Source organism: Streptomyces sp. CRCS-T-1, from assembly GCF_024442335.1.
GTDB classification, from domain to species: Bacteria; Actinomycetota; Actinomycetes; order Streptomycetales; family Streptomycetaceae; genus Streptomyces; species Streptomyces koelreuteriae.
In genome coordinates this window covers 8,233,264-8,344,432 of the sequence record NZ_CP101651.1, presented here as the reverse complement: position 1 = coordinate 8,344,432, position 111,169 = coordinate 8,233,264, and the positions used below count along the sequence as shown (strand labels likewise).

The following is a 111,169-nucleotide window of genomic DNA, read 5'->3' as shown; positions in this document are numbered from 1 at the left end:
CAGGCGCCGGTCGCCCCGGCGAGCGGCAGCACGGCGCGTACCCGCTTGCCCACCGGCACCCGCTCCACGCTGACCTGCTCCGCGAGCGCGTGGACGATCTCCAGGCCGTGCCGGCCGACGCGCTCCGGGTTGCGTGGGAAGATGCGGGGCAGGGCTGAGCTGCTGTCGTAGACCGACACGGTCACGGCGGTGTCCGTGCCCACGAGCTCAAGGATGTACGGCCCGTTGCTGTGCCGGTCGGCGTTGGTGACCAGCTCGCTGACCACGAGCTGCACCGCGCCGTCGGCCCGGTCGTCGATGCTCGCGCACCACTCGGTCCTGAGCTGATCCAGGAAGAGCGCGGCGAAGGACCGCGCCTCGGCGATGCATCCCTGCTCGCCTGTGTAGTGTGCCGCCCGCCTCAGCGGTTCCACGGGCACGTCGAAACCAGTCGGTATCACTGCCCCGTCCAGGTGGTCGATCATTTGTTTCTTTCTGGGAAGAAGCCGGACTGGCCGGACGCTCTGCACCAGTGCTCGTACCCCGAGCCGGGCTTCGCAGTCCTGACACGTTTTTCGTCCGTCTCACACCCGGGGCATTCTCCCCCGAGCGCGGGGCACTCGGGAATCAGGACCGGCCGAGGGCGGCCGGGCCGATCGCCGGAGGTGTGCGGTGGCCTGGTGGATATGGGTGGTCGTGGTGCTCGCGGTGCTCGTCGGCGTCGTCGCGATGACGCTCGCCGTGCAGGCCGGCCGGCGGTCCGGAAGGGTCATCGCGGTCCGGCGCCGGCCCGGCGGGAAGGGCCTCCGATGAACCAGCTGATGGCGGCGCGGAGCCTGACGACCCTGCCGGTGGTCACCCTGGGCGGCGACGCCGTCGCCCAGATCAAGGACACCGTCTTCGACGCCGCGGCCGGACGGATCACCGGGTTCACGCTCAGCGGCCGGGGTCTGCTCTCGGGCCCGCTGAAGCAGAGCCTGCCCTGGCCGGCGGTGCACGCGCTGGGCCCCCACGCGGTCATGATCGTCGACGCCGGCGCCCTGGCGGACACGCCCGTCGTGGTGGCACGCCGCGAGGCCCAGCAGGGCCGGGTCCTGCACGCCAAGGTGCTGACCGACGAGGGCGCCGAGGTCGGCACGGTGCTGGACGTCGTCGTCGAGGGCGGCACCAGCGGCCGGGTCGTGGGATTCCGGATCGCCGCGGCCAAGGCGCTGGTGAAGGGCACCCGGCGGCGCCGGCACCGGGTGTACGTGCCGCGCGGGGAGACGCTGGCGGTCTCCGGCCGCGCCCTGGTCATCCCGGCGGACGCCACCCGCTACGTCGCCGACGACCTGCCGGCCTTCGTCGCCCGGGTGGGTGCCTTCCGGCAGGGGCACGAGGGGACGCCGTCATGATGCTGTTCTCGCAGGCGCGGGGCCTGCCGGTGCTGACCCTGGCCGAGGCGGAAGAACTCGGCGTCGTGAATTCGCTGACGGTCGACGCGGCGGCCGGGGTGGTCACGCATGTCCGGGTGCGGGGCAGGCGCTCCCGCAAGGAGACCGTGCTGGCCTGGGGTGCTCTGCACGCCCTCGGCCCGGACGCCGTGCTCGTGCGCTCCGCCGCCGCCCCGGCCGAGGTCCCGCGGCACCACGAGCTGCCGGGCCTGAGGATCCTCACCGAGACGGGCGACTGGCTCGGCACGGTCCAGGACGTCGCGTTCGAACCGGACACCGGCCGCGTCGAGGCGGTCGTCACCGCCCAGGGCGATGTGCCGGCCGGTCGGCTGCTCGGGCTCGGGGACTACGCCCTGGTGGTCCGCGCCGGGTGACTCAGGAGGCCGGGGCCTGGTCCGTCGTGTCACCCACGGTGCCGCCTCCGGTGTCCTCGCCCGTGCCGTCCCCGGGCGGGGGCGGCGAGTCGTCCGCGGGCGGCGATTGGTCCGTCGGCGATTCAGAGGTCGTCTCCGTCGTCGGCGGTTCGCTCGTGGTCGGCTGCGACGAGGTCGCGTCGGTCGGTGTGGAGACGTCGGCCGACGGGGTGGGCTTGCTCGGCGGGGAGGTCTTGCGGTCGTTCTCGCCCGTGTCGCCCTTGTCGCGCTTGAACCACTCGCCGTCGGGTTCGCACATGACGAAGACGTCGACCGGCTCCTCGGCGGGCCTGACCTCGACGACGTCAGACGCCTTGTACCCGGGCCACTTCTCTCCGGTCGTCTTCTTCTGCTGGGGGGCCGGCGGGCTCAGCGGGTTGCCGCAGGCACAGCGCACCCGGGGCACACCGCGGTCGTCGACGAGGACGGCCGTGCCCGCCTGGAGGACGGCCTGGTACTGCGTGGGGCGGCCGCTGCGGTAGCCGTGGTTGGTGACCCAGGTGTCCATCCGCAGCTGCACGGGGGTGAGCGAGCGCAGGTAGGCGGGGACCTCGGACGGGTCGATGCCCTGGACCGACGCGAACGCGCGCTGCTTGTCCGGAGCCCCCTTGAGGTACGTGATCTGCTTCTCCACGTCGCAACTGGCGACGTTGCGGGTGCCGCCGTACAGGCCGGGCGTTCCGCCCCGTACGGCCCGGACGGTGTTCGGCGAAGCCGTTCCGGCGGGCGTCGGCGTGACCGACGGGGCGGAACTCTCCTTGGCCGTCGAGTCGGTGAACGGGTCCGGGCCGGTGTCGGCCGCGGGCTGCAGCAGCACGTCGCCGTCGGAGGTGCCGGTCCCTCCGTCGGACGCGCCGGTGCCGCCGTCGGGGCGGGTGAACACCACGGCCAGGACCACGGCGGCCACCACCGCGCCGGCGATCAGCGCGACCCGGGGCACGGAGCCCCACCACGGGCGGCGGGGCTCCGGCGGCTCACCACCCCCGCTCGGGGGTTCGGAGGGCGGGCCGCCGCCTCCCGAGGGCGGCTGGGAGGGGCCCGACAGCGGGCCCGAGGGAGGTCCTGTGGGGCGACCGGACGACGGCGGTTCGACGCTCACGAGCTCTTCTCCCGACGTGGGTTCTGTACGGCCTGCGCACACCCGAGGCGATCAGTCCTGGATCAGTCCTGGTATATACCGCTTCTTCCGTTACGAGTTCATTGTGTGCCCCGGTCCCGTACGGCCCGCAAGCCGACGCGGACGGACCTCCCGACGGGCGCCCGGCGCGGGCGCTGCTTAGCGTGGCAGCGTGAGTTCGCGCACCTCCTCCGGCCAGGCACGTACCTCCGGCGCGCGGGCCGTCGCCCGGCACGGCTGGGTGCACGCCCTCGTCACGGTGCTCGGCGGGCTGCTCGCCATGATGGTGGTGGCCACGCTCGGCCTGTGGGCCGCAGGGGCGGCGGACCTGCCGGACGGCGCGTTCGCCCCGGTCGTCATGGCGACCGTGGTCACCGCCGTCGGGGGCACGGTGAAGCTCTCCGGAAGCGCCGGCGACTTCGCCGACACGCAGGCGGGACTGACCGTGATCCCGCTGTCCGTCACGCTGACCGGGGCGCTGGTGATCGCCTGGGGATTCCTGCGGCCGCTGCGCCATCGCGCGGTCGCCGAAGCCAGGGAGCTGGCCGGCTGGGCCGCCAGGATCGCGGCCCTGTGGCTGCTCGCCCTGATCGGTCTGACGCTCGCCGCCCGCCACACGTTCGAGATCTCCCTCGGCGACCAGGAGCTGGGCGAACTCGGCGACCTGTTCGGTGCCTCGCCGAAGATCGGTTTCACCACCGACGTTCCGCTGTCCGTGTTCGTCGGCCTGGTGTGGCTGGCCGGTGTGCTGGTGCTGGCCCTGCTGGTGTCGCGCGGCGCCCCGTTGCCGGCCGGACTGCTGCGCTTCCAGGCGTCGGTGCGGCCGGCCGCGTACGCGATGGTCGCCCTGCTGCTGGCGTATGTCGTCATCGGCGTGGTCATCGCACTGGTCGTCGCGGCGACGCGGGGCCATGCGGCGGAGACGTTCGCCGTGATTCTGCTCGGCATGCCCAATCTGGTGTGGATGGCGCTGACGATCGGGCTCGGCGCGACCTGGACCGGCCGGGTGGAGGGGCCGTTCGGGCTGCCCATGCCGCAGGTGCTCGACGAGGTGCTGCGTACCCCCGACATCTCGGAGCTGAATCTGCGGACGCTGTCCGAGCACGACGGCCGGGTGTGGTGGCTGCTGGTCATCGACGTGGTGCTGCTGCTGGCCGCCGCGTTCGTGATGGCGGCCCGCTCACCGGCCCGGGTGCGGGCGTGGCAGCACGCCGTGCACATGGCGGTCGCCCTCATGCTCACGGTGTTCATGATCTGCCTCGTCGGACGCATCTCCGCGCACTACGGCCTGTCCGTGCTCGGCATCGGCGACCTGGGCGGGGGACTCGGGGGCGAGCTCTTCCTCAGACCCCGGCTGTGGGGAGCCGTCGGCCTGGCCGTCCCCTGGGGTCTGGTGACCGGATTCGCCGGAGCGCTGCTGGCGCGGCACGTACGGCGCCGGGGTGAGGTCCGCTCGGACAGCGAGAGCTGACGCCGGGGCGCTGCGTCTCGCGCTACATCCGCTGCCGGAAGACCGGTTCGGCCCAGCGCGGCGGCGGCTTCGGCCCCTCCTCCCCCGGCCCCCGGCCCGCCCGGGTGGGGGTGTGTCCGGCGGCGGGCGCGCCGCCGGTCGTCGCGGCGCGCAGGGCGGCGACGAAGGCGAGGCAGGACGGGTACCGGTCGTCGGGGCTCTTGGCGAGGGCCTTGGCGAGGACGGGGTCGGCCTGCGCGGCGAGGTCCGGCCGGGCCTCGGTCAGCGGCGGGGCCTCGTCGTACTGGTGCGCCCACAGCAGGGCCATGTCGTCGTCCCGGCGGAAGGGCGGATGGCCGGCCAGGATCTCGTAGACGACACAGCCGAAGCCGTACACGTCGCAGCGGGCGTCGACCGGGCGGCCCGAGATCTGCTCGGGGGCGACGTAGTCGAGCGTGCCGACGAACTGGCCGACGGTGGTGAAGCCGGTCAGCGACAGCGACTTCTTCGTCAGTCCGAAGTCGGTGAGGTAGGCGTGTTCGGGGTGGTCGCTGTCGGTGCCGCGGGCCACCAGGATGTTGCCGGGCTTCACGTCCCGGTGCACCAGGCCGTGGTCGTGGGCGGCGTCGAGCGCGGAGGCGACCTGGGCGGCGATCCGCAGGGTGGTGGCGGGTGACAGCGGGCCCTCCCGGTCGAGGAGATGACGCAGGTCGCTGCCGACGACGTATCGCATGGCGATGTACAGCACGCCGTCCGTCTCACCGGCCTCGAAGACCGGCACGATGTGCGGGTGGTCGATCGCGGCGGCGGCCCGGGACTCGTGGGTGAAGCGGCGCCGGAAGGTGTCGTTGCGGGCGAGTTCGGGGGCGAGCAGCTTCAGGGCGACGGTGCGTTCCAGACGCAGGTCGCGGGCCCGGTAGACCACGGCCATGCCGCCGCGGCCGATCTCCTTCTCGATCCGGTACCCGGCGATCTGCTGCCCGAGCAGCTCGGAGGGCCGCCCCGAGAACAGGCTCGTCTCGCGGGTCAACGGGTGTCACCCTCAGGCGAAACGACCCGGGTGGGCTCGGACCCCACGACGCGCGTGGGCGGCGCCTCGGCGGGGCTGTCGGGTCCCTCTTGCTCTTCCTCCGCCTCGTCGGGAGCCACCACACGGGTGGGCGGGGCGGCCGCGGGACGGGCGCCTCCCTCGGCTTCCTCGGGTGCCACGAGCCGGGTGGCCTCGGGGACATCGGCGGACACGACGCGGGTCGGCTCAGGAGCCTCGGGAGCCACCACGCGGGTCGGCTCAGGAGCCTCGGGCTGCGCCGCACGCTCCGGTTCAGGGCCCTCGGGCGACACGACCCGCGTCGGCTCAGGCGCCGAAGGCGGCCCGGCACGCGCTGATTCAGGTCCCTCGGGCGACACCACCCGCGTCGGGTCGGGCGGAACGACCGGCGTGGCACGCGCCGGTTCCGGCGCCTCGGAAGCCACCACCCGCGTCGGCTCGGGCGCCTCAGGCTGCGCGGCACGCGCCGGTTCAGACGCCTCCGGCGACACCACACGCGTCGGCTCAGGCGCCTCAGGCGGCCAGGCACGCGCCGGCTCAGGTCCCTCGGGCGACACCACCCGCGTCGGCTCAGGAGGAACGACCGGCGTGGGCGGTTCCTCGGCCCGGAACGGCTCCTCGACACGGGACGGTTCGTCGGCCCGGGGCGGCCCCTCTGCCCGAGGCGGCTCCTCTGCCGCGTCCGCGGGCACCACCCGCGTCGGGGTGGGTGTCGGGGCCGGGGGCTCGGACGGTCGGGGCTCCGGGCGGGAGCTCGGGGTCTCGTCCGCCGCGTACGGGGTCGCCCGGGTGCCCTCCGCGTACACCCAGTGCCCGTGCGCGGCGTCGTAGAGCCACACCGACTCGCCGTCGACGACGACGCCGATCCGCAGCCCGTGGGTGCGGGCGTGGAAGGACTCCCGGTCGAGGCCGCCCGCGAGGTCCTCCACCGCGGACCGGTAGCGCGCCAGGGCCTCCTGCGCACGGGTCAGCAGCGGACGCGAGTCGGCGGTCCGGGTGAGCGGCCCGTCCGCGGCGGGCGGATCCTGCGGTACGGCGACCAGCCGGCGGCCGTCGACCCAGGCCGACCAGCCGTTGAAGCACAGCACATGCCCCCAGTCGCCCTGCCGCTCGACGAGCTGCACCGGCAGCAGGGGATCGAGGTCGACGGTGGGCCGGGCCGGGTCGGGTGCCTCCCAGGCGGGCATCCCGTGCTGCGGGACGACGTGCGTGGGCCGGAAACCGGGAGTCGTCACAGTCGCTCCCTACTTCCGCATCACGGCCGGTTCGTGCCGGCGCAGCAGCCGGGAGACGAGGAAGCCGAAGAGCACCGACAGCACGACGAGCATCCCGACGTCGAGCAGCCACATGCCCGCCGAGTGCTCGAAGAGCGGATCCTTGGTCAGCTCGTCGGGCACGATCCGGGCCAGCCCGACGGTCCCGGCCATCGCGGCCAGCGCCCAGCGCGCCGGCACCAGCCAGCCGAGCTGCTCCAGTCCGGGAACGCCGTCCAGTTTCAGCAGGGCACCGCAGAAGACGACCTGGACGATGGCGACGAGCACCAGCAGCGGCATCGTCACCTCTTCCTTGCGCACCAGCGCCGAGATGAGCAGCCCCAGCATCATCGCGGTGAACGCCAACAGGGCGACGGCGACCGCGATTTCGACCAGGGGCGGCATCAGCACGCCTTCGCCGCCGGGCGCGCCGAGGTCCACGCCGAGCAGGGCGACCAGGGTGAGCACCACCGCCTGGAGCACGGTGATGACGCCGAGGACGACGACCTTCGACATCAGGTACGCCGATCTGGACAGGCCCACCGTGCGTTCCCGCTGGTAGATGACGCGTTCCTTGACGAGTTCGCGCACGGCGTTGGCGGCGCCGGTGAGGACCGCGCCGACGCACAGGATGAGCAGCGTGTTCATCGCCGTGTCGAAGGTCAGCTTGCCGCCCGACAGGGCCCGCGCCATCACGCCCATCACGAACGGCAGGGCGATCATGATGATCAGGAAGGTGCGGTCGGCGCTGAGCGCGGAGGCGTACCGGCGCACGAGGGTGCCGAGCTGGGCGGACCGGCTGCGCGGCCGGGGCGGCGCGGTGATGACGACGGGCCCGGACCGGGGCTGCCGGGGCTGGGCGGTGGCCTCGGCGACGTAGTGGTCCCGGAACGGCGAGGTGCGGTAGTCCCCCGCCCAGTCCCGGTCCTTGTCCCGCTCGAAGGCCTCGAAGGCCTCGGGCCACTGCTCGAAGCCGAAGTAGGCCAGGGCGTCCTCGGGCGGTCCGTAGTAGGCGATCTTCCCGCCGGGCGCGAGCACCAGGAGCCGGTCGCACACGTCCAGGCTGAGGACGCTGTGGGTGACGACGATGACGGTCCTGCCGTCGTCGGCGAGGCCGCGCAGCATGTGCATCACCGAGCGGTCCATGCCGGGGTCGAGGCCGGAGGTCGGCTCGTCGAGGAAGAGCAACGACGGCTTGGTCAGCAGTTCCAGGGCCACGCTGACGCGCTTGCGCTGGCCGCCCGAGAGGCTGTGCACGGGCTGGTCGACGCGTTCCTCCAGGCCCAGTTCGCGGATCACCTCGTCGACCCGGGCACGCCGTTCGGCCTTGGCGGTGTCCTGCGGGAAGCGCAGCTCGGCGGCGTAGGAGAGGGCTTTGCGGACGGTCAGCTGGGCGTGCAGGATGTCGTCCTGCGGGACGAGGCCGATGCGCTGGCGCAGCTCTGCGTAGTCGCGGTAGAGGTCGCGGCCGTCGTAGAGGACGGTGCCGTGGTCGGCGGGCCGCTGGCCGGTGAGGGCGTTGAGGAGCGTGGACTTTCCGGCGCCGCTCGGGCCGACGACGGCGAGCAGGCACTTCTCCCCCACCGGGAACGACACATGGTCCAGCAGTGTCTTGCGGCCCCGGTCGACGGTGACCGCGAGGTCCTGGACGTCGAGGGAGATCTCGCCGGTGTCGACGTACTCCTGGAGTTCGTCGCCGACGAGGCAGAACACCGAGTGACCGATGCCGACGATGTCGCCCTGGCCGACGGGGGCGCTGGTGACGGCGCTGCCGTTGAGGTAGGTGCCGTTGTGGCTGCCCAGGTCGGTGATCTGGTAGGTGCCGTCGGGCAGGGCGCGCAGCTCGGCGTGCCGGCGGGAGACCACCAGGTCGTCGATGACCAGGTCGTTGTCGGTGGCGCGCCCGATGCGGACGGTGCGGGCGGGCAGCGGCCGTACGGTGGTGGGCTGCTTGTAGGTGCCGGTGGCCGCGGGCATGGAGACGGCGGAGGGGCGTTCCGGGGCCGGTGCGGGGCGGCCCAGCAGGACCACGCGCGGTCCGTCGGCCGGGTTGCCGAAGCGGATGACCGTGCCGGGGCCGACGTCCCACTCGTGGACGCGGCGGCCCTCGGCGTAGGTGCCGTTGGTGCTGTTCTCGTCCTCGAGGGTCCAGTGGCCGTCGGTGGGCCGCAGCACGGCGTGGTGCCAGGAGACCCGGTCGTCGTCGATGACGACATCGCTCAACGGGTCGCGTCCGACGTGGTAGTCGTGACCCGGAATCATCACGGTGGAGCCCGTCTCGGTCTCCAGGACGAGTTCTGGTGCTACCGACGACTGCGCCATGACCAAGATTCTACCGATTTGCCTGGTGTGTGCCTCTGCGAGCGGGTCAGGCCACGGGGATGCCCAGGCCGGAGGCCGTCCGCTGCATCCGCAGGGCGTCCACGGACTCGGCGAGCAGTTCGTACTCGGTGGTGTCGTCGCTGGTGGCGATGCGCACCAGCCGTCCGGCCGCCAACTCCTCGGCGACCCGCTCCTGGTGGCCGGGGTCCGCGCACCAGGCGCGCAGTTGTGTGGGCACGTCGGGCACGGTGGCGGCGACCGGCACGAGCGCGCCCGGCGGTAAGTGCTCGGCGTCGGGCTGGGGGTCGAGACGCTGGGCGATCCAGGAGGCACGGTCGCGCAGCCACCACAGGGCGAGGGCGAGGGTGGGCGCCCGGTAGGTTCCCAGGGGGACTCCGATGCGGCGGCCGTCGCAGACCCCGTACGCAGTGACGTGACACAGGAACTCGTCGTGCACGTGACCTCCCCCGTTGCCCTGCCCGCCTGCCGGACTCACTCCACCGCGGCTCGCGTGCTGTGCGTGAGGACACCGTCGCTGGATGTGAAAGCGCTCTCGCTGGTCAGTATGTTCACTGCTGAATCACTGTCACCACGACTTTCCGGCCACTCTCCTGGCATATTCACAGCCCGAGTTGGCCGAAACCCGGCAGGGTGGGTCGTGCCGGGTTCGCCACGTGCGGTGATCCGGGCCCTGACCAGCGGGCACGGCCCACCGGGCGCCGACTGGGACGTGCGGGGCGATGAGTTCTCCGGTGTCCGGCGGTCTGATGGAGGAGAGGCCGCCGAGCACCGGAGGACGCCATGGCCACGACCACAGATCTGGACGCGGAGTTCACCGCGGTCCTGCGCAGGAGCCCCGCCGAGGGCGGCTGGACCTATCTGGTCTGGCCCCGGTCCGTCGAGTTCTTCGGCACCCGCGGCCTGGTCAAGGTCCGCGGGACGATCGACGGGCATCCGTTCCGCAGCTCGTTCATGGCGCTGGGCGACGGCACGCACAAGCTGCCCGTGAAGGCCGACATCCGCAAGGCCATCGGCAAGGAGGAGGGCGACACGGTGACCGTGCGCCTGGAGGAGCGGATCAGCTCCTAGACGGTTCCTGGACGGCCCGGCCGGGGGCGGGGACCGCCCCCGGCCGGGGAGACCGCTACTGCTTGACGATCGCGTCGATCCGGGCCAGCTCGTCCGCGTCGAAGTCCAGGTTGCGGATGGCGCCGACGCTGTCCTCGATCTGCTGCGCGCTGCTCGCGCCGACCAGCGCGGAGGTGACCCGGCCGCCGCGCAGCACCCAGGCCAGCGCCATCTGGGCCAGGGTCTGGCCGCGCGACTTGGCGATGTCGTTCAGGTCGCGCAGCCGTCCCACCAGGTCCTCGGTGAGCGCGTCGGAGTTCAGGAACGGGCTGTCGCTCGCGGCCCGGGAACCCTCCGGGATGCCGTCGAGGTAGCGGGCGGAGAGCAGGCCCTGCTCCAGCGGGGAGAAGACGATGGAGCCGACCTGGAGCTCGTCGAGGGCGTCCAGCACGCCCTGGTCCTCGGGGCGGCGGTCCAGCATCGAGTAGCGCGGCTGGTGGATGAGGAGCGGGGTGCCCAGCTCGCCCAGGATGCGGGCGGCCTCGCGGGTCTGCTCGGCGGAGTAGTTCGAGACACCGACGTACAGCGCCTTGCCCTGCTGCACCGCCGTGTGCAGGGCGCCCATCGTCTCCTCCAGCGGAGTGTCCGGGTCGGGGCGGTGCGAGTAGAAGATGTCGACGTAGTCGAGGCCCATCCGCTCAAGGCTCTGGTCCAGCGAGGACAGCACGTACTTGCGCGAGCCCCACTCGCCGTACGGGCCGGGCCACATCAGGTAGCCGGCCTTGGTGGAGATGACCAGCTCGTCGCGGTACGCCGCGAAGTCCGACTTCAGGAACCCGCCCAGCGCGGACTCGGCGGAGCCGGGCGGCGGTCCGTAGTTGTTGGCGAGGTCGAAGTGGGTGACGCCGAGGTCGAAGGCGCGGCGCAGGATGGCGCGCTGGGTCTCGACGGATCGGTCCGGGCCGAAGTTGTGCCACAGACCGAGTGAGAGCGCGGGGAGCTTCAGGCCGCTGCGTCCGGTGCGCCGGTAGGGCATGTCCGCGTAGCGGTCGGGGTGTGCGGTGTACAACGCGACTCCAGAGGGGTTGGCCGGGACGGTCGGATGAAACCGGTGTCCACTCTGGCGTGACCTGCTCCCATGCGTCCAACAGAAGAATCCGATGGAATTCAGCGGTTACGCTTCTCAGTCATGGAACTGCGCCACTTGCAGCACTTCGTCGCGGTCGCCGAGGACCAGCACTTCACCCGGGCGGCGGAACGCCTCCTGGTCTCCCAGTCGGGCCTGTCGGCCTCGATCAGGGCACTGGAGCGGGAGCTGCAGACGCCCCTGTTCGTGCGGACGACCCGCCGGGTGACGCTGACCCCGGCCGGGCGGGCGCTGCTCGGTGAGGCGGAGCGGATCCTGGCGCAGGTGCGGACGGCCCACGAGGCGGTGGCTGCGGTGCAGGGCGTGCTGCGCGGCATGCTGGCGCTCGGCAGCGAGCAGTGCATCGCCGGGGTGCATGTGGCGGGGCTGCTGGCCGCGTTCCGGCACCGTCATCCGGATGTGGAGATCTGTCTGCGGCAGGCCGGGTCGGGGGCCCTCGCCGAGGACGTCGCGGCGGGCCGGCTCGACCTGGCCTTCGCCGTGCGCACGCAGGAGGACAGCGACCAGCTCCGGTCGGTGTCGCTGACCAGCGAGCCGATGACGCTGCTGTGCCACTCCAGTCACCGGCTGGCCGCCGCCGGGGCGGCCGTCACGCCGGAGGAGCTGGGGAAGGAGGTGTTCGTGGACTTCCACCCGGACTGGGGGCCGCGCCGCAGCACCGACACGGTGTTCGCCGCAGCGGGCGTACGGCGGACCGTGGCCCTGGAGGTGAACGACGTGCACACCCTGCTCGACCTGGTCGACGAGAACCTCGGCGTCGCCGTGGTGCCGCGGCACTTCGCGCACAAGCGCGCCTCCCTGACCGCGCTGCCCGTCAAGGGCACCGGCGAGGCGGTGTACGAGACGGTGGCCCTGCTGCCACCTCCGCAGGCCACCAGTCCGGCGGCCCGGGCGCTGATGGGGCTGCTGGAGACCAGCGGAGCCTGAGCGGGGGCGCACGCCGAGCGGCGATGCGCCATGGTGGAGCCATGCATGCGAAGGACATCCTCATCGACGGCTACGACCGGATCCGGGAAGAAGTCCACGCCACCGTCGAGGGTCTCGGGCCCGACGAACTGGCCGCCCGCCCCTCCCCCGACGCCAACTCCGTCGCCTGGCTGGTCTGGCACCTCACCCGCGTCCAGGACGACCACCTCGCCGATGCCTTCGGCCTCGATCAGGTGTGGCTCTCCCAGGAGTGGGACAAGCGCTTCGGGCTGGGCCTGCCCCGCCACGACACGGGCTACGGCCACAGCCCCGCCAAGGTCGCCAAGGTCCGCGTCGACTCGGGCGAACTGCTGACCGGCTACTACGACGCCGTGCACGACCAGAGCCTCACCGCCCTGCGCGGCCTGGCCGCCAAGGATCTGGAGCGCGTCGTCGACGAGCGCTGGGACCCGCCGGTCACCCTGGGGGTCCGGCTGGTCAGCGTCCTGTCCGACGACCTCCAGCACATCGGACAGGCCGCCTACCTGCGGGGACTCCTTCAGAGCGCGGCTGCGTAGCCGGGCAGCACGACGTCCCGGATGAGGGCGTTGCGCTCGTCGAAGGGGAGGAACGCGCTCTTCACGGCGTTCACCGTGACCGTGCGCAGGTCCTCGACGCTCCAGCCCGCCTGCTCCACCAGCAGGGACATCTCGCGGGTCATCGTCGTGCCCGACACCAGCCGGTTGTCGGTGTTGAGGGTGACGCGGAAGCCGAGGTTCTTCAGCGGGGTGATCGGGTGCTCGGCGATGGAGGTCGCGGCGCCGGTCTGGAGGTTGGAGGTCGGGCACATCTCCAGGGCGATGCGCCGGTCGCGCACCCAGCCGGCGAGACGGCCGAGCTTGCCCGCCGCGAGGTCGGGGATGTCGTCGGTGATGCGCACGCCGTGCCCGATGCGCTGGGCGCCGCACACCTGGAGGGCCTGGTGGATGCTGGGCAGGCCGTGGGCCTCCCCGGCGTGGATGGTGAACGGCACGTTCTCGCGGCGCAGGTGCTCGAAGGCAGCGAGGTGGTCGGCGGGCGGGAAGCCGTCCTCGGCGCCGGCGATGTCGAAGCCGACGACACCGGCGTCCCGGAAGGCCACGGCCAGGTCGGCGGCCTCGCGCACCCGGTCGAACATCCGCATGCCGCACAGCAGGGTGCCGACGCGGACCGGGGTGCCCGCGGCCGCGGCCTTCGCCATACCGGCCGCGAGGCCCTCCTGCACCGTCTCGACAACCTCGGCGAGGGTCAGCCCGCCGTTGGTGTTCAGCTCGGGGGCGTAGCGCACCTCGCCGTAGACGACGCCGTCGGCGGCGAGGTCCAGGACGTACTCCTCGGCGGTGCGCAGCAGGCCCTCGCGGGTCTGCATGACGGCGAGGGTGTGCTCGAAGGTGGCGATGTAGCGCACCAGGTCACCGGAGTTGGCGGCCTCGTAGTACCAGGCGGCGAGCTCGTCGGGGTCGGTGGTGGGCAGGGTGTGACCGACCGCGTCCGCGAGCTCCACGACGGTGGCGGGGCGCAGGCCGCCGTCGAGGTGGTCGTGCAGCACGGCCTTCGGAAGCCGGCGGATCAGTGCGTCGTCTACGCGCGTAGCAGTCATGGCGGGTCTTTCCTTGAGCGGGCGGTTCGAAGCGGAGCGAGAGGGGTCAGCCGACGGGCTGGAGGAGATCCCAGCGGTTGCCGTACAGGTCCTGGAAGACGACGACGGTGCCGTACGGCTCGTGCCGCGGCTCCTCCAGGAAGGTGACGCCCGCGGCGGTCATCCGGGCGTGGTCGCGGGCGAAGTCGTCGGTGTGCAGGAAGAACCCGACCCGCCCTCCGGTCTGGTCCCCGACCCGGGCGGCCTGCGCCTCCCCCTTGGCGCGGGCGAGCAGCAGACCGCCACCGGCTCCCGGGGCACCGGGTTCGACGACGACCCAGCGGGATCCGTCGGGCCGGGGCGCGTCCTCGACGAGCCGGAATCCGAGGGCCTCGGTGTAGAAGCGGATCGCCTCGTCGTAGTCGTCGACGACGAGGGTGACCAGGGCGATACGACTCATCGGGACCTCTCGGAGCGTGCGGTTGACGGGAGAGGTTATACGTAAAACTCTCCGGACGCCAGTCACATCCCGCACTACTGTAACTACTAGTATGTACACTCCTGGTCCAGCACCATCCCGGAGGCCCCATGCCCTTGGTCCGCATCGACACGCTCCGCGCCGGTCCCGAGCGCCTCGCCGCGATCGGCCGTGCCGTCCACGACGCCCTGCGGGAGACGATCGGCATTCCGCCCGACGACCGGTTCCAGATCCTTCGGGACCACGACGGCATGAGCGGCACGCTGCGGTACGACGACTACCTCGGCGTGTCCCGCGACGAGGGCATCGTCTACGTCGCGATCACCCTCCGCTCCGGCCGCTCGCCCGAGCGGAAGCAGGCGCTGTACCGGAGAATCGCCGAGCTCGCCCAGGCGTACGCGGGCACCGAGCCGAGGAACGTCTTCGTGGCCCTGACGGAGAACGAGTCGGCCGACTGGTCGCTGGGCGAGGGGCTGGCCCAGTACCTCGATGTCCCGGCAGACACGGCCTAGGCCCTCGGCCTACGACCGCAGCCCGAGGCGGCACCCACGGTCCGGCCGCTAGCGTCCCACCCATGAAGATCACCGAGCCACCTCGTACCCCCGCGCGGCGCAAGGCGGACCTGCTGGTCCGGCTGGAGCGGGAAATCGACATCTGGGTCGCCACGGCCGACACCGATGGGCTGCCGTGTCTGGTCCCGCTGTGGTTCGTGTGGCACGACGAGGCCGTGTGGCTGTGCACCCGGCTGACCAATCCGACCGGCCGCAATCTGCGGGACGGCCGGAGCACGCGGCTGGCCCTCGGGGACACCCGGGATGTCGTGCTGGTCGACGGCGACGTGGAGACCTTCCCGTCCGCCGAGGTGCCGCCCGCCGCGGCCGAGGCCTTCCGTGCGAAGACCGGCTGGGATCCGCGCGAGGACCACGCGTCGTACGCGTTCTTCCGGGTACGGCCGCGTGCGGTGCAGGCGTGGTGCGAGCAGCACGAGTTGCCCCGCAGGCATCTCATGCGGGACGGGGTCTGGGCGGTCTAGCCGGTCACCCCGGCCCTTTGCCGGGGTGCGCTCAGCCGGTCCAGTTCCTCGGCGGTGAGGCGGATCGCACCCGCCGCCACGTTCTCCGCGAGGTGGTCGGGGTTGCCGGTGCCGGGGATGGCGAGGACGTGCGGACCCTGGTGCAGCGTCCAGGCGAGGCGGATCTGCGCGGGGCTCGCACCGTGGGCGCGGGCCACGGCTCGCACTGCCTCGTCGTGCGCGATGGTGGCTCCGTGCTCCCCGCTCTCGCCGGCGACGGCGTAGAACGGCACGAAGGCGATGCCCTGTTCGCCGCAGATCCGCAGCAGTTCGTCGGCCGCCGGGTCGGGACGGTCGAGGGCGTACCGGTTCTGCACGCAGACCACGGGCGCGATGGCCCGCGCCTCGGCGAGGTGGCGGGGCTCGATGTTGGAGACCCCCAGGTGCCGGATCAGGCCCGCGTCCTGGAGTTCCGCGAGGGCCCCGAAGTGCTCGGCGATCGAGTCGCACTTCGGCATCCGGCGCAGGTTGACGACGTCCAGATGGTCGCGGCCGAGCTGGCGCAGATTCTCCTCGACGTGGCCGCGCAGCTCCTCGGGGCGTGCCGAGGTGCCCCACTGCCCGTCGTAGGTCCGGTGCGGTCCCACCTTGGTGACGATGACCAGGTCGTCGGGGTACGGCGCCAGCGCGCTGTTGATGATCTCGTTGGCGGAGCGCAATGACGAGAAGTAGAAGGCGGCCGTGTCGATGTGGTTCACACCGAGGTCGACCGCCTTGCGCAGGACGGCGATCGACCGGTCGCGGTCGCTCGGTGTGCCGTGGTGGAAGGCGGCGCTGCCCGTCAGCCGCATCGCGCCGAAGCCGAGGCGGTGGACGGGCAGGTCGCCGAGTTTCCAGGTGCCGGCGGCGTCCGCGGTGATCGTCTGTGAGTTCATCGGCGGAGTCTCACACACGCGGCGCGGACCGGTGCGGGGGTATTACGGATACGTGTACGAATTGAGGGTGGCGACGGCGGAGGCCGGGTTGCCGAGGTCGTAGTGGTCCACGGCGAGGAAGTTGGGCTTCTTGCGGGCCGCCGGCCGGCAGAACCGCTGTGCTCGGTCGGCGAGTTTGGTGTTGTCCGTCGTGGCGGTGGAGGTGATCCCGGCGTCACGGAAGTGGTTCATGACGAACAGCGGCCGGAAACCGGGTTCGGTGCGGGTCAGCGGGATGTTGGTGCCGGCGTCGTACCAGCGGCTGTAGCAGGACCAGTCGGAGGTCCCGAGGCCCGAGCCCATGGACCAGTAGTTCTCGACGGTCCATTCGCGCTGGTACATGACGCCAAAGCTGTCCCGGGTCAGGCCGGCCGCCTGGTCGGCGGAGCGGCTGTGGTCGGTGAAGATCAGCAGCCGGTCGCCGGCGGCGGCCAGGTCCGCCATCGTCGGCCAGCCGTTCTGCCGTACGCCGGTGCGGTCGGGCCGGTACAGCACGTCCGACAGGCCGTTGACCCGGGCGAGTTCCGCGCGCAGGACGCCCGGGTCGACGTAGTCCTCCAGGAAGACGGTGACGAACTGGTCCGGGTGGGCCTTGAGGAAGTCCACCATGCGCTGGAGGTCGACCCAGAGGGCGACCGGCCTGCTGACCAGGGTGCAGCTGTTGTGGCAGAGGATCGCGCCGTCCGGGGTCTGATGGATGTCCAGCATGAATCCGCGGACTCCGTCGGCGAGTTGCCGCTCGATGCCGCGTCTCTGGTTGGGCACGAGATTGATGAAGGGCGGGGCGAAGCCGCCGTCGACGCCGTTGGCGTAGGCGTTGTGCGCGGTGAGGAACGTGACCTGGTCCAGGGTGCGCTGGTCCTGTGGCGGCATGGGGTTGGTGGCGGGGTCGACGGGGGTGAGGTACCAGGCGGCGAGGTCGCCCGCCCCGCCGACGGCGAGCCGGGCGGGGTAGGTGGCGTCGGACGGCTTGGGGGCCACCGTGAGATGGCGTGCGGTGCCCGGGGCCTTGAGGGTGTAGCGGTCGGTGCCGGCCGGGGCGATCTCCCAGGCGGCGTCGGCGCTCGTACAGGCGACGGTCGCGGCCTGGTCGCCGTTGCGGCCGAGGCAGGTGCCCGGTGTGTCGGTGTTCTCGAGGAGGGAGGAGGACCCGTTCGCCTTCAGCCGCCACTGCTGGCGGTCCTCGTTGCCGCGGGGTCTGTGCTGCTCGACCGCTCCGCCGCTGTCGGCCGCGTTGAGCCCGGTCGTGGCGCTCTGGACGTAGTACGCGCCCGGGGCCGGAACAGCGGCGGCGGTGGCGGGCGGTGGGGCCACGACCGCGGCGGCCAGCGCGGCGGTCGTGGCGAGCAGGGCGTGGGGGGTGCGCAGACGCATGAGGGATGCCCTTCATCGGACTGATCAGGACCGATCGAGACTGACCAGCTGAAGACTGATCAGGTGCATGACATCCCGTATGACACCACGCCCCGGGGTCCGGCGTCAGCAGTAGAGGTTGCCGCCGGGTGATGTCCCGAGGATCTGTGTAAACCGCTGGTAGTTGTTGACGCGGCTCTGCACCTGCGCCGGGTTCTTGCCGTCGCACTCCAGGGAGCCGTTGATGCTGCGGATGGTCTGGCCGAAGCCGGCGCCGTTCACCATGGCGTTGTGCGGGGTCATGCTGCCGGGGCCGGTCTGGGTGTTCCAGTACCACAGGGCCGTCTTCCAGGCGACGGCCGAGTCGTTCTGCACCAGCCAGGGGTTGCCCAGCAGGTCGATGCCGAGCGCGTCGCCCGCGGCCTTGTAGTTGAAGTTCCAGCTCAACTGGATCGGACCGCGGCCGTAGTAGGCGGCCTGTCCGGCCGGACAGCCGTAGGGGCGGCTCCAGTCGCAGTAGTGGGGGTAGTTGGCCTGGTTCTGCTCCACCACGTGCACCAAGCCGCCGGTCTCATGGCTGACGTTGGCGAGGAAGGCGGCGGCCTCCTGCTTCTTCACCGTGTCGCTGCCGGTGTTGGCGAAGCCGGGGTAGGCGCTCAGAGCCGCGGTGAGCCCGCTGTACGTGTAGAAGGAATTCCGGTTCGGGAACATCTGGTTGAACTGCGCCTCGGTGACGACGAAGCGCGCGTTGGGCGTGCCCGGCCCGCTGTCGCAGGCGTACGGCTCCCAGTACCAGGTGCTGATGACCGGGTCGTAGCCCGGGTTGGCGTGCTCGGCGATGTACGCCTTGCCGTCGGTGTAACGGACGATGTCGCCGGCCGCGTACGACTTGCCCGCCACCCAGCTCGGATAGCTGGAGCAGGCGGCGGCGGAGGCGTGGGAGGCGGGAAGCAGCACCGGGGCGGTGCCCGCGAGGGCGAGGGTGACCAGGACTGCGGACAGACGGCGTCTCGACACGGGATCGACTCCTTTGCGGAGCACGGCCGCACCCGGCAAGGCAGGGCGGAGCAGGGCCTTGGCGCACGCGCCGGCCGGGCCGGTCACGGCGTGGGGGCGGCCGTGGTGGGGGGTGTGGAGGCACACTCAACCGCGTTGGTCTGTACCAGTCAAGGGTGTAGACCAGTCAACGATGTCAAAGGTGTCAGGGGTGTCGGAGGTGCCGGGGGCTCACACGTGGGCCGACTCGCCCAGCGTCGCCGTGAGTCGGTCCAGCAGGGACCGCAGCAGTTCGTCGTCACCGTCGCCGAGCGTGGGCCGGCCGGCGCGGACCGCCTCGTCGACGCGCTGCCAGTACTCTCGGCCGCGCGGAGTGAGATGGGCGAGGACGCGGCGGCGGTCGAACGGGTCGACCCGGCGGTGCACCAGGTTCTGGTCGACGAGCTGGTCGACGAGCTTGGTCAGCGTCGGGGGCGGCAGGAAGGCGGCCTCCGCGATCGCCGTCATGTGGTGCCCCTCGCCGTCGGACAGCAGGGCCAGCACCCGCCACGCGTCGAGCGAGCAGCCCTCCTCCTCCAGAACGGCCTGCAACCGCCGCGCCGCGAGCCGCTCGGCCCGCGTCAGCGACTGCACGAGGTCGTCGGACCGACGCGGGGGTGGGGTGGGCATGCCGCTCCTAGCTAGAGGTGCGTCCATGGTAAGAGACGCACTGGAGTTCGTACGGTGGAGCCGGAATCATGACGCCATGTTCCGGCACGACCTCCCCGCGCCCGAGTGGTTCACGGCCGACGACTCCGTGCTCGGCGTGGCCCTCGTGTTCCCCCTGCGGGGGCCGGCCGGGATCTTCGGGCCGACGTGCGAGCTGTGCGCGCGGCTGGCGGCCGAGGAGGTCAACCGGGACGGCGGCGTCCTCGGCAGGGAGCTGCGCCTGGTGCCCGTCGACGGCTCGGGCCCGCCGCACGAGGTCGCCGGGCAGGTGGAGGCCCTGGTGGACCTGGGCGTCGTGCAGGGCGTCACGGGCTGGCACATCTCCTCGGTGCGCCGGGCGCTGGCGCCGAGGATCGCGCACCGCGTCCCGTACGTGTACACGGCGCTGTACGAGGGCGGGGAGGACACGGCGGGCGTGTTCCTGACGAGCGAGACCCCGCGCGATCAACTGCGGCCCGCGATGGACCTGCTGGCGCGCGAGCGCGGGGTGCGGCGGTGGTTCGTCGTCGGGAACGACTATGTGTGGCCGCGGCGCACGGCGCGTGCGGCCCGGGGGTACGCCCGCGCGTCCGGCGGGTGTGTCGCCGGTGAGGCCTATCTCCCGCTCGGCACCGACGACTTCGTGCCGGTGCTGCGCCGCGTCGAGCAAGCGGACGCCGACGGGGTGCTGATGCTGCTCGTCGGCAGCGACGCGGTGCGCTTCAACCGGGCGTTCGCGGCGCACGGCCTGCACGCGCGCTGTCTGCGGCTGAGCACGCTGATGGACGAGAACATGCTGATGGCGAGCGGCCCGGCGGCCACCGAGGACCTCTACAGCACGGCCGGCTTCTTCGCCTCCCTGGCCAACGGGGACACCCTCGACTTCCACGGGCGGTACGCCACCCGCTACGGCGTCGAGGCACCCGCCCTCGGCAGCCTCGGCGAGTCCTGCTACGAGGGCGTGCTGCTGCTGGCCGCGCTGCTGCGGCGGGCCGGGACGCTGGACGTCTCCGCGATCGGCGCGGCGGCGGGCGCGGTGTCGTACGAGGGCCCGCGCGGGCTGCTGCGTCTGCGGGACAGTCATGTGCGCCAGCGCATCTATCTGGCCCGTGCCGAAGGCCTCGACTTCGATGTGCTCACCGAGCTCGACGTACGTCTTTGAAACGACACACCCCCGCATCGGCACCCCACGCCGTGCGACCGGGAGAATTTCTCCCATGACCACCACACCTCACCCCCTTGTCTCCCGCGCGCGGCGGCTGGCGCACGATCTCCTCGTCCCGGACGCCGAGCGCGTCGACCAGGAGGGTGTGCCGGCGAGTCACATCGAGGCGGTGAAGCGGTCGGGGCTGCTCGGGGTGGGCGCGCCGAAGGAGTACGGCGGGGCGGGCGCGTCCGTCGGCGTGGCGCGGGAGACCGCGGAGATCCTGGCCGGGGCGTGCTGCTCCACATGGTTCGTGCAGACACAGCACCACACTCCGGTGAAGCTGCTCGCCACCTATGACTCGCCCGTCCGTGAGAAGCTTCTGCGTCCGCTGGCGACCGGCGAGCTGATGGCCGGTATCGCGTTCGCCCATGTCCGTGCCTTTCCCCGGGTCCCCGTGCGGGCGGTGCCGGAGCGGGGCGGCTGGCGCTTCGGGGGAACGGTGCCCTGGTTCACCGGCTGGGGCCTGAACGACGTGATGCTGCTGGCCGGTGTGACGGAGACGGCCGAGGTGGTGTTCGTCCTCGCCGAGGCCCGTGAGCAGCCGGGGCTGTCCCCGTCGGCGCCGATGCGGCTCGCGGCGCTGACCGCCGCCCGTACGGTCTCCCTGGAACTGGACGGCCTGTGGGTGCCGGACGACGCGGTCGTGCTGCGTGTGCCGCAGAAGGAGTTCGCCCTGGTCGACCTGCCGAGGGCCGCCAACGCCAGTCCGGCCGTCTTCGGGGTGGCGGACGCGGCGCTGGACCTGGTGGCGGACACCCCGGACGGCCAGGACCCGGCCCGCTCGCTGCGGGCCCGGCTCGACGACGTCCGGCGGGAGGCCTACGCGCTGGCCGATCACCCGGTCCCCCACGAGTGCGTCCCGGAACGCCTGGCCGTGAAGACACGCGCCTACGACCTCATGCGCGCGGCCACGACCGCGGCGGTCGTGACCGGCGGCGGCCGGTCCATGGCCCTGGACAGCCGGGCGCAGCGGCTGGCCCGCGAGGGGATGTTCCTGCTGGTCCAGGGCCAGACGGCCGAGGCACGCCGCACGCACCTCGGCGCGCTGGCCTCCGGCTAGCCGAGCGGCGTCAGGGACGGTTCGGCGTCCCGGGACGGGACCTTGCCGCAGAACTCCGCTTCGATCACGCCGACGTAGAGCGACGGGTCCGGCAGCCAGTCGCCGTTGATGTTGAACGTCAGCTGGTGCTCACCGTCCTGGGTGCCCACCATCGCGGACAGGGAGCCGTTCGTACGGCCGGTCTTGCCCACCACCTTCACGCCGCAGGACAGTTCCGCGAACTCGACGCCGAGCCCGAACCCGAGCCCCTGACCCGACGGGACCTCGTCGAGCATCTCCTTCAGCTGGGCCGGTGGCAGCACCTTGCCCTTGATCAGGGCCCGTTGGAATCGGTTGAGGTCGCCGCTGGTGGAGATGACGTCGCCGGCCGCGCCCAGCCAGGTCATGTTCTGTTCGGTGGCGTCATGGATCGCGGCGTCCGGGGCCTCCTCGTGGAGCCGGGAGTAGGCGACGGGGTGCGGTTTCGGCATCTTCGGCGAGGCTCCGGGGAAGGACGTCCCGCGCAGCTTCAGCGGCCGGATGACGCGGCGGGTGATCTCCTTCGCGTACGAGCGGCCCGTCGCCTTCTCGATGACCATCCCGGCGATGACGAAGTTGGTGTTGGAGTACACCGGCGCCTTCTCCGGCTTTGGCAGGGGCGGGTACTTCAGCGCGATCGCCACGAGTTCTTCGGGCGTGTGGGTGTCGTAGCGGTGCTCCGGGAAGCCGGGGCCGGCGGCGCCGTGGAGGAACGCGGGGTCGTCGGTGTAGTTGGCGATGCCGCTGGTGTGGTTGAGGAGCCGGCGCAACGTGATCTGGTTTCCGTCGTAGCCGTTGCCCCGCACCAGGCCGGGCAGCCAGGACTCGACGGTGTCGTCCAGGCTGAGTCTGCCTTCGGCCTCCAGTTGGAGCAGGACGGTCGCCACGAACGTCTTGGTGATGCTGGCGCCGCGGAAGTGGTCGGAGGGCGAACGCTTGCGGCCGGTGCCGGTGTCCGCGTGGCCGTACGCGGCCGACCAACTCTCCTCGCCGTCACGGACCTTGGCCGCCACGCCGGGGAGTCCGCCCTTCTCGACGAGATCCCGCAGGGCTGTTCGGGTCGCCTCGTGGCTGTGCCCGGACTGTGCCGCGTGTGCGGACGGGGCGAGTGCCGCCGTGCCGGTGGACAACGCCACGGCCAGGGCTAATGAGACGGTGCGTGCGGTCCGCTGCTTCATGCGTGTGTGCCTCCTGGTCACCGAGGGGCAGGGCCTGCCCCTCGGTGCGGAGGACGCCGAAGTCGGCCTCCAGGGTTGATCTTTGGAAGGCCGGAGGGGTCAGCCCGCCACGGCCAGCAGCGGGGTGCGGCCGAGCGCCGCGGAGAACTGGTCCACCACCTGGGCCAGTGCCTCGGCGGCGGCCGGCGCGACGGTCAGGGAGCCGTCGTCCCGCACGGTGAGGTCCTTGTCGAGGGTGAACCAGCCCTGCACGGTGTGGGCCGCCCCCATGGAGGTGAGCACCGGGCGCAGGGCGTAGTCGATGGCCAGGACATGGGCGATGCTGCCACCGGTGGCGAGCGGCAGCACGGTCTTGCCGGTGAGGGCGTACTGCGGGAGCAGGTCCAGCAGGGCCTTGAGGACACCGGAGTAGGAGGCCTTGTAGACGGGGGTGCCGATGACGACGCCGTCGGCACGCGCGAACAGTTCGGTGGCCTCGACGATGGCGGGGTGGCGGAAGTCCGCGCCGAGCAGGGCCTCGGCCGGGATGGTGCGGACGTCGAGCGGGATGACGTCATGGCCCTGCGCGGCCAGCCGCTCGTCCAGTTGGCGCAGCAGTCGGCTGGTGCGGGAGGAGGCGGAGGGGCTGCCGGAGACGGACAGGACGGTGGCCATGGGTTCTCTTTCCGGGAGAAGGCGCGACTGCGCGCGGCAGAGCCGCATTCGGGGACGCCGTATTCAGCCGCGATCTGCCGGGTGTGCCTCGTTCAACGGGCGTGACAGAGCGACGAATTCAGGCGTACGGGAAAGCTGCGAGCGGGAACGCTCAGGCTGCTGCGCGACAGGAGGCGCTGGAGACGCGTGCCAGGTCGACGTGGCGTCGCCGCGTGAGGTCCAGTCGCATGGTCATGCCATGGATCGTCGCAAGGGGGGACGAGGACCGTCAAGGAACGCGCGGCTCGTCTCGTATCCCGGACCCCGGATTCCGGATTCCGGCCGGATTCAGTCCTCGTCGTCCGACGGAACCACCACGAGGAAGGCGTCCGCCTCCAGGTCCATCACGACGGTGGCGGGCTCGCCCTCGGCGCGGCGGCGTGCCGCGTACTCCTCCGCCGGCCACGATCCGCGCGGGGCTCCCGCCGGGAACCGCTCCAACACCTTCGCGCTGATCGCCGTAGACATGTCCACTGCCCTCCGCTGTCCCGCGCCGCCCGCCGGGCGGCCTCGATCGGTCACTGCCGTATCCCTCCTGTTGCCCGCGATCCGCCCGGACATGTACCGCCCGGTAGGAGTCCGCATCCCTGCACAACCCCTACACATAAAGGAAAAATAAGAGCAGACTGTGCTTACGCGGCGCTTACCGCATACCCCACCAGACGCGGTCGCCCTGTAAGACGAAGGAGACGAGTCATGGCCAACGTCTCGCCCACCAGAGGTGACATCACCAGCCACCCTGATGCCTCCGAGATGCGGGATCGGTACGCCCGCATGCTCGGTGGTCGCGATGTGGCGCTCGTGGACGGACCGGTGTTCCTGCTGGGTCTGTACTGCGCGGCCTCCCCGTGGATAGTCCACTACACGACCAGCCAGCCGTCGCTCGTGACGCACAACCTGATCATGGGTATCGCGATCGGCATGCTGGCACTCGGGTTCACTCGTGCTCCGGAGCGTATGTACGGGCTGAGCTGGGCCATGTGCGCCCTCGGGGTGTGGATGATCGTCTCGCCGTGGATCGTCGGCGAGAGTCCGGACGCCGGGGTCGTGTGGAACAACATCATCATCGGTGCACTGGCCGTGCTGCTGGGTCTGGTGTGCGCCGGCACGGCGGCGAAGGCCTCCCCGAAGCCGTAGCCCCCGCCGGAAGCGAAACGAAGGCCGGTCCGCGCTCCCGGACCGGCCCTTCCGTGTCCGCGTCCGCGCGGTGCGCGGCCCCGGGGCCCGGCACCCGGAGTGTCCCGGCCGCCAGGGGGCACAAGCACTGCAGCGGGGATCCCAAGGAGAAGGGGCGGAGATGGAAGTCGACGGCATCATCAGTGCCATCGTGATCGGCATCGTCATCGGCGTCCTGGGCCGGCTCGTGGTCCCGGGCCGCCAGCGCATCGGAATCCTGTGGACGATCGTCGTCGGCATCATCGCCGCGCTGATCGGCTCCGCACTCGCCGGCGCGTTCGGCGTGGCCGACACCAAGGGTGTCGACTGGGTCGAATGGCTCATCCAGATCGGTCTCGCCGCGCTCGGCGTCGCCGCGCTGGACCGCTCGAAGGCAGGCCGCTGACGGCGTAGTGAGCGACGACGGCGTATCGACAGCACGTGCGCGACATCAGGAAGCATCTGGCACCCGGTGTGCCGGCCCGACGGCCCGGCACACCGGGTGCGCCTGTGGGTGCCCCCGGCATCAGCGGCCTGACCGCCGCATCGCGGCGAGTCCCTCGCCGCTGGAGGGGTGGCGCGGAGTCCAGCCCAGTTCGCGTTCCGCCTTGGCGCAGGACACCCGCAGCCGCGACGCCATCACGGTGTGCGCGTACGACATGGGTCTCATCAGCCACAGCGGCACGGTCATCGGCTTCGGCAGCCCGAACGTCCCGGCCACGTCCTCGATGTGGGCGCGGAAGCCGAGCGGGGTCAGGTCGGCGATGTTGTACGCCTGTCCCGGCCTGCCGCGTTCCACGGCGGCGGCCACCGCGCGGGCCGCGTCGGTGAGTTCCACCCACGGCAGCACCCGGTCGCGGTCGCGGGGCAGGGGCAACTGCCGCCTGCGCAGCAGCGGCAGCAGGGCGTCGGTGCCGCCGGGGCCGTAGAACAGGCCGAAGCGGAGCGCGATGCCCTCCAGCGCCTCCGACTCGAAGGTGAGCCGCTCCTTGGTCCGCATGCCGGCGATGTGCCGCTCCAGCGGCGGTGTCCTGCCGAGCGGGCCGAAGGGGTCGTCCTCGGTGAGGGGGCGGTCGCCGTGATACCCGTAGCCGTAGCCGAAGACCATGGACTCCGCGACGAAGCGGCGGGCCCCGGTGGCGTGGGCGGCCTCGACGAGGTGGGCCGTGCCCCGGTTGCGCAGCGCGTCGGTGGCGTCCATGTCGCGGTCGCGCATCGGGGGTTTGCGCAGGGCGGTCGCGGCGTGGATCACGGTGTCGAAGTGGTGTCCGTCGACGGCGCGCAGCAGCGCCTCGCGGTCCATGAGGTCGGCGCGGATGCCGTTGTCCCGGCTCCGGCCGAGTCCGGTGACCTTGTGGCCCGCCTCGGTGAGCGCGTGGGCGATGTGCCGGCCGAGGACACCGCTCGCGCCGGCGAGGAGGATGCTCTGGTTCTTCCGGTTCGTCGTCATGTCCGTGCGACGGATCGGAGGGGCGTGGATGTGACATCCGCCGGGATATCCGGGGCGGCCGGCGTCGATGCCGCCGTACAGTCCTGTTGATCACTTCGTCTCGAGGAAGGGCCCGGCACCATGGTCGTGAAGGACTCGGAACTGCCTCACCTGCGCCGCTGCGTGGAGCTCGCGGCCGAGGCGCTGGACGCCGGGGACGAACCGTTCGGTTCGGTTCTGGTCGGGAAGGACGGCACGGTCCTCGCCGAGGACCACAACCGCGTGGCCTCGGGCGACCGCACCCGGCACCCCGAGTTCGAACTGGCGCGCTGGTCGGCGGCTCACCTCACGCCCGAGGAGCGGGCGGCGGCCACGGTCTACACCTCCGGCGAGCACTGCCCGATGTGCGCGGCCGCGCACGCCTGGGTCGGCTTGGGACGCATCGCCTACGTCGCCTCGTCCGAGCAACTCGTATCCTGGCTGGGCGAGTTGGGCGTCCCCGCGCCGCCGGTGCGGACACTCCCCGTCCACGAGGTCGCCCCCGATGTGATCGTGGACGGTCCGGTGCCGGAACTGACGGATCGGATCCGGGAGCTGCACATGCGGTTCCATCGCGGGCGCGGCTGAACCGCCCCGGGATTCCCCGGCCCCCCTTGCAAGGGCGCGGCCCGCCCGAGATGCAGGGCCGGATGGGCGAATCTACGATCGAATTCAACTGGACCAGGCGTCACGCCACGGTCTCCCCAACGGGGGGAGGCGCATGTCTACGCTGCCTGCACGGCCCTTGACGACCGCCTACATCGCCCTCGTCGCGGTGGCCACCCTCGTCTACCTGACCGTCCCGGCGGCGCGTCCCGCCCTGTGGGCCGCCATCGGGCTCGCGGGCGTAACCGCCGTCCTGACCGGCACACGCCTGCACCGCCCCGCCCATCGGTGGCCCTGGTGGGCCCTGGCCGGCGGGCTGCTCACCTTCATCGCGGGCGACACCTACTACAACGTGATGGAGGAGTACTTCGACGCCTCCAACCCCTTCCCGTCCCCCGCCGACGCCTGCTACCTCGCCACCTATCCGCTCTTCGCGATCGGGCTGTCGGGCCTGGTGCGCCACCGGTGGGCCGACCGCGACCTGCCCAGCCTGCTCGACGCCCTGATCATCACCGCGGGCCTCGCCCTCCCCGTGTGGGTGTACCTGGTGCAGCCGCTGACGGTGGTGGAGGGTCTGACATGGCAGCAGCGCGCCATCAGCATCGCCTATCCCCTGGGTGACGTCCTCGTGCTGGCCCTCCTCGCCCGGCTGCTGACCCCGAGTCGGGTCACCGGTCCCCACCGTGCCGTGACGCTGCTGGTCGCCGGCACCGTGACGCTGCTCGGCTTCGACATCGCGTACGGGATCCTGCAACTCAACGACCTGTGGCGGACGGGCACCCTGCTGGACACCGGCTGGATCGTCTTCTACACCGCGTGGGGCCTCGCCGCGCTGCACCCGTCCATGGTCGAGCTGACCGCCGCCGTACCGCAGCGGGAGTCCCTGCTGCCGCCGCCGCGTCGGCTGGTCGTCCTCACCGTGGCCACGCTGATCGCACCGGGGATCCTCCTGTACGAGGGGCTGCGCAACGAGACGCGGGACGCCGCCGTGATCGCGGTCTTCTCGGGAGTGTTGTTCCTGCTGGTCATCCTGCGGCTGACGGGGATGGTCGTGGCGCATCGCCGTGCGGTGACACGAGAGCTCGCGCTCCGCGGGGCCGCCGCCTCGCTGGTCTCGGCCTTCCGGCAGGAGGAGGTCGACCGGTCCTGCCGTACGGCGGTCGACCGGCTGCTGGGCCCGGACGTACCGCACCGGACCGTGCTGCTGCCGGCGGAGGGCGACCCGGACCTCGGGGCGCACGGCACCCGACTGGTGACCACGGCCGCCCTCGAACCCGGCATCGCCGCCGGGCTGGACGGCCTGCCCTCGGTCCTGGTGTGCCCCATGACCCAGCCGGACCGGCCGGCCGGAGCGGTCCCGGGCGTCCTGCTCGTCGCCGCACCGGAGCGGCAGCTCACCGAGACCTCGGGCTCCCTGGAGATCCTGGCGTCCCACGCGGGCCTGGCCATGGAGCGGGTCTCACTGCGCCAGGAGGTCGTGGCGCGGGAGAACGAGGCATACTTCCGCACCCTCGTGCGCAACACCTCCGACGTCATCCTCATCCTCGAGGCCGACGACACGATCCGGTACGCCAGCCCGTCCGCGCTGTCCGTGCTCGGCACCGGCGACCTCGTCGGCGTACCGCTGCCGGAGCTGGTGGCCCCCGTGGACCGGAAGCGGGCCGCGCGGGAGCTGGCCGCCGTACGGGAGAGCGGGCCGCGGGCGGGACACGGCCACTGGTGGGTCGGGCGCCGGGACGGGCGCGTCGAGGTGGAGGTGCGCTGCAGCGACTTCCGGCACGAGCGGACCGTGTCCGGGCTGGTGGTGACCCTGCGGGACGTGACCGAGCAGCGGCGACTGGAGAAGGAACTGACGCGGCGCGCCTTCCACGACGCGCTGACCGGTCTGCCCAACCGGACGCTGCTGCTGGAGCGGACCGAACGCGCCCTGCTGCGGGGTCGCCGCGAGTCGTCGCTGACGTGTCTGCTCTTCATCGACCTCGACGACTTCAAGCAGGTCAACGACACGAAGGGGCACCGGGCGGGCGACCTCCTGCTGGTCGCCGTCGGCAACCGGCTGTCCGGGACGCTGCGGCGCACCGACACCGCGGCCCGGCTCGGCGGTGACGAGTTCGCCGTCCTGATGGAGGACGCCAGACGGCCGATCGACGCCGAGCTGCTGGCGGCCCAGGTGATCCGGACGCTCGGCCGGCCGTTCGACCTGGCGGGCACGTCGGTGACGGTGTCCGCGAGTGTGGGGGTGGCCACCGCGCGCGACAGCACGGACGCGGAGGAACTGCTGGGCCACGCCGATCTCGCGCTGTACGCGGCGAAGGCGGCGGGCAAACGGCAGTGGCGCCGCTTCCGCCCACTGCTTCCCCGCCGCACGGCCGGGCGGAACGGCGCCCTGTCCCGGCCGGACCGGGCGCTCGCCGACCCGGCGCGCGCGCTGCGCTACCAGCCCGTCGTGGACATCACGGCCGGTGAGGTCGTCGGGTTCGAGGCCCTGGTCCGGCACACCGCCCCATCCGGCTCCTGGGTGCTGCAGAACGCGGTCAGCGACATCGCCGGGCTGCAACGCCTGCCGGGCCCCGGCCGCCCGCCGTACGTCAGCGTGAACGTCTCCGCACGGCAGTTCCGCGACGCCGGGTTCGTCGAGCAGGTCGGCCGGGTGCTGCGCACGCCCGGGCTGGAGCCCGGGTCACTCCAGCTGGAGCTGACGCAGACGGCGCTGCTCCACCATGACGACCGTCTCCGCCCGGTTCTGCACACGCTCAAGGACCTCGGGGTGCGCATCGCGGTCGACGACTTCGGCCCCGGCTTCTCCTCGCTGCCCCGCCTCCGGGACCTCCCCGTCGACGTGCTGAAGATCGACAAGTCGGTCATCGACGGCATCGCCCGCGACAGCCGGCAGGTCGCCCTGGTCGAGGGCATCGTGCGGACCGCCGACACCCTGGGCCTGCGGGTCGTCGCGGACGGCATCGAGAACGCCGCGCAGCGGGATCTGCTGGCCGGGATGGGGTGCCGCTTCGGGCAGGGTCGGCTGTTCGCCCGGCCCTTGACGGTGGAGCAGAGCGCGCGTGTGCTGCGGCGGCCGGGCGGCGGCATGCCCTTCGCGCCGCCCCGGACACACCGGCCTCGGACGGACTCCGCCCGGGGCCGCCGGGAGGCACGCCGGGCGGACCTGGAGCGGCTGCGGCGCACCAGCCCCATGAGCGACGCGGTGCTCGACGAGGTGCGCGGCCGGCACATCCGCAGCGGCGACCACTGGCTGATCGACTTCGCCTCGTGCAACTACCTCGGCTTCGACCGGGATCCGGACGTCCTGGACGCCGTCGACCCCGCGGTACGGGCCTGGGGCACGCACCCCGGCTGGTCACGGCTGCTGGGCAGCCCGCGGCTGTACCCCGACATCGAGGAGCGGCTCGCCGCGCTGCTGGGCGCCCCGGACGCGCTGCTGCTGCCGACGCTGACGCTCATCCACTCCTCGGTGATCCCGGCGCTGGCGGAGGACGGGCACGTCTTCGTCGAGGCCACCGCCCACCGCACGATCCACGACGGCGCTGTGGTGGCCCGCGCCCAGGGAGCCACCCTGCACCGCTTCCACGCCGGGCGGCTCGACGACCTGCGCGCTCTGCTCGCCGGGGTGCCGCCGGGGACGCCCCGGCTGGTGTGCCTGGACGGCGTCGACAGCATGAGCGGCAACATCCCCGACCTGCCCGGCCTCGCGGCGCTGTGCCGCGCCGAGGGAGCAACGCTGTACGTCGACGACGCGCACGGCTTCGGGGTGATCGGAGAGCGCGGGCCGGGCGAGTCGTGCCCGTACGGCATGCGCGGCAACTGCGTGGTCCGGCACACCGGGGAGTCCTACGACGGGATCGTGCTGGCCGGCGGCTTCTCCAAGGCGTACTCGTCCCTGCTCGCGTTCCTCGCGCTGCCCTCGGAGCTGAAGAACCGGCTGAAGACCACGGCGGCTCCCTATCTGTACTCGGGTCCGTCGCCGACGGCGTCCCTGGCCACCGCGCTGGCCGGGCTGGACGTCAACGAGCGCCGGGGCGACGTCATCCGTGCCGAGCTGTACCGCAAGACGGGCCGGGTGCTCGATCACCTGGACGCCCTGGGCGTGCGCACCCTGAACCGGGACCGGCTGCCCATCGTGGAGGTGCCCCTGGCAAACCCCGCGGACCTGGACGCGGTGGCGGCGTTCCTCTGGCAGGAGGGCGTCTACGTGACGCTCGCCGCCCACCCCCTCGTCCCCCGTGACCGGGTGGGCTTCCGCGTCCAGCTCACCGCGCTGAACTCCGACGCCGACATCGATCACCTCAACGGGACCCTGACCCGGCTGTCCGAGCGATTCCCGCTGCGGCTGAAGGGCTGAACGGCCATGACGACGCACAACGACGACGTGGACTGGGACCGCTGGCCGGTCGCGGACTACCTCGCGGAGAACTACCGCGAGGTGCATCCCTCGGACGCGGCGATCATCGCGCACCACAGCGCCTTCTACCGGCGCTTTCCGCCCGGCGGCATCACCCGCTCGGTGGAGTTCGGGGCGGGCCCCAACCTCTATCCCCTGATCCTGGCGTCCGCCGCGTGCCGCAGGATCGACGCCGTGGAGGCGGGGGCGAGCAGTGTCGCCTATCTCCAGGAGCAGATCTGTCACCGCCTCGACGCGAGCTGGATTCCCTTCCACGCGCTGTGCCGGGAGCTCAACCCCGAGGTGCCGGCGACCCTGGCCGGGGCGCTGGCGCCGGTGAACGTCGTCCACGCCGACGTCCGGTCCCTGCCGCCCGGCTTCTACGAACTCGCCTCCATGCACTTCGTCGCCGAGGGCGCCACGGAGGACTTCGCCGAGTTCGCCGACTTCTGCCGCACCTTCGTCCGCACGGTCACACCGGGCGGCCACCTGGTCGCCGCCTTCATGGAGAACCTGCCGACCTACCGCATCGGCCCGGCGTCCCACTGGCCGGGCTGTCCGGTGAACCCGACGACGGTCACCGAGGTCTTCACGCCCCTGACCCGCGACCTGGACGTCACCCACATCGACCCCGACCACACCCTGCCGAACTACGGCGACTCGGGGATGGTGCTGCTCACGGGGGTGGCGGAGCCGGTCTGACGACCAGCGGTCGCCGAGGGCGCTCCTACGACGCTGCCGCGGCCGGGGCCACCCGCCGGTCCGCGGCCCCGGCAGGTCCGGCGGGCTCAGGGCAGCGCCCTACCAGGCCCGGGAGCACGGTGGGCGCGGCGCTGCCGCTGCGGAGACACAGCGCGCCACAGCTTCCGGGCCCGGGAGCAGTGTCGCGTGCCGTCACCCACGCGGCGCGGCTCCGAAGCCCTCGGGCCCCGGAGCCGCGTCGCATGCCGCCGTCCGCGGAAGCGCGAGGGCCGGCGGCTTCCCGCCCGGGAGCCCTCGCGTCGGCCACCACCCGGCAGTGCCGCCCGGGTGCCCGGCTCCCGGGCCTGAGGGGTTCGGTGTCGCCTGCCACCGACCGGCGGGGCCGCGAGGGTCGGCGGCTTCCCGCCCGGGAGCCCTCGCGTCGGCCACCACCCGGCAGTGCCGCCCGGGTGCCCGGCTCCCGGGCCTGAGGGGTTCGGTGTCGCCTGCCACCGACCGGCTGGGGCCGCGAGGGCGCCGCCGTCACCGGGCCCGGGAGGGGTATCGCGTGCGGGCTACGCCGGCCTCAGCGCCGCTGCGAAGCCTCCGCCGCCGGGCGGAACCTCCGGCGCAGCACCACTCCCCCGAGCACCAGCGCCGCGCTCGCCGCGACGGCCGGCAGGGTGTGGTCCGAGCCCGTGTGGGCGAGGGCGCCCGTGGCCCGCGGCGCGGAGTCCGGAGCGGGGGCGGGGTCGGGGGCCGGGTGGGCCCGGGGCGGGACGGACGGCTTCGGGGCCGTCGGCTTCGGCGGCTGGTGGGGGCGGACCGGCCGGTCGCCGGGGGTGTTCGAGGACTCGTTGCCGGCCGCCGCGTTGCCGATGCCGACCACGTTCACGCTGTTGCCGGTCACATTGACCGGGACATCGACCGGGAGCTGTACGCCGTTGCCGGAGACCACACCCGGTGAATCCTTTCCGCTGCCCTCGGCGACCGCACCGCCGGGCTTGCCCGGCCGGCCCGCCCGCCCGTCGCCCTTGTTCGCGCAACTGTTGCCCGCGGCGGGGTTCAGGAGCCCCACCACGTTCACCGTGTTCCCGCACACGTTCACCGGGACATGCACCGGTAGCTGAACGGTGTTGCCGGAGACCACCCCTGGCGAACCTGCCGCCGATCCGTCCGCCGCGGAATCCGCGTACGCGGGGACGGCCAGGGCCATCGCGCCCGAGGCGGCGGCGACGGCGATCACACCGTTTCGGGTAACCCTTCTCATAGGTTCCCTGCCTTCCAGACATCGTCGCGGGCACTCACCCGCACGGGATAGAACGCGGGGCGCACGATCCGAGTTATGGCTTATCGGCCTTTCACTCCATCGAGCGGCCCGGTTGTCGAACTAGCGGTAAAGCCCTTCGTATGTGCCACGCGGCAGCGCGCCCCGAGCCGCTTCGAGCGGGCCCCACCTGCCCGGAGGCGCCGCTTCCGGGGCCCGCTTATGGTGGGCGAGGGCGCCGTCCCGGTCCGCTGTGGGGCGCCCCTGGAGGCATCGATGCTGGCCAAGCTGTCCACGCACCTCTCGATCCGGCGCTGCGCCGTCACCGGCGTGGCCGGGCTGGCCCTGCTGGGCGCGGGCCTGCCGGCCGCGGCCGACGACGCCCCTCCCGGGCTGGCGCGCTTCTACGACCAGAAGGTCACGTGGTCGGCCTGCGAGGGCATGGACATGCCCAAGGACCTGCAGTGCGGCAAGGTCACCGTCCCCCTCGACTACGCCAAGCCCGACAAGGGGACTCTCGACCTCGCCCTGGCCCGCTACCGGGCCACCGGCAAGTCCCGGGGCTCGGTGCTGCTGAACTTCGGCGGCCCGGGCGTCCCGGGCGTGACCCAACTCGCCCTCGGCGGGAAACACTTCATGGGCCTGACGAACGGCCACGACGTCGTCGGCTTCGACCCTCGCGGCGTCGGCCGCTCGGCACCGGTGAGCTGCGGAAACGCCACCACCGACGCGCTGGAGGCGACCGACGGCAACGCCGAGGTCGCCGATCCGCGGGCCGTGCTCGAGAAGCTGCGCGCCGCGGCGGCCGAGTGCGCCGAGCACTCGGGCCCCGTCCTGCGCCACATGGGCACGGTGAACGCCGCCCGCGACATGGACGTCATGCGCGACGCGCTCGGCGACGACAAGCTCAACTACCTGGGTTTCTCCTACGGAAGCCGGCTCGGGGCGGTGTACGCGGCCCGGTTCCCCGAGAAGGTCGGCAGGGTGGCGCTGGACGGTGTGGACACGCTGACCGAGCCGCTGTCCGAGCAGGGTGTGGTGATCGCCCGGGGCCAGCAGACCGCGCTGGAGAACTTCCTGACCTGGTGCACGGAGGACATCGCCTGCCCGTTCGGGCAGGATCCGCGCACGGCCAGGGAGAACGTGGTGAAGGTGGTCGAGTCGCTGGACGAGGACCCGGTGCCGACGGACTTCGGCGAGGCGTTCTCCGGCCAGGACTTCGCGGGCGCGCTCGGGCAGGGCCTCTACAGCAGAGAGCTGTGGCCCTCGCTGCAGCGGGCGGTCGCCCAGCTGCTCGAAGAGGGCGACACGCGCGGCCTGGAGGCCTTCGCGTCCGGAGGTGTCACGCTCCCGCCGCTGCGGGGCGAGCACCGCGGACTCGTCGACCCGGAGGACGTGCCCCTGGACAACCTGCCGGCGGCGCTGATGGCGGTCAATTGCGCGGACGATCCCGACCGCCCCGCCGCCGCGCAGGTCACCGAGGACCTCGGCCGGCTGCGCGCCCGGTACGAGCAGGCGTCACCGGTCTTCGGCCGCTACCGGCTCACCCAGGTGCTGCTGTGCTACGGCCGCCCCAAGGGCACCGATTTCATCCGCGACGAGGTCAAGGACGTCGACTCGGCACGGATGCTGCTCATCGGCACCCGGGGCGACCCGGCCACGCCGTACCGCTGGACGGTGGAGACGGCCGAGCGGCTCGGCTCCTCGGCCGTGGTGCTCGACAACCGGGGCGAGGGCCACACCGGCTACGGCTCCTCCAAGTGCGTGCACGGCAAGGTCGACGCCTTCCTGCTGTACGGCACCCTCCCGCCGGACGGCAGCTCCTGCGGCTCCGACCACGACACGGAGTGAGCCGCCGCTCCCTCACTCGAACCGGTGAACCGATTGCCCCAAATGCCCCCATCGCGAATCGGCTCTATCGTTCTGTCATGGAGCACGTTCTGAGTCCCGCGACCCTTGCCGAGCTGCGGCGCCCGCGCCCCTACCCCGCGGTCTCCGTGCTGACGCCGACACATCGGCGCGAACCCCACAACGCCCAGGACCAGGTCCGACTGCGCAATGTCGTGGCCGAGGCCAAGAGGCAACTGGAGGTCGATCCCGCCGTCACCCGGGAACGCCGGGCGGAGGTCGCCCGGCACCTCGACCGGGCCCTGTCCGAGGTCGACCTCGCGCACGCCGAGGACGGCCTGGTGATCTTCGCGGCCCCCGGTGAGCACCAGGTGTGGTCGCTGGCCCGGTCGGTGCCCGAACGCGTGGTGCTCTCGGACACCTTCCTGACCCGGAACCTGGTCTCCGCCCAGACGGCCGGGCGGCCGTTCTGGGTGCTGTCGCTCGCCGCGGACCGCGCCACGCTGTGGAAGGGCGGCGCCGACCGGGTCGTCGAGGCGCGCGTCGGCGGTTTCCCGCTGACCAGGCGCGTGGAGAACTTCGACCCGGAGCGGCTGCAGCGGATCGGCGACACACCGAGCGCCTTCCGGGAGGAACGCACCCGCCAGTTCCTGCGCGAGGCCGACATCGCGATGACGGCCGTCCTGCGCGACCATCCGCGACGGCTGTATGTCACCGGCGAGCCGGCCGCCCTCTCGCTGATCGACGAGGCCGGCACCACCGCCAGGGGCGCGGTGCACGTCCCGCACGGCGGCCTCGCCCATGGGACCCCCGACGCGGTGTGGCAGGCCATGCGGCCGGTCTTCGAGGCGGAGGCCCGCAGCAGCACGGACGCCGTGAGCCGCGCCCTGGAAACGGCCCGCGGGCGGCGGGAGTTCGCCGCCGGCGTCGACGAGCTGTGGCAGAGCGCCCGGGACGGCCGCGTCCGGCTGCTGGCCGTCGAGGAGAACTACCGCGTGACCGTTCGGGACGCCGGGGACCATCTGATCCTCACCGAGAGCGGCGACCTCGACTCCCGCGAGGACATCGTGGACGAGATCGTCGAGCAGTGTCTGGAGACGGGCGCCGACGTCCGCTTCGTGCCGGACGGCGCGCTCGGTGAGGCGGACGGCATCGCGGGGGTGCTGCGGTACTGAAGGCCTCGAACGCGGGGCCGTCGAACACGCATGGGAACGGGGTGGGGCGCTACTCACGGGTCGTCAAGTACCCTGTTCAGCCTGCGACTTGGGTATCCGGGCGACACGACTCGCGCCTACCTCGGAGTAACTCCGTGAGACTGTGGCATATGCCAGAAGCACCACCGTATCGTGTGTTGCCAAACCCCTTACAGGGCGTCGCGGGCTGTGCGACAGTCGTAACGGTCCCTCCGTCCGCCTTGGTCGTACCGTCCCCCGCATCGGAGTGCGTCATGCCGTCCCACCTCTCCGCGGACCGCCCAGCCGCCCAGCCGCCCGGACGCGGCTCGGTCGAGGCGCTCATATCGCAGACGCGGCGGCTCAAGGGCGACATGGACGCGGTGCGGCGCGACGCCGAGGGGGACGACGGACCGGACCACCCCCGCGGTCGGTGGCAGCGCGCCCTGTGCGACCTGGCCCTGCACCAGCTCAACGACCTCGACGAGCACCTGGCCCAGCTCCGGGACGGCCCGCCGCCCGCGGCGGCCCCCCTGGAACCCGCCGCGTCCCCGCGGGGCTCACTGCTCAGCCGGGTCGGCAGCGCCGAGTGGAACCTGCTGACGGACGAGGCCAGTTGGTCCGGGGAGCTCTACCAGATCCTGGGCCGCGACCCCGAGGCCCCGCCGCTCACCCTCGACGAGATGCCGTCCCTGGTCCTCGACGAGGACCGGCCGAAGCTGACGGCGATGGTCACGAACTGCCTCGTCGACGCCCGGCCCATCGACGGCGAGTTCCGCATCGCGCGCCGGGACGGCGACGTCCGGACCGTGCACATGATGGGCGAACCGGTGCTCGACACTGACGGCAGCACCGCCTCGATGTGGGCCGTGCTGCGGGACGTCAGCGAACTGCGCCGCAGCCAGCGGGTGGTCAGCGAGACCCGTGACTCGCTCCACCACCAAGGGCCTGCCGCGCGGAGCGAACACCGGCTCGCGGTCGAGCTGCAGGAGGCCATGCTCCCGCCGTGGCGCGGCTCCCTGCGGCTCCCGCACCGGGTCCCCGGGGCCCTCGACCTCGCGGCCCACCACCTTCCGGCGTCCACGAACACGCCGATCGGCGGCGACTGGTACGACGCGCTCGAACTGACCGACGGCGAAACCCTCCTCAGCGTCGGCGACCTCACCGGACACGGAGTCGGTGTCACCTCGAACATGACCATGCTGCTCGGCGCCGTACGCGGCATGGCGATGGCCGGCGCCCCACCGGGACAGCTCATGGCCTGGCTGAACCAGTTACTCGACGCCACCGTGCAACCCGCCCTCGGCAGCGCCGTCTGCTGCCGCTACCGGCCCGGGACCCGCACCCTGGTGTGGGCGCAGGCCGGACACCCCGCCCCGCTGCTGTTCCGCGACGGGACGGGGCGCGTGCTGGACACACCGGACGGCGTCCTGCTCGGCGCCACCTCGGGCGCCGTCTACGGACAGGCCGAAGAGACCCTCGAGGTGGGCGACCTGCTGCTCCTGCACACCGACGGACTGGTCCCCGGGCACACCGGAGCGGCGGCGGTGAACCTCCTCCTCGACCTGGCCCCGCGCATGGCGGGGAACCGCACCGCGGAGGACTGCATACGGACGGTCCTCCAGGAGTTCGGCGAGAGCGCACGCGAGGACAACGCCTGTGTGCTCGTCGCCAAGGTCACGTCATAGGACTCAGGCCCGCGCGCTGTTGCCGCCCCCGCCCTTCGTCTTCGGCAGGGCGAGCTTGATCTCCTCCCGCAGCTCCTGGATCCTCGGGTAGCCGGAGTACTCGGCGGTGAGCCGGTACATCTCACGCAGCCGGTCCCAGGTGCGATGGGAGGAGTTGGATCCCATCGACACCAGGGCCAACCGCGCGTACCGGTCCGCCTGTTCGGGGTCGTCCGCGATGAAGCAGGCCGACGCCATCGACAGATAGTCGAAGATCTTCGAGCGCTGCCGGCCGTCGACCCGCAGGGCCAGTGCCTTCTCCGCGTAGTGCTGGGCATGCGCGGACGCACCCGGCTCGAACTCGGCGAGCGTGCGGTAGGCCAGGGCCTGCATGCCGTAGAGGTCCTCCTCCTTGAACGTCTGCATCCAGTCCGGCGGCGGCACATCGGCCTTGTCGGAGACGAACAGGTCCTCCGCCTGCCCGAGCGTGCGGCGCATCGCCTGGCCCTTGCCCATGGCGGCCTGCGCCCAGGCCTCGATGGTGCAGAGCATCGCCCGGGTGCGGGGCAGCACGTCGTCGCCCGAGCCGGACGTGGCGAGTCTCATCAGGTCCAGGGCCTCGTCCGGCTTGCCCAGATGGACCATCTGGCGGGCCGCACGGGAGAGCGCCTCGCCCGCGCGGGGCCGGTCCCCGCCCTCCCGGGCCGCGTGCGCGGCGATGACGAAGTACTTCTGGGCCGTGGGCTCCAGACCGACGTCGTGCGACATCCAGCCCGCGAGGACGGCCAGGTTGGCGGCGACGCCCCACAGGCGCCGCTGGAGATGGGGTGGGTGACGGTAGGCGAGCATGCCGCCCACCTCGTTGAGCTGGCCCACCACCGCTTTGCGCTGGAGCCCGCCGCCGCGGGCGGCGTCCCAGGCGCGGAACACCTCGACCGAGCGCTCCAGTTCCTCGATCTCCTGCGACCCGATGGGGGCGGCCTCGTAACGGTCGAACCCGGCGGGGTCGGCGTGCAGGGGACGGTCGAGGTCGGGAGCGTCGACAGCCAGGGCAGGGTCGGTGTGCAGCCAGTCGTACATGGCGCTGCTGAGTGCGGATCCCGCGGCGAGCGCGGCGCCCGCGCCCACCAAGCCGCGTCGGTTGAGCATGAGGTCCATTCCCGTGAATTCGGTGAGGACCGCGGCTGTCCGCTCGGGCGCCCACGGCACACCGTCGGGAGGCTCCGCGCTCCCGCCGCCCTGCCGTTTCCCCGCACGCCCGTGCCGGACCAGACCGAGGTCCTCGATGGTCACGACACGGCCGAGACGCTCGGTGAACAGAACCGCCAGCACCCTCGGCACCGGATCGCGCGGGATCTCTCCCGTGTCGATCCAACGCCGCACCCGGGAGGTGTCGGTCGAGAGCTGGGGGTGGCCCATGGCCGCCGCCTGCCGGTTGACCAGCCTCGCGAGTTCGCCCTTCGACCAGCCGGCCAGGCCGAACAGGTCCGAGAGACGGGTGTTGGGTTGTCCGCTCACATCAAGCCCCCAGGTACTCGGCTGAGTTGACAGTAGCCCGGGGAGACTTGCCGGGCGACTATTCGCCAGGGTTCGCCAGGGTTCGCCAGATGGTGTGCCACCGGGCATCCGGTGTCAGGTAGGAACGCGTCACCCCGACCCGGTCGCCGCAGGGACATTCCCCAGGATGCTCCCGGGGGTCCGGGCCGGGTGGGGCGCAGTCGTCGCAGGCACACGAAGGGATCTGTCTCGCCCATGTACGCAGCATCGTCCTCCGTGTCCGCACCGCCCCGGTCGCTGCACCCACGTCCCACGGACAGCGGCCCCTACCTCGCCCCCGCGCGGCCGGCGGCCCCCGTGCTCGGTGCGGGCAGGGCGCGGCGCGGCGCGGTCCTCGGAGCCCAACCGCTCAGCGGAAGACTCGACTTGTCCGGCCCCCAAGGCGCGCAGCTGCGCACCGCCATCGCCTCGGTGCACCGCATCTGCCCGGAGTTCGCCCCGGTGCAGGTGCTGCGCCGCAACGGCCGGTCCGTGCTCCTGGTCGGTACGACCGGTCGGAACACGGCCGTCGCCAAGTGTTTACTGGACCACTCCCCGGCCTGGTCCGAGCGGATCCACCACGAGATAGCGGCGTACCGCTCGTTCGTCCGGCATCGCCCTCCCGTGCGGGTGCCGAGACTGATCGCGGCGGATCCGGACAACTGCACACTGGTCATCGAGCGGATGCCCGGGCGGGTGGCGGCGCTCCAGCGGCACCCGGCCGAGGCGCCGCCGCGGGCGGACATCAGAGCCGCGCTGGGCGCGATCTGCCGGCTGAACGCCTGGCGTCCGCCGGCGGGGACGTTCGACGCCCCGCTCGACTACGCGGCAAGGATCTCGAGGTACCACGAGCTGGGCCTGCTCACCGACCGGGACCTGGGTGATCTGCAGAAGCTGCTGCACGGCATCGCGCAGGCGGCCGGGCGGCAGGGAATGGGCCAGTTCTGCCACGGCGACGCACTGCTGTCGAACATCCTCCTGTCACCAGCCGGTCCAGTGCTGGTGGACTGGGAGCACGCGGGCTGGTACCTGCCGGGCTACGACCTGGCGACGCTGTGGTCGGTACTCGGGGACGCACCGGTGGCCCGTCGCCAGATCAGCCAGATCGCCCAGTCGGCGGGCCCGGCGTCCAGGGACGCCTTCCTGGTGAACCTGATGCTGGTGCTGACCCGTGAGATTCGTACGTACGAGACGGCCGTGCAGCGTTCGATGCACGACGCGGCCCCGGCGGCACCGGGCTCGGCCCATCCTGGTGCTGCGCCGTCCGGCGAGGAGCAGAGGCTGCTGCTGCGGCGGCTGCACGACGACTGCCAGCTGGCCCGGCGGGCCGTGCGCGCGGCGGTCGGCACTCGCTGACGGGGACGAAGCGGCCGCTGTGCGCCTGGTCAGGCGTACAGCGGCCCTTTCGTGTGTGTGGCGTACCGCCGGGCGGTCAGCCCTGCTGGAACAGCTCCGCGGGCAGGGGTTTGAGGAGGGCGTACAGGTCGTCCGTGATGGGGCGGTCCCAGGCGGCGATGGTCACCAGGACGTTGTCGCTGCGGTCGAACTGGACGCAGGAGATCCGGCCCTCGGAGAGCTTGACACGGCGCACGATCAGAAGGTTGTCGCCCTGCATCACCGGCACGTCCTCGGTGCTGACGACGGTGACCTCCTCGTCGTTCTCCAGCGCCAGAAGCAGCTGGGCCACCTCGAAGGGGACCTCCCCCTCGGGGACCTCGCGCGCCGGGGAGCCCTCGGGCAGATTGCCGATGATCATCGCGGGGCCGCGGCCGCCGAACAGGTCGTAGCGCAGGAAGACGCCCTGGCAGGTGCCGTCGGGCGCGGGAAGCAGTCCCGCACCGAGGTTGCCGGGCCAGTCGCCCGGGTCCATGGCCAGTACGTCGAAGTCAGGCCCGGCGGGAGTGGCGCTGCGGCGGCGGAGGAACGACATGTCGCCAATGGTACGTGTCCCGGCCTGCGAAGTGTGGGGCGGGCGGCGGCCCGGTCGGCCCGCGACAGGCCTCAAGTCGTCGCCCGGTGCCGTTGGTGGTGGCGGGCGACCCGGGCGCGGTTGCCGCAGGACGGTTTGCACCACTCCTGGCGTGGGTGCTCCTTGAGGAAGTACCGCACACAGCGCGGTGCGTGGCAGGCTCGCAGCCGGTCGCGGTCGGGGCTCGCGAGGAACGCGATCACGGCGTGCGCGAGGGTCGCCGTCAGATCGCCGGCGCCGTGCACGGGCCGCCTGCGGACGACGGGGGCGGCCGACTGGGGCCAGTGCAGGACCGGCACGGTGGGGGTGCGGGCGGCCGCCTCGTTGAGGCGCCGTACGGCCTCGCCCTCGGGCAGGAGGCGGGTCGCGTCCGCGGGGCTGGGCTCGCCGGGGCGCACGGCGCGTGCGAAGAGCGCGCGGGCGGCGGCGCGCAGCTCTCGGACCTCGGTGAGCCGCGCGGCGTCGGCGGTGAACCCCTCGGTGTCCGGCAGGACCTCGGCGTGTGCCCGGACCCAGGCGGTGAGGCCCGCCGGGTCGGTCAGATCGTCGGCCACGCCGCCCTCGCCGTCGTGCCGGACGGTGAGGGCCAGGTCCAGGGCGAGCCGGGCGTCCCTGCTGATCGGTTCCCGCATGGGGCTAATGATAGGCCCGCCGGTATCCATTACAACGAGGTCAGTCCTGGTGCGGCGTCGGCGGGACCACCGCGACGGGGCTCACGGCGTGCAGCAGGACGGCGTGGGTGACCGAGCCCATCATGCGAGCCGGCGCCAGCAGGTGCCGCCGGTGCCGGCCCACGACGACGAGGTCGGCGTCCTGGGAGGCCGTCACGAGGTGTCCGGCCGCGTCGCCCGCCGCGGCGAGCGGCTCGGCCCGGACGTCGGGGTGCCGTTCGCGGTAGGGGGCGAGGAAGCCCTCGGCGAGGACCCGGGCCTCGTCCTCGATGACGTCCTGGTCGACGACCGGCGGGGGCATCTCGCCGGGCATCATCCAGGGCTGCGCGGGCCACGGGTAGGCGGCGACCGCCTGGAGCCGTGCCCCGCGCCGGGCGGCCTCGGCGAAGGCGAACTCGAGTGTGGCCTCGTCGGGGCCGTCCACCTTGAGGCCGACCACGACCCGCCGGACGGGGCCGTCGTCCCGGACATCGCCTCCGGTCCGGGGCACCACGACGACGGGGCACTCGGCGTCACGGGCTGCGGCCATGCCGTTGGAGCCGAGCAGCAGGCTGGCGAAGCCGCCGCGGCCCCGGGAGCCCAGCACCAGCAGTTGGGCGGAAGCGCCCAGTTCGGGCAGGACGGCGCCGACCGCGCCCTCCAGGGCGAGGTACTCGGTGTCCGGCTGGTCGGAGCGTGCTTCCAGGCGGGTGCGGACCCGGTCGAGGACGGGGTCGTTCCGTGGGTCCGCGGGCCCCGCGGCGAGGACCTCGGGCTGTGCCCAGTGGGCGTACTGGCGTACATGGACCACGCGCAGGGGCGCCGAACGCCGGCGGGCGGCGTCGATGGCCCACTCCAGGGCACGCAGGCTGTCGTCCGAACCGTCGACCGCCGCGATGACCGGCAGGGTGCTCACGGATACCTCACCTCCGGGATACGACCGTCCCTTCCGGGGGCCAGCCTGGCTCAGGCGCCGGCCCCGGGAGGATGTCTCGGGTCGCGTGTCCGGAAATGCGGGCGCAACACCCCCGGATCGGCCGTCGGATCACGGCCGTCCGGGACCATTCACCCGGCCCGCGTCACGTGAGGTCGAACTCCCCTTCCCGCGCTCCCGACACGAACGCGCCCCACTCGTCGGGCGTGAAGATCAGGGAAGGGCTTTCCGGGCGGCCACTGTTCCGCATGGCGATGAAGCCCTCCACGAAGGCGATCTGGACATCCCCCACGCCACGGCTGCTGGACTGCCAGTCGGCGTTGGTGAGGTCCAGCTCCGGCTTGTCCCAGCCCATGAGCGGGCGCTGCTGGGTGGTGGTCTCGGCCACGTCCGTGCTCCTCCCGATTCGTCGTCCGCGGCCAGCCTAGCGATCGTGTCCCACGGCCAACAGGGCACGTGAGGGGGACCTTTCAGGAGTCGTTCCGGGAGTCGTTTCAGGACTCGGGGGGCCGTGCTCCCACGAGCCACATCGAGAAGAACTGCGATCCCCCGCCGTAGGCGTGTCCGAGGACCCTGCGGGCGCCGTCCACCTGGTGTTCCCCGGCCTGTCCGCGCACCTGGAGGGCCGCCTCCGCGAAGCGGATCATGCCGGAGGCGCCGATGGGGTTGGTGGACAGGACGCCGCCCGACATGTTGACGGGCAGGTCACCGTCCAGTTCGGTCACGCCCGCCTCGGTGAGCTTCCAGCCCTCGCCCTCGCCGGCGAAGCCGAGGTTCTCCAGCCACATCGGCTCGTACCAGGAGAAGGGCACGTAGATCTCGGCGCCGTCGATCTCCCGGCGGGGGTCGGTGATCCCGGCCTGCCGGTAGACGTCGGCCGCGCAGTCCTGCCCGGCCTGGGGTGAGACGAAGTCCTTGCCGGCGAAGAGGGTGGGTTCGCTGCGCATCGCGCCGCCGAGCATCCAGGCGGGCGGTCGTGGTGCCCGGGCGGCTCCGGCGCGGTCGGTGAGGATCATGGCGCAGGCGCCGTCGGAGGAGGGGCAGGTCTCGGAGTAGCGGATCGGGTCCCACAGCATGGGCGAGGCCGTCACCTTGTCCAGGGTGATGTCGTGTTCGTGCAGGTGGGCATAGGGGTTCTTGAGCGCGTTGCGCCGGTCCTTGTAGGCGACCAGGGCGCCGATCGACTCGGGTGCGCCGCTGCGTCGCATGTAGGCGCGGATGTGCGGGGCGAAGAAGCCGCCGGCCCCGGCCAGCAGGGGCTGCTGGAAGGGGATCGGCAGGGACAGGCCCCACATGGCGTTCGACTCGGACTGTTTTTCGAAGGCGAGGGTGAGGACGGTGCCGTGGACGCGGGCCGCGACGAGGTTGGCGGCGACGAGCGCGGTGGATCCCCCGACCGAGCCCGCGGTGTGCACCCGGAGCATCGGCTTTCCCACGGCTCCGAGCGCGTCGGCGAGGTAGAGCTCCGGCATCATGACGCCCTCGAAGAAGTCGGGCGCCTTGCCGATCACGACGGCGTCGATGTCGGCCCAGGTCAGCTCGGCGTCGTCGAGGGCGTGTCGTGCCGCCTCCCGGACCAGTCCAGCGATCGACATGTCCCGGCGCGCCGCGACGTGCTTGGTCTGGCCGATGCCGACGACGGCCACGGGCTCCTTGCTCATCGGGGCTCCCCTTCGAGTACGGCGACCAGGTTCTGCTGCAGGCAGGGGCCGGACGTGGCGTGGGCGAGGGCGCGGTCGGACTCGCCGCGGTGGATGCGGGCGGCGGCCTCTCCGAGGCGGATGAGACCGGCGGCCATGATCGGATTGGCGGCGAGGGCTCCGCCGGAGGGGTTGACGTGCACGCCGTCGTCGAGCCGGAGGGCCTTGCGCAGGACGATCTCCTGCGCGGTGAAGGGCGCGTGCAGCTCGGCGGTGTCGACGGGCCGCTCGAAGGCCCCGGCCCGCTCGGCGGCCAGCCGGGTGGAGGGCGAGTCGGTCAGGTCGCGCACGCCGAGGCCGTGTGCCTCGATGCGGTGGTCGATGCCCCGGATCCAGGCGGGGCGTGCGCACAGTTCACGGGCCCGGTCTCCGGCCGCGAGGATCACGGCGGCGGCACCATCGCCGATGGGCGGGCAGTCGCCGGTGCGCAAGGGGCGTACGAGGTAGTCGCCCTGTGCCACGGCCCCTTTGAGCTGGGCGTGCGGGTTGGCGGAGGCCGCCTCCCGGTTGCGGGTGGCGACGGCAGCGAGGGCGGGCTCGTCGGTGTCGCCGGCGTCGATGAGGGCCTGTGCCTGGAGCGCGGCGAGCGCCACGGAGTCGGGCCACAGGGGTGCCACGTAGTACGGGTCGAGCTGGCGGGTCAGCACGTCGCGGACCGGGCCGGGCGAGGACTTGCCGTACGAGTAGACCAGGGCGGTGTCGGCGTCGCCGGTGAGGAGTTTGGTCCAGGCCTCGTACAGGGCCCAGGCGCCGTCCATCTCGACATGGGACTCGGAGATCGGCGGCCAGGCGCCGACGCCGTCGAGGGCGAGGGTGAAGGAGAAGGCCCGGCCGGCGAGGTAGTCGCTGGAGCCGGAGCAGGTGAAGTCGATGTCGGCGGTCTTCAGGCCGGTCCGGTCGAGGACCTCGTGCAGCACCGGCATCAGCATCTCCACCTCGGAGAGCTCCTCGCTGGTGCGCCGGTGGGCGGTCTGGGCGAAGGCGACGACGGCGATCTCGCGGTCCCGCGGTGCGCTCGTCACAGCAGCTCCTTGTAGGTGTCGTAGTCCGCGTCGGGCTCACCCGTCGGCCGGTAGTGGTCGGGGTAGCGGGCGCCTTCCGTCCACACGGGTTCGACCCGCAGCCCCATGCGGACCTCGTCGTAGGGGATGCCGCCGATCCGGCCGTGCAGGGCGAGGCCGGCGCCGTCGAGGGCGATGTGGGCGTAGACGTAGGGCACCTCGATGTCGAGGTTCTTCGCCTTGATGTTGACGATGCAGAACGTGGTGACCGTGCCGCGCGGCCCGACCTCGACTTGTTCGTCCGTGGCGACCCCGCAGGTGGGGCACGCACCCCTCGGCGGGACGTAGACCTTCCGGCAGGACGGGCAGCGCTCGCCGACGGTGCGTCGGCCGCCGAGGGCGTCGATGTAGGCGGTCTGGGCGCGGCCGGGCGAGTAGGTGTAGTCGAGGCGGGCGGCGGCGACGATGCCGGTGACCGGGTCCTCGAACTCGCCGGTGGCGCCGGTGAGTCGCGGGGCCTCGCCGTCGTACGGCTCGAAGCAGGCGATGTCGGTGATGGCTCCGGTGCGTTCCTCGGCCCAGCGGACGCGGACGCGCATGCCCGTGCGCACGGCATCGGGGCCGGGGGCGTCGAGGGCGTGCAGAAGGGCGGTGTCGGCGCCGTCGAGGCGGACCAGGGCCCAGGCGAAGGGGGTGGTCAGGGGCTGGCCCCGGCGGGGGGCGTGGTTCCAGGCCCAGGTGGTGACGGTGCCGGTGGGGGCGATCTCGACGAGGTCGCGGATCTCCTCGGCGGTGACGGGGTCGTACTCGACGGGCGGGACGAGGACACGGCCGTCACTCGCCCGCACCCCGAGGACGACGCGTTCGCGCAGGCCGGTCAGGAAGGCGCTCTGGACGGGGCCGAGGGAGCGGGTGAAGGGGAACTCGACGACGAGGGGGGCTTTGAGGACTTCGGGCATGCCACGGGGCTCCTTCGGTCGGGCGCGCGGACGGGAGGGGACGGTCAGGCGCGCTTGTAGACGGGCGGTCGCTTCTCCGCGAAGGCGCGGGCGCCCTCCTTGGCGTCGGCGGTGTCGAACACCGGCCAGCCCCGGGTGAGTTCGGCCGCGAGGCCGTCGGATTCGGTCAGCTCCGCGGTCTCGTAGACGGAGGCCTTGACGGCCTCGACGGCCAGCGGGCCGCAGGAGTTGATCTGTTCGGCGATCTCCAGCGCCTTGGCGAGTGCGGTGCCGTCGGGGACGACGTGTCCGACCAGGCCGATGGCGGCGGCCTCACGGGCGCTGTAGGGGCGGCCGGTGAGGAGCATCTCCAGGGCGTGGGTGCGCGGGATCTGGCGTTGCAGCCGGACCGTGGAGCCGCCGATGGGGAACAGGCCGCGCTTGACCTCGAACAGACCGAAGGTGGCCGATGCGCCGGCGACGCGGATGTCGGTGCCCTGGAGCATCTCGGTGCCGCCCGCGACGCAGTACCCCTCGACGGCGGCGATCACCGGTTTACGGGGGCGGTGATGGCGCAGCATCGCCTTCCAGTGCAGGTCGGGGTCGGCCTTGAGCCGGTCGCGGTACTCCTCGCCGGCCATGCCGTTCCCGGCGAGGGCCTTGAGGTCCATGCCCGAGCAGAACGAGCCGCCCGCGCCGGTGAAGACGACCGAGCGGACCGAGTCGTCCGCGTCGGCCTCGAGCCAGCCGTCGTAGAGGCCGACGAGCATCGGCAGCGAGAGCGCGTTCCTGGCCTCCGGCCTGTTGAGCGTGAGCACCAGTGTGGCGCCTTCGCGCTGCACGGTGAGGTGTTCCGTCCCACCCATGGCCAACTCCCCTCTCGAAGAACGAGAACAGGTTGCAGTAGGGCGCTGGGCACTTCAAGGGTTTTCTGACAGATAGTCAGTTTTCTTCGCGCGGACCCTTCACAGTTGGACCGCCCTTTGCTCTGATGACCGGCGAACCGTCCGATGCCAGGCACGTCCCGGGTCAGGAGGAGCGGTGGAGTACAACCTTGCCGACCTGTTCGAGTCGGTCGTCGACGTCGTCCCCGGCCGTGAGGCGCTGGTGTACGCCGACCATCCCGGTACGGGCGCGGAGCGCCGTCTGACGTACGCGGAGCTGGACGCGGCGGCCAACCGCGTCGCCCACCATCTGCTCGACAGCGGGATACGGCCCGGTGAGCACCTCGGCCTCCACCTCTACAACGGGGTGGAGTATCTGCAGACGGTACTCGGCTGCCTGAAGGCCCGGATCGTCCCCGTCAACGTCAACTACCGCTATGTGGAAGAGGAGTTGGTGTACCTCTACCGGGACGCGGATCTGGTGGCGCTGGCCTTCGACGCGGAGTTCACGGACCGGGTGGCGGCGGCGCGACCGCGGGCGGAGCAGCTGCGGCATCTGGTGCGGGTGGGTGCGCCGGTGCCGGGGGCCGCCTCGCTGCCGTGTACGGAGTTCGCGGATGCCGAGGCAGGGGGATCGCCTGAGCGCGGGTTCGCGCCTCGATCTGCCGACGATCAGTTCATCATCTACACCGGCGGTACGACCGGGATGCCCAAGGGTGTGATGTGGCGGCAGGAGGATCTGTTCTTCGCGGGTCTCGGCGGGGGCGCCCCGACCGGTGAGCCGGTGAAGAAGCCGGAGGAGCTGGCCGAGCGCGTGGCGGCGGGTGGGTCCGGGATCACCTTCTTCCCCACGGCTCCGCTGATGCACGGCACCTCCACCCTCACTGCGTTCATCGGGTTCAACTTCGGGCAGCGGGTCGTGATCCACCGCAAGTTCGTGCCCGAGGAGGTGCTGCGGGCCGTGGAGAAGGAGAGGGTCAGCAGCATCTCGCTGGTGGGTGACGCGATGCTGCGGCCGCTGATCGACGCGCTGGGCGGTCCGCTGCGGCACATCGACCGCTCCTCGCTGTTCAGCGTGTCGTCGTCCGGCGCGATCATGTCGGACACGGTGCGCCGGCAGTTCCAGGAGCTGGTGCCGAACGCCATGCTGCTGAACAACTTCGGCTCGTCGGAGTCCGGTTTCAACGGCACGGCGACGGAGGACTCGGGGCCCGAGCGGGGCTTTCGGATCCGGGTCCACGCCCGTACGCAGGTCGTGGACCCGGCCACGTACGAGCCCGTGGCGGCCGGTGAGGTGGGGCGTATCGCCCAGTCCGGACATGTGCCGCTCGGCTACTACAACGACCCCGCCAAGACCGCCGGGACGTTCTTCGAGCGGGGCGGCGAGCGATGGGTGCTGCTCGGTGACATGGCCACCGTCGACGAGGAGGGCGTGGTCACCGTCCTCGGGCGCGGCTCGCAGTGCATCAACACCGGCGGCGAGAAGGTGTACCCGGAGGAGGTCGAGCAGGCCCTCAAGTCCCATCCGGACGTCTACGACGCGCTGGTGGCCGGGGTGCCGGACCCCCAGTGGGGCCACCATGTGGCGGCCGTGGTGCAGCTGCGCGAGGGGGCGGTGCGGCCCTCGCTGGAGGACATCCGGGCGCACTGCCGTGACCGGCTCGCCGGCTACAAGATCCCGCGCCAGCTGGTGATCACGGAGTCGGTCCAGCGGTCGCCGAGCGGCAAGGCGGACTACCGGTGGGCGCGGGAGGTGGCGGTGGCGGCGGACGGGTGATTCTCCGGCCTGTCGATTGAACCTAAGGTGACGTGCGGACGTACTGGTGGTGGCAGGCCCGGCTCACCGGGCTCTGTTTGCCATGCCTAGCAAGACCGCACGGAAGGACCTCCGGGTGTCGCTCTTCACTCGCTCCCGTCAGCAATCGGACCCGGCCGGGGGCGCGGCGGAACCGGATGACGATGCCGGTGGGACGGCTGGGGCGGCCTCGAACGACGGCGAAGGCACTGCGGATTCCGACACCGACTCTGGCACTGCGGATTCGAGCGGCGACACCGACACGGTGGAACCGGCCACCGGCACGACGGAGCCGGACGGTGGCACTGCGACGAAGACGGACCCCGACGACGACACCGGCGCCACCGCCCCGGACGCCGGTACCGCCGCACAAGAAGCAGGCGACGACTCCGAGGCACCGGGCGCGGCAAAGGCCGGCTGGTTCGGCTGGCGGCGGCGCTACCCCCGTACCGCACGCGGCGTCAGCGTCGGGACGACCGTCCTCGCCGGGGCCCTCGTGCTCTTCGCGCTCCTCGTGCCCAACCAGATGGAGAAGATCGAGTTCGCGTCGTTCGTGCGGATTCCCGCCGAGGGTGTGCTGCTCGCGGGCCTGCTGCTCGCGCTGCCGCCGCGGCCCCGGCGCGTCACGGCCGTCGTCTCGGGTGCGTTCCTCGGGCTGCTCACCATCCTGAAATTCGTCGACATGGGCTTCTACCAGATCCTGGCCCGGCCCTTCGATCTGGTCCTGGACTGGATACTGATCGAGAACGCGACGGACTTCCTGAGGGAGACCTTCGGCCGTTCCGGGCAGGTGCTCGCCGTGGTCGGTGTGATCGTCCTGTTCGTCGCGGTGCTGGTCCTCACGACGCTCGCCGTGGTGCGGCTGACGAACCTGATGGTCGGCCACCGTTCCGTCGCCGCCCGTACGACGCTGATCCTCGGCACGGCGTGGATCACGGCCATGACGCTGGGCGTGCAGATCGGCAGCGTGCCGTTCGCCACCAAGGGCAACGCCGAGTTCATCGGCAACCGGGTGGACCAGGTGCAGGCGGGCCTGGCGGACGCGCGGGTCTTCCGGAAGCAGGCCGCCGTGGACGCCTTCGCGAAGACGCCGCCCGATCAGTTGCTCACGGGGCTGCGCGGCAAGGACGTGCTGTTCACGTTCATCGAGAGCTACGGGCGAGTCGCGATCGACGACCCGGCGATGGCACCCCAGATGGACTCGGTGCTCAAGGAGGGCACCAGCTCGCTGAAGGCGGCCGGTTTCGAGTCGCGCAGCGGCTGGCTGCAGTCGCCGGTCACGGGCGCGGGCAGCTGGCTCGCCCACTCGACGTTCCTGTCCGGGCTGTGGATCAAGAACCAGCAGCGGTACCGCAACCTGACCACCAGTGACCGGATGACGCTGACCAACTACTTCGGCAAGACGAAGGCCTGGCGGACCGTCGGCGTCGTGCCCGGGGTGCGCCGGGCGTGGCCGGAGGGGAAGTACTTCGGCCTGGACCACATCTACGACTCCGAGCACCTCGGCTATCACGGCCCGTACTTCAGCTGGACGCCCGTGCCCGACCAGTTCAGCATGGAGGCCTTCCAGCGTCTGGAGCACGGCAAGAAGGACCGTCAGCCGATCATGGCGGAGATCATCCTGGCCTCCAGTCACAACCCGTGGTCGCCCATCGCGCGGATGATCGACTGGGAGAAGCTCGGCGACGGCTCGGTGTTCCACCAGATCAAGAAGGAGGGCACCAACCCCACGGAGGTCTGGAAGGACCCGGAGAAGGTGCGCACCGAGTACCGGAAGGCCATCGAGTACTCGATCCGGAGCCTCACCGAGTGGCTCGAGCGCTACGGCGACGAGGACACGGTCCTCGTGTTCCTGGGCGACCACCAGCCGGTGCCGACCGTCACCGCCGGGGACACCGGCAAGGACGTGCCGATCACCATCGTCGCCAAGGACAAGAAGGTCCTGGACCGGGTCGCCGACTGGGGCTGGACCGACGGTCTCAAGCCCGCGGAGAACGCGCCCCGGTGGGGCATGGACAAGTTCCGCGACCGCTTCATGACGGCGTACGGTCCGCAGGGCTGAGGAACTCCGCCACGGCCGCGAGGAACGCCTCGGGCCGCGCCTCGTGCACGAGATGCCCGGCGTCGATGGTGAGACGCCGGGCATCGGGAAGCAGTTCGGCCAGGGCGACGATCTGCTCTTGAGGGATCGGGCTGGTCGGTCCGCCACCGATCAACAGCGTGGGCATGGTGATCCGCCCCATGTGGTCCCACCACACAGGATCCGGCGCGTTGCGCTGCCGGTCGGTGGCGAGGATCATCGCCCAGTCGTACGGCAGGTCCTCGCCTGGACGTTCGGCGAGCGGGCGCGGCGGGTCCAGGGGGAAGGGCGCGGGTACGTCCTCCAGCACCAGGCGCCGTACGAGGTGCGGGCTGTGCTGGGCGAGCAGGTAGGCGACGGCGCCGCCGAGAGAGTGGCCCACGACGTCGGCGCGGGTGATGCCGAGGGCGCCGAGGAAGGCGTGGACGTCGTCGCGCATGGTCGCGTAGGCGTAGTCGCCGGGCCGGTCGCTGCGGCCGTGCCCGCGAAGGTCGGGGGCGTAGACCCGGCGGGGGCCTGCGGCCAGTGCGGGGGCGATCTCGGACCAGTCGGTGCCGTCGGCTCCGCGGGCGTGGAGGAGCAGGACGGGCGGTGCGTCCCGGGGTCCCCAGGCGCGGTAGGCCAGGGTGATGCCGTTGGCCTGTACGGTGCGCGGTTCTGTGTCCATGCCGGGCACGGTAGCGAGGGATGCCCCGAAGGCCGGGCCGCCTCTGCCGACGGCAGAACGGGGCCTCACTCCCGTCCGGAGCAGCCGGAGAAGAAGGCGGCCACGCGTCGCACGAACCACTCGGGGTCGTCCAGCCACGGGTAGTGCCCCGCTCCCGGCTGCACCGCGAACTCGCCCGCCGGGAAGACCTCGGCGACCCACCGGGCAAGGCCGGGACGCGGTCCGCCGTCGGCCTCGCCGGCCAGGACGAGCACCGGGGCCGTGACGCGGGCGAGCGCGCTCCGGGTCGCGGTCGGGTCGTAGGCGCCGTCCGCGCCGTAGAGGTCCCCCGCCTCGTCGTTGGTCTCGTCCTCTTCGCGCTCGGCGTGGGCCCGCGCGGCCTCGTCCCAGCGTCCGTAGAAGAACGGGAGGAACACGGGGTCGAAGTCCCCGGTACCGGCCAGCCAGGCCTCGAACGCCGGGAAAGCCTCCGCGAACCAGGGTTCCGGCGCCCGCAGCCGGGCCGCCGCCAGCCGGTCCTCGGCGGTCGCCGGCCAGCCCAGCGCCCAGGGGGTGGCGGTGACCAGCGCCAGCCGTCCCAGCCGGTCCGGATACCGGGCCGCGTAGAGCATGGCGAGACTCCCGCCCGCAGAGTGCGCGAGCACGTCCATCCGCTCCAGGCCCAGGTGGCACCGCAACGCCTCGACGTCGTCGACCAGCCGGTCGCAGCGGTAGGTCGCGGGATCCGCCGGTGCCTCGGACCGCCCGGTGCCGCGCAGATCGAGAAGGACCAGCTGCCGGTGGGCGTCGAGTCCGCCCAGGTCGCCGAGGTAGGAGGACGCCCGCATCGGTCCGCCGGGCAGCACGACCAGCGGCTCGCCCGCACCGCGCAGACGGCAGGCGAGTCGGGTTCCGTCCGGGGCTTCAAAGATCGGCATGGTGTGGATCCTCGCGTCCGGGAGGACCTTCGCACAACGGGGTTCTTCGAGGTCACCCTCGGGGCGCCGTGGGTCCTGTGCCGTCTCCGAACCGGTCCCTCAGCTCCCGCTTGAGGATCTTCCCGCTGGCGTTGCGCGGGAGTTCGTCCACGAAGAGCACTCTCTTCGGCGCCTTGAAGTGCGGCAGCGTCTCGCGGACGTGGTCGATCAGTTCCGCCTCCGTGACCTCGCCGCGCGGGACGACGACGGCCGTGACGGCCTCGATCCAGCGGTCGTCGGGGAGGCCGACGACGGCGGTCTCGGCGACCCGGGGGTGGGTGTACAGGACGTCCTCGACCTGGCGGGAGGCGACGAGGACGCCGCCGGAGTTGATGACGTCCTTCACCCGGTCGACGATCGTGAAGTAGCCGTGCGCGTCGCGGATCGCGAGGTCGCCGGAGCGGAACCAGCCGTCGCGGAAGGCCTCGGCGGTCTCCTCGGGCTTGTCCCAGTAGCCCTCGCACAGTTGCGGGGAGCGGTAGACGATCTCGCCGGGGCTGCCGTCGGGTACGTCCTCGCCGTCCTCGTCGACGACCCGGGCCTCGACGAACAGCACGGTACGGCCGCAGGAGTCCATGCGGCCCTTGTGCTCGTCGGGGGCGAGGACCGTGGCGAGGGGGCCGATCTCGCTCTGGCCGAAGCAGTTGTAGAAGGCCAGCTTCGGGAGGCGTTCCTTCAGCCGTTCCAGCACGGGGACCGGCATGATCGACGCCCCGTAGTAGGCCTTGCGCAGGCCGCTGAGGTCGCGGGTAGCGAAGTCGGGGCGGTTGGACAGGGCGATCCAGACGGTGGGCGGGGCGAACAGGCTGTCCACGCGGCCCGCTTCGACCAGGTCGAGGAGCCGGTCGCCGTCGGGTGCGTCGAGGACGAGGTTCGTCGCGCCGACGGCGAGGTAGGGCAGCAGGAAGACGTGCATCTGCGCCGAGTGGTACAGGGGCAGGGAGTGCGCGGGGCGGTCCCCGGCGCTGAGGTCGAGGGCCGAGATGGCGCTCAGGTACTCGTGCACCAGGGCCCGGTGCGTCATCATCGCGCCCTTGGGCAGGGCGGTCGTGCCCGAGGTGTACAGCAGTTGCACGAGATCCTCGGGGCGCGGCTCGGGGCCGTCGTGGGCGGGCGCCTCGGGCAGCCGCGCGAGCAGTGAGCCGTCGGTGTCGCGCAGGGTCAGTGTCCGTACGCCGTCGGGGAGCCGGTCCGCGAGGTCCGGGTCGGTGAGGACCAGGGAGCTGCCGGACTGGCCGACGATGTAGGCGAGGTCGTCGCCGATGAGGTTCTGGTTGACGGGTACGTGCACCAGGCCGGCCCGGGCGCAGGCCAGGAAGGCGATCAGGTAGGCGTCGGAGTTGTGGCCGTAGGCGCCGACGCGGTCCCCGGGGGACAAGCCCTGGTCGAGGAGGACACTCGCCGCGCGGGAGACGGCGGTGTCGAGTTCGTCGTAGGTCCAGGTGCGTTCGCCGTACTCCACCGCGACGCGCGCCGGTGTGCGCCGGGCGCTACGTCGTAGGACTCCGTCGACCGTGCTGCCGTGTCCGGGCGTCGTCATGACAAGTGATCCTCGGTCGGCGGACCGGGGAGGTCAAGGACCGGCCGGCTCAACCCTGCCGTCGCCAGAGGCGTCCGGTGTGATGGTACTGACGTATGAACGCAGAACATTTGTACGCTCAAGTCTCCTATCCCTCAACGATGTTGGAGGGCACCATGCGCAGCCGTCTGAGACGCCTCGTTCTCGGGGCCACGGCCCTGTTCACCGCCGCGTCCGCGTTACCCGCGGCCGCCGCCCCGGGCCAGGGGCGTGCGGAGCAGCACCCTTCCGGTGGCGGCCTGTCCGCCGTCATCCGCTACACCGAGTACGGCATTCCGCACATCCGCGCGAAGAACTACGCCGACCTGGGCTTCGGCACGGGCTGGGCGCAGGCCGCCGACGAGGTCTGCACGCTCGCCGACGGGTTCGTGACCCTGCGGGGCGAGCGCTCCCGGTACTTCGGTGCCGACACGGCCGCCGACGGCGCCCTCTCCGGGGCGAGGACCAACCTCGCCAGTGATCTGTACTTCCGCGGGGTCCGGGAGAGCCGCACCGTGCAGAAGGCGCTCGCCCAGCCCGCTCCCGTGGGGCCGAGCCGCGAGGTGCGGGACATGATGCGGGGCTGGGCGGTCGGGTACAACGCCTGGCTGAAGAAGAACAGGACCACGGATCCCGCCTGTGCGGGTGCCTCCTGGGTCCGCCCGGTCACCGAGCTCGATGTGGCCGCCCGCGGTCTCGCGATCGCCTCCATCGCCGGCGAGGGGCGTTTCGTCGACACGATCACGACCGCGAAGCCCCCTACCGGGGCCACGCCCGCCGCGAGCGGCCCCTCCGTCCGCAAGCCGGACGCCAAGGCCGTGGCGAAGGCGGCGGACGAGCTGTGGGGTGACCCCGGCATGGGCTCCAACGCGGTCGCCTTCCGCGGTGACACGACGGCGAACGGGCGCGGTCTGCTGCTGGGCAACCCGCACTACCCCTGGGAGGGCGGGCGCCGGTTCTGGCAGTCGCAGCAGACGATCCCCGGCGAGCTGAACGTCTCCGGCGGCTCCCTGCTCGGCACCCCCGGGATCTCCATCGGGTTCAACGCACATGTGGCGTGGAGCCACACCGTCTCCACCGGCATTCCGGCCAACTTCCACCGGCTGGACCTGGATCCGGCCGATCCCACGACGTACCTCGTGGACGGCGAGCCGGAGCGCATGAGGAAGCGGACCGTGACGGTCGCGGTGAAGGACGGCGCGCCGGTGACCCGCACCCAGTGGTGGACCCGCTACGGCCCGGTCGTCACCTCGCTCAGCGGCCAGGTCCCGCTGCCGTGGACCGGCACGACGGCATACGCCCTGTATGACCCGAACGCCGCGAACCTCCGCTTCGCCGACGCCTCGCTCGGTTTCGGCAAGGCGAAGAGCACCGACGACGTCCTCGCGTCCCTTGCGCGGCACCAGGGCATCCCATGGGTGAACACGATCGCCGCCGACCGGGCGGGACACTCCCTCTACACCCAGTCCCAGGTACTCCCTCGGATCACCGACGGGCTGGCGGAGCGCTGCTCGACGGAGCTCGGCAGGACCACGTATCCGGCGTCCGGTGTCGCGATCCTCGACGGCTCGCGCGGCGACTGCGCCCTCGGCCGCGACCCCGACGCCGTGGCGCCGGGCATCTTCGGCCCGGCGAGGATGCCGACGCTCGAGAACGCGCCGTACGTGGAGAACTCCAACGGCACCGCGTGGATGACCAACGCCGACCGGCCGATCACCGGCTACGAGCGGGTCTTCGGCACGGTGGGCACACAGCTCGGCCTGCGCACCCGGGGCGGGATCGAGGACGTGGCGGCGATGGCGGACCAGGGCCGGCTGACCGTACGCGACCTGCAACGGCAGCAGTTCGCCAACCGGGTGCCCGCGGGCGATCTCGCCGCCGGGGACGTGGCACGGGCGTGCGCCGCGCTGCCCGGCGGCAGGGCGACGGGCAGCGACGGCACCTCCGTCGACGTGTCGGAGGCCTGTGGGGTGCTGAAGGCGTGGGACCGCACCATGGACACCCGGAGCCGGGGCGCGCTGCTCTTCGACCGGTTCTGGCGGAGGCTGGAGCAGGCGGTGCCACCGGGCCAGTTGTGGAAGGTGCCGTTCTCGGCGGCCGATCCGGTACGGACCCCGAACACACTGAACACGGACGCTCCCGGCCTCGCCACCGCCCTCGCCGACACGGTGACCGAGCTGCGGGCGGCGGACATCGCGCTCGACGCGCCGCTCGGCGCGCACCAGTTCGTCGTCCGCGACGGCGAGCGCCTTCCGGTGCCGGGCGGTGCGGGGCAGCTCGGTGTGTGGAACGTGATCCAGCCGACGTGGGACGCGGCCGGCGGTGGCTACACGGAGGTGCCGTTCGGCTCCAGCCACCTCCAGGCGGTGGGCTGGGACGACAGCCGCTGCCCGGTGGCCCGCACCCTGCTGACGTACTCCCAGTCGTCGAACGCGAAGTCGCCGCACCTCGCCGATCAGACGCGGCTGTTCTCCGGTGAGAAGTGGGTGACGTCGCGCTTCTGCGAGAAGGACATCCTGTCCTCGCCGAAGCTGAAGGTGGTCCGGGTGCACGAGCGGCGCTGACCGTGCGGGGTGGGGTGCCGTTCCCGGTGGGGCGGCACCCCGCTGTTCGTCCCGCCCAGGCGTCCGGCGCGTTCCGGGGCCTGCGCATCGAGGCCACCTATACCGGTCGGTTCCGGCCCTCCCAGTACGGCTCCCGCAGCCGACGCTTGTACAGCTTGCCGTTGGGGTCGCGGGGCATCTCGGTGATGAAGTCGACGCTTCTGGGCCGCTTGTACCCGGCGAGCCGGTGGGTGCAGTGGTCGAGGAGGTCGGCCGCGAGGGCCGGGCCGGGGCGGTGTCCCGGTGCCGCCTCGACGACCGCCTTGACCTCCTCGCCCCAGTCGTCGTGTGGGATGCCGAAGACGGCGGCGTCCGCGACGGCGGGGTGGGCGAGCAGGGCCGACTCGATCTCGGCGGGGTAGATGTTGACGCCGCCGGAGATGATCAGGTCGATCTTGCGGTCGCGCAGGAAGAGGTAGCCGTCCTCGTCGAGGTGGCCGAGGTCGCCGACGGTGAAGAAGTCGCCGATGCGGTTCTTGCGGGTCTTGGCCTCGTCCTTGTGGTACGAGAAGCCGCCGGTGTTCATCTTCATGTAGACGGTGCCGAGTTCGCCGGGCGGCAGCGGGTTGCCGTCGTCGTCGAAGATGGCGAGTTCGCTGATGGGCCAGGCCTTGCCGACGGTGCCGGGTTTCTTCAGCCAGTCCTCGGCGGTGGCGAAGGCCCCGCCGCCCTCGCTGGCCGCGTAGTACTCCTCCACACAGGGGCCCCACCAGTCGAGCATGGCCCGTTTCACATGGTCGGGGCAGGGCGCGGCGCCGTGGATGGCGTGCCGCATGGCGGAGACGTCGTAGCGGTCCTTCTCCTCGTCGGGCAGGGCCAGCAGGCGGTGGAACTGGGTGGGGACCATATGGGTGTGGGTGCAGCGGTGGCGGTCGATAAGGCGGAGCATCTCCTGGGGCGTCCACTTGTCCATCACGACCAGCCGGTGCCCGATGTGCAGGGACGCGCCGGCGAACTGCAGCACGGCCGTGTGGTAGAGCGGCGAGCACACCAAGTGCACGTTGTCGTCGAACGGCCGGATGCCGAAGATGCCGAGGAAGCCGCCGAGGTAGGCCTCCTCCGGCGGCTTGCCGGGCAGGGGGCGGCGGATGCCGCGCGGCCGTCCGGTGGTGCCCGAGGTGTAGTTCATGACCCAGCCGAGGGTGCGGTCGGCGGGCGCCGACTCGGGCTGTCCGTCGAGGAGTTCGGCGTACGGCCGGAAGCCCTCGACCGCGCCTATGGCGTACCGGTGAGTGGCCGGGAGGCCCGCCTCGTCGGCGGCGTCGCGTGCCGCGTCGGCGAAGCGCTCGTGGGCGAGGAGGACCCGGGCGCCGGAGTCGGAGACGATCCACGCGATCTCCGGTCCGACCAGGTGGTGGTTGACGGGGACGAGGTAGAACCCGGCCTGGCTGGCGGCCAGATAGGCGGTCAGGAACTCGACGCCGTTGGGCAGGACCACGGCGAAGGTGTCGCCGCGTTCGAGTCCGGCCGCGCGCAGGCCGTGCACGAGCCGGTTGGCGTCGGCGTGCAGGCGTCCGGCGGTCCACTCCTCGCCGTCGGGCGCGACGAGCACGCTACGGCCGGGGTCCTGTGTGGCCTGGGCCCAGAAGCCCACTGCGGGTGTGCTCACGACTGGCCGCTCCTTCCGGCGATGCGGTTGACGCGGTCCACGGCCTGTTCGAAGCCGCGGGTGAGGTCGTCTAAGACGGCCTGGACGCTGCGTTCGCTGTTCATCCGGCCGACGATCTGCCCGACCGGGGTGCCGAGCAGTGGTTCGACCTCGTGCTTCTGGATGCGCGAGACGGCCTCGGCGACGAGCAGGCCCTGTAGCGGCATGGGCAGGGTGCCGGGCCCGGCCGGGTCGTCCCAGGCGTCGGTCCACTCGGTGCGCAGCTGGCGCGCCGGCTTGCCGGTCAGGGCGCGGGAGCGGACGGTGTCGCCGGAGCCGGCCGCGAGGAGTTTGCGGGTCAGGGCGGGCGAGTGGAGGTCCGCTTCCGTGGTGGTCAGCCATATAGAGCCCAGCCACACACCCTGAGCCCCGAGGCTGAGCGCGGCGGCCACCTGCTGTCCGCTGCCGATACCGCCGGCGGCCAGCACGGGCAGCGGGGCGACGGCGTCGACGACCTCGGGGGTGAGCACCATGGACGCGATCTCACCGGTGTGACCACCGGCCTCGTAGCCCTGCGCCACGACGATGTCGATCCCGGCGTCCTGGTGCTTGCGGGCGTGCCGGGCGCTGCCCGCGAGCGCGGCGACGAGCACGTCCTGGTCGTGGGCGCGGGCGATGACGTCGGCGGGCGGGGAACCGAGGGCGTTGGCCAGGAGCCTGATCGGGTAGTCGAAAGCGACGTCGAGCTGGCTGCGGGCGACCTGCTCCATCCAGCCGGTGATACGCCATCCGGACGCCTCGCCCTCGGCGAGTTCGGGCACACCGTGCTTGGCGAGGGTGTCCAGGACGAACTGCCGGTGCCCCTCGGGGATCATCGCCTCGACCTCGGCTTCGGTCACGCCCTCGACCTTCTTCGCCGGCATCACGACGTCCAGGCCGTACGGCCGTCCGTCCACATGCGCCTCGATCCAGTCCAGGTCGCGTTTGAGCTCGTCGGGGGCGGTGTAGCGGACCGCGCCGAGCACGCCGAAGCCGCCGGCCCGGCTGATGGCCGCGGCGACGGCGGGGAACGGCGTGAAGCCGAAGACGGCGTGCTCGACTCCCAGTTTCTGGCTCAGCTCCGTCTGCATGGGCGCAGGATGCCGTAGTCCTCCGGAGGACGGAAGAGCATTTCTGATACCCCGTCAGATTCTCGGTCAGATTCATGAAGGCGTGCGGCGGACATACTTTCGGGGACATGCGAGACGGTTGAGGCGAAGGGGTGTGCGGTGACCGAGGGAGCGGCAGACAGAGCGGCGACCGCTGAACCGACCCGGCGGCAACTGGGCGCACGGGCCCTGGCCTTGGGCGGTGCGCTCGCCCTCGCCTCCCTGCCCGCGGGGCCCGCCGCGGCCGCCCCGCCGACACGTCACCGCCCCACCCTCCGCCACGGCTCCGCCGCACGCGCCGGACTGCTCTCCTCCCACCTTCGCCGGCTCGTCACCGACGCCGAGACCTTCCTCGGCCCCTCCCCCGCGCACCCCTGGTACGCGGGTGCCGTCCTGCTCGCCGGACGCGGCGGCACCGTCGCCCTGCACCGGCCCCTCGGCATGGCGGTGCGCTACCGGGCCTACGACGAGAAGACCGACACCGGTGTGGAGTTCCCGCCGGACGAGCAGATTCCCATGGCCGAGGACACCGTCTTCGACCTGGCGTCGGTGTCGAAGCTGTTCACCTCGATCCTCGCCGTGCAGCAGATCGAGCGGGGCAGGCTGGAGCTGGAGGGCAAGGTCGCCTCGTACCTGCCTGACTTCGGACGTGCGGGCAAGCAGGACATCACGATCCGTCAGCTCCTCACCCACACCTCCGGTTTCCGCGCCTGGATCCCGCTGTACAAAGCACCGACCTACGAGGAGAAACTCCAGCTCATCTGGAACGAGAAGCCGGTGAGCGCACCGGGCACGGCGTATCTGTACTCGGACCTGAACCTGGTCTCGCTCCAGCTCGTGCTGGAAGGGATCACGGGCCGCTCCCTGGACACCCTCCTGAGGGAGGAGATCACCGCGCCGCTCGGCATGCGCCGCACCCGCTACAACCCACCCGCCTCCTGGCGGCCGAGGATCGCGGCCACGGAGGACGCACGCCCTCCGTGGTCCGGCCTGGACCGTGGCCTGGTGTGGGGCGAGGTGCACGACGAGAACGCCTTCAGCCTGGGCGGGGTCGCGGGGCACGCGGGTGTGTTCTCCGACGCGTGGGACCTCGCGGTCCTCGGCCGGACGCTGCTCAACGGCGGTGTCTACGGGCGGGAGCGGATCCTGAGGCCGGAGTCGGTGGAGCTGATGTTCACCGACTTCAACACCGCCTTCCCCGGCGACGAGCACGGCCTCGGCTTCGAGCTCTACCAGCACTGGTACATGGGCGCGATGGCCACGCCGCGCACGGCCGGGCACACCGGCTTCACGGGCACCTCGCTGGTGCTGGACCCGACGACGGACTCCTTCCTCGTCGTGCTCGGCAACTCCGTTCATCCGGTACGCAGTTGGCGTTCGGGGTCGGCGCCTCGGGTCGCCGCCGCGAACCATCTGGCACGGGCCGTGCCGGTCCGGCCGGTGCGGGGACGCAGCGCCTGGTTCTCCGGGATGGCGGTCTCCTCGACGGCGACGCTCACTCTTCCCGAGCTCGACACGTCCGCCGGCGGGGCGCGGCTGCGCTGCGCGCTGTGGTGGGACACCGAGCCGAAGGCCGACACCCTGGTCCTGGAGGCCACGACCGACGGCGGCACGACGTGGCAGCCGGTGCCCTTCACGACGTCCCGCCGGGGCGAGGAACCCCGGCCGCATCCGTCCGGCTCGGTCACCGGCTGGTCCGGCCGCGCCTGGCACCGCCTCACGGCGGATGTCCCCGCCGCGCGGGGACTCGCCCTGCGCTGGCGGTACGCGACGGACCGGCTGTATGTCGGGCGTGGTTGCTACGTGGACGGGCTCCGGGTCGAGACGGCGGGCGACGTCCTGTTCGACGAGACCCGCCCGGCGGACGCTTCGCGCCTTCAGGCAGTCGGGTGGACGCGGTCGGCGGACTGAGGGCTCACCGGGGATCGTCCTCTAGTACCGCCATCGCCGCGTTGTGCCCGGGCACTCCGCTCACTCCGCCGCCGCGCACCGCACCGGCACCGCACAGCAGCACGTTGGCGTGCCCGGTCTCCACGCCCCAGCGGCCGGTGCCGTCCTGGGCCCAGGGCCAGCTCAGGTCGCGGTGGAAGATGTTGCCGCCCGGCAGGCCGAGGTCCCGCTCCAGGTCGAGCGGCGTCCTGGCCTCGATGCAGGGCCGTCCGTCCGCGTCGGTGGCCAGGCAGTCGGCGATCGGTTCGGCCAGGTGGGCGTCGAGCTGGGCGAGGGTCGACTTCAGCAGCTCTTCGCGTACGGCGTCGTTGTCCCGCTCGAACAGGCGGGCCGGGGTGTGCAGCCCGAAGAGGGTGAGCGTCTGGTAGCCCTGTTCGGCCAGGTCGGGGCCGAGGATGGTCGGGTCGGTGAGCGAGTGGCAGTAGATCTCGGAGGGCGGCGCTGCGGGCAGCTCACCGGCGGCGGCCTGGGCGTGGGCGGCAGCCAGTTGGCCGTAGCCCTCGGCGATGTGGAAGGTGCCGGCGAACGCCTCGCGCGGGTCGACGGAGCTGTCCCGCAGCGTCGGCAGCCGCTTGAGCAGCATGTTCACCTTCAGCTGGGCGCCCTCGGCGAGGGCCGGGGGTGTGTCGCCGGTCAGTTGCGCCAGGGCATGCGGGGAGGCGTTGACCAGGACGTGCCGGGCGGCGACGGTGCCTTCGCTGTCGGCCGTGCGGTAGGTGACCTCGGCGGTTCGGCCGTCCGTGGCGATGCGCAGCGCCTCGTGGCCGGTGGCGATGACCGCGCCGGCGGCGCGTGCCGCGTCGGCGAGTGCGTCGGTGAGGGCGCCCATGCCGCCGACGGGGACGTCCCAGTCGCCGGTGCCGCCGCCGATCACGTGGTAGAGGAAGCAGCGGTTCTGCTTCAGTGAGGGGTCGTGGGCGTCGGCGAACGTGCCGATCAGCGCGTCGGTGAGGACCACGCCGCGCACCAGGTCGTCCGCGAACCGTTCCTCGACGGCGACCCCGATCGGCTCCTCGAACAGCGTCCGCCAGGCCTGCTCGTCGTCGAGCCGGTCGCGGAGTTCCTCCCGGGTGGGCAGCGGCTCGGTGAGGGTCGGGAAGACCCGCTGGGCGACGCGGCCGGTCATGCCGTAGAACTCCTGCCAGGCCTGGTACTCGCGGTCCGAGCCGGTGAGCCGTTCGAAGGCTTCCTGGGTCCGCCGCTCGCCGCCGCCGACGAGGAGCCCGGTGGGCCGGCCGTCGCGCTCTGCGGGTGTGTAGGAGGAGACGGTGCGGGTGCGGACGCGGAAGTCCAGGCCGAGGTCCCGGACGATCTTCTTGGGCAGCAGGCTGACCAGATACGAGTACCGGGACAGCCGCGCGTCGACCCCGGCGAACGGCCGGGTGGACACCGCCGCTCCCCCGGTGTGGTCCAACTGCTCCAGAACCAGCACGGAACGGCCGGCCCGGGCCAGGTAGGCGGCGGCGACCAGGCCGTTGTGTCCACCGCCGACGATGACGGCGTCGTACGTCCGGTGTGCGCGGGGTCCCTCGGGTGCGGTCATGGTTCTTCGTAACACGGGGTGATCCAGGTCGGCCAGACGGGCGGCGAACGGGCCCTTGGGCGGAGGCGTCGAGGTGGGCGGACGGGCCCTTCGGCCGTCGGCGACGGTCCCGGGCGGCAGGCTCATCGGCGTGGGCATCCGCCCGGACGACGGGCTCCGCGGTGCAGGCGTCGAGACAGGCGGTCGGGCCGCCCGGCGGCAGTCGGTGTCCAGGCACGGCCTTCAGCAGTGTGCGGTCACCTGGGTGTTCAGGGCGACCCCGGCCTCCGGCCGACCGACTTCTCGCGCTGCCGACCCGGTTCCGCCCGGGTCACCGCCCGGCCGACGCCCGTTGCTCGCGCAGGGCCGCCACCTGGCGGTAGAGCGCCACGGCTTCGGCGGCGCGGCCGAGTTGTTGGAGGCAGTGTGCCTCGTCGTTGCGGCTGGCGAGGGTGTCGGGGTGGTCCGTGCCGAGGACGCGTTCGCGGGCGGCGGCGACGCGCCGGTATTCGGTGAGCGCGTCGGCCCAGCGGGCCAGCCAGCCCAGGCCGACGGCGACCTCGCGGAGGCTGACCAGGGTGTCCGGATGCTCGGGTCCGAGGATCCGCTCGCGGAGGGCGCCGACGTCCCGGGACTCGGCGAGGGCCTCCTCCCAGCGGCCCAGCCGACCCAGGTTGACGCACCGGCCGTGGCGGGCGCGCAGGGTCTCGGGGTGGGTGGGGCCCTGGACGCGGGTGCGGTCCTCGGCCAGGTCGCGATAGAGGTCCAGGGCCTCCGCGCTGCGGCCGAGGCGGCCCAGGCTGATGCCGATCTCGTGCCGGGCGGCGAGCGTGTCGGGGTGGTCGGCGCCGAGGGCCCTGGCACGGGCCGCGGCGACCTCACGGTAGGTCTCCAGGGCTTCGGCCCAGCGGCCCAATTGGCCGAGGGCGTAGGCGACTTCGTAGCGGGTGACGAGGGTGTCGGGGTGGTCCGGGCCGAGCACCCGGGCGCGGGCGGCGGCCACCTCGCGGGCCATGCGGTAGGAGTCCTCCAGTCGGCCGAGGCGGCTGAGGTTGAAGGCGAGGTTGTGCCGGCAACGCAGGGTGTCGGGGTGGTCGGTCCCCATCGTGCGCTCCCGGGCGGTGAGCACCGAGGTGTACACCCGGTGGGCGTCGAAGGGACGGCCCAACTGACCGAGCACGTAGGCCATCTCCTGGCGCGCGGCGAGCGTGTCGGGATGGTCGGCGCCGTGGCTGCGGATCCTGGCCTCGGTGACGTGCTTGTACTCGCGCAGAGCGTCCGCGGCGCGGCCGGTGCGGCTGAGCGTGAAGGCGACCTCGTAGCGGCTGGCGAGGGTGTCGGGGTGGTCGGGGCCGAGGAGGTGTTCGCGTTCGGCGGCGACCGCCCGGTGCACCTCCCCCGCTTCCGCCCAGCGGCCGAGCCGGCCGAGGCTCAGGCCCGCGTTGTGCCGGCCGGCCAAGGCGGTCAGGGCGTCCGGGGGCGGGGTGGGCCGTTCCTCGGGGACGGGATCCTCGACGGGGCCCGCGGCGGGCCGGGCGATCCATTCGCCGGAGAGTCCGGCCGCCGGGTCCGCCGGTGCGGTGCGCAGCCCGGCACCGGCGGCCTTGTGGCCGGTGGTCATGCCGTGGGTCCAGGACGGCAGCCGTCCCGCTCCCGCAAGCGCGCCGGGCGCGGCACGGGCCGCCAGCACGCTCGGCACATACTGCGGCGCGGCCCGGTGCATGCTGATCCGACGGGCCAGCTCGCGGGCGTCGTCGGGTCTGTGCCCGGGTTCCTTGGCCAGCAGGTCCAGGACGACGCGCTCCAGGTACTCGGGCAGTTCGCGGCGATGTTCGCGCAGCGGCCGGGGCGGGGTGTCGCGGTGGCCGACGAGGATCGCCCAGGGGTCGTCGAGGTCGAACGGCGGCACGCCGGTGGCGATCTCGTAGAGCACGCACCCGAAGGAGTACAGGTCGCTGCGCTGGTCGACCTCGGTGCCGCTGATCTGCTCCGGGGACATGTAGTGCGGGGTGCCCATGGCGATGCCGGTGCCGGTCAGCCGGGAGGTGAAGCCGATGTCGTGGCCGAGGCGGGCTATGCCGAAGTCGCAGATCTTCACGGTGCCGTCGCCGAGCCGCACGATGTTGGCCGGTTTCAGATCGCGGTGGACGATGTTCTGCTCGTGGCAGTACGCCAGCGCGGCGGCGACCTGCTCGGCGATCTCCACCACGTCGGCGACCGGCAGCGGGTGCTGCTTGTTGTCCTCCAGGAGCTGACTGAGATTGCGGCCGTCCAGCAGCTCCATGACGAGGTAGAGGACGCCCTCGGACTCGCCGAAGTCGTGTACGACGGTGATGCCCCGGTGCTGGAGCGCTGCGGCCACCCGGGCCTCACGCCGGAACCGCTCGCGCAGTACGCGCGTGAAGGCGTGGTCGTGGTTGGGGCCCAGCGGTTTGAGGCATTTGACGGCGACGTGCCGGCCGAGGGACTCGTCCCGTGCCCGCCACACCTCGCCCATGCCGCCGCGCCCGATCAGATCGAGCAGCCGGTATCGGCCGTGGATGAGCCTGCTCTCCCCCATGTCGCGCGACGCTCCCCCCGGTAGCTGTTCGCCCGCTCCTCCCACTGGCCCACTCAGTATGGCGGCCTATCGTCCGAGTTTGTACGGTGCCGGGCGCGTGTCCGGGCCGAGCCTCGCCATGGCACGCAGGATGTGTTTGGGCGGGAGTTGCCAGCGCAGACGTGCGGGAATCCGGCGCAACAGGAGACCGGTGAGGCGCAGTTGCCGGGCGGCGGTGGCGGGTGCGGGGGCCGGTCTGCCGTACAACTCGTGGGCGTACGGCGGCAGAGAGGCGTACGCCAGTTGTGCCACGCGCCGCCACAGCACCTCGCGCACCGGTACGAGGAGCGGGTGCGTCGGCGGGTGGAGGAGGAAGTCGTCCACTTCGCGTGCCTCGGGTCCGGCGGCCAGCTCCGGGCGCACCTTCTCGAAGTAGGCGGCCAGCTCGGCCCGGTCGGCCGGTACGGTGCCCGGGTCGAGCCCCACCAGGCGTGCGCTCTGCCGGTGTTCGGCGATGTAGCGGTCGGCCTCGGCGTCGGTGAGCCGGAACCCGGATTCGCGCAGCACGTGCAGGTAGGAGTCGATCTCGGCGCAGTGCACCCACAGGAGCAGACTGGGTTCGTCGACGCCGTAGCGCTCGCCGGTGTCCGGGTCGGTCGCCGTCAGCATGCGGTGGATCTTCCTCACGCGGGCGCCCGCCCGTTCGGCGGCTTCCGTGGTGCCGTATGTCGTGGTGCCGACGAAGTTCGCGGTGCGCATCAGCCGGCCCCAGGCGTCCTGCCGGAAGTCGGAGTTCTGCATGACGCCGCGTACGGCGCGCGGATGCAGGGCCTGGAGGTAGAGCGCCCGGATACCGGCGATCCACATCATGGGGTCGCCGTGCACCTGCCAGGTCACCGAATCAGGGGTGAACAGCCCGGGGTCCGCGCCGGTCATGGACTCACCTCCGCACGGCGCCCACGATGACACAGCTCGAACAACAGGTCGACACCCCTGGGCACCAGCAGTACGGTCCGGTCACTGGGAGCGCTATGGTGCGCTGATGTCATCGATCAAGCAGATCCAGATCACCTTCGACTGCGCGGAGCCCGCGCGCCTCGCTGCCTTCTGGTGCGAGGTGCTGGGATACGTCCTACCGCCGGTCCCGGAGGGGTTCGCCACGTGGGAGGACTACCACCGCTCGCTGCCGCCCGAGGACCAGGTGACCTATTTCGCGTGCAGTGACCCCTCGGGTACGGGCCCGCGCCTGCTCTTCCAGCGCGTACCCGAGGGGAAGGTCGTCAAGAACCGGGTGCACCTGGACGTCCGGGCCGGCATCGGGCTCGTCGGGGAAGAGCGTCTCGCCACGCTGGAGGCCGAGTGCGCACGGCTGGTCTCGCTCGGCGCGGTCCACCTGTACACGCAGCTTGCCGATGGGCAAGAAGAGTCGTGCATCACGATGCAGGACATCGAGGGCAACGAGTTCTGCCTCGACTGAGCCCGGCCCGAGCCGTCAGGCGGTGACCCAGTACGTGCGGGTGTTGGTGAACTCGCGGATGCCGGCGGCGGCCAGTTCGCGGCCGTGGCCGCTGCGCTTGGTGCCGCCGAAGGGCAGGCGCGGGTCGGACGCGACGATCGCGTTGACGAAGGCCGCTCCGCTGGTGACACGGCGGGCCAGGGCGACGCCCCGGCCCGGGTCGGCCGTCCAGACGCTCACCCCGAGTCCGAACGCGGTGGCGTTCGCGAGCCGTACGGCGTCCTCGTCGTCCCGGGCGACGGTGAGGGCGGCGAGCGGTCCGAAGGTCTCCTCGTCGAAGGCGGGCATGCCGGGGCCGGTGTCCGCCAGGACGGTCGGCCGGTAGAAGTACCCGTCGCCGGGCAGGGGTTTGCCTCCGGTGAGGAGCCGGGCCCCGGCGGCGACGGAGTCCTCGACCTGCCGTTGGATCGCCGCTCGCAGGTCATCGCGGGCGAGCGGGCCGATCTGGGTCCGACGGTCGCGCGGATCGCCGACGCGCAGCGCTTCGACGCCGGCCACGAAGGCGGTGGTGAAGGCGTCCGCCACGGTGGCGCTGACGATGAACCGCTTGGCGCAGACGCAGCTCTGGCCCGAGTTGGTGAAGCGAGCCCTCACCGCCGCCGCGGCGGCTGCGTCGATGTCGGCGTCGTCGAGGACCACGAAGGCGTCCGAACCGCCCAGTTCCAGGACGGACTTCTTCGCCGCACGTCCGGCCGCCGATCCGACGGCCGCGCCCGCCCGGTTACTTCCGGTGAGGGTGACGGCGGCGACGCGGTCGTCCTCGATGAGCCGCGCTGTCACCTCGGGTACGTCCGTATCCGCGATGACGAGGGTGGTCACCAGGTGCTCGGGGAAGCCCGCCTCGACAAAGAGGTCCTGCAACGCCAGGGCGCTGCCGGTGACGTTGGAAGCGTGCTTGAGCAGGACACCGTTGCCCGCTACCAGGGAGGGGACGGCGAAGCGCATGACCTGCCAGACGGGGAAGTTCCACGGCATGACGGCCAGGACTAGGCCGGCGGGCTCGTACGCCACCCATGCTCGCGCTCCGTCGACCTCGACCTGCTCGTCGGCGAGGATGCCGGGTCCCTGCAGGGCGTAGTACTCGGCGGTGACCGCCGACTTCTCCACCTCGCCCTCGGCCTCCGCCACCGGTTTGCCCATCTCGGTGACGGCCAGGGAGGCGAGGTGGTCCTGGTGTTCGCGCAGAGTGCGGGCGAGACGGGCGGCGCGCGCGGCCCGCTCGGTCACCGGGACCAGCGCCCAGGCGCGGCTCGCGGCGTGCGCCCGCGCCACGGCGGCCTCGATGCGGCCCGCGTCCCAGCCTTCGTAGGTGGCTGTCTGCTCGCCGGTGGCGGGGTTGATGATCCGGATGGTGGCGCTCATGAGGTGGGGGCCCCTCCCTTGTCGCTCGCGGAGAGGTGCTCGAAGGTCTCGCCGGTGGCGGTGATGGTGCGGGTGACGTCCCGGCCGCCGTAGACCCAGTAGATCCGCATGACGCCCTCGCCGCGGTTGAAGAACCGGTGCGGGATGCCGGCCGGGACCCAGGTCGCCTGGCCGACCTCCAGGTCGAAGAACTCGCCGTCGATCTCGGCGGTCGCCTCGCCTTCGAGGATCAGGACCGACTCCTCGACGTTGTGGCTGTGCAGGGGCAGACCGGTGCCGGGCTGGAAGACGGTCTGCCCGGTGGTGATGACCGCCTTCTCGGAGTTCCACTTGCCGACGTAGGGGACGGTGGCGACGCCGCCGCCGCGGTCGAAGCGTTCGACCTCGTCGGGGCGGATCAGCAGATTCGGCTGGGCGGGCTGGGTGCACATGGGCTGCGGGCTCCGATCGGTCCGTCAGGAGTGGTGGAACAGGCGGCGGGAGAGGGTGTTGACCTGGCTGCCGGGGACGACGTACTGCTCCGCCGCCTCGCGCCAGACCTTGAAGTGGGGAGCGGCGCGATGGGCCTCGACGGCGGTCTCGTCGTCGTAGATCTCGTGGAAGACGAAGTGGTGGTCGTCCGCCAGGTCGCAGACGACGTCGAAGTAACGGCAGCCCGCCTCGTCGGTGAAGGAGCGCTCGGCGTTCTCCTCGATGGCTTTGAGGAAGTCGTCACGGCGGCCCGGGACGACCTGGAGGGATACGGTCAGCGCGATCATGCGGGAAGCTCCTCGGAGGCGGCGGGCAGGGGTACGGCGGTGGCCTCGGCGATGCGCGCGAGGGAGGTCCAGGTGTCGTCGACGACGGTGATGCCTTCGGTGCGCAGGCGCTCGGCGGTGCGGATCTCCGGCTCGCCCGGGACGAAGATCTCGGCTGTGCCCGGGGCGGTGGGGGTGGACTTGGTCTCCTCGATCAGGGCCTCCATCCGGCGCTCGAAGTCGGCCGGGTCCGCCATCGACCGGATGTCGACGCAGATCAGCAGGTGACCGACGCCGCTGCGGCCGGTGGGCCGGTAGGGACCGACCACGGAGGAGCCGAAGGCGCTGCCGGTCAGCACGCCCGCGAGCACGTCGAACATGAAGGAGATGGCGTAGCCCTTGTGGCCCGCCATCGGCAGGATCAGGCCCTCGATGGCGCGGCGCGGGTCGGTGGTCGGCACGCCGTCCGCGTCAGCCGCCCAGCCCTCGGGGATCGGCTCGCCGCGCTCCCCCGCGTGGTAGATCTTGCCGCGCGCGACCGCGGTGTTGGCGATGTCCATCACGACCGTGCCGTAGCGGCCGCCGGGCGCGGCGATCGACCACGGGTTGGTACCGACCCGCTTCTCCTTCCCACCCCACGGCGCCATCGCCGGGCTGGCGTTGGTGGCCAGCAGCGCCACACAGCCCTCCGCCGCGGCCCTGCGCGTGAAGTAGGCAGCCGTTCCGAAGTGCCCGGAGTCGCGCACCGCGACCGCGCTGATCCCATGGCGACGGGCTCGCTCCACGCCCCAGGTGACCGCGCGGTCGGTGAGGACCTGGCCGAGACCGTCGCGACCGTCCACGACGAGGACGGCGCCGTTGTCGCTCACGACCTCGGGGGTGGCGACCGCGGCGGTGGCGCCGCTTTCGATCCGGCTGAGGTACCACGGCAGGCGCAGCATCCCGTGCGACGGGTGCCCCCACAGCTCCGCGGTCACCAGCGTGTCGGCGAGCAGCGCTGCGTCCGCGGGCGGGACGCCGTGGGCTTCGCTGGCGGCCGCGGCGAACTCCAGCAGCTCGGCGGCGCCGACGGTGTACGGCATGAGACGGCCCCTCACTCCAGAACGATGTATCCATTACTGTATACAGCAGTGGATCCAAGAAAACCACAGCAGGGCGAGCGCGTGGAAACCGCCTTCCCCGCCAGGGCTTCGAGCGGCGAATCAGCCCGCGATGTCCACCTGGACACCGACCCCGAGGGCCAGGTCGTGGCTGGTCAGACTGTCGATGAGGGCTTGCAGGGTCTGCGCGAGGTGGTGTCGGCAGGCCGCCTCCGCCGCCTGGGCGTCCCCCTGTGTGATGGCCTTCAGCATCGCGCGATGCTCCTCCAGCGACGTCAGCATGCGGCGCGGCCCGCTGTGCGAGAGGTGCCGCAGCCGCACGGTCTGGCCGCGCAGGTCCCGGATCGTACGGGCGAGGTACGGATTGCGGCAGGCGGCAATGACCGCCTGGTCGAACCCCTCCGTGACCTCGTAGAACTCCTGGTAGGAGCGGACCTGTTCAGCGGCGTCGAGCGCGCGGAAGGACGCGTCGAACTCCTCCAGCCGCTCCAGCAGTCCGCGAAACGGCACCAGCACCCGCTCGTCACCCGTACCCGCCGTCGCGACCGATGCGGCCGCGCGGGGCTCCAGCAGCATGCGGAACTCGAACAGGGCCCGCACCCCGCCCAGCGAGATCGCGGCCACCCTGGCCACCTCACCCGGTACGAAGTCGACCAGGCCGTCCCTGGCCAGCCGCCTGATCGCCTCCCGTACGGGCGTCCGCGAAGCGCCGAGCTCCTCGCTCAGCTGGACCTCGCTGAGCTTGGCGCCCGGGCGCAGCCGCAGCGACTCGATGTCGCTCTTCAGCCGCTCGTAGACCGCTTCGCTCTTACCGGTTGCCCGCGCCATGGAACTCCTCGTCGCTCCGCCACACATCAAGCTGTATACAGCGTAGCGCGCGTCAGCCGGCCCAGCGGGCAGATGTGGCGGTGAGGAGGGCCGGTCCGGGCCGGGGTGCCTCAGTCGTCGGGGACACCGGCACCGCTGAGGGCCCGGACGGTCTTCTCCGGGTGGGCGAGGGAGCGTGCGCCGAGGCGGAACTGGTCGAGCTTGTCGACGATGGTCTGGCCGACCGGTAGGTGGCCCCAGACGCTGATGCCCTGGTGGGTGCCGGGCTCCCAGGTGCTCTCGTCGATGACGATCGGGTTCCAGCCCACCTCCCACTCGAAGCCCGAGGGGGTGCGGGCGTAGTAGGACAGTTCCTTGTCGTTGGTGTGCTGGCCCACGGACAGGGCCATGTCGAAGCCGAGTTCGTGCACGCGCTCGTAGCTGCGGGCGAGGTCGTCGAGACTGGCGGCCTGGATGTTGAGGTGCTGGACCCGGGTGCGGATCGGGTCGATCGGCAGACCGCGGACGGCGGCGATCGCGAGGGAGTGGTGGCGCTCGTTCACGCGCAGAAAACGGATCTTGAGCTTGACGCCGCTGATCGTCTCGTCGATGTAGTCGGTCAGGCGGGCGTCGAAGACCGTGGTGAAGTAGCCGCGCATCAAGGCGGGCTTGGCGGAGGTGATCGCGACGTGCCCCATGCCGGCCTCGCCGGTGACCCATCCGGAGGCGAGCATGCGCAGGGGTTCGGGTGAGGTGACGGGCGTGGTGTAGATCTCCTGGGTGATGCCCTTGGGTCCGGGGAAGCGCAGCAGGCGTTCGACGCCGCGCAGCTCCGCCTCTTCCTCGGTGCCTTGGACGACGGGTACGCCGTGGGCGCGTACGCGGTGCTCGATGCGTTCGAAGGTCGTGTGGTCGTCGATGTGCCAGCCGGTGGCGACGACGTCCTCGGCCGGGCCGCGGCGCAGCAGGAAACGGCATTCCTGGTCGTCGAGGCGGAAGCGCATCACGTCCGTCTCGAGGTCGTCGTGGTGCATGCCGATGGCGTCGGTGCCGAAGCGCCGCCAGTCGGTGAAGCGGTCGGTCTCGATGACGATGTAGCCGAGGTGGACGGCGCCGAAGACGGATGCGCCCGGAGTGATGGTCATCGCCTGCCTGCCAGGAAGTCGGCGCACAGCCGGTTGAACAGCTCGGCGCGTTCGAACTGCACCCAGTGCCCGGTGTTGGCGACCTCGTAGAGATCGCAGTTGGGCATGCGCTCGGCCAGCATCCGGCCGCCGGACGGCCGGTTGACCTTGTCCGCCGCGCCCCACAGCACCAAGGTGGGCACCGGCAGCCTCGACACGCGCCGGTCGCGCGTGAAGTCCATCTTCCACAGCGTGCGCAGAGCGTTCGGGCCGGACGGGCGGCGCAGCGGTGGGGCCGCGACCACCTCGGGGTCGATGCTCGCCTCGTAACGCGCGTCGATCACAGAGTCCGGCACGTCGGCTGCGTTGAAGACCAGGTGGTTGCGGATGAACTTCTCCAGCTTCAGCCGCGAAGGCCCGTCGCCGGAGTAGTAGTCGAGCAGGCTGTTGAGCCCCGGGGTGGGCAGGGCGCGGGTGGTGCCGATGCCGCCGGGGCCCATCAGCACCATGCGGTCTACCCGGTCCGGTGTGTCCAGGGCGAGGCGCAGGGCGCAGGCGCCGCCGTAGGAGTTTCCGACCAAGTGGGCCTTTTCCAGATCGAGTTCGTCCATCAGCCCGCGGATTCCCCCGGCGAGGTAGCCGAAGGGATCGGCGCCGTCCATGCCCTTGGTGCTGCGGCCGTAGCCGGGCAGGTCGGGGACGATGACCCGGTACTCCTCGGCCAACGCGGCGATGTTGCGGGAGTAGTTGGAGACGCCGGAGGCGCCAGGGCCGCCGCCGTGCAGCAGCAGCGTGGGCGGGCCGTCGCCGGTCTCGGCGACGAAGATCTTCTTGCTGTCGATGTCGAGCAGGGACTCCCGCATCGTCGGCAGTGCGGTGTGCGTGGGCATGGCGCTCCTTCAGCTGGAGGTCGAGGCGGTCGCATGCGGGGCCGGCGCGAAACCGGCCGGGGGCGGCGGGAGGGGAACGCCCCGGCCGGCGGCGGCGTACACATAGGCGTCCGGGCGCAGGGCGAGCGTGGCCGCACGGTGTGCGGCCATCCAGGCGAGCAGCACACCGTCGCTGTCGACGACCGCGCCCTCGGCCGGGCGTGAGCCCGCCGGCAGGACGGTCAGCGAGGGGACGCCGGGGCGGTCCCACGCGGGCTGCGGGGCGGACCGTCCACCGTGCAGAAGCAGCCAGCGTCCGCCGAGCACGTCGTCGAGGCGGACCCGGGCCCCGTCGGGGCCGGTCACCCAGGGCTGGGGGATCTGGCGCCCGGAGGCTTTCGTGCGCGGACGGGCCAGGAACCCCTTGGCGTAGCGGGCGACGGGAATCCAGTGCGCGTCGACCAGCCGGCCGCTGAGGGCGGACGCCCGGCGGAGGGCGTGCAGCGTCGTGTCCCGGATCCTGGCGACGGTCAGCCGTCGTTCGGTGATGAGCTTCCCGGTGAAGACGGCCCGCCGCGTGATCTCCTTGACGTGCGGCTTGCGTTCGGTCTCGTAGGAGTCGAGGACGGTCTCGGGCAGTTCGCCGCGCAGGACGGCGGCGAGCTTCCAGCAGAGGTTGGCCGCGTCCCGTACGCCCGCTGCCATGCCCTGGCCGATCCACGGCGGCATGGCGTGCGCCGCGTCGCCCGCGAGGAAGACGCGGCCGGCCCGGAAACGGGCGGCGAAGCGGACGTGGTGACTGTAGACGGTGGCCCGCAGGATCCTGATCTGGTCCCGGTCGATCCCGTACTTGGCCACCATCGAGTAGATCGCGTCGTCGGTGGTCAGATACGCCTCGTCGTCCCCCGGCAGGATCGGGAACTCCCAGCGGTGATGCCCGAGCGGAGTCGGACAGTCCACCGCGGGGCGCGCCGGGTCGCAGCGGAAGCGCAGCCGGTCATGGTCGGGCCAGGGCTTGAGCATCTCGGTGTCGATGACCACCCAGCGGTCCTCGTACGTCTTGCCCTCGTAGCCGATGTTGAGCTGGGCGCGGGTCAGGCTGGAGCCGCCGTCGGCCGCGATCACGTACCTCGCGCGGATCCGTCGTACGGAGTCGTCGGCGGTGCCGACCACCGTCAACTCCACCCCGTCGGCGTCCTGGCGCAGCCGCAGGCACTCGTGGCGCAGCAGGATCTCCACGCGGGGATAGCGATCGACGCCGTCGCGCAGGACCTGCTCCAGCGCCGGCTGGTAGAGGAACATCTGCGGCGGATGACCGTGCCCGCGCGGCGCGGGGCAGGCGCTGAGGAAGGTGCGGCCGCGTGCGTCGACGAAGTCGAGCGGCCGCTCGGCCAGCATGTCCTCCTTCAGCCGGTCCGCCAGCCCGATCCGCTGCCAGATCCGGATGACCTCCTCGTCCGTGGAGATCGCCCGTGCCCGGGAGTAGATCTCGGCGTCGCGCTCCAGCACGACCACCCGCAGGCCCAGCGCGCCCAGCAGATTCGCGGCGGTCACTCCCGTGGGCCCGTAGCCGATCACCGCCACGTCGTACACGCCGGGATCGGCTCCGTCCGCGGGGCTCTCCCCGGCTCTGACCTCGGCACTGGCATCGCTCACCAGGTCACCTCACTGTCCTGCGTCGGCTCTTCGTTGCAGCGGCTTTGCTGTAGCGTTTACTCCAATTGGAACGGTCGCTACGCTAATCCGGGTGCCGGAGGCGGTCAAGAGCCGGTGCGACAGGAAGGGCACGTCACATGACCTGCGGGTACCAGGGCACGTCGATCGCCGCGGTCATCGGGCGCAGCTTCGAGACCTGGCCGGCGGCCGTCGAACTTCCCGGGGAGGAGACCGGAACGCCGGCGGAGCGCATGGCGGTGATGGCGATGCGCGTGGCGGAGTCCCTGGTCGACACCCCGGTCTGTCCTGTCCTCCGATCGCTACCGGGCATCGGCAGCGACTCCAGTCCCACCCGCCACCGACCTCAGTGGGCGGGCTCACCGACACCCCTCTGCCCTCCCTGGACCCTCCCGCCACCGCTCGTCGAGCCCGTCGGCGCGCGGGGCGTCCTACGCCCGGAAAGACTGTGACCGGCGTCGCCTCGACCCGCGTACGCCAGAAAGCCGAGAGGCCTCACCATGACCACCGCACCCCGCCGGATCGACGTCCACCAGCACGTCGTCCCGCCCTTCTACCGTGACGCGCTCACCCGGGCCGGCATCGCCGAGGCAGGCGGGCGCGCCCTGCCCGACTGGAGTCCCGAGGCCGCCCTGGACCTGATGGACCTGCTGCGGACCGAGACGGCGATCCTCTCCGTCTCCACCCCCGGCACGGGCTTCCTCACCGACCCCGGCGAGGCCGCCGGCCTGGCACGGCGTCTCAACGACCACTCCGCCGCCGTCACCGCCGAACACCCCGACCGCTTCGGGTGGTTCGCCACGCTGCCCATGCCCGATCTCGGCGCGTCGGCCAAGGAGGCCGAGCGGGCCTTGGCGGAACTGGGTGCCGACGGGGTCACCCTGCTCTCCAACACGCAGGGCACCTACCTCGGCGGCGAGGGGCAGGACGCGCTGTGGCGGGTCCTGGACGCGCGCGGTGCCGTCGTGTTCGTCCACCCCGCCGACCTCCCGGCACCCGCTGTCGACGGCATCCCGCCGTTCGCCGCCGACTTCCTCCTGGACACCACCCGCGCCGCGTACCTGCTCGTCCGCAACGGCGTCCCGCGCCGTTACCCGAACATCCGGTTCGTCCTCAGCCACGCGGGCGGCTTCGTCCCCTACGCCTCCCATCGCATGGCCGTCGCCATCGCCGCTGACACCGGGCGCAGCCCCCTGGACACCCTGGACGATCTCCGCGGCTTCTACTACGACACCGCCCTCTCCTCCAGCCCCGCCGCCCTGCCCACCCTGCTCGCCTTCGCCCGCCCCGGGCACGTTCTGTTCGGCAGCGACTGGCCCTTCGCACCCGCCCCAGCCGGCCAGTACTTCGCAAGCGGCCTCGACAACTGGGTGGACCCTCACATCCTCACGGCCGTCAACCGCACCAACGCCGAAGCCCTCTTCCCCCGCCTGGCCGCGCGGGCGCCCGCGCAGGCTCCGGCCCGTCCGCTCCCGGTGCGGCTGCGTCAATCCGCCCAGCGGGCCGGCGCCCGCCTCTTCTACAAGCTCATCCAGCCGGGAACCAACTGAGAGCGACCCTCCCCTCAACCACCCCCACGCAGCACACGGGACAGCCCCAGAGCCGCTGTGCGCACGGCGGGGGCGAGTTGGGCGGGGCTGAAGCGGGCGCGGGGTACGGCCACCGAGAGGGCCGCGACCGTGGTGCCGCCGGCGAAGACGGGGGCCGCGATGCAGCTCACGCCCAGGGCGGCCTCCTGCTCCTCGTAGGCGAGACCCGAGACCCGGATCTTCTCCAGGGCCATCCGCAGACGGTCCTGGTCGGTGATCGAGTGGGGTGTGAGGCTCGGCAGCGGCCGGGACAACACCTCCTCGGTCAGCTCGGCGCCCGAGAAGGCGAGCAGGGCCTTGCCTACGCCGGTACAGGTCAGCGGCAGGCTGCCGCCGATACGGGACGGCAATTGCAGGGCCGCGTGGCCGTGGATGCGCTCGAGGTAGACCACCTCCAGGCCCTCCCGTACACCGAGGTGGACCGTCTCGCGGGTTGCCTCGAACAGGTCCTGGAGGAAGGGCAGGGCCGTCTCCCGCAGATCGAGCCGGTGCGGGACGAGCGAACCGAGCTCGAACAGCTTGCCGCCGAGCCGGTACTGGGCACCGGAGCGTTCCAGCCAGCCCAGCCGCACGAGGTCCGCCGCCAGCCGGTGCACCGTGGGCTTGGGCAGGCCCGTGCGCTCCGAAAGTTCCGACAGACGGTACGGTCCGCCACTCGGAGTGAAGGCATCGAGGATGGTAGCGGCCTTCTCCAACATGCTGGCGCCCGCGCTGTTCCGTGTCACGGAACAAAGTTTGTGCCCTCCCCGGGGGCGATGTCTATATCGATGTCCTACCCGATCGATCTCCTATCCGCCGCTTCTCCCGCCTCTTGGAGGTATCCCCGTGTCGACCGTGCCCCACGGCGTCTGTCCGAACGCCGCCCCACCCCCGGCCGTGGTCAAGGCCGCCGACCTGCTGACGGAGGCCGCCCGCACCGGTGCCGCCTGCCCGCCGGTGCGTGAACTGTTCGCCGACGGCGGCGATCTGGAGACCGCGTACGCCGTGCAGCAGCTGAACGTGCGGCGCGGCCTGGACGCCGGCCGGCGGATCGTCGGCCGCAAGATCGGTCTGACCTCCGTGGCCGTTCAGCGCCAACTCGGCGTGGACCGTCCCGATTTCGGTGCGCTGTTCGCCGACATGGCCGTACCGGACGGCGGCGAGGTGCCGGCCGGGCGGCTGCTCCAGCCGAAGGTGGAGGCCGAGGTCGCGCTGGTGCTCGGGCGGGACCTTCCCCACCGCGAGTGCACCGTCGTCGACCTGCTGCGCGCGGTCGACTTCGCACTGCCCGCGCTGGAGATCGTCGACAGCCGGGTGCGGGGGTGGGACATCTCCCTGGTCGACACCGTCGCGGACAACGCCTCGTGCGGGCTGTACGTCCTGGGCGCCACTCCCGTGCCGCTCACCGCGGTGGACCTGCGCGCGGTGACGATGACCATGACCCGTGACGGCGGGACCGTCTCCGAGGGCACCGGCGCCGACTGTCTCGGCAGCCCCCTCAACGCGGCGGTCTGGCTGGCGTCCGCGCTCGCCGAACGGGGCGATCCGCTCCGGGCGGGTGACCTCGTACTGACCGGCGCCCTGGGCCCGATGACGCCCGCCTCCCCCGGCGACGTCTTCGAGGCCCGCGTATCGGGCCTCGGCTCCGTGCGGGTCGGCTTCGCCTCGGAAGGAGACCAGCGGTGAGCACCAAGGTCGCTGTCATCGGCTCGGGCAACATCGGCACGGACCTGATGATCAAGATCCTTCGCCTGTCGGAGAGCCTCGAGATCGCCGCCATGGCAGGCATCGACCCGGCCTCCGACGGCCTGGCCCGGGCCCGCCGTCTCAAGGTGGCCACCACCCACGAGGGCGTCGAGGGCCTCGTCGCACTGGACGAGTTCGCCGATGTCGAGATCGTCTTCGACGCCACCTCGGCCGGCGCCCACCGTCACCACGAGGAGATCCTGCGCCCGCTGGGCCGGACCCTCGTCGACCTCACCCCCGCCGCGCTCGGCCCGTACGTCGTACCGCCGGTGAACGGCGACGCGCACCTGGACGCGCCGAACGTCAACATGGTCACCTGCGGTGGCCAGGCCACGATCCCGGTCGTCGCCGCGGTGAACGCGGTCACGCCGGTCCACTACGGCGAGATCGTCGCCTCCATCGCCTCCCGCTCCGCCGGTCCCGGCACCCGGGCGAACATCGACGAGTTCACCGAGACCACCTCCTCCGCCGTCGAGCAGGTGGGCGGGGCCCGGAAGGGCAAGGCGATCATCGTCCTCAACCCGGCCGAGCCGCCGCTGATCATGCGGGACACGGTGCACTGCCTGGTCTCCGACTGCGCCACCGAGGCCGTCACGGCGTCGGTCGAGGACATGGTCGGCCGTGTGCAGGCCTACGTTCCCGGCTACCGGCTCAAGCAGAGGGTGCAGTTCGAGCGCGTGCGCGCCGACGACCCGCTGCGCACCCTCGCCCCCGGCGCGGGCGAAGCCCTCAAGGTGTCCGTCTTCCTCGAGGTCGAGGGCGCCGCGCACTACCTCCCGGCCTACGCCGGGAACCTCGACATCATGACCTCGGCCGCGCTGCGCACCGCGGAACGCATGGCCGCCCACCAGACCACGGAGGTGGCAGCCCGATGACCCGTCTCTACGTCCAGGACGTGACCTTGCGGGACGGCATGCACGCCGTCCGGCACCGCTACTCCGTCGACCAAGCCCGCGCCATCGCCGCCACCTTGGACGCCGCCGGTGTGGCGGCCATCGAGATCGCCCACGGCGACGGCCTGGCCGGCTCCAGCATCAACTACGGTGTCGGCGCCCACACCGACTGGGAGTGGATCGAGGCCGTCACCGAGGTCACGCAACACGCCGTGCCCACGACGCTGCTGCTGCCCGGCATCGGCACCCTGCACGACCTCAGGCAGGCGCACGCCCTGGGCATCCGCAGCGTCCGCGTCGCGACGCACTGCACCGAGGCCGACATCTCCGCCCAGCACATCGCCGCCGCACGGGACCTGGGCATGGACGTCGCCGGGTTCCTGATGATGTCCCACATGGCCGAGCCGGCTGAACTCGCCCGCCAGGCCAAGCTGATGGAGTCCTACGGCGCCCACTGCGTGTATGTCACCGACTCCGGCGGCCGGTTGACGATGGACGGGGTCCGCGACCGCTTCCGCGCCTACCGGGACGTCCTCGACCCGGCCACCGAACTCGGCATCCACGCCCACCACAACTTCGCCCTGGGCGTCGCCAACACCGTCGTGGCCGTGGAGAGCGGCGCGATCCGGGTCGACGCCTCACTCGCGGGACAGGGCGCGGGGGCGGGCAACTGCCCGCTGGAGGCGTTCATCGCGGTCGCCGACCTCATGGGCTGGGACCACGCCTGCGACCTGTTCCCCCTCATGGACGCCGCCGACGACCTCGTACGCCCCCTGCAGGACCGTGAGGTCCGGGTGGACCGCGAGACCCTCAGCCTGGGCTACGCGGGCGTCTACTCCAGCTTCTTGCGCCACGCCGAGACCGCCGCCGCCCGCCACGGCCTGGACACCCGCGGCATCCTGGTCGAGGTAGGACGACGACGCATGGTCGGCGGCCAGGAGGACATGATCACCGACGTCGCCCTGGACCTGGTGGCCCGGGCGGAGGCGACGCGCTGATCCCGAGGGCGTCAGCGCCGCACTCGCGGCATCCCCAGCCCGATCCACGAGATGATCTCCCGCTGGATCTCGTTGTTGCCGCCGCCGAAGGTGAAGATGACCGCCGAACGGTAGCCGCGTTCCAGTTCGCCGTGCAGGACCGCGCCCGCCGAGCCCTCCTTCAGGGCTCCGGGGGCGGCGACGATCTCCATGAGCCAGGCGTATGCGTCGCGCCGGGCCTCCGAGCCGTAGACCTTGACGGCGGAGGCGTCCTGCGGGGTGAGGGTGCCCTCCTGGACGGAGTTGACCATCTGCCAGTTGAGCAGCTTGAGGGCGTCCAGCCGGGCGTGGGTGCGGGCCAGGAGGCGGCGTACCCAGGGCAGGTCCGCGACGCGGCGGCCGTCGGCGAGCTTGGTCTCCGTCGACCAGCGCTGCACGTCGTGCAGGGCGCGGATGGCCATGGTGCCGTGGGCTGCCAGGGTCACGCGCTCGTGGTTGAGCTGGTTGGTGATCAGCCGCCAGCCCTGGTTCTCGGCGCCGACCCTGCGGGAGACGGGGACGCGGACGTTCTCGTAGTAGCTGGCCGTGGTGTCGTGCGAGGCGAGGGTGTTGATCAGGGTGCAGGAGTAGCCGGGGTCGGTGGTCGGCATCAGCAGCATGGTGATGCCCTTGTGCGGCGGGGCGTCCGGGTCGGTGCGCACGGCCAGCCACACCCAGTCGGCCGTGTCGCCGTTGGTCGTCCAGATCTTCTGGCCGTCGACGATGTACTCTCCCCCACTCTCGGCTTCGCTCGAGCGGGAGGTGCCCCCATCCTCTCGCACCGCACGGGTCCGCAGGGACGCGAGGTCGGTGCCCGCGCCGGGCTCGCTGTAGCCGATGGCGAAGTCGATCTCGCCGGAGAGGATCTTCGGCAGGAAGTAGGCCTTCTGCTCGTCGGTGCCGTACCGCATGATCGTCGGCCCGACGGTGTTCAGGGCCATCAGGGGCAGCGGGACGCCGGCCTGGGCGGCCTCGTCGAAGAAGATGAACTGCTCCATGGCGGTCAGTCCACGCCCGCCGTACTCCTCGGGCCAGCCCACGCCGAGCCAGCCGTCCGTGCCGAGCCGCCGGATCGTCTCGCGGTAGAACCGCTTCTGGGCGGCGGGGTCGCCGTGCCGGGCGTAGGCGCGGTCCGGGACCAGTTCGGCGAAGTAGGCGCGCAGTTCGATGCGCAGTCGCTGCTGCTCGGGCGTGTATTCGAGGTGCACGGCGCCTCCAGGCTCCCCAAGGCCGGTCCTGTCGGCGGACACCGTAGAACGTGTTTCAGAAATAGGGAATGGCGATGTCGGTACAGGTGTCGGTACAGGCGTCAGTTCAGGGTGGCGAGGAAGTCCGTGCACGCCCGCGCGCACGCACGGCATGTCGACGCCGAGTCCTCCGCGCCCGGCTGCCGGTCGAAGGCGTGGGCGGCCTCCAGGCACACGGTCCGGCACCACTCCACCTGGGCGCGGATGGTGCTCTCGTCCACCTGGTTCTGCTCGGACAGCACACGGCACGTCGCGTCGCAGACCTCGGCGCACATGATGCCCTTGCGTCGTACGAGCTCCTGGTTCTCGGTGCCGTCCGGATCCACGAGGCTCGCGCGCAGCGCGCACGCCCGCGCGCACTCTGTGCACGCCTGCGCGCAGGCGAAGCGGTCCTCCAGGAACCGGAACAGCTCCTGCTGGGATGTCGTCGAAGTCACACCGCGCGGGTAGCCCGGGTCGAGGTCCGTCAAACCCGGTGTTCCCAAGGGAGGCGCCCGATGTGGGCAGGTTCGTGGTGAGGGCCAGGGGTACCCGCGCGCCATGACTACCGCATGGATGGAGATGGCCGCGGGCCGTGGCGCCCTCGGCATCGGGCTGGTCGTGGCGGGTGTGGTCGTCGTGGCCCTGCTGCTGGGGGCCTTCGTCCTCGGCGTTCGCATCAAGCGCAGGGAACTGCCCACGCCGCGCCCCGAGGAGCAGCCGCGGCTGCCCGACGACGGCCCGGTCCGCGAGGTCAGTGAGCGCCGGGAGCCCGAGGAGGTGCCGCGGGGCGAGGGCCGCCTGACGCCGCACCGGCTGAAGGCCCACGGCAACGTGAGCGACCGCAGGAGCGCGTCGCAGGAGCGGCCCCGGTGGAACAAGGGCAGCAGCGGTTCGGTCGGCAGCGGAGGCCCGGGCGGCGGGTGATCCCGCGCGGCATCGCCGACCGGGCGGCCAAGCGCCCCCGGAGTACCAGCGCCCACGGCCTGCAGGAAAAGGGCCCGTGCCTGCGCACGGGCCCTTTTCCATGCCCAGGTCAGGCCGGCGTGAGGTGGATCACAGGATCCGGGTGCAGCGTGGGGCGGGGTCCAGCGTCTTCTCACAGGTGTAGGAGGCCACTGAGACGCGGGACGGTGAGGATGGAGCAGGTTCGGGCGGACGGCTTCGACGAGTTCGTGGCCGCCCGTTGGTCGGCGCTGCTCCATGTCGCGCGACTGCTCACGGGGGGCGACCGGCAACGGGCCGAGGACCTGGTGCAGGAGGCCCTGGTGAAGCTGTGGTTCGCCTGGCCGAAGGTCGCGGACCAGGCCCCTGAGGCGTATGTCCGCACGGTGCTGGTGCGGATGGCGGCGCGCTCGGCGCGGCGGCGCTGGTGGGGCGAACGCCCGGTGGAGCAGCTGCCGGACCGGGCCGACCCGGGCGATGTGTCCTCCACCGTGGCGGAGCGCTCGCGGCTGGAGGCCGCGCTGGCGCTGCTGTCGCCGAAACAGCGGGCGGCGGTGGTGCTGCGTTATTACGAGGACCTGCCCGAGGCCCAGGTCGCCCAGGCGCTGGGCTGTCCCGTGGGCACCGCACGGTCCCACGCGTCACGCGGAGTCGCACGGCTCCGCCAGATCCTGTCCGACGCCGTCAGGCCCGTGGGGTGAAGGGAGACACGATGGACGACTTCGAGCGGGACCTGTCGCGGCTGATGCGCGACACCCAGCAGCACACCCCCTACGAGCCCGCGCAGCGGCAGCGGCTGCACCAGGGCATCCGGGCCCGCCGCCGGTCGCGGATGCTGTGGAAGGCGGGCGGCTCCGCAGTGGCGGTGGCCGGGCTCAGCGTCGGGCTCGCGCTGCTGCCCGGCATGCTCACCAAGGCCCAGCCCGCCGATCCCCGGCCGCAGCCCGCCACCAGCCCGACGCCCACGCACGACGACGGGCCGACGACCGGCGCCCCGGATCCGAGCCCTCCTCCGACCGGTTCGGCGACGTCGGTGCCGGCGACCTCACCCGGCAGCAGTACTCCGACCGGGACCACGAGCTCCCCGGCCGGCCCTCCGCCGACCGCCACGCCCTCCGAGAGCAGCACCACCACGACATTCCCCTCCGCACCCCCTCCCCCGACCCGGACGTCGGCCCCGCCGTCCGCCCTGGAGACGACACAGGAGCCCTCAGCATCGGTCAGTTCCGAGTAGCCGCCTGAGAGGCGATTCCCGCCAGGGGCGCCGTCACCCCGCATTCCCTTCACCGCACCACCGACACGGGCGCCTTCGGCATGCCCCGAACCGGCGCTCGCGTATGCCGCGCGCCAGAAAGAGACCGGTAAGCAGCCATGAGAACCGCACGGCGGCTGGCCCTGATCGACCGCCCGACCTCAGAGCTCGCCGCGTTGCCGCGCCGGGCGCCCCTGTCCGCGCACCACCGGGACCCCGTCCTCGACGTGGTCGTGCCCGTGTACAACGAGGAGAACGACCTGGAGCCGTGCGTGCGGCGGCTGCACGCGCACCTCGGTGAGACGTTCCCCTACGCGTTCCGGATCACCATCGCCGACAACGCCAGCACCGACGGGACGCCGCGGATCGCCGCGCGGCTGGCGGCCGAACTGCCGGGCACGGACTGGATCCGGCTGGCCGAGAAGGGGCGGGGCCGGGCGCTGCACACCGCCTGGTCGCGCTCCCGTGCCCCGGTGCTGGCGTATCTGGACGTGGATCTGTCCACCGACCTCGCGGCGCTGCTGCCGTTGGTCGCGCCGCTGATCTCGGGGCACTCGGACATCGCCATCGGCACCCGTCTGGCGCGTGGCGCGAGGGTGGTCCGCGGACCGAAACGGGAGCTCATCTCCCGTTGCTACAACGGGCTGTTGCGCTCGACGCTCGCCGTGGGCTTCTCCGACGCGCAGTGCGGTTTCAAGGCGGTACGGCGGGACGTCGCCGAGCGGCTGCTGCCGCTGGTGGAGGACCAGGGGTGGTTCTTCGACACCGAGTTGCTGGTCATCGCCGAGCGCGCGGGGCTGCGGATCCACGAGGTGCCGGTGGACTGGGTGGACGATCCCGACAGCCGGGTGCGCATCGTCTCCACGGCGCTCGCCGACCTGCGGGGCATGGCGCGGCTGGGCCGGGCCCTGGCCTGCGGCAGGCTGCCGCTGAGCGCGCTGCGCCGCAGCGACGGCGACCTCGCCGGGGAGCTGCCGGCGGGCCTGGCACGGCAGGCGGTGCGTTTCGCCGCCGTCGGTGTCGCCAGCACCCTGTGCTATCTGCTGCTCTACGTCGGGCTCAGACCGGCGACGGGGGCGCAGGCCGCCAACGCGCTCGCCCTGCTCGCCAGCGCGGTCGCCAACACCGCGGCCAACCGGCGGCTCACCTTCGGGGTGCGGGGGCGCGGCGGCGCGCTGCGCCACCATCTCAAGGGCCTGGCGGCGTTCCTGGTCGGGCTGGCCCTGACCAGCGGTTCCCTGGCCGCCCTGCACCGCACCGCGCCCGGGGCCGGCCGTGAGGTGGAGCTCATGGCCCTCGTCGCCGCCAACCTGGCCGCGACGCTGCTGCGTTTCCTCCTCTTCCGGGCCTGGGTTTTCCCCGCCCGCGACAACGACCGCCGTACGACAGGATCCTCATGAGCACCGTCGAGCTGAGCCGACCGCCGTCCGGCCACGGGGCTCCTGAAGTCACCCGTGGATCAGGGGAGTTCCGACGGCGGCTGCGTTGGGCCGCCGTGCGCTACGGTCCCGTGCTGCTGACGTACGGCGTGCTGAAGCTGGCCGGCTTCGCCGTCTTCATGTACCTGCTGGACTCGGCGGGCGACTTCCGGAAGAAGAACCCCCGCTTCGGCGGCGGCGAGCACCCCTGGGACGTCCTGGCGAGCTGGGACGGCTGGTGGTACCAGCAGATAGCCGAGCACGGGTACGACCCCGCCCTGGAACCCGTCCCGGGCGCGACCGGCCTGATCACCCTGGAGGGCAACTCGGCGGCGTTCTTCCCGCTGTACCCGGCGCTGATGCGCCTGGTCTCGGAGTGCACCGGGCTCGGGCTGTTCGGCGCCGGCCTGACGGTCTCCGTGCTCGCCTCGTTCGTGGCGGCGCTCGGCATCTACGCCGTGACGCGTCGGCTGGGCGGCCACCGGGCCGGTCTGGTCGCGGCCGGGCTGTGGGCGGTCTGGCCCGGCTCGGGCACGGAGTGGTCGGGCTACTCGGAATCCCTCTACACCGCTCTCGCCGTGTGGGCCTGCCATGCCGTCATGTCCCGCCGCTGGCTGACGGCCGGTCTGCTGACCTTCGCGGCCGGGCTCTGCCGTCCGACCGCCGCCGCGCTGGTCGCCGCCCTCGCCGTCGCCGCGCTGCTGTCCCTGCGCCGGCGCGCGGACGGTGTCCTGCGCCCGCTGGCCGCCGTGGCGATCGCGCCACTGGGACTGTTCGGCTATCTCGCCTGGGTCAACTACCGCATGGGCGACATCAACGGCTACTCCAAGCTCCAGGACGGCGCGTGGGCCCACAAGTTCGACTGGGGAGCCCATACGTTCAAGGTGCTGACGTCCCTGCCCGTCGGGCACTTCGACTATCTCTTCGCCAGGGCCTTCGAGGACGTCATCGGCGTCTGCGTCGTGCTGGCGGTGCCGGCGCTGACGGTGCTGCTGCTGCGGCTGCGCCCGCCGGCCGTGCTCGTCGTGTACACCGTGCTGTCGTACCTCATGGTGATGACGACCCAGCAGATCTTCGGCAACGTCTCGCGCTATCTGCTGCCGCTCTTCCCGCTGTTCGTCCCCCTCGCTCTCGCGATGAGCAGGCTGGGATGGCCGTCGCTGGTCACGGTCCTCGGCACGGCCGCGCTGGCCTCCGGGTCGTACGCGGGGTATGTGCTCTTCGAACTGGGAGTGCCCTAGAGTGCCGCCGCTGAGGCGTGAGATGCCTCCGAAACATTCCCTTCACGCAGGAAGTATTTAGGGGTAACGCCCGCTGCCTACGGTGCCTGCCTGTCGTCCCCAACCCGCAGCGAGGAGGCGTGGCATGAGTACGGAGCCACGACTGGCAGAAGTCACCGACCCGGAACCGGCGCAGCAGGCGGCGCCGCGTTCCGACCAGGCCGTCAAGGAGACCCTGGAGGACTACACCCTCCGCTTCGCGCCGCGCAGTTACCGGCGCTGGACTCCGATGGTGGTGGCGACGACCGCGCTCGGCGGCATCGCCTACATGGCCGACTTCTCCATCGGCGCCGGCATCGGCCTGGCCCACGGCACCGGCAACGCGCTCCTCGCGATCGGCGTCGCCGCCGTCGTCATCTTCGTGACCGGCTTCCCGCTCGCCTACTACGGGGCCCGCTACAACATCGACCTGGATCTGATCACGCGCGGCTCCGGCTTCGGCTACTTCGGCTCGGTCCTCACCAGCGTCATCTTCGCCAGCTTCACCTTCATCTTCTTCGCCCTCGAAGGCTCGATCATGGCCCAGGGCCTGAAGCTGGGCCTCGGGCTGCCGCTGTGGCTGGGCTATCTGGTCTCCACGCTGATGGTGATCCCGCTGGTGATCTACGGCATGACGGCGCTGAGCAAGCTCCAGGTGTGGACCACGCCGATCTGGCTGCTGCTGATGGTCGGCCCGCTGGTCTATCTGGTCGCCACCGACCCGGGGACCGTCGACCGCTTCCTCGCCTACGCGGGCACCGACGGCGAAGGCGGCGTCAACACCGCTTCCGTGCTGCTGGGCGCGGGCGTGTGCCTGTCGCTGATCGCGCAGATCGGCGAGCAGATCGACTATCTGCGCTTCATGCCGCCGAAGACCGAGGCGAACAAGCGGAGTTGGTGGACGGCCGTGGTGATGGCCGGCCCGGGCTGGGTGGTGCTGGGCGCGCTGAAGCAGGCCATCGGCGTGTTCCTCGCGGTCTACATCATCGCCGAGGTCGGTCCCACGGCGGCGCCCGAGCCGATCCAGCAGTTCAAGCACGCCTTCGACGCGATGATGCCGTCCTGGATCGTCCTCCCGCTGGCCGTGGCCCTGGTCGTGATCAGCCAGATCAAGATCAACGTGACGAACGCGTACTCCGGCTCCCTCGCCTGGACCAACTCCTTCACCCGGGTCACCGGGCGCTACCCGGGCCGGATGGTCTTCGTCCTGGTCAACCTGGGCTTCGCGCTGGTCCTGATGGAGGCCGACATGTTCAGCTTCCTCAACAGCATCCTGGGCTTCTACTCGAACTGCGCGATCGCCTGGGTGGTCACCGTCGCCACCGACATCGGCATCAACAAGTACGTGCTGAAACTGTCCCCGCACGCCCCCGAGTTCCGCCGCGGCATGCTCTACGCCGTCAACCCGGTCGGTGTCGTGGCCTTCGTGGCCGCGTCCGGGCTGTCCATCGCCATGTACTTCCACGCGCTGGGCGACACGCTCCAGCCGTACTCCCCCGTCGCCGCGGCCGTCATCGCCTTCGTCCTCACACCGCTGATGGCCGTCGTCACCAAGGGCAAGTACTACCTGCGGCGCACGGACGACGGCATCCCCGAGCCGCTTCTGGACGAGGACGGCAACCCCAGCGCCGTCACCTACGAGTGCCATGTGTGCCGACAGCAGTTCGAGCGGCCGGACGTGGCCGCCTGCCGGACACACGACGCCGTGGTCTGCTCGCTCTGCCTGAGCACCGACAAGGTCGGCGACCATGTCCTGCCGGCGGCGCCCGCCGTGGTGTGACGCCTGATTTCCCCCTCTCCGGCGAAGCCTTTCGCCTCGCGGGGCGGCATACTGATCTTGCGCTGCGCAGTGATCAGGCCAAGGGTCGGAGAGGGGATGGCGGACATGACCACCGAAGGACCGGGCGGGTCGGGAAAGCCCGACCAGCCGGACGGCGTTCCCTCGATCCCGGACGAGATCTGGCTGAAGTTCCTCTCGGACAGCGAGTACGCCATACGCGCCTCCGCCCCCAGGGAGCCCTCCGCGAAGGAGCGCGCGGCGGGGCGGCTGCTCCAGCCCCCGCACGCCGTCGGCGACCTGTGGCAGCCGGAGGACCTCTGGGTCCGGGTGGCCTGGCGGGACCTGGACCGCCGTGCCAAGGCCCGGCGCGTGGGACGGGTCGTCGCCACCGCGGCCGCCGTGGCCGTGGCCCTCGGCGCCTGGTCCCAGCTGTCGACCGGCGCGGGCACGGGCAGCCGGCCGGGAACGGACACCGTACGGCAGGTGGAGGGGGCGACCGCGAGGCTGCCCTCGGCCACTCCCTTCCCTTCCGGATCGCCCTTCCCGGAGCAGCCCAGGTAGCACACGCGGGACGGGTGCCCTTCCGCCCCGCCGCCTAGGATGAGCCCACAGGCCGGATCCGGTCGCTCGTCCGGGCGCGGCCCCCGCAGGCGAGTCACCGCAACGCGCACGCCGACCGAAGGGGGACAGGGATGAGCGCGCCACGCCTCCGCAGTACGCCGTTGCCGGGCATCGGGGTCCGCTACGACCTGACGACCCGGGAGAGCCGCCGCCTCTCGGTGGTCGCCCACCGCGACGGCCACCGGACGGTGAGCGCCTATCGCAAGGACGACCCGGACGCCTGCGACCTCTCGGTGCGCCTGACGACGGAGGAGGCGGCGACCCTCATCGACGCGCTGATGCCCGCGCACCACACACCGAACCTGCTGTCCACCACCGACCTGGGGCTCGTCGCCGAGCGGATCGAACTGTCCGGCTCCTCGCACTGGAACGGCCGGCTGCTGGGCGAGTCCCGCATCCGTACCGACACCGGCGCGTCCGTCGTGGCGGTGCTGCGCCGGGCCGAGGCGATCCCCTCCCCCGCGCCGGACTTCCGGCTCGCCGGCGGGGACATCCTCATCGTCATCGGGACCCGTGAGGGCGTGGAGGCGGCCGCCGAGATACTCGGGCGGGAGTGACCCGCCATGCACTCCTCCGCGGTCTTCCTGATCGAGTTCGGCTGTCTCATCCTCGGGCTCGGGCTGCTCGGCCGGCTCGCCGGGCGTTTCCGCTTCTCCCCGATCCCCCTCTATCTGCTGGCCGGGCTCGCCTTCGGCAAGGGCGGACTGCTGCCGCTGGGCGCCAGCGAGGACTTCGTCGCCATCGGCGCCGAGATCGGCGTCATCCTGCTGCTGCTCATGCTGGGCCTGGAGTACACGGCCGCCGACCTGGTCTCCAACCTCAGGACCCACTATCGAGCCGGGCTCGTCGACGCCGTCCTCAACGCCCTGCCCGGAGCGGCGCTGGCCCTGCTGCTCGGCTGGGGCCCGGTCGCCGCCGTCGTCCTGGCCGGAGTCACCTGGGTGTCCTCCTCCGGCGTCATCGCCAAGGTGCTCGGTGATCTGGGGCGGCTCGGCAACCGGGAGACCCCGGCCATCCTGAGCATCCTGGTCCTCGAGGACCTCTCCATGGCGATCTACCTGCCCATCGTCACGGCCCTGCTGGCCGGGGTGAGCCTGGCCGCAGGCGCCGTCACGCTGGCCATCGCCCTGGGCGTGGCCACGGTCGTCCTCGTCCTCGCGGTGCGCTACGGCCGCCATGTCTCCCGCTTCGTCTCCAGCGACGACCCCGAGAAGCTGCTGCTGGTGGTGCTCGGTGTCACCCTCGTGGTCGCCGGGCTCGCCCAGCAGCTGCAGGTGTCCGCCGCCGTGGGGGCCTTCCTGGTCGGCATCGCGCTGTCCGGCGAGGTCGCCGAGGGCGCGACGAGCCTGCTCGCGCCGCTGCGGGACCTGTTCGCCGCGGTGTTCTTCGTCTTCTTCGGCCTGCACACCGACCCCGCCAGCATCCCGCCCGTCCTGCTGCCCGCCCTCGCCCTGGCGGCCGTCACCACCGCGACGAAGATCGCCACCGGCTACTGGGCCGCGCGCCGGGCCGGGATCGGGCCCAAGGGCCGCTGGCGGGCGGGCGGCACGCTCGTGGCCCGCGGCGAGTTCTCCATAGTCATCGCGGGGCTCGCCGTCACGGCCGGCATCGAGCCGTCCCTGGGCCCCCTGGCCACGGCGTACGTCCTCATCCTGGTCCTCCTCGGCCCGCTGACCGCCCGCTGGACCGAGCCCGTGGCGACGCTCCTCACGGGGCGGGTGCGCCGGAGGAAGGCCCCGCCGGTCGCTCTCGGCGCTCACGAGAGCATCGAGGGCCAGGACCCGGTCGGCCGCGCCTGACGTGCATCGGCGGTACTGCAGCTGCGGCCCACCGCGAGCCTGACGTCTCCCGTGGGCCGTAGCTCGCGGTCAGCCGGTCTTCCACCCCCGCCGCGCGTCGATCCGCTCCCATTCCGCGTCCCACTGCGCCATGCGCCGCCGGTCCAGGGACAGCCGGATCAGCCAGGACGCGCCCAGGACCGCCCCGCCCGCCAGGGCTCCGGCCAGCGCGCCGCCCATGGTCGTGTGGAGCCAGGCCTCGCCTTCGGAGACCGGTGGGGTCGTGATGTCACCGCTGTTGTTCACCCACACGGGGACCGTGCTCCCGGCGGGAGCCCGGGGCGGCACCCGTGCCTCGTCCTTGTGCGTCGAACCGTCCGGCGCGGTCCACCGCACCTCGCCCCATACCCGGTGGTCACTCGCCGCGCGGGCCGGTGACGGGCCCGGCGCGTCCTTGACGACGACCGCCGAGACCTGGTGGCTCCCGGCCCGCTGCCGCTCGACGGCCTGCTCGACCGCGCCCGCCGCCAGCAGCCCCGCGGCCAGCCCGCCCAGCAGGGCGCACACCCAGCCGGCGAGCACGACCCAGGCTTCGACGACGTCCACGCGCCGCTTGAGCGCGTTGCGTCGCCACCGCCACCACCGCATGGTCGTACGCTCTGACGCTTCCATCGGCCGACACCCCCTCGTGAGCACCGGCAGCACCCTTCCAGTGTGCGCCTGATCGGTGCCCCTGTCGGCGCGGCGCTCAGCCGGGGGACGCGGAGATCCGCACGCGGTCGCTGTCGCCGCCGGAGAGGAAGATCGCCAGCGCCCGTCCCTCCTCTTCGGCGGCGGTGCGTTCGGCCCGCGTGAAGCGGCCCAGCGGGGTGATCCGGACGGTGTCCGCCTCGACGCTCCAGGTCGCGGCGACCCGGCCGTCGACCAGGACGACACGGGCACCGGCGACCGACAGTCCGCGGTGGGCGTCGTCGATGATCCGGCCGCGGTCGTGGTAGCCGAGGATCGCGTTGTCGAAGGCCGGCAGGAATCGCGTCGGGGCGGGGGTGTCGGGGTCGGGTCGGGGCGCGTCGGGGAGGTCCAGCAGTTCCCGGCCGCGTTCGTCGCGGAAGGCGACCAGTTCCTCGCGCAGGGCCGAGACGGCGGCGGGCAGTCCGGCCAGGCCGCACCAGGCACGCAGGTCGGCCGAGGCGGCGGGGCCGAACGCGGCCAGATAGCGCCGTACCAGTGTCTGTCCCACGGGGTCGGAGCCGTCGGGGTCCGGTGGGTCGATCTCGCGGCCCAGCCAGGAGGAGACCAACTCGTAGCGCGCTCCCCCCGTGGTGCGCCACAGCCCGCGTGGCGGGAGCTGCACCGTCGGGAGCAGGCCGGCGATGAGCATTTCGCCGAGCGGCCGGGGTCCCGCCGCCGGCCAGCGGTCGACGACGGCGCGCGCGAGTTCGCCCATCGTGCGGGGTGCGCCGTCGGCCATGACCTTCCGCCCGGCCGCCGCGAGTTCGCCGAGGTCCACCCCTGCCAGCTCGCGACGGTAGGTGCCGAGGACCCGCTGGCGCAGCATGGCGTCGTGGCGCGCACGCCAGGCCACCAGGTCGTCGGCCGTGACGAGGTGGACGGTGCGGCGCATGAGGTGGGTGCGCACCACGCGCCGCCCGGTCAGCAGGTCCGACAGCACCGTCGGTGCGAAGGACCGCAGCCGGGACCAGAGTCCGATGAACGGCTCCTGCGGCTCCTGCGCCTGGAGACCGCACAGGTGCGCGACGGCGTCGAGCACCGGCAGGTCGGCGCGGTCGAGGAGCAACTGCCGCGCCAGGGTGGCTCGGTTGAGCGCGCGGGCGTCGAGAACGGTCAAGGGAGCACCTCGGCCTTCGAGTCGTGTGCCGACCCGTGGTTCGAGTGGTCCGGGCGGCTTGCCCGGTCACCGTCGCACGGGATGCGGTCAGATCGTGACCGCATCCCGTGTGCGCGCCGAGGTGTCACGCCCCTCAGGACGGGGCCGGGTCGCGACCGGCTCAGCGGCGCTGCCATTCCTCCGCGAGGAGTCGGTAGGAGCGCACGCGGTCGGTGTGGTCGTGCGTGATGGTGGTGATGATCAGCTCGTCGGCGCCGGTGGCCTCCTGGAGTTGTTCGAGCTGGTCGGCGACGCGCCCCGGCGAGCCGACGAACTGGGTGTCGACGCGGTCGGCGACCAGCGCGCGATCCTGCTCCGTCCACGCGTGGGCGCGGGCCTGCTCGGGGGTCGGGAAGGGAATCGCGCCCTCGGCGGTGCGGATGCTGCGCACCCACGGTCCGTATCCGGTGGCCAGTTCGCGGGCGGTCGCGTCGTCCTCGGCCACGACGACGTCGGCGGAGACGCTGACGAAGGGCTTCTCGAGAGCGCCGGACGGCTGGAACGCGGCCCGGTAGCCCTCGGCCGCCTCCAGCACGGTGGCCGGGCTGACGTGGTAGTTGGCCGCGAAGCGCAGACCGTTGCGGCCCGCGACCTCGGCGCTCTCGCCGCCGCTGCTGCCGAGGATCCATACCTGCACGTCGGCGCCCTCGCCGGGGACGGCATGTGCTTCGAGACCGTCCGGCGAGCGGTAGTCGCCGCGCAGCAGCGCGAGGATGTCGTCGACCTGTTCGCCGTAGTCCTGGTGGCCTGCGCCCGGCTGCTGCAACAGCCGCTGCTGGAGCTTGAGGCGCGGTGAGCCGCGCAGGTGCTCGAAGGAGAAACGGGGCGGGATCCTCAGGCCGTTCGGGGTGCGCCCGTCGACGACCGGGGTGGTGGTCGGGCGGGGTTCCGCCGTCTGTCCGGGGGGCCGTCCGCCGGAGCGGCCGAGGCCCAGGTCGAGCCGTCCCGGGTGCAGGGCGTCGATCAGGCCGAACTCCTCGACGGTGGACAGGGCGGTGCGGTGGCCGAGTTGCACGGCTCCGGAGCCGATCCTGATCGTGGAGGTCGCGGAGGCGGTCAGGGCCAGTACGACGGCGGGTGAGGTCCCGGCCACACCCGGGTTGAGGTGGTGCTCGGCGAACCAGTAGCGGCTGTAGCCGAACCGCTCGGTCTGCCGGGCGAGGTCGATGGTGTGGTGCAGCGCCTCGGCGGCGGTGGAGCCGGACGGGATCGGGACGAGGTCGAGGACCCCGAGAGGGATGCCGGACATGGTCGGATGCTCCTCAGCGGTCGGGTGGTCGCGGACGGTCTCGGGACGTGACGGCTAGCTGCCGTTCTTCGGCAGGCCGGGCGGGTTGATCTCCGACCTGGTCACGGCCTCGTCGGACAGGCCCCAGCGCTTCAGCACCTTCGCGTAGGTGCCGTTGTCGATGATGTGGTTGATCGCGTCGGCGAGCGGCTCGGCCAGTCCGCTGTCCTTCTTCGTGGTGGCCGCGATGAGGCCCTGGAGGCCCGCGCCGGCCCCGGAGTAGGTGCCGACGACCTCCGTCTTCCCGCTGGTGGCCGCGTGGTAGGCGGCGGTCGGGTTGGGGCCGAGGTAGAGGTCGATCCGGCCGGACTGGAGAGCGAGGTAGGTGTCGCTCTCGTTCTGGTAGTACTTGATGTCCACCGGCTCGCGGCCGGCCTTCTTGTTCTGCGCCGACCACTCGACCAGCAGCTTCTCCTGGTTGGTGCCGCTGCTCACGGCGACGGTCCTGCCCGCCACGTCCTTCGGCCCGGTGATCTTCAGGCCGCTGCCCTTCTTGGCCGCGAACCCGAGGTTGTCCTCGCGGTACGTGGCGAAGTCGTACTTCTCCTTGCGTTCCTCGGTGACGGTGATGTTGCTGAGGCCGGCGTCGTACTTGGCGCTGTCGAGGCCGACGAAGATGTTCTCCCAGGAGACGGTGTTGATGTGGGGCTTGAGGCCCAGTACGTCGGCGACGAGGTGGGCGAGGTCGGGCTCGACGCCGATGACGGTCTTGTTGTCGGTGGCGTAGAAGGTCAGCGGTGCGGCGGAGCCGGCCGAGGAGACGAGTTCCAGGGTGCCTCTCTTGCGGATCTTCTCCGGGACTTCCGCCGCTATGGAGTCGACCTTTCCGGTCGTGATGCGCTTCTGGTCGGGGCTGATGTCGATCTGCGTCTTGCTGCCGTGCTCGGCCGCGACCTCGGTGGTGCCGCCGTCGGTGGGGTTGGCGCAGCCGGCGAGGACGAGGGCGGTGGCGAGGCCGAGCGTTGCGGCGGTGGTGCGGCGGGCGGCGAGGGTGGCCACGGTGGTGCTCCTTGCGTGCGTAGCGTGCGTAACGGGAGGGCGGTCAGAGGACCTTGGAGAGGAAGGCGCGGGTGCGCTCGTGCCGCGGGGCGTCGAGGACGGCCGAGGGCGGGCCCTGTTCCACGACGACTCCGGCGTCCATGAAGACCACGGTGTCGGCGACCTCGCGGGCGAAGCCGATCTCGTGGGTCACGACGATCATGGTGGTGCCGGTGCGGCCGAGGTCCTTGATGACGTCGAGGACCTCGCCGACCAGTTCGGGGTCGAGCGCCGAGGTGGGTTCGTCGAAGAGCAGCACCTTGGGTTCGAGGGCGAGTGCGCGGGCGATGGCGACGCGCTGCTGCTGTCCGCCGGACAACTGCCGTGGATAGGCGTCGGTCTTGTCGGCGAGGCCGACCCGCTCCAACAGCCGGCGGGCGGTCTCCTCCGCCTCCTTGCGCGGGCGGCGCAGCGCGGAGACGGGGGCTTCGACGAGGTTCTCCAGCACGGTCAGGTGCGGGAAGAGGTTGAAGTTCTGGAAGACGAACCCGATGTCGGTCCGCTGCTTCAGAACGTCCTTCTCCTTCAGTTCGTGCAGCTTGTTGCCGGAGCGGCGGTAGCCGATGAGCTCGCCGTCGATGGTGACCCAGCCGCTGTTGACCTTCTCCAGGTGGTTGATGGTGCGCAGCAGTGTGGACTTGCCGGAGCCGGACGGGCCGAGGATCACGGTGACCTCGCCGGCGCGGACCTCCAGGTCGACGCCGCGCAGTACCTCCAGGGGGCCGAAGCTCTTGTGGACGCCGTGGACGTCGACCATGACGGCGTTCATGGGCTCTCCTTCGTCAGGAAGCGCCGGGCGCGCTGGAACGGGGTGGGTGGCGGGGTGCGGTCGGCGCCCCGGGCGTAGCGGCGCTCGACGTAGTACTGGGCGATGGACAGCAGGGAGGTCAGGACGACGTACCAGGCGGTGGCGACGAGCAGCAGCGGGATGACCCGGCCGTTGCGGCCGTAGATCACCTGGACCTGGTAGAAGAGCTCGCCGATGGACATCACGTAGACCACCGAGGTGCCTTTGAGCAGGCCGATGATCTCGTTGCCGGCGGTGGGCAGGATGGCGCGCATGGCCTGCGGCAGGACGATCCGGCGGATCTGGCGCAGCCGGGGGATGCCGAGCGCGGCGGCTGCTTCGAGCTGTCCGTGGTCGACGGCGAGGACACCGCCGCGGACGATCTCGGCGGCGTAGGCGGCCTGATGCAGGGTCAGCCCGATGACGGCGGCGCCGATGGTGCCGATGAGGGTGTTGCTGTCGACGGACCAGAAGACGGGTCCGAAGGGGATGCCGAGGCCCAGCTCCTTGTAGAGGGCGCTGAGGTTGAACCAGAACACGAGCTGGACGATCATCGGGATCGACCGGAAGATCCAGATGTAGGCCCAGGCGACGGTCGACAGCAGCGGGCTGCGTGACAGCCGCATGAAGGCGATCACCGTGCCGAGGAGGAAGCCGAGAACGGTGGCGTAGGCGGTGAGCTGGAGGGTCACCCACACCGCCTGGACGATCGTCTCCGAGAAGACGTACTCGGCGAAGACGTGCCATTCCCAGACGGGGTTCGTGGCCAGGCCGTGGACGAACTGGGCGATCAGTACGAGCACGGCGGCGCCGGCGGCCCAGCGGGCGTAGTGGCGGGTGGGGACGACCTTCAGTTCGGCCGGGTCTTCGACCAGCCGGGGGGCCGGTTCTGTGAGGGTGTCGCTGCTCATGGGTCACCTGTGCTCGGGCGGGTTGATCTGCGACGCGTCGATCGCGGAGGCGGAGGTGCCCCACTTCTTCAGGATCCGGGCGTAGGTGCCGTCCTTGATCAGTGCGTCGACGGCGGCCTGGAAGGCCTTGGTGAGCGGGGAGTTCTTGGCGAAGGCGAAGCCGACGTCGAGGCGGTGGTACTCGCCGAGGAAGGTGGTTTGGGAGGCGGGCTGGGACGCCTGGTAGCGCAGGCCGTTGATGGTCGACATGATCACGTCGATGCGGCCCTGCTGGAGCGCGGTGAGGGTCGCGGCGTTCTCCGAGTAGACCTTCACCTCGTACGGCTTCTTGCCGGCCTTGGCGCAGATGTCCTTCTGGGCGGTGAGGGTCGTCTCGAAGGTGGTGCCGGCGCCGGTGCCGATGGTCAGCCCGCAGAGCTGCTTCAGGTCGGTGACCTTCTTCTTGAGGGTGGTGTCGCCCTTCTTCACGGCGAAGCCCTGGCCGTCGTTGATGTAGGTGACGAAGTCGACGGTCTTCAGGCGCTGGGTGGTGACACCGAAGTTGCCGGTGCCGACGTCGAACTTGCCGCTGCCGAGGGCGGGCAGGATGGTCTCGAAGGAGGCGTCCTGGCGGGCCGGTTTCACGCCGAGGACCTTGGCCACCGCGTCGGCGATGTCGATGTCCTGGCCCGCGGGCGCCTTGCCGGGGCCGTTCGGGTAGTAGGCCCCGGGCGGGAATCCGACGGAGCTGCCGATGCGCAGGGTGCCCGCCTTGCGGACGTCGGCGGGCAGCAGGGCGGCGATGGAGTCCACCTCGCGTACGGCGGCGACCGGGTCGTCGGTGGGTGCGGGGGACGCCTGGGCGCCCGCCGGACTGGTGCCGGGGGTGCCGCCGGAGCCGCAGGCGGTCAGCGCAAGGAGGGGCAGCAGGGCGAGGCCGACGGCGCCGCGCAGAGGGGTTCTGATCGGGCGGATGTTCACGGGTGGGTGGCCTCTCCGAGGTGCTTCTCGAACGGCAGCGGGCCGATGGTCTCCGGGTCGGCCTCGGTGTCGAACAGGGGGGTGTAGCCGGTGGCCAGGTACAGGCCGCGGGCTTCGGGCTGGCGCGGGCCCGTGGTGAGGTAGATCCGGCGGTAGCCGCGGAGGGCCGCCTCGTGCTCCAGCTCGGCGACGACGCGCCGGGCCAGTCCGCGCCGCCGGTGGGCGGAGTGGCTCCAGATCCGCTTCAGCTCGGCGGTGGTGGTGTCGTAGCGGCGGAAGGCGCCGCCCGCGACGGCTTCGCCGTGTTCCAGGAGCAGCAGGAGCAGCCCGCCGTGGGGCTCGGTGAACTCCTCGTCGGGGTAGCGGGCGATCTCGGCGTGCGCGTCCTTGCCGTAGCGTCTGGAGTACTCGTGGCCGAGTTCGCGCAGCAGTGGCTCGACGCGGGGATCGGAGACGGGAACGTGAAGGAACGTCAGTTCCGGGGCGGAGGTCATCCGTTCACCGCCGTGAGGGTCTGGGTGCCGCGCGCCGCACGCTCGGCGTCGCGCTTGGCGACCTCCTCGCGGACGATGGGGATCACATGCCGTCCGAAGTCGATGGCGTCGCCCAGCAGGTCGTAGCCGCGGGCGGAGAGGATGTCGACGCCGAGGTCGTAGTAGTCCAGGAGGGCCTGGGCGACCGTCTCCGGGGTGCCGACCAGGGCGTTGGAGTTGCCCGCGCCGCCGGTCGCGGCGGCCGTCGGGGTCCACAGGGCGCGGTCGTAGCGCTCCCCCGCCTCGGCGATGGCGATGAGCCTTTGGGAACCGGTGTTCTGGGGCTGGGCCAGTCCGTTGTGGCGCTTGGTGATCGCCTCGCCCCGCTCCTTGCGGGCCTTGATCGCGCCGACCGTGCGGTGCGCCTTCTCCCAGGCCAGTTCCTCGGTCGGGGCGATGATCGGGCGGAAGGCCACCTGGATGCGCGGCACATCGGTGCGGCCCGCCGCCTTCGCCGCCGCCTTCACCGTCTCGATCTGCTCGGCGGTCTTCGCCAGGGGCTCGCCCCACAGGCAGTAGACGTCGGCCTCGGCGCCTCCGGCGGCGTACGCGGCGGGCGACGAGCCGCCGAAGGACACGTTCGGGCGCGGCTGCTGGACCGGGAAGACGTCGCTGACGAAGTCGTGGAAGCGGTAGTGCTCGCCCTCGTGGTCGAAGGGCTCGTGCGTGGTCCAGATCTTCTTGACGATCCGGATGTACTCGCGGGTGCGGGCGTAGCGCTCGTCCTTGGTGAGGGTGTCGCCCTCGCGGCCCTGTTCGTGGTCGTTGCCGCCCGTGATGAAGTGCACGGTCAGCCGGCCCTCGCTGATCTGGTCGAGGGTGGTGAAGGTCTTCGCGGCGAAGGTCGGGTACGAGACGTTGGGCCGGTGGGCGAGGAGGATCTGGAGCCGGTCCAGCCTGCTCGCGATGTAGGCGGCGGCCGGCGCCGGGTCGGGCGATCCGGAGCCGTAGGCGAACAGCACCCGGTCCCAGTCGTGGTCCTCGTGCGCGCGGGCGAGGCGGAGCGTGTACTCCTTGTCGAACGCCGCGCCGGAGCGCGGGGTGGTTTCGGAACCGTTGTGGGTGGCGGCGATGCCGAGGAACTCCACGGGCATGGGTACGGCCTTTCCTCAAGTCCTCTGAGACCGCGCCGAGTTCGCGGAAACGGGCACGGCGGGGCGGCCCTCGGGGCGGCCGGGTGTGACGGCGCCTCAGGGCGTGCGGAACCAGGTGGTGAACAGGGGTGATGACGCCGGGGTACGGGCCCCTGGCGGGGTGGGGCGACGGCAGCGCGTGTCAGAAGAGAGACTCGGCCCGCGACGGGGACACCGAGGGAGGGAAGGGCCGGTCAGACGGCCCGCTGCCGTGTCAGGCGCAACACGCCGCGGACCACACTCGACCGAAGTCGATGTGGACCCGGCTGACCAGGCGCTGTCCGGCATTCATGCGACTACTTGAGCAGGACATCTCGCTTTTCGTCAACCACGGCTCGGATGCCGGACGGGAGTTGAACGGTTCCTGTGCGTGGTTGACACCTGTGTGTGTCGGACCTCTACGATCGGGCGCACCGCGTTGAGGGACGCGGCGAGCGTGATGACGCCCCGAGCCGGACTCCGGCCCGTACCCATGCCGCGCCTCCCTCCCTGGAGATCCTTCCGATGGTCTCGCTCCCCGATCTCACCGACTCCGCACCCGCCGCGTCCGCAGGACCTCCGACGGCGTCCTCCGGACTGATTCCGGGTCGGAAGTCCGACGAGGATCCGCCGCGGATCGTGCCGCGCCGGCGCGTCGGCCGGCTGCTGTCCGCGGCCGTCGCGCTGCTGGCCTTCGCGATGGTGGTCAACTCCGTCGTCCGCAACCGCGCCTTCCAATGGGACGTGGTGGGCCTCTACTTCACCAGTGGCGCCGTGCTGGACGGGCTGCTCCTCACCCTGTGGCTGACCGGTGTGGTGATGGTGCTCGGCTTCCTGCTCGGCATCCCGCTGGCGGTGATGCGGCTGTCCGACAACCCCGTGCTGGCCACACTGAGCTGGGGCTTCGTATGGGTCTTCCGGTCCACTCCGCTGCTGGTGCAGCTGCTGTTCTGGTTCAACATCGGCGCCCTCTACCCGACGCTCGGCCTCGGCGTCCCGTTCGGCCCGCAGTTCATCACCGTCAAGACGGTGAACCTGCTCGGCCCGGCGCTCACCGCCGTCATCGGGCTGACGCTGCACGAGGCCGCCTACGCCGCGGAGGTGGTGCGCGGCGGCATCCTGTCGGTGGACGCCGGCCAGACGGAGGCGGCCCAGGCCCTCGGCATCGGCAGGGCGCGCACCTTGCGCCGGATCGTGGTGCCGCAGGCGATGCGCTCCATCGTGCCGACCGCAGGCAACATGCTGATCGGCACCCTGAAGGGCACGAGCATCGTGAGTGTGCTGGCCGTGCACGACCTGCTGTACTCGGCCCAACTGGTCTACAACCAGACCTACCAGGTCATCCCGCTGCTGATGGTCGCCACGCTCTGGTACATCGCCGTCACCACCGTGCTCAGCGTGGGGCAGTTCTATGTGGAGCGGCACTACGCGCGGGGCGCGGCGCGGGCCCTGCCGCCCACGCCCGTGCAGAAGCTGAGGGCCCGGCTGGCCGGATACCGCCGCTCCCCGCGTTCCCTACATTCCCTATAGAATTACTAGGAAAGTATTGACGGCGCCTCGGGCCGCTGCGCAGGATGATGCATGCCCCACACAAGTTGAGGAGACCTCCGCCATGGGCCCAGCCCCTGCGCCGACCGGCCCCGGCTCGGAGTCCGAGCCGACCGGGCCCGGACGTACGCACTGGCTGCACGTGGCCCGTGAGACGGCGGACGACCTCGCCACGGACGCGGTGGCCAGGGACCAGGCCGGCAAGCCCCCGTTCGACGAGGTGGCCCGGCTGCGCGAGTCGGGCCTGCTGACGCTCCTGATACCGGCCGGGCTCGGGGGTGGCGGCGAGGACTGGCCCACGGCGTACTCCGTGGTCCGGGAGATCGCCGCGGCCGACGGCGCGATCGGCCAACTGCTCGGCTGTCACTACTTCATGTCGTGGAGCGCCCGGTTCTTCACCGAACCGGCCCTCGCCGCCCGGCTTGAGCAGCGCTCCGCCGCGGAGCAGTGGTGTTGGGGCGGTGGTCTGGCGCGGCAGGAACCGGCTCTGTCGCTCGCCAGGAACGCGCAGGGGTATGTGCTGAACGGCCGGCAGAGCTACGCCGCCGGCGTCCTGGTCGCCGACCGTCTCGCCGTGCGGGCGGTGCGGGCCGACACCGGCGAGCCGCTGGCCGTCGTGGTCGATCCCTCGCTCCCGGGCGTGGTGATCGACGGCGACGCCGACCCGTTCGGGCAGCGGCTCGCGGCGGGCGGAAGCGCGGAGTTCGACGCCGTACCGATCGCGGCCGGCGATGTGCTGGGCTCCCTGGCCGCGGACGAGGACGTGCTGTCGCCCCGCACCGCTCTGCTCTCACCGGTCGGGCGTCTTCTCTCGGTGCAGCTCCGTCTCGGCATGGCCGAGGGGGTGCTCGCCGAGGCCCGTGAGTACAGCAGGACCGGCCACTCCCACTGGCACCCGGACTGGCCGGTCGGCTCGCCGCAGGACCCGCAGGTGCTGACCGCGTACGGGGAACTCACGGTGCTCACCCGCTCGGCGTCCGCGCTCGCCGACCAGGCGCGGGATGCCGTGCACGGGGGGCTGGCACACGGCGAGGACCTCGGCTACGAGGAGTACGCGGAGATCTCCGTCCTCGTGGCCATGGCCGAAGCCGCCGCGTCCAAGGCCGTGCAGGAGTCCACGGCCCGCGCTCTCGACATCATCGGTGTCCGCTCCGCGTCCGCGCGGCTGGGCTTCGACCGCTTCTGGCGCAATGCCCGCACCCACACCCTGTACGAGCCCGTCGCCCACCGGCTCCGTGATGTCGGGGACTACTTCCTCAACGGCGCGCACCCTCCTTTCGTCCTGCCTGTGTAACCCTCGCCGGCCTGCTCGACGGCGATTGTGAACAGCGCGCTTCACTCTGATGTCGCCTGCCCGATCGCCGTTGACCCGGCCGGATTTCGCTGCGATTCTCCTTCTCGTGAGCAATTTCGGGAACCACTGTCCCCGCTCCCTCTGACAGTCGACCACCACGGCCGTTTCGCCGTCCTCGTCGTCGACCGATTTCTCGCCGGTTTTTTCCTGCCGAGTTTCCCCAGAAGGCATTCAGGCCCTCTCCCCTGCTTTCGAATGGACCTTTTCCATGGCCACGACGGCATCGACCCGACGCCAATTCCTCTCCCTGCTCGGTCTTTCGGCGGTGGCGGTGGGCTGTGGCACGACCGCCGGTGCCACGTCCGGCAAGGGCGGGACCAAGACGCTCCGCTACCAGGGCTGGGCCGGACAGGTCATCCTGCCGGAGCTGGCCGAGGACCTCGGCTATCTCGGGGACGTGAAGCTGGACTGGGTCGGCAACACCATCAGCGGGCCGCAGGACATCCAGTCCGCGGCGACCGGCCAGATCGACTTCGGCGGCGCGTTCAACGGCGCGGTCGTCAAACTGGCCGCGAACAAGGCCCCCATCAAGGCCGTCATCAGCTACTACGGCGCCGACAAGGACGCCTACAACGGCTTCTACGTCCTTGAGGACAGCCCCCTGCGCTCGGCCCGGGACCTGCTCGGCAGGAAGGTAGGGATGAACACCCTCGGAGCCCACTCCGAGGCCATGCTCGACATCTGGCTGCAGCGGGGCGGTCTGTCGGGGTCGGACATCGGCAAGGTCGAGCCGCTGGTCGTCCCGCCGGTCAACACCGAGCAGACCCTGCGTCAGAAGCAGATCGACGTGGCCGTCCTCGGCGGGCTCCTGCGCGACAAGGCCCTGGCCACCGGAGGCATCCGCCCCCTGTTCACCGACTACCAGCTGCTCGGCGCGTTCAGCGCCGGCACCTATGTGATGACCGACCGCTTCCTGCGGCAGAACCCCGACACCGCACGGACCTTCGTCACCGGCGTCGGAAAGGCCATCGAATGGGCCCGTTCCACTCCACGCGAGGAAGTCGTCGCCCGGATGACGGACATCGTGAAGAAGCGCGGCCGCAACGAGGACCCCGCGCCCCTGAAGTACTGGCGGTCCACGGGCGTCGCCGAGAAGGCGGGCCGTATCACCGGCAAGGAACTCCAGCTGTGGGTCGACTGGCTGACCGAGCGCGGCGACATCAAGAAGGACCAGGTCACGTTGTCGGACCTCTACACCAACGAATTCAACGCCGGCGGGAGCTGACCAGCGTGACGGAATCCACCACACCGAAGATCGAATTCGAGAACGTGTCGAAGGAATTCACCGTCAAGGACCGGAAGGGGGCACGGCAGACCACCCGTTTTACCGCACTCGACGGAATCGACCTGCGGATCGCGGCCGGCGAGTTCGTCGTCCTCGTCGGTCCCAGCGGCTGCGGGAAGTCGACCCTGCTGGATCTGCTCGGCGGTCTCACCCGGCCCTCCGGCGGACGCATCCTGCTGGACGGGCGTCCCGTCGACGGACCGGGCCTGGACCGCGGCATCGTGTTCCAGCAGTACGCGCTGCTGCCCTGGCGCACGGCGCAGGGCAACGTCGAGTTCGGCCTGGAGGCCACCGGCGTCCCGCGCCGTCAACGCGCCGCACGGGCACGGGAGTTCCTCGACCTGGTCGGCCTGACCGGATTCGAGGACCGCCATCCGCACGAGCTGTCGGGCGGCATGCGGCAGCGCGTGGCGATCGCCCGCAGTCTCGCCTACGACCCCGATGTGCTGCTGATGGACGAGCCGTTCGCCGCGCTGGACGCCCAGACCCGCGAGTCGCTCCAGGACGAGCTGCTGCGCATCTGGCAGCGCACCGGCAAGACCGTCGTCTTCATCACGCACGGCATCGACGAGGCCGTCTACCTGGGGCAGCGCGTCGCCGTCATGACGTCCAGGCCGGGCCGCGTCAAGCAGATCGTGCCGGTCGCCCTCGGCTCCCGGGACGCGACGGACGACCTGCGCTCCAGTCCCGAGTTCGCACGCCACCGGCACGAGATCTGGTCGCTGCTGCACGACGAGGTCGCAAGGGCCCAGCAGTTGGAGAAGGAGGCGGCCGCCGTATGAGTTCGGCCATCGACACGGTCACCGAGAAGAGCACGACGTCCGGCTCCACCGAGCTCGCCTCGATCCCCTCCCCCGGGGTGTCGCCGCCGCAGGCGCGCCGGGTCCCCGTCACGACGGCCCGGGTGCGCCGGGTGGTGCGCCGGCTGCCGGAACTGCTGGTGAGCGGGGCGACCAGGTCAGCGGCGATCGTGGCTCTGCTGCTGGTGTGGGAGACCGCGCCGCGCCTGGGGCTGGTCGACCGGACGTTCCTGCCGCCGTTCAGCGAGGTCGCCCGCGCCTGGTGGGAGCTGGCCGCCGACGGCTCGCTCGCCGACAACACCTGGGCCAGCCTGGTGCGTTCGTTCAGCGGCTTCGGGCTCGCCGTGGCGGTCGCCGTGCCGCTCGGACTGCTGATCGGGTGGTACCGGCCGGTGGCCGACTTCCTCGGCCCGCTGCTGGAGGTCTTCCGCAACACCGCGGCGCTGGCCTTGCTGCCGGTGTTCGTGCTGCTGCTGGGCATCGGCGAGACCTCGAAGATCTCGATCGTGCTGTACGCCTGCACCTGGCCGATCCTGCTCAACACCATCAGCGCGGTCCGGGGCGTCGACCCGACGCTGCTGAAGCTGGCGAGGTCGATGGACCTGTCCGCGCCCCGGCTGTTCCAGAAGGTCATCCTGCCGTCCGCGGTACCGGTCGTCTTCACCGGCATCCGGCTGGCCGGAGCGGTCTCCATCCTGGTGCTCGTCGCCGCCGAGATGATCGGCGCCAAGGCGGGTCTGGGCTATCTGATCAACGCCTCGCAGTACAACTTCGCGATCCCGCAGATGTACGCGGGCATCGTCACGATCTCCGCCATCGGAGTGGTTTTCAACCAGTTCCTCGTGGCGGTGGAGCGACGGCTCAGCTCCTGGCGGCTGCCGGCGGACGGCTGACCGGGCGCGCCCGGCGGAAACCCACCCCCCACTTCTCACTGGCACCTCTGAAAGGACACCGCTCATGACCACCAGCACCGGCTTCGACATTCGCAGGATCGGCGGCCGCATCGGCGCCGAGATCCTCGGCGTGGACCTCTCCGGCGACCTCGACCCCGCCCTCGTCTCCGAGATCAACTCCGCGCTTCTGGAGCACAAGGCGCTCGTCTTCCGCGACCAGAACCTCGACGACGCGGGCCAGCTCCGCTTCGCCTCCCTCTTCGGTGAACTCACCGCGGCGCACCCCACGGTGCCCTCCGTCGAGGGCCAGCCGCAGATCCTGCCCGTCGACGGCGACGAGGGCATCCGCGCCAACCAGTGGCACACGGACGTCACCTTCGTCCGCACACCCCCCAAGGCCTCGACGCTGCGCAGCATCGTGGTCCCGCCCTACGGCGGCAACACCCTCATCGCCAACTCGGCCGCCGCGTACCGGGATCTGCCCGAGCCGCTGCGCGAGCTGGCCGACAAGCTGTGGGCCGTCCACACCAACGACTACGACTACGCCGCCCCGAAGAGCGAGAAGGCGGCCGAACACCGCAAGCGGTTCGTCTCCCGCAAGTACCGCACCGCGCACCCGTTCGTCCGCGTCCACCCCGAGACCGGCGAACGGGGCCTGTTCATCGGCGGGTTCGCCCAGAGCATCGTCGGCCTGAGCCCGTCCGACTCGCGTGATCTGCTGCGCCTCTTCCAGGCGTACGTCACCCGCCCGGAGAACATCGTGCGCGTCGTCTGGACGCCGGGCGACGTCGTCCTGTTCGACAACCGCATCACCCAGCACTACGCCCCCGACGACTACGGCGACCTGCCCCGGCTGCTCCACCGTGTGACCGTCGCGGGCGATGTCCCCGTCGGTATCGACGGCACCCTCAGCCGGGTCGTCGAGGGGGACGACGCCTCCCACTACACCCCCGCGGTGGCCTGAGCCGCCCCGGCCGCGGGGAGGGGCACACGTCCCCTCCCCGCGGCTGCGCACGCCGAACGTTCCCCGGGCGGGCGGCGTCATAGCGGTGGCCGTCTTCGAAGGGACCACCGCCATGACCGCCGTATCTCTCGCCGCCCGTGCCGTACTGATCGGCGGAGTGATCTGCGCGGCCGCCGGCTGCGGCACGGACACGCCGGCCGGTACACGGGCGCCGGGCCGCGCACCCTGGCAGGAGCCCGCCTCGTACACCTACACGCTCCGCTCCAGTGAGGGAGAGCGGAGTCTGCTCGGCACCTTCCGGATCTCGGTCCGCGACGGTGCCGTGGTCAGGTCGGTGGGCCTCGACGACATGGGCCGACGCGCCCTGGAAAGCGCCCCCGACGCGGCGCCCACCCTCGGGGAACTCCTGAAGGAGCTGGAGCGGGCTCGGCAGGAGGACGCCCACACGGCCGAGGCGGACTACGCCGCCGACGGTCACCCGGTGCGGATATCCCTGGACCGGGAGGAGAACGCGGTCGACGACGAGGCCCGCTACGTCATCAGCTCCTATGAGCGGACGGACGCCTGACGCCGGCCTCACCGAAACGCGGCCACGTGCTGCCGGGCCCATGCCGCGAAGGTGCGAGGGGCGCGGCCGAGGACCCGTTCGATGTCGGGGCTGATCCGCTGCTCGGCGGGCGTGGGCTCACCGAGGATGGCGAGCGTCGTCTCGATGACGGCCTCGGGCATGAACCGGAGCATCTGGTATCGGGCCTCCTCACGGGTCTGCTCGATGAAGCGGACCGGTTCGCCGAGCGCGTCCGCGATCGACGCGGCCCGTTGCCTCGGTGTGCCGAGCTCGGGCCCGGTCAGCTCGTACGTCCGGCCGGCGTGCCCGCTCTCACGCAGCGCCACGGCGGCCGACTCGGCGATGTCGCCCGGGTCCACCGTGGGCAGGCCGATGTCGGCGAACGGCGCGGCGACGGTCCTGTCGGTGCGTACCGACTCGGCCCAGGCGAACATGTTGGAATGGAAGCCGCCGGGGCGCAGGACGGTCCAGTCCAGGCCCGACTGCCGTACGGCGTCCTCGATGGCGCGTGCCGTTCCACCGTGCGAGGCCGACTCAGGCCGGGTGGCGACTCCTTGTGAGGACAGCAGTACGACGCGCTTCACTCCGCCGGCCTTGGCGACGTCCAGGATGTGCCGGGGGTTCAGCAGAGGGGCGCTGGGCCCGCCGTTCTGCAGGAACAGCGCGTCGGCGCCGTCGAGCAGCGGGCGAAGGCTCTCGGCGTCGGTGAGGTCGGCCTTGCGATGCCGGACGCCCTCCGGAACATCCGCTTCGGTGATGCTCCGAGATGTCGCGGTCACCGGCTCACCGGCCGCCGCGAGGGTCCGCATGAGCGAACTGCCGACATTGCCCGTCGCCCCCGTCACTACGAACATGAGTAACTCCCCTTGTGTGCACAGTGGTTGATGCCGCCCGTAGGCCGGGCGGGACAGGGGGACGCTAACACCGGAAGTAAAGTAGGTACCTACAGGAAAGTGACTGTCCGAGGGGGAAGCGCATGGCCGACGACGCCGCACCGACCGCGTCCGACACGACGACCGAGCCGGTGCTCGCCTGCCCGATCTCGCCGGTCGTCGACATCGTCTTCAGCCGGTGGACCACACCTGTCCTGTGGACCCTGCACGCCCACGGCCGGCAGCGCTTCGTGGAACTGCAGCGGCGCATCGCCCGCATCACCCCGAAGGTGCTGACCCAGCGACTGCGCCAACTGGAGCGCGACGGTCTGATCGTGCGTACGTACCACCCGGAGGTGCCCCCTCGCGTCGAGTACGAGATCAGCGAACTCGGCCGCAGCCTCGCCCCGCTCTTCGCGCATCTCTCCGAGTGGGCGGCCGGCAACCTGGACAAGGTCGACCGGGCCCGCCGCGAGTACGACGGCGACCCGGCTCGCTAGTCCGCCGCCCTACCGGCCCGAGAGACCGCGCGTGACCAGGCCGAGCGCGTCCGCGAGGTGGTCGCGATGTCCGTCCAGCGCTTCCGGGGTGATGCCCCGATCGGCCGTTTCCCGGGCGAAGTCGTCGGCCGCGACCTTGAGTACGGCGCTCATGACGGCGGCCTGCACGCGGACGTCGAACGTGTCGGGCCGCATGCCCATGCGTGCGGCGAGCACCTCGGTGAACGTCTTCTCCGCACGCTCCCGGAGCGCCAGATAGGCGGCGCGCAGCGCGGGTTCGTCGTGGGTGAGCCGGACCACCGCGAGAACGGCCTCGACATCGGCGCCTGACGACGAGTCGATGACCGGCCGATAGGCCGTACGCAGGTGCTCGATCAGGCCGAGGTCGGACGGCCAGGCGTGCAACACCCCCCGGAAGGCGTCGATCATCTGCGTGAGCAGCGGCTCGACACAGCTCTCCTTGGTGGGGAAGCAGCGCCACAGCGTGCGTTCGGAGACCCCGGCGGCTTTCGCGATCTGCTCGCCGGACGTGGCGGCCACGCCCTGCTCGGCGAAGAGCCGGACGGCATGACGGGAGATGTCCAGGCGTTGCCGCCCGCGTTGCTCCTCGCTCACCGGCGGCCGTCCCCGGCGGGGCGCGCGCCCGCCGTCCGCCATGAAGTCCTCCATCAGGCGATCTAAACATGCCCGCGACAAGGGAGGACTGACCGAAACTTTAATGACAGTTACTGCCAACAAACTGCTACGGTCGGGGCGGCTCGAAGATCGCATGCGGAGATCACAGGAGGAACGCCGTGAGCGTTGCCGCCGAGCGTCAGCAACTGCCCTTCGCGAGGCCGAACGTGCTCGACCTCGCCCCTCTGTACGACGTGCTGCGCCGGGAGGCGCCCGTCACGCCTGTCACCACCCCGGCCGGGGATCCCGCCTGGCTGGTCACCCGCTTCGAGGAGGTCCGCGACCTGCTCAGCGACAAGCGCCTCGGCCGCTCCCATCCCGAACCGGAACGTGCCTCACGCCTGACGTCCGCCGCCGTACTGGACGGCCCCACCGGCAACTACGCCACCGAGGAGGCCGACCACACACGGATGCGCCGGCTGCTGACCCCGGCGTTCTCGGCCAAGCGGATGCGGATGCTGACCGATCACGTCCAGCACCTGGTCGACGACTGTGTCGACCGGCTGATCACCGAGCACGCGTCCGCCCCGGACGGGGTCGTCGATCTGCAGGCCGGCCTGGCCTTTCCGCTGCCGGTCGCGGTCATCTGCCGGCTGCTCGGGGTGCCCGAGAGCGACCGTGAACACTTCGCCTCACTGTCGGAGCGCATGTCCGACTACGCCATCGGCGACGCGGCCCACGAGGCGCGGGACGAGTTCAACGCGTACATGACGGGACTCGCCGAGTCCAAACGCGGGCAGCCGGGCGAGGACGTGATCTCGGACCTGGTCCGTGCGCAGAGCACCGACGCGGACTACGACTACGCCGACATGATCCAGCTCTGTGTCGGGCTGCTGTTCGCCGGGCACGAGACCACCGTCAACCGCATCGGCCTGGGCACGCTCTTCCTGCTCACCCGTCCCGACCAGTGGCAGAACCTGACCGCCGACCCTGACGGCCGGGTCAACGCCACCGTCGAGGAGATCATGCGCCTCGGCGCACCCGGCGACCTCGGCCTGCTGCGGTACGCCCACACCGATGTCGATGTCGCCGGTGTCACCATCCGGCGCGGCGACGCCGTGGTCCTGTCGATCAACGCCGCCAACCGCGACTCCTCCGTCTACTCCGACGCCGAGACCTTCGATCCCGACCGCCCCGAACGCAACCACCTCGGTTTCGGCCACGGCGTGCACTTCTGCATCGGCGCGAGTCTGGCCCGTGTCGAACTGCGCATCGTGTTCGCCACCCTGGCGCGTCGGCTGCCCGGTCTGCGGCTGGCCAAGGAGCTGGACGAGCTGGAGGTGCGCACGACCCTCACCGGCGGTGTCACCGAGTTGCCCGTGACCTGGTGATTTCCTGAGGTGACCCCGTGTCAGTGCGACTCGCGGGTCACCTCGGAGCCGCTGGAGCCCACGAGGAAGTCGAGATCGGCGCCCGTGTCGGCCTGGAGGACATGGTCCACGTAGAGGCGCTCCCAGCCGCGCCGGGGGTTGGCGAAGCCGGCGACGGTGGCCTTGCCGGGGCTTCTGCGGGCGAGTTCGTCCGCGGGCACGTCGACGTCGATGCGGCGGGCGTCGACGTCGAGCGTGATGAAGTCGCCGGTCCGTACGAGGCCGAGCGGACCCCCGGCCGCGGCCTCGGGCGCGACGTGCAGGACGACCGTGCCGTAGGCCGTGCCGCTCATCCGGCCGTCGCAGACGCGGACCATGTCACGCACCCCCTGCTCCAGCAGCTTCTTCGGCAGGGGCATGTTCGACACCTCGGGCATGCCCGGATAGCCCTTGGGACCGCAGCCGCGCAGGACGAGAACGGAGTCGGCGTCGACGTCGAGTCCGGGGTCGTCGATCCGGGCGTGGAAGTCCTCAATGCTGTCGAAGACGACGGCCCGGCCCCGGTGCCGGAGCAAGTGCGGGGAGGCGGCGGCCGGTTTCACGAGGGCGCCGTCGGGGGCGAGGTTGCCGCGCAGGACGGCGATGCCGCCCTCGGCGACCAGCGGTTCGGCACGGGTGCGGATGACCTCGCCGTCCCAGATCTCGGCGCCGTCGAGGAAGTCGGCCAACGGCCTGCCGGTGACGGTCAGCGCCTCGGGATCCAGCAGATCGCGCACCTCGCGCAGGACGGCGAGCAGCCCGCCGGCGCGATGGAAGTCCTCCATGAGGAAACGCCCGGCCGGCTGGAGGTCCACCAGGACCGGCACCCGGGAGCCGATGCGGTCGAAGTCGTCGAGCGAGAGGTCGATGCCCAACCGGCCCGCGATGGCCAGGAGATGGACGACGGCGTTGGTCGAGCCACCGATCGCGGCCAGCGCGACGATCGCGTTCCGGAAGGACGCCCCGGTCAGGAACGTCCCGGGTCGCCGATCGGCGCCCACCATGTCCACCGCCAGCCGGCCCGTGCGGTGGGCGGCCTCCAGCAGACGGCTGTCCGGGGCGGGGGTGCCGGCCAGGCCGGGGAGCACGGTGCCCAGCGCCTCGGCCACCAGCGCCATCGTCGAGGCCGTGCCCATGGTGTTGCAGTGTCCGCGGCTGCGGATCATCGCCGACTCGGAGCGGGCGAACTGCTCCTGGGAAAGCGTGCCCGCCCGGACCTCCTCCGACAGCTTCCACACGCCGGTGCCGCAGCCCAGCAGGCCGCCGCGGAAGGTGCCGTTCAGCATGGGGCCGCCGGGAACCACGACCGCGGGCAGGTCCACCGAGGCCGCGGCCATCAGCAGCGACGGGATCGTCTTGTCGCAGCCGCCGAGCAGGACCACGCCGTCGACGGGGTTGGCCCTGAGCATCTCCTCCGTGGCCATCGCGGCCATGTTCCGCCACAGCATGGCGGTGGGCCGCACCT

106 protein-coding genes and 1 pseudogene (2 of these 107 running past the window's edge) are annotated in these 111,169 nt (G+C 71.8%); 47 read left to right on the top strand and 60 right to left on the bottom strand.

Annotated elements, in window-relative coordinates; genetic code table 11:
* On the bottom strand, positions 1 to 464 hold the 5' portion of the coding sequence (locus NNW99_RS37735) for an ATP-binding protein (RefSeq protein WP_215123901.1). Its footprint begins 1 nt before the window's first position; 464 of the gene's 465 nt are visible here — the first part of the coding sequence; it begins with the start codon at positions 462 to 464; only part of the stop codon is in view: it crosses the left edge, with 2 bases visible at positions 1 to 2.
* Between the two features lie 187 nt (positions 465 to 651).
* Between NNW99_RS37735 and NNW99_RS37730 the strand changes: the two genes are divergently transcribed.
* The 3 genes from NNW99_RS37730 to NNW99_RS37720 are packed head-to-tail and all read left to right on the top strand — an operon-like array spanning position 652 to position 1,786.
* The gene (locus tag NNW99_RS37730) at positions 652 to 792 is read left to right on the top strand and encodes a hypothetical protein (RefSeq protein ID WP_215123900.1); all 141 of its coding nucleotides are present in this window, start codon (positions 652 to 654) and stop codon (positions 790 to 792) included.
* Positions 789 to 1,373, top strand: a complete 585-nt coding sequence (locus NNW99_RS37725) for a PRC-barrel domain-containing protein (RefSeq protein ID WP_215123899.1) — start codon at positions 789 to 791, stop codon at positions 1,371 to 1,373. The genes NNW99_RS37730 and NNW99_RS37725 overlap by 4 nt, the downstream gene beginning before the upstream one ends.
* The gene (locus NNW99_RS37720) at positions 1,370 to 1,786 is read left to right on the top strand and encodes a PRC-barrel domain-containing protein (RefSeq protein WP_215123898.1); all 417 of its coding nucleotides are present in this window, start codon (positions 1,370 to 1,372) and stop codon (positions 1,784 to 1,786) included. The genes NNW99_RS37725 and NNW99_RS37720 overlap by 4 nt, the downstream gene beginning before the upstream one ends.
* Position 1,787: 1 nt before the next feature.
* On the opposite strand, the gene NNW99_RS37715 is transcribed toward NNW99_RS37720, so the two are convergent.
* Complete coding sequence (locus tag NNW99_RS37715; protein WP_370869187.1) at positions 1,788 to 2,765, bottom strand: DUF6777 domain-containing protein; 978 nt, start codon at positions 2,763 to 2,765, stop codon at positions 1,788 to 1,790.
* 349 nt (positions 2,766 to 3,114) lie between these two features.
* On the opposite strand from NNW99_RS37715, the gene NNW99_RS37710 reads away from it, so the two are divergent.
* A complete protein-coding gene (locus tag NNW99_RS37710) occupies positions 3,115 to 4,413 on the top strand; it encodes a streptophobe family protein (RefSeq protein WP_215123896.1) in 1,299 nt (432 codons plus the stop codon).
* 22 nt (positions 4,414 to 4,435) lie between these two features.
* Here NNW99_RS37710 and NNW99_RS37705 read toward each other — a convergent pair whose 3' ends face one another.
* From NNW99_RS37705 to NNW99_RS37690, 4 genes are read right to left on the bottom strand one after another with little or no spacing between them, the layout of a single operon-like run.
* Positions 4,436 to 5,422 (bottom strand): serine/threonine-protein kinase, encoded by a 987-nt coding sequence (locus tag NNW99_RS37705; RefSeq protein WP_215123895.1) that lies wholly within the window; start codon positions 5,420 to 5,422, stop codon positions 4,436 to 4,438.
* Entirely contained in the window at positions 5,419 to 6,675 is a 1,257-nt protein-coding gene (locus tag NNW99_RS39275; RefSeq protein WP_370869186.1) for a hypothetical protein, read from the bottom strand. Before NNW99_RS39275 ends, NNW99_RS37705 begins: the two co-directional genes overlap by 4 nt.
* Before the next feature lie 9 nt (positions 6,676 to 6,684).
* The gene (locus NNW99_RS37695) at positions 6,685 to 9,015 is read right to left on the bottom strand and encodes an FHA domain-containing protein (RefSeq protein ID WP_215123894.1); all 2,331 of its coding nucleotides are present in this window, start codon (positions 9,013 to 9,015) and stop codon (positions 6,685 to 6,687) included.
* Positions 9,016 to 9,061: 46 nt separating this feature from the next.
* Entirely contained in the window at positions 9,062 to 9,472 is a 411-nt protein-coding gene (locus NNW99_RS37690; protein ID WP_215123893.1) for a hypothetical protein, read from the bottom strand.
* 344 nt (positions 9,473 to 9,816) lie between these two features.
* Between NNW99_RS37690 and NNW99_RS37685 the strand changes: the two genes are divergently transcribed.
* Positions 9,817 to 10,104 (top strand): DUF1905 domain-containing protein, encoded by a 288-nt coding sequence (locus tag NNW99_RS37685; RefSeq protein ID WP_215123892.1) that lies wholly within the window; start codon positions 9,817 to 9,819, stop codon positions 10,102 to 10,104.
* 55 nt (positions 10,105 to 10,159) lie between these two features.
* On the opposite strand, the gene mgrA is transcribed toward NNW99_RS37685, so the two are convergent.
* Positions 10,160 to 11,152 carry an L-glyceraldehyde 3-phosphate reductase gene (gene mgrA / locus NNW99_RS37680; RefSeq protein WP_215123891.1) on the bottom strand — a complete coding sequence of 331 codons (993 nt, stop codon included), beginning with the start codon at positions 11,150 to 11,152 and terminating at the stop codon, positions 10,160 to 10,162.
* A 120-nt stretch (positions 11,153 to 11,272) separates the two neighbouring features.
* On the opposite strand from mgrA, the gene NNW99_RS37675 reads away from it, so the two are divergent.
* Together NNW99_RS37675 and NNW99_RS37670 are read left to right on the top strand one after the other, a co-directional pair.
* Positions 11,273 to 12,157: a LysR substrate-binding domain-containing protein gene (locus NNW99_RS37675; protein ID WP_215123890.1), complete on the top strand. Its 885-nt coding sequence runs from the start codon at positions 11,273 to 11,275 to the stop codon at positions 12,155 to 12,157.
* A 41-nt stretch (positions 12,158 to 12,198) separates the two neighbouring features.
* The gene (locus NNW99_RS37670) at positions 12,199 to 12,714 is read left to right on the top strand and encodes a DUF664 domain-containing protein (protein WP_215123889.1); all 516 of its coding nucleotides are present in this window, start codon (positions 12,199 to 12,201) and stop codon (positions 12,712 to 12,714) included.
* Here the strand turns inward: NNW99_RS37670 and NNW99_RS37665 are convergent.
* Positions 12,696 to 13,775 (bottom strand): adenosine deaminase, encoded by a 1,080-nt coding sequence (locus NNW99_RS37665; protein ID WP_215123888.1) that lies wholly within the window; start codon positions 13,773 to 13,775, stop codon positions 12,696 to 12,698. The genes NNW99_RS37670 and NNW99_RS37665 overlap by 19 nt on opposite strands.
* A gap of 46 nt (positions 13,776 to 13,821) precedes the next feature.
* Positions 13,822 to 14,214 (bottom strand): VOC family protein, encoded by a 393-nt coding sequence (locus NNW99_RS37660; RefSeq protein WP_215123887.1) that lies wholly within the window; start codon positions 14,212 to 14,214, stop codon positions 13,822 to 13,824.
* Positions 14,215 to 14,342: 128 nt separating this feature from the next.
* Between NNW99_RS37660 and NNW99_RS37655 the strand changes: the two genes are divergently transcribed.
* Both NNW99_RS37655 and NNW99_RS37650 read left to right on the top strand, forming a co-directional pair.
* Entirely contained in the window at positions 14,343 to 14,744 is a 402-nt protein-coding gene (locus tag NNW99_RS37655; RefSeq protein ID WP_215123886.1) for a tautomerase family protein, read from the top strand.
* A gap of 62 nt (positions 14,745 to 14,806) precedes the next feature.
* Complete coding sequence (locus tag NNW99_RS37650) at positions 14,807 to 15,265, top strand: pyridoxamine 5'-phosphate oxidase family protein (protein ID WP_215123885.1); 459 nt, start codon at positions 14,807 to 14,809, stop codon at positions 15,263 to 15,265.
* Here NNW99_RS37650 and NNW99_RS37645 read toward each other — a convergent pair.
* The 4 genes from NNW99_RS37645 to NNW99_RS37630 form a co-directional block, all read right to left on the bottom strand.
* Positions 15,262 to 16,179, bottom strand: a complete 918-nt coding sequence (locus NNW99_RS37645; protein ID WP_215123884.1) for an oxidoreductase — start codon at positions 16,177 to 16,179, stop codon at positions 15,262 to 15,264. The two genes, NNW99_RS37650 and NNW99_RS37645, sit on opposite strands and share 4 nt — an antisense overlap.
* A gap of 42 nt (positions 16,180 to 16,221) precedes the next feature.
* On the bottom strand, positions 16,222 to 17,586 hold the full coding sequence (locus NNW99_RS37640) for a PI-PLC domain-containing protein (RefSeq protein ID WP_215124600.1): 1,365 nt from the start codon (positions 17,584 to 17,586) through the stop codon (positions 16,222 to 16,224).
* A 111-nt stretch (positions 17,587 to 17,697) separates the two neighbouring features.
* Positions 17,698 to 18,588: a glycoside hydrolase family 19 protein gene (locus NNW99_RS37635; protein ID WP_215123883.1), complete on the bottom strand. Its 891-nt coding sequence runs from the start codon at positions 18,586 to 18,588 to the stop codon at positions 17,698 to 17,700.
* A 210-nt stretch (positions 18,589 to 18,798) separates the two neighbouring features.
* Positions 18,799 to 19,236 (bottom strand): MarR family winged helix-turn-helix transcriptional regulator, encoded by a 438-nt coding sequence (locus tag NNW99_RS37630; protein ID WP_215123882.1) that lies wholly within the window; start codon positions 19,234 to 19,236, stop codon positions 18,799 to 18,801.
* Between the two features lie 76 nt (positions 19,237 to 19,312).
* Here NNW99_RS37630 and NNW99_RS37625 point away from each other — a divergent pair, with 76 nt between their 5' ends.
* Positions 19,313 to 20,416, top strand: a complete 1,104-nt coding sequence (locus tag NNW99_RS37625) for a substrate-binding domain-containing protein (protein WP_215124599.1) — start codon at positions 19,313 to 19,315, stop codon at positions 20,414 to 20,416.
* A 55-nt stretch (positions 20,417 to 20,471) separates the two neighbouring features.
* Positions 20,472 to 21,521 carry an acyl-CoA dehydrogenase family protein gene (locus NNW99_RS37620; RefSeq protein WP_215123880.1) on the top strand — a complete coding sequence of 350 codons (1,050 nt, stop codon included), beginning with the start codon at positions 20,472 to 20,474 and terminating at the stop codon, positions 21,519 to 21,521.
* Here the strand turns inward: NNW99_RS37620 and NNW99_RS37615 are convergent.
* The 4 genes from NNW99_RS37615 to NNW99_RS37605 form a co-directional block, all read right to left on the bottom strand.
* On the bottom strand, positions 21,518 to 22,717 hold the full coding sequence (locus NNW99_RS37615) for a serine hydrolase (protein WP_215123879.1): 1,200 nt from the start codon (positions 22,715 to 22,717) through the stop codon (positions 21,518 to 21,520). The two genes, NNW99_RS37620 and NNW99_RS37615, sit on opposite strands and share 4 nt — an antisense overlap.
* A gap of 99 nt (positions 22,718 to 22,816) precedes the next feature.
* Positions 22,817 to 23,371: an NADPH-dependent FMN reductase gene (ssuE, locus tag NNW99_RS37610; protein ID WP_215123877.1), complete on the bottom strand. Its 555-nt coding sequence runs from the start codon at positions 23,369 to 23,371 to the stop codon at positions 22,817 to 22,819.
* Positions 23,372 to 23,522: 151 nt separating this feature from the next.
* A complete protein-coding gene (locus NNW99_RS39270) occupies positions 23,523 to 23,600 on the bottom strand; it encodes a putative leader peptide (protein ID WP_351405193.1) in 78 nt (25 codons plus the stop codon).
* 98 nt (positions 23,601 to 23,698) lie between these two features.
* Positions 23,699 to 23,878, bottom strand: a complete 180-nt coding sequence (locus NNW99_RS37605) for a hypothetical protein (RefSeq protein WP_215123876.1) — start codon at positions 23,876 to 23,878, stop codon at positions 23,699 to 23,701.
* Positions 23,879 to 24,106: 228 nt separating this feature from the next.
* Between NNW99_RS37605 and NNW99_RS37600 the strand changes: the two genes are divergently transcribed.
* The gene (locus tag NNW99_RS37600) at positions 24,107 to 24,547 is read left to right on the top strand and encodes an SPW repeat protein (protein ID WP_215123874.1); all 441 of its coding nucleotides are present in this window, start codon (positions 24,107 to 24,109) and stop codon (positions 24,545 to 24,547) included.
* A gap of 160 nt (positions 24,548 to 24,707) precedes the next feature.
* On the top strand, positions 24,708 to 24,971 hold the full coding sequence (locus tag NNW99_RS37595) for a GlsB/YeaQ/YmgE family stress response membrane protein (protein ID WP_184595905.1): 264 nt from the start codon (positions 24,708 to 24,710) through the stop codon (positions 24,969 to 24,971).
* Between the two features lie 120 nt (positions 24,972 to 25,091).
* On the opposite strand, the gene NNW99_RS37590 is transcribed toward NNW99_RS37595, so the two are convergent.
* Entirely contained in the window at positions 25,092 to 26,015 is a 924-nt protein-coding gene (locus tag NNW99_RS37590) for an NAD(P)-dependent oxidoreductase (protein ID WP_215123873.1), read from the bottom strand.
* Positions 26,016 to 26,135: 120 nt separating this feature from the next.
* Here NNW99_RS37590 and NNW99_RS37585 point away from each other — a divergent pair, with 120 nt between their 5' ends.
* The 3 genes from NNW99_RS37585 to NNW99_RS37575 all read left to right on the top strand — a co-directional run bounded on the left by NNW99_RS37585 (position 26,136) and on the right by NNW99_RS37575 (position 31,737).
* Complete coding sequence (locus NNW99_RS37585) at positions 26,136 to 26,621, top strand: nucleoside deaminase (RefSeq protein ID WP_215123871.1); 486 nt, start codon at positions 26,136 to 26,138, stop codon at positions 26,619 to 26,621.
* Positions 26,622 to 26,754: 133 nt separating this feature from the next.
* Positions 26,755 to 30,996, top strand: a complete 4,242-nt coding sequence (locus NNW99_RS37580) for an aminotransferase class I/II-fold pyridoxal phosphate-dependent enzyme (RefSeq protein WP_215123870.1) — start codon at positions 26,755 to 26,757, stop codon at positions 30,994 to 30,996.
* A 6-nt stretch (positions 30,997 to 31,002) separates the two neighbouring features.
* The gene (locus NNW99_RS37575) at positions 31,003 to 31,737 is read left to right on the top strand and encodes a class I SAM-dependent methyltransferase (RefSeq protein WP_215123869.1); all 735 of its coding nucleotides are present in this window, start codon (positions 31,003 to 31,005) and stop codon (positions 31,735 to 31,737) included.
* Positions 31,738 to 32,302: 565 nt separating this feature from the next.
* On the opposite strand, the gene NNW99_RS39015 is transcribed toward NNW99_RS37575, so the two are convergent.
* Complete coding sequence (locus NNW99_RS39015; RefSeq protein WP_215123868.1) at positions 32,303 to 32,986, bottom strand: chaplin; 684 nt, start codon at positions 32,984 to 32,986, stop codon at positions 32,303 to 32,305.
* Between the two features lie 273 nt (positions 32,987 to 33,259).
* On the opposite strand from NNW99_RS39015, the gene NNW99_RS37560 reads away from it, so the two are divergent.
* The 3 genes from NNW99_RS37560 (at position 33,260) to NNW99_RS37550 (ending at position 37,691) form a co-directional block, all read left to right on the top strand.
* Positions 33,260 to 34,834, top strand: a complete 1,575-nt coding sequence (locus NNW99_RS37560; RefSeq protein ID WP_215123867.1) for an alpha/beta hydrolase — start codon at positions 33,260 to 33,262, stop codon at positions 34,832 to 34,834.
* 77 nt (positions 34,835 to 34,911) lie between these two features.
* Positions 34,912 to 36,006, top strand: coding sequence for a chemotaxis protein (locus tag NNW99_RS37555; protein WP_215123865.1), 1,095 nt, complete (start codon positions 34,912 to 34,914; stop codon positions 36,004 to 36,006).
* A 272-nt stretch (positions 36,007 to 36,278) separates the two neighbouring features.
* Positions 36,279 to 37,691: a PP2C family protein-serine/threonine phosphatase gene (locus NNW99_RS37550; RefSeq protein WP_215123864.1), complete on the top strand. Its 1,413-nt coding sequence runs from the start codon at positions 36,279 to 36,281 to the stop codon at positions 37,689 to 37,691.
* Positions 37,692 to 37,694: 3 nt separating this feature from the next.
* Here the strand turns inward: NNW99_RS37550 and NNW99_RS37545 are convergent, their stop codons facing one another.
* A complete protein-coding gene (locus tag NNW99_RS37545; RefSeq protein ID WP_215123862.1) occupies positions 37,695 to 39,188 on the bottom strand; it encodes a hypothetical protein in 1,494 nt (497 codons plus the stop codon).
* Between the two features lie 234 nt (positions 39,189 to 39,422).
* Here NNW99_RS37545 and NNW99_RS37540 point away from each other — a divergent pair, with 234 nt between their 5' ends.
* On the top strand, positions 39,423 to 40,562 hold the full coding sequence (locus NNW99_RS37540; protein ID WP_215123860.1) for an aminoglycoside phosphotransferase family protein: 1,140 nt from the start codon (positions 39,423 to 39,425) through the stop codon (positions 40,560 to 40,562).
* Between the two features lie 76 nt (positions 40,563 to 40,638).
* On the opposite strand, the gene NNW99_RS37535 is transcribed toward NNW99_RS37540, so the two are convergent.
* The 8 genes from NNW99_RS37535 to NNW99_RS37500 form a co-directional block, all read right to left on the bottom strand.
* Positions 40,639 to 41,136: a hypothetical protein gene (locus NNW99_RS37535; RefSeq protein WP_215123859.1), complete on the bottom strand. Its 498-nt coding sequence runs from the start codon at positions 41,134 to 41,136 to the stop codon at positions 40,639 to 40,641.
* Between the two features lie 71 nt (positions 41,137 to 41,207).
* Positions 41,208 to 41,807 (bottom strand): ABATE domain-containing protein, encoded by a 600-nt coding sequence (locus NNW99_RS37530; protein WP_215123858.1) that lies wholly within the window; start codon positions 41,805 to 41,807, stop codon positions 41,208 to 41,210.
* Positions 41,808 to 41,847: 40 nt separating this feature from the next.
* Complete coding sequence (locus tag NNW99_RS37525) at positions 41,848 to 42,741, bottom strand: universal stress protein (protein WP_215123857.1); 894 nt, start codon at positions 42,739 to 42,741, stop codon at positions 41,848 to 41,850.
* 163 nt (positions 42,742 to 42,904) lie between these two features.
* Positions 42,905 to 43,147: a DUF397 domain-containing protein gene (locus tag NNW99_RS37520; protein ID WP_215123856.1), complete on the bottom strand. Its 243-nt coding sequence runs from the start codon at positions 43,145 to 43,147 to the stop codon at positions 42,905 to 42,907.
* 106 nt (positions 43,148 to 43,253) lie between these two features.
* On the bottom strand, positions 43,254 to 44,420 hold the full coding sequence (locus tag NNW99_RS37515; protein ID WP_215123855.1) for a thiolase domain-containing protein: 1,167 nt from the start codon (positions 44,418 to 44,420) through the stop codon (positions 43,254 to 43,256).
* Positions 44,417 to 45,481 carry a thiolase domain-containing protein gene (locus NNW99_RS37510; RefSeq protein WP_215123854.1) on the bottom strand — a complete coding sequence of 355 codons (1,065 nt, stop codon included), beginning with the start codon at positions 45,479 to 45,481 and terminating at the stop codon, positions 44,417 to 44,419. Before NNW99_RS37510 ends, NNW99_RS37515 begins: the two co-directional genes overlap by 4 nt.
* Positions 45,478 to 46,419: a Zn-ribbon domain-containing OB-fold protein gene (locus tag NNW99_RS37505; RefSeq protein WP_215123853.1), complete on the bottom strand. Its 942-nt coding sequence runs from the start codon at positions 46,417 to 46,419 to the stop codon at positions 45,478 to 45,480. The genes NNW99_RS37510 and NNW99_RS37505 overlap by 4 nt, the downstream gene beginning before the upstream one ends.
* A 44-nt stretch (positions 46,420 to 46,463) precedes the next feature.
* Positions 46,464 to 47,264, bottom strand: a complete 801-nt coding sequence (locus tag NNW99_RS37500) for a crotonase/enoyl-CoA hydratase family protein (protein WP_215123852.1) — start codon at positions 47,262 to 47,264, stop codon at positions 46,464 to 46,466.
* A gap of 175 nt (positions 47,265 to 47,439) precedes the next feature.
* Between NNW99_RS37500 and NNW99_RS37495 the strand changes: the two genes are divergently transcribed.
* Entirely contained in the window at positions 47,440 to 49,059 is a 1,620-nt protein-coding gene (locus tag NNW99_RS37495; protein WP_215123851.1) for an acyl-CoA synthetase, read from the top strand.
* Positions 49,060 to 49,174: 115 nt separating this feature from the next.
* Entirely contained in the window at positions 49,175 to 51,139 is a 1,965-nt protein-coding gene (locus NNW99_RS37490; protein WP_215123849.1) for a sulfatase, read from the top strand.
* Here the strand turns inward: NNW99_RS37490 and NNW99_RS37485 are convergent.
* The 3 genes and pseudogenes from NNW99_RS37485 to NNW99_RS37475 all read right to left on the bottom strand — a co-directional run.
* Positions 51,111 to 51,824, bottom strand: a pseudogene (locus NNW99_RS37485) (alpha/beta fold hydrolase); the annotation flags it as partial. The gene NNW99_RS37490 and the pseudogene NNW99_RS37485 overlap by 29 nt on opposite strands.
* A 65-nt stretch (positions 51,825 to 51,889) precedes the next feature.
* Positions 51,890 to 52,741, bottom strand: a complete 852-nt coding sequence (locus NNW99_RS37480) for an alpha/beta fold hydrolase (RefSeq protein ID WP_215123845.1) — start codon at positions 52,739 to 52,741, stop codon at positions 51,890 to 51,892.
* 52 nt (positions 52,742 to 52,793) lie between these two features.
* A complete protein-coding gene (locus NNW99_RS37475) occupies positions 52,794 to 54,320 on the bottom strand; it encodes an acyl-CoA synthetase (RefSeq protein ID WP_215123843.1) in 1,527 nt (508 codons plus the stop codon).
* A gap of 155 nt (positions 54,321 to 54,475) precedes the next feature.
* On the opposite strand from NNW99_RS37475, the gene NNW99_RS37470 reads away from it, so the two are divergent.
* Entirely contained in the window at positions 54,476 to 56,902 is a 2,427-nt protein-coding gene (locus NNW99_RS37470; RefSeq protein ID WP_215123841.1) for a penicillin acylase family protein, read from the top strand.
* Between the two features lie 97 nt (positions 56,903 to 56,999).
* Here NNW99_RS37470 and NNW99_RS37465 read toward each other — a convergent pair whose 3' ends face one another.
* Positions 57,000 to 58,550, bottom strand: coding sequence for an acyl-CoA synthetase (locus NNW99_RS37465; protein ID WP_215123839.1), 1,551 nt, complete (start codon positions 58,548 to 58,550; stop codon positions 57,000 to 57,002).
* Positions 58,547 to 59,659, bottom strand: a complete 1,113-nt coding sequence (locus NNW99_RS37460) for a nitronate monooxygenase family protein (RefSeq protein ID WP_215123837.1) — start codon at positions 59,657 to 59,659, stop codon at positions 58,547 to 58,549. The genes NNW99_RS37465 and NNW99_RS37460 overlap by 4 nt, the downstream gene beginning before the upstream one ends.
* Before the next feature lie 138 nt (positions 59,660 to 59,797).
* On the opposite strand from NNW99_RS37460, the gene NNW99_RS37455 reads away from it, so the two are divergent.
* The gene (locus tag NNW99_RS37455) at positions 59,798 to 61,588 is read left to right on the top strand and encodes a serine hydrolase (RefSeq protein WP_251058045.1); all 1,791 of its coding nucleotides are present in this window, start codon (positions 59,798 to 59,800) and stop codon (positions 61,586 to 61,588) included.
* A gap of 4 nt (positions 61,589 to 61,592) precedes the next feature.
* On the opposite strand, the gene NNW99_RS37450 is transcribed toward NNW99_RS37455, so the two are convergent.
* The 3 genes from NNW99_RS37450 to NNW99_RS37440 form a co-directional block, all read right to left on the bottom strand.
* The gene (locus NNW99_RS37450) at positions 61,593 to 63,170 is read right to left on the bottom strand and encodes an NAD(P)/FAD-dependent oxidoreductase (RefSeq protein WP_215123835.1); all 1,578 of its coding nucleotides are present in this window, start codon (positions 63,168 to 63,170) and stop codon (positions 61,593 to 61,595) included.
* Between the two features lie 310 nt (positions 63,171 to 63,480).
* Positions 63,481 to 65,709, bottom strand: a complete 2,229-nt coding sequence (locus NNW99_RS37445) for a serine/threonine-protein kinase (RefSeq protein ID WP_215123833.1) — start codon at positions 65,707 to 65,709, stop codon at positions 63,481 to 63,483.
* A gap of 66 nt (positions 65,710 to 65,775) precedes the next feature.
* On the bottom strand, positions 65,776 to 66,624 hold the full coding sequence (locus tag NNW99_RS37440) for an oxygenase MpaB family protein (RefSeq protein ID WP_215123831.1): 849 nt from the start codon (positions 66,622 to 66,624) through the stop codon (positions 65,776 to 65,778).
* Between the two features lie 106 nt (positions 66,625 to 66,730).
* On the opposite strand from NNW99_RS37440, the gene NNW99_RS37435 reads away from it, so the two are divergent.
* On the top strand, positions 66,731 to 67,165 hold the full coding sequence (locus NNW99_RS37435) for a VOC family protein (RefSeq protein WP_215123829.1): 435 nt from the start codon (positions 66,731 to 66,733) through the stop codon (positions 67,163 to 67,165).
* Between the two features lie 15 nt (positions 67,166 to 67,180).
* On the opposite strand, the gene NNW99_RS37430 is transcribed toward NNW99_RS37435, so the two are convergent.
* The 9 genes from NNW99_RS37430 to NNW99_RS39265 form a co-directional block, all read right to left on the bottom strand.
* Positions 67,181 to 68,566, bottom strand: coding sequence for an aldehyde dehydrogenase family protein (locus tag NNW99_RS37430; protein WP_215123827.1), 1,386 nt, complete (start codon positions 68,564 to 68,566; stop codon positions 67,181 to 67,183).
* Positions 68,563 to 68,997: a cupin domain-containing protein gene (locus NNW99_RS37425; protein ID WP_215123825.1), complete on the bottom strand. Its 435-nt coding sequence runs from the start codon at positions 68,995 to 68,997 to the stop codon at positions 68,563 to 68,565. Before NNW99_RS37425 ends, NNW99_RS37430 begins: the two co-directional genes overlap by 4 nt.
* Positions 68,998 to 69,021: 24 nt before the next feature.
* Positions 69,022 to 69,324 carry a putative quinol monooxygenase gene (locus tag NNW99_RS37420; protein WP_215123823.1) on the bottom strand — a complete coding sequence of 101 codons (303 nt, stop codon included), beginning with the start codon at positions 69,322 to 69,324 and terminating at the stop codon, positions 69,022 to 69,024.
* Positions 69,321 to 70,385: an Ldh family oxidoreductase gene (locus tag NNW99_RS37415; protein WP_215123821.1), complete on the bottom strand. Its 1,065-nt coding sequence runs from the start codon at positions 70,383 to 70,385 to the stop codon at positions 69,321 to 69,323. The genes NNW99_RS37420 and NNW99_RS37415 overlap by 4 nt, the downstream gene beginning before the upstream one ends.
* Before the next feature lie 120 nt (positions 70,386 to 70,505).
* Positions 70,506 to 71,231: a GntR family transcriptional regulator gene (locus tag NNW99_RS37410; protein ID WP_215123819.1), complete on the bottom strand. Its 726-nt coding sequence runs from the start codon at positions 71,229 to 71,231 to the stop codon at positions 70,506 to 70,508.
* A gap of 110 nt (positions 71,232 to 71,341) precedes the next feature.
* Positions 71,342 to 72,355 (bottom strand): VOC family protein, encoded by a 1,014-nt coding sequence (locus tag NNW99_RS37405; RefSeq protein WP_215123817.1) that lies wholly within the window; start codon positions 72,353 to 72,355, stop codon positions 71,342 to 71,344.
* The gene (locus NNW99_RS37400) at positions 72,352 to 73,224 is read right to left on the bottom strand and encodes an alpha/beta fold hydrolase (protein ID WP_215123815.1); all 873 of its coding nucleotides are present in this window, start codon (positions 73,222 to 73,224) and stop codon (positions 72,352 to 72,354) included. The genes NNW99_RS37405 and NNW99_RS37400 overlap by 4 nt, the downstream gene beginning before the upstream one ends.
* A 9-nt stretch (positions 73,225 to 73,233) precedes the next feature.
* On the bottom strand, positions 73,234 to 74,787 hold the full coding sequence (locus tag NNW99_RS37395) for a bifunctional 3-(3-hydroxy-phenyl)propionate/3-hydroxycinnamic acid hydroxylase (protein ID WP_215124597.1): 1,554 nt from the start codon (positions 74,785 to 74,787) through the stop codon (positions 73,234 to 73,236).
* A gap of 205 nt (positions 74,788 to 74,992) precedes the next feature.
* A complete protein-coding gene (locus tag NNW99_RS39265; RefSeq protein WP_215123814.1) occupies positions 74,993 to 75,154 on the bottom strand; it encodes a hypothetical protein in 162 nt (53 codons plus the stop codon).
* A 223-nt stretch (positions 75,155 to 75,377) separates the two neighbouring features.
* On the opposite strand from NNW99_RS39265, the gene NNW99_RS37385 reads away from it, so the two are divergent.
* Positions 75,378 to 76,427: an amidohydrolase family protein gene (locus tag NNW99_RS37385; RefSeq protein WP_215123812.1), complete on the top strand. Its 1,050-nt coding sequence runs from the start codon at positions 75,378 to 75,380 to the stop codon at positions 76,425 to 76,427.
* 14 nt (positions 76,428 to 76,441) lie between these two features.
* On the opposite strand, the gene NNW99_RS37380 is transcribed toward NNW99_RS37385, so the two are convergent.
* The gene (locus tag NNW99_RS37380) at positions 76,442 to 77,164 is read right to left on the bottom strand and encodes an IclR family transcriptional regulator (RefSeq protein ID WP_215124596.1); all 723 of its coding nucleotides are present in this window, start codon (positions 77,162 to 77,164) and stop codon (positions 76,442 to 76,444) included.
* Between the two features lie 127 nt (positions 77,165 to 77,291).
* Here NNW99_RS37380 and NNW99_RS37375 point away from each other — a divergent pair, with 127 nt between their 5' ends.
* Genes NNW99_RS37375 through dmpG form a run of 3 tightly spaced genes read left to right on the top strand, consistent with a single transcriptional unit; the run spans position 77,292 to position 80,082 of the window.
* Entirely contained in the window at positions 77,292 to 78,131 is an 840-nt protein-coding gene (locus NNW99_RS37375) for a 2-keto-4-pentenoate hydratase (RefSeq protein WP_251058043.1), read from the top strand.
* On the top strand, positions 78,128 to 79,066 hold the full coding sequence (locus NNW99_RS37370) for an acetaldehyde dehydrogenase (acetylating) (protein ID WP_215123803.1): 939 nt from the start codon (positions 78,128 to 78,130) through the stop codon (positions 79,064 to 79,066). The genes NNW99_RS37375 and NNW99_RS37370 overlap by 4 nt, the downstream gene beginning before the upstream one ends.
* Positions 79,063 to 80,082, top strand: a complete 1,020-nt coding sequence (gene dmpG, locus NNW99_RS37365) for a 4-hydroxy-2-oxovalerate aldolase (RefSeq protein WP_215123796.1) — start codon at positions 79,063 to 79,065, stop codon at positions 80,080 to 80,082. The genes NNW99_RS37370 and dmpG overlap by 4 nt, the downstream gene beginning before the upstream one ends.
* Before the next feature lie 11 nt (positions 80,083 to 80,093).
* On the opposite strand, the gene NNW99_RS37360 is transcribed toward dmpG, so the two are convergent.
* Positions 80,094 to 81,308 (bottom strand): acyl-CoA dehydrogenase family protein, encoded by a 1,215-nt coding sequence (locus tag NNW99_RS37360; RefSeq protein ID WP_215123794.1) that lies wholly within the window; start codon positions 81,306 to 81,308, stop codon positions 80,094 to 80,096.
* A gap of 101 nt (positions 81,309 to 81,409) precedes the next feature.
* Positions 81,410 to 81,784, bottom strand: a complete 375-nt coding sequence (locus tag NNW99_RS37355; protein WP_215123792.1) for a ferredoxin — start codon at positions 81,782 to 81,784, stop codon at positions 81,410 to 81,412.
* A 103-nt stretch (positions 81,785 to 81,887) separates the two neighbouring features.
* On the opposite strand from NNW99_RS37355, the gene NNW99_RS37350 reads away from it, so the two are divergent.
* From NNW99_RS37350 to NNW99_RS37310, 9 genes are all read left to right on the top strand, one after another.
* Positions 81,888 to 82,253: a DUF6479 family protein gene (locus NNW99_RS37350; protein ID WP_215123790.1), complete on the top strand. Its 366-nt coding sequence runs from the start codon at positions 81,888 to 81,890 to the stop codon at positions 82,251 to 82,253.
* Between the two features lie 212 nt (positions 82,254 to 82,465).
* Positions 82,466 to 82,972, top strand: coding sequence for a SigE family RNA polymerase sigma factor (locus NNW99_RS37345; RefSeq protein ID WP_215123788.1), 507 nt, complete (start codon positions 82,466 to 82,468; stop codon positions 82,970 to 82,972).
* An 11-nt stretch (positions 82,973 to 82,983) separates the two neighbouring features.
* Positions 82,984 to 83,505, top strand: a complete 522-nt coding sequence (locus NNW99_RS37340) for a cellulase (RefSeq protein ID WP_215123786.1) — start codon at positions 82,984 to 82,986, stop codon at positions 83,503 to 83,505.
* A 137-nt stretch (positions 83,506 to 83,642) separates the two neighbouring features.
* The gene (locus tag NNW99_RS37335; RefSeq protein ID WP_215123784.1) at positions 83,643 to 84,923 is read left to right on the top strand and encodes a bifunctional glycosyltransferase family 2/GtrA family protein; all 1,281 of its coding nucleotides are present in this window, start codon (positions 83,643 to 83,645) and stop codon (positions 84,921 to 84,923) included.
* Positions 84,920 to 86,182 (top strand): glycosyltransferase family 39 protein, encoded by a 1,263-nt coding sequence (locus NNW99_RS37330; RefSeq protein WP_251058042.1) that lies wholly within the window; start codon positions 84,920 to 84,922, stop codon positions 86,180 to 86,182. Before NNW99_RS37335 ends, NNW99_RS37330 begins: the two co-directional genes overlap by 4 nt.
* Before the next feature lie 124 nt (positions 86,183 to 86,306).
* Complete coding sequence (locus NNW99_RS37325) at positions 86,307 to 87,980, top strand: cytosine permease (RefSeq protein WP_215123782.1); 1,674 nt, start codon at positions 86,307 to 86,309, stop codon at positions 87,978 to 87,980.
* Positions 87,981 to 88,085: 105 nt separating this feature from the next.
* Positions 88,086 to 88,541, top strand: coding sequence for a hypothetical protein (locus NNW99_RS37320; RefSeq protein ID WP_215123780.1), 456 nt, complete (start codon positions 88,086 to 88,088; stop codon positions 88,539 to 88,541).
* A 131-nt stretch (positions 88,542 to 88,672) separates the two neighbouring features.
* Complete coding sequence (locus NNW99_RS37315; RefSeq protein WP_215123779.1) at positions 88,673 to 89,158, top strand: cation:proton antiporter regulatory subunit; 486 nt, start codon at positions 88,673 to 88,675, stop codon at positions 89,156 to 89,158.
* A gap of 6 nt (positions 89,159 to 89,164) precedes the next feature.
* A complete protein-coding gene (locus NNW99_RS37310; RefSeq protein WP_215123777.1) occupies positions 89,165 to 90,400 on the top strand; it encodes a cation:proton antiporter in 1,236 nt (411 codons plus the stop codon).
* Positions 90,401 to 90,469: 69 nt separating this feature from the next.
* On the opposite strand, the gene NNW99_RS37305 is transcribed toward NNW99_RS37310, so the two are convergent.
* From NNW99_RS37305 to NNW99_RS37265, 9 genes are all read right to left on the bottom strand, one after another.
* The gene (locus tag NNW99_RS37305) at positions 90,470 to 91,051 is read right to left on the bottom strand and encodes a hypothetical protein (RefSeq protein ID WP_251058041.1); all 582 of its coding nucleotides are present in this window, start codon (positions 91,049 to 91,051) and stop codon (positions 90,470 to 90,472) included.
* Positions 91,052 to 91,127: 76 nt separating this feature from the next.
* Positions 91,128 to 92,228 (bottom strand): winged helix DNA-binding domain-containing protein, encoded by a 1,101-nt coding sequence (locus NNW99_RS37300; protein ID WP_215123775.1) that lies wholly within the window; start codon positions 92,226 to 92,228, stop codon positions 91,128 to 91,130.
* Between the two features lie 160 nt (positions 92,229 to 92,388).
* A complete protein-coding gene (locus NNW99_RS37295) occupies positions 92,389 to 93,516 on the bottom strand; it encodes an LLM class flavin-dependent oxidoreductase (RefSeq protein WP_215123773.1) in 1,128 nt (375 codons plus the stop codon).
* Between the two features lie 54 nt (positions 93,517 to 93,570).
* A complete protein-coding gene (locus NNW99_RS37290; protein ID WP_215123771.1) occupies positions 93,571 to 94,554 on the bottom strand; it encodes an ABC transporter substrate-binding protein in 984 nt (327 codons plus the stop codon).
* Between the two features lie 43 nt (positions 94,555 to 94,597).
* Positions 94,598 to 95,362: an amino acid ABC transporter ATP-binding protein gene (locus tag NNW99_RS37285; protein ID WP_285439963.1), complete on the bottom strand. Its 765-nt coding sequence runs from the start codon at positions 95,360 to 95,362 to the stop codon at positions 94,598 to 94,600.
* Positions 95,359 to 96,291: an amino acid ABC transporter permease gene (locus NNW99_RS37280; protein WP_215123769.1), complete on the bottom strand. Its 933-nt coding sequence runs from the start codon at positions 96,289 to 96,291 to the stop codon at positions 95,359 to 95,361. The genes NNW99_RS37285 and NNW99_RS37280 overlap by 4 nt, the downstream gene beginning before the upstream one ends.
* Positions 96,292 to 96,294: 3 nt before the next feature.
* Positions 96,295 to 97,251, bottom strand: a complete 957-nt coding sequence (locus tag NNW99_RS37275) for an ABC transporter substrate-binding protein (RefSeq protein ID WP_215123767.1) — start codon at positions 97,249 to 97,251, stop codon at positions 96,295 to 96,297.
* Positions 97,248 to 97,745: a GNAT family N-acetyltransferase gene (locus NNW99_RS37270; protein WP_215123765.1), complete on the bottom strand. Its 498-nt coding sequence runs from the start codon at positions 97,743 to 97,745 to the stop codon at positions 97,248 to 97,250. Before NNW99_RS37270 ends, NNW99_RS37275 begins: the two co-directional genes overlap by 4 nt.
* The gene (locus NNW99_RS37265) at positions 97,742 to 98,878 is read right to left on the bottom strand and encodes an LLM class flavin-dependent oxidoreductase (RefSeq protein WP_215123763.1); all 1,137 of its coding nucleotides are present in this window, start codon (positions 98,876 to 98,878) and stop codon (positions 97,742 to 97,744) included. Before NNW99_RS37265 ends, NNW99_RS37270 begins: the two co-directional genes overlap by 4 nt.
* A gap of 543 nt (positions 98,879 to 99,421) precedes the next feature.
* On the opposite strand from NNW99_RS37265, the gene NNW99_RS37260 reads away from it, so the two are divergent.
* The 7 genes from NNW99_RS37260 (at position 99,422) to NNW99_RS37230 (ending at position 106,308) form a co-directional block, all read left to right on the top strand.
* Positions 99,422 to 100,426: an amino acid ABC transporter permease gene (locus tag NNW99_RS37260; protein WP_215123761.1), complete on the top strand. Its 1,005-nt coding sequence runs from the start codon at positions 99,422 to 99,424 to the stop codon at positions 100,424 to 100,426.
* An 82-nt stretch (positions 100,427 to 100,508) separates the two neighbouring features.
* Positions 100,509 to 101,738, top strand: a complete 1,230-nt coding sequence (locus tag NNW99_RS37255; RefSeq protein ID WP_215123759.1) for an acyl-CoA dehydrogenase family protein — start codon at positions 100,509 to 100,511, stop codon at positions 101,736 to 101,738.
* Between the two features lie 268 nt (positions 101,739 to 102,006).
* Positions 102,007 to 103,023, top strand: a complete 1,017-nt coding sequence (locus tag NNW99_RS37250) for an ABC transporter substrate-binding protein (protein WP_215123757.1) — start codon at positions 102,007 to 102,009, stop codon at positions 103,021 to 103,023.
* A gap of 5 nt (positions 103,024 to 103,028) precedes the next feature.
* Entirely contained in the window at positions 103,029 to 103,865 is an 837-nt protein-coding gene (locus NNW99_RS37245; RefSeq protein ID WP_215123749.1) for an ABC transporter ATP-binding protein, read from the top strand.
* Positions 103,862 to 104,776 carry an ABC transporter permease gene (locus NNW99_RS37240; RefSeq protein WP_215123747.1) on the top strand — a complete coding sequence of 305 codons (915 nt, stop codon included), beginning with the start codon at positions 103,862 to 103,864 and terminating at the stop codon, positions 104,774 to 104,776. Before NNW99_RS37245 ends, NNW99_RS37240 begins: the two co-directional genes overlap by 4 nt.
* Before the next feature lie 64 nt (positions 104,777 to 104,840).
* Complete coding sequence (locus NNW99_RS37235) at positions 104,841 to 105,740, top strand: TauD/TfdA family dioxygenase (RefSeq protein ID WP_215123746.1); 900 nt, start codon at positions 104,841 to 104,843, stop codon at positions 105,738 to 105,740.
* A 112-nt stretch (positions 105,741 to 105,852) separates the two neighbouring features.
* Positions 105,853 to 106,308 (top strand): DUF6174 domain-containing protein, encoded by a 456-nt coding sequence (locus NNW99_RS37230; RefSeq protein WP_215123744.1) that lies wholly within the window; start codon positions 105,853 to 105,855, stop codon positions 106,306 to 106,308.
* Between the two features lie 8 nt (positions 106,309 to 106,316).
* Here NNW99_RS37230 and NNW99_RS37225 read toward each other — a convergent pair whose 3' ends face one another.
* Positions 106,317 to 107,162, bottom strand: a complete 846-nt coding sequence (locus NNW99_RS37225; RefSeq protein WP_215123742.1) for an NAD(P)H-binding protein — start codon at positions 107,160 to 107,162, stop codon at positions 106,317 to 106,319.
* 122 nt (positions 107,163 to 107,284) lie between these two features.
* On the opposite strand from NNW99_RS37225, the gene NNW99_RS37220 reads away from it, so the two are divergent.
* Entirely contained in the window at positions 107,285 to 107,680 is a 396-nt protein-coding gene (locus NNW99_RS37220; protein ID WP_215123740.1) for a helix-turn-helix domain-containing protein, read from the top strand.
* 9 nt (positions 107,681 to 107,689) lie between these two features.
* Here the strand turns inward: NNW99_RS37220 and NNW99_RS37215 are convergent, their stop codons facing one another.
* Positions 107,690 to 108,349: a TetR/AcrR family transcriptional regulator gene (locus NNW99_RS37215; RefSeq protein ID WP_251058040.1), complete on the bottom strand. Its 660-nt coding sequence runs from the start codon at positions 108,347 to 108,349 to the stop codon at positions 107,690 to 107,692.
* 125 nt (positions 108,350 to 108,474) lie between these two features.
* On the opposite strand from NNW99_RS37215, the gene NNW99_RS37210 reads away from it, so the two are divergent.
* Positions 108,475 to 109,686: a cytochrome P450 gene (locus NNW99_RS37210; RefSeq protein ID WP_215123738.1), complete on the top strand. Its 1,212-nt coding sequence runs from the start codon at positions 108,475 to 108,477 to the stop codon at positions 109,684 to 109,686.
* Between the two features lie 20 nt (positions 109,687 to 109,706).
* Here NNW99_RS37210 and NNW99_RS37205 read toward each other — a convergent pair whose 3' ends face one another.
* Positions 109,707 to 111,169, bottom strand: the 3' portion of a protein-coding gene (locus NNW99_RS37205) for an IlvD/Edd family dehydratase (protein ID WP_215123736.1). Its footprint extends 253 nt past the window's final position; 1,463 of the gene's 1,716 nt are visible here — the last part of the coding sequence; its start codon lies beyond the right edge, outside the window — the gene reads right to left on this strand; it ends in the stop codon at positions 109,707 to 109,709.

What these genes read in the sequence shown, in the direction of transcription:
- NNW99_RS37430 (WP_215123827.1), bottom strand. Translation starts at nt 68,566, where the DNA reads ATGAGCGCCACCATCCGGATCATCAACCCCGCCACCGGCGAGCAGACA.
- NNW99_RS37535 (WP_215123859.1), bottom strand. Translation starts at nt 41,136, where the DNA reads ATGTCGTTCCTCCGCCGCCGCAGCGCCACTCCCGCCGGGCCTGACTTC.
- NNW99_RS37435 (WP_215123829.1), top strand. Translation starts at nt 66,731, where the DNA reads ATGTCATCGATCAAGCAGATCCAGATCACCTTCGACTGCGCGGAGCCC.
- NNW99_RS37385 (WP_215123812.1), top strand. Translation starts at nt 75,378, where the DNA reads ATGACCACCGCACCCCGCCGGATCGACGTCCACCAGCACGTCGTCCCG.
- NNW99_RS37655 (WP_215123886.1), top strand. Translation starts at nt 14,343, where the DNA reads ATGCCCTTGGTCCGCATCGACACGCTCCGCGCCGGTCCCGAGCGCCTC.
- NNW99_RS37555 (WP_215123865.1), top strand. Translation starts at nt 34,912, where the DNA reads ATGGAGCACGTTCTGAGTCCCGCGACCCTTGCCGAGCTGCGGCGCCCG.
- NNW99_RS37250 (WP_215123757.1), top strand. Translation starts at nt 102,007, where the DNA reads ATGGCCACGACGGCATCGACCCGACGCCAATTCCTCTCCCTGCTCGGT.
- NNW99_RS37330 (WP_251058042.1), top strand. Translation starts at nt 84,920, where the DNA reads ATGAGCACCGTCGAGCTGAGCCGACCGCCGTCCGGCCACGGGGCTCCT.
- NNW99_RS37595 (WP_184595905.1), top strand. Translation starts at nt 24,708, where the DNA reads ATGGAAGTCGACGGCATCATCAGTGCCATCGTGATCGGCATCGTCATC.
- NNW99_RS37340 (WP_215123786.1), top strand. Translation starts at nt 82,984, where the DNA reads ATGGACGACTTCGAGCGGGACCTGTCGCGGCTGATGCGCGACACCCAG.
- NNW99_RS37650 (WP_215123885.1), top strand. Translation starts at nt 14,807, where the DNA reads ATGAAGATCACCGAGCCACCTCGTACCCCCGCGCGGCGCAAGGCGGAC.
- NNW99_RS37420 (WP_215123823.1), bottom strand. Translation starts at nt 69,324, where the DNA reads ATGATCGCGCTGACCGTATCCCTCCAGGTCGTCCCGGGCCGCCGTGAC.
- NNW99_RS37295 (WP_215123773.1), bottom strand. Translation starts at nt 93,516, where the DNA reads ATGTCCGGCATCCCTCTCGGGGTCCTCGACCTCGTCCCGATCCCGTCC.
- NNW99_RS37425 (WP_215123825.1), bottom strand. Translation starts at nt 68,997, where the DNA reads ATGTGCACCCAGCCCGCCCAGCCGAATCTGCTGATCCGCCCCGACGAG.
- NNW99_RS37215 (WP_251058040.1), bottom strand. Translation starts at nt 108,349, where the DNA reads ATGGAGGACTTCATGGCGGACGGCGGGCGCGCGCCCCGCCGGGGACGG.
- NNW99_RS37725 (WP_215123899.1), top strand. Translation starts at nt 789, where the DNA reads ATGAACCAGCTGATGGCGGCGCGGAGCCTGACGACCCTGCCGGTGGTC.
- NNW99_RS37310 (WP_215123777.1), top strand. Translation starts at nt 89,165, where the DNA reads ATGCACTCCTCCGCGGTCTTCCTGATCGAGTTCGGCTGTCTCATCCTC.
- NNW99_RS37440 (WP_215123831.1), bottom strand. Translation starts at nt 66,624, where the DNA reads ATGACCGGCGCGGACCCCGGGCTGTTCACCCCTGATTCGGTGACCTGG.
- NNW99_RS37405 (WP_215123817.1), bottom strand. Translation starts at nt 72,355, where the DNA reads ATGACCATCACTCCGGGCGCATCCGTCTTCGGCGCCGTCCACCTCGGC.
- NNW99_RS39015 (WP_215123868.1), bottom strand. Translation starts at nt 32,986, where the DNA reads ATGAGAAGGGTTACCCGAAACGGTGTGATCGCCGTCGCCGCCGCCTCG.
- NNW99_RS37305 (WP_251058041.1), bottom strand. Translation starts at nt 91,051, where the DNA reads ATGGAAGCGTCAGAGCGTACGACCATGCGGTGGTGGCGGTGGCGACGC.
- NNW99_RS37480 (WP_215123845.1), bottom strand. Translation starts at nt 52,741, where the DNA reads ATGCCGATCTTTGAAGCCCCGGACGGAACCCGACTCGCCTGCCGTCTG.
- NNW99_RS37285 (WP_285439963.1), bottom strand. Translation starts at nt 95,362, where the DNA reads ATGAACGCCGTCATGGTCGACGTCCACGGCGTCCACAAGAGCTTCGGC.
- NNW99_RS37605 (WP_215123876.1), bottom strand. Translation starts at nt 23,878, where the DNA reads ATGTCTACGGCGATCAGCGCGAAGGTGTTGGAGCGGTTCCCGGCGGGA.
- NNW99_RS37560 (WP_215123867.1), top strand. Translation starts at nt 33,260, where the DNA reads ATGCTGGCCAAGCTGTCCACGCACCTCTCGATCCGGCGCTGCGCCGTC.
- NNW99_RS37460 (WP_215123837.1), bottom strand. Translation starts at nt 59,659, where the DNA reads ATGCAGACGGAGCTGAGCCAGAAACTGGGAGTCGAGCACGCCGTCTTC.
- NNW99_RS39270 (WP_351405193.1), bottom strand. Translation starts at nt 23,600, where the DNA reads ATGCGACTGGACCTCACGCGGCGACGCCACGTCGACCTGGCACGCGTC.
- NNW99_RS37240 (WP_215123747.1), top strand. Translation starts at nt 103,862, where the DNA reads ATGAGTTCGGCCATCGACACGGTCACCGAGAAGAGCACGACGTCCGGC.
- NNW99_RS37530 (WP_215123858.1), bottom strand. Translation starts at nt 41,807, where the DNA reads ATGCGGGAACCGATCAGCAGGGACGCCCGGCTCGCCCTGGACCTGGCC.
- NNW99_RS37515 (WP_215123855.1), bottom strand. Translation starts at nt 44,420, where the DNA reads ATGAGCAAGGAGCCCGTGGCCGTCGTCGGCATCGGCCAGACCAAGCAC.
- NNW99_RS37630 (WP_215123882.1), bottom strand. Translation starts at nt 19,236, where the DNA reads ATGCCCACCCCACCCCCGCGTCGGTCCGACGACCTCGTGCAGTCGCTG.
- NNW99_RS37445 (WP_215123833.1), bottom strand. Translation starts at nt 65,709, where the DNA reads ATGGGGGAGAGCAGGCTCATCCACGGCCGATACCGGCTGCTCGATCTG.
- NNW99_RS37505 (WP_215123853.1), bottom strand. Translation starts at nt 46,419, where the DNA reads ATGCCCGAAGTCCTCAAAGCCCCCCTCGTCGTCGAGTTCCCCTTCACC.
- NNW99_RS37550 (WP_215123864.1), top strand. Translation starts at nt 36,279, where the DNA reads ATGCCGTCCCACCTCTCCGCGGACCGCCCAGCCGCCCAGCCGCCCGGA.
- NNW99_RS37325 (WP_215123782.1), top strand. Translation starts at nt 86,307, where the DNA reads ATGAGTACGGAGCCACGACTGGCAGAAGTCACCGACCCGGAACCGGCG.
- NNW99_RS37270 (WP_215123765.1), bottom strand. Translation starts at nt 97,745, where the DNA reads ATGACCTCCGCCCCGGAACTGACGTTCCTTCACGTTCCCGTCTCCGAT.
- NNW99_RS37615 (WP_215123879.1), bottom strand. Translation starts at nt 22,717, where the DNA reads ATGAAGCAGCGGACCGCACGCACCGTCTCATTAGCCCTGGCCGTGGCG.
- NNW99_RS37585 (WP_215123871.1), top strand. Translation starts at nt 26,136, where the DNA reads ATGGTCGTGAAGGACTCGGAACTGCCTCACCTGCGCCGCTGCGTGGAG.
- NNW99_RS37665 (WP_215123888.1), bottom strand. Translation starts at nt 13,775, where the DNA reads ATGACTGCTACGCGCGTAGACGACGCACTGATCCGCCGGCTTCCGAAG.
- NNW99_RS37265 (WP_215123763.1), bottom strand. Translation starts at nt 98,878, where the DNA reads ATGCCCGTGGAGTTCCTCGGCATCGCCGCCACCCACAACGGTTCCGAA.
- dmpG (WP_215123796.1), top strand. Translation starts at nt 79,063, where the DNA reads ATGACCCGTCTCTACGTCCAGGACGTGACCTTGCGGGACGGCATGCAC.
- NNW99_RS37315 (WP_215123779.1), top strand. Translation starts at nt 88,673, where the DNA reads ATGAGCGCGCCACGCCTCCGCAGTACGCCGTTGCCGGGCATCGGGGTC.
- NNW99_RS37685 (WP_215123892.1), top strand. Translation starts at nt 9,817, where the DNA reads ATGGCCACGACCACAGATCTGGACGCGGAGTTCACCGCGGTCCTGCGC.
- NNW99_RS37540 (WP_215123860.1), top strand. Translation starts at nt 39,423, where the DNA reads ATGTACGCAGCATCGTCCTCCGTGTCCGCACCGCCCCGGTCGCTGCAC.
- ssuE (WP_215123877.1), bottom strand. Translation starts at nt 23,371, where the DNA reads ATGGCCACCGTCCTGTCCGTCTCCGGCAGCCCCTCCGCCTCCTCCCGC.
- NNW99_RS37645 (WP_215123884.1), bottom strand. Translation starts at nt 16,179, where the DNA reads ATGAACTCACAGACGATCACCGCGGACGCCGCCGGCACCTGGAAACTC.
- NNW99_RS37475 (WP_215123843.1), bottom strand. Translation starts at nt 54,320, where the DNA reads ATGACGACGCCCGGACACGGCAGCACGGTCGACGGAGTCCTACGACGT.
- NNW99_RS37670 (WP_215123889.1), top strand. Translation starts at nt 12,199, where the DNA reads ATGCATGCGAAGGACATCCTCATCGACGGCTACGACCGGATCCGGGAA.
- NNW99_RS37675 (WP_215123890.1), top strand. Translation starts at nt 11,273, where the DNA reads ATGGAACTGCGCCACTTGCAGCACTTCGTCGCGGTCGCCGAGGACCAG.
- NNW99_RS37380 (WP_215124596.1), bottom strand. Translation starts at nt 77,164, where the DNA reads ATGTTGGAGAAGGCCGCTACCATCCTCGATGCCTTCACTCCGAGTGGC.
- NNW99_RS37410 (WP_215123819.1), bottom strand. Translation starts at nt 71,231, where the DNA reads ATGGCGCGGGCAACCGGTAAGAGCGAAGCGGTCTACGAGCGGCTGAAG.
- NNW99_RS37260 (WP_215123761.1), top strand. Translation starts at nt 99,422, where the DNA reads ATGGTCTCGCTCCCCGATCTCACCGACTCCGCACCCGCCGCGTCCGCA.
- NNW99_RS37280 (WP_215123769.1), bottom strand. Translation starts at nt 96,291, where the DNA reads ATGAGCAGCGACACCCTCACAGAACCGGCCCCCCGGCTGGTCGAAGAC.
- NNW99_RS37590 (WP_215123873.1), bottom strand. Translation starts at nt 26,015, where the DNA reads ATGACGACGAACCGGAAGAACCAGAGCATCCTCCTCGCCGGCGCGAGC.
- NNW99_RS37470 (WP_215123841.1), top strand. Translation starts at nt 54,476, where the DNA reads ATGCGCAGCCGTCTGAGACGCCTCGTTCTCGGGGCCACGGCCCTGTTC.
- NNW99_RS37695 (WP_215123894.1), bottom strand. Translation starts at nt 9,015, where the DNA reads ATGGCGCAGTCGTCGGTAGCACCAGAACTCGTCCTGGAGACCGAGACG.
- NNW99_RS37235 (WP_215123746.1), top strand. Translation starts at nt 104,841, where the DNA reads ATGACCACCAGCACCGGCTTCGACATTCGCAGGATCGGCGGCCGCATC.
- NNW99_RS37500 (WP_215123852.1), bottom strand. Translation starts at nt 47,264, where the DNA reads ATGGGTGGGACGGAACACCTCACCGTGCAGCGCGAAGGCGCCACACTG.
- NNW99_RS37575 (WP_215123869.1), top strand. Translation starts at nt 31,003, where the DNA reads ATGACGACGCACAACGACGACGTGGACTGGGACCGCTGGCCGGTCGCG.
- NNW99_RS37225 (WP_215123742.1), bottom strand. Translation starts at nt 107,162, where the DNA reads ATGTTCGTAGTGACGGGGGCGACGGGCAATGTCGGCAGTTCGCTCATG.
- NNW99_RS37345 (WP_215123788.1), top strand. Translation starts at nt 82,466, where the DNA reads ATGGAGCAGGTTCGGGCGGACGGCTTCGACGAGTTCGTGGCCGCCCGT.
- NNW99_RS37230 (WP_215123744.1), top strand. Translation starts at nt 105,853, where the DNA reads ATGACCGCCGTATCTCTCGCCGCCCGTGCCGTACTGATCGGCGGAGTG.
- NNW99_RS37335 (WP_215123784.1), top strand. Translation starts at nt 83,643, where the DNA reads ATGAGAACCGCACGGCGGCTGGCCCTGATCGACCGCCCGACCTCAGAG.
- NNW99_RS37720 (WP_215123898.1), top strand. Translation starts at nt 1,370, where the DNA reads ATGATGCTGTTCTCGCAGGCGCGGGGCCTGCCGGTGCTGACCCTGGCC.
- NNW99_RS37400 (WP_215123815.1), bottom strand. Translation starts at nt 73,224, where the DNA reads ATGCCCACGCACACCGCACTGCCGACGATGCGGGAGTCCCTGCTCGAC.
- NNW99_RS37625 (WP_215124599.1), top strand. Translation starts at nt 19,313, where the DNA reads ATGTTCCGGCACGACCTCCCCGCGCCCGAGTGGTTCACGGCCGACGAC.
- NNW99_RS37620 (WP_215123880.1), top strand. Translation starts at nt 20,472, where the DNA reads ATGACCACCACACCTCACCCCCTTGTCTCCCGCGCGCGGCGGCTGGCG.
- NNW99_RS37220 (WP_215123740.1), top strand. Translation starts at nt 107,285, where the DNA reads ATGGCCGACGACGCCGCACCGACCGCGTCCGACACGACGACCGAGCCG.
- NNW99_RS37415 (WP_215123821.1), bottom strand. Translation starts at nt 70,385, where the DNA reads ATGCCGTACACCGTCGGCGCCGCCGAGCTGCTGGAGTTCGCCGCGGCC.
- NNW99_RS37450 (WP_215123835.1), bottom strand. Translation starts at nt 63,170, where the DNA reads ATGACCGCACCCGAGGGACCCCGCGCACACCGGACGTACGACGCCGTC.
- NNW99_RS37320 (WP_215123780.1), top strand. Translation starts at nt 88,086, where the DNA reads ATGACCACCGAAGGACCGGGCGGGTCGGGAAAGCCCGACCAGCCGGAC.
- NNW99_RS37350 (WP_215123790.1), top strand. Translation starts at nt 81,888, where the DNA reads ATGACTACCGCATGGATGGAGATGGCCGCGGGCCGTGGCGCCCTCGGC.
- NNW99_RS37600 (WP_215123874.1), top strand. Translation starts at nt 24,107, where the DNA reads ATGGCCAACGTCTCGCCCACCAGAGGTGACATCACCAGCCACCCTGAT.
- NNW99_RS37255 (WP_215123759.1), top strand. Translation starts at nt 100,509, where the DNA reads ATGGGCCCAGCCCCTGCGCCGACCGGCCCCGGCTCGGAGTCCGAGCCG.
- NNW99_RS37660 (WP_215123887.1), bottom strand. Translation starts at nt 14,214, where the DNA reads ATGAGTCGTATCGCCCTGGTCACCCTCGTCGTCGACGACTACGACGAG.
- NNW99_RS37580 (WP_215123870.1), top strand. Translation starts at nt 26,755, where the DNA reads ATGTCTACGCTGCCTGCACGGCCCTTGACGACCGCCTACATCGCCCTC.